Source organism: Xanthobacter aminoxidans (genome assembly GCF_023571765.1).
Classification (GTDB): Bacteria; Pseudomonadota; Alphaproteobacteria; order Rhizobiales; family Xanthobacteraceae; genus Xanthobacter; species Xanthobacter aminoxidans.
In genome coordinates, this window is record NZ_JAMJXC010000011.1 from 1 (window position 1) to 110352 (window position 110352).

At 68.8% G+C, this 110352-nt stretch carries 106 protein-coding genes and 1 pseudogene (1 of these 107 only partly in view); 45 read left to right on the plus strand and 62 right to left on the minus strand.

Annotated elements, in window-relative coordinates; genetic code table 11:
• Positions 1 to 103, plus strand: a pseudogene (locus tag EJ105_RS16605) (IS110 family transposase); the annotation flags it as partial.
• Here the strand turns inward: EJ105_RS16605 and EJ105_RS16610 are convergent.
• The 5 genes from EJ105_RS16610 to arsH all read right to left on the minus strand — a co-directional run bounded on the left by EJ105_RS16610 (position 74) and on the right by arsH (position 8601).
• Complete coding sequence (locus EJ105_RS16610) at positions 74 to 829, minus strand: hypothetical protein (protein ID WP_250167212.1); 756 nt, start codon at positions 827 to 829, stop codon at positions 74 to 76. The pseudogene EJ105_RS16605 and the gene EJ105_RS16610 overlap by 30 nt on opposite strands.
• Positions 830 to 869: 40 nt before the next feature.
• Entirely contained in the window at positions 870 to 1364 is a 495-nt protein-coding gene (locus EJ105_RS16615) for a hypothetical protein (protein ID WP_029555564.1), read from the minus strand.
• A gap of 92 nt (positions 1365 to 1456) precedes the next feature.
• Positions 1457 to 6364: a beta strand repeat-containing protein gene (locus EJ105_RS16620; RefSeq protein ID WP_250167213.1), complete on the minus strand. Its 4908-nt coding sequence runs from the start codon at positions 6362 to 6364 to the stop codon at positions 1457 to 1459.
• A gap of 333 nt (positions 6365 to 6697) precedes the next feature.
• Positions 6698 to 7882 (minus strand): MFS transporter, encoded by a 1185-nt coding sequence (locus tag EJ105_RS16625; RefSeq protein ID WP_250167214.1) that lies wholly within the window; start codon positions 7880 to 7882, stop codon positions 6698 to 6700.
• Entirely contained in the window at positions 7879 to 8601 is a 723-nt protein-coding gene (arsH, locus tag EJ105_RS16630) for an arsenical resistance protein ArsH (protein ID WP_347881327.1), read from the minus strand. Before arsH ends, EJ105_RS16625 begins: the two co-directional genes overlap by 4 nt.
• 300 nt (positions 8602 to 8901) lie before the next feature.
• Between arsH and EJ105_RS16635 the strand changes: the two genes are divergently transcribed.
• On the plus strand, positions 8902 to 10047 hold the full coding sequence (locus EJ105_RS16635) for a cupin domain-containing protein (RefSeq protein ID WP_250167215.1): 1146 nt from the start codon (positions 8902 to 8904) through the stop codon (positions 10045 to 10047).
• A 12-nt stretch (positions 10048 to 10059) separates the two neighbouring features.
• Here EJ105_RS16635 and EJ105_RS16640 read toward each other — a convergent pair whose 3' ends face one another.
• The 8 genes from EJ105_RS16640 to soxY form a co-directional block, all read right to left on the minus strand.
• Complete coding sequence (locus tag EJ105_RS16640; protein ID WP_250167216.1) at positions 10060 to 11346, minus strand: NAD(P)/FAD-dependent oxidoreductase; 1287 nt, start codon at positions 11344 to 11346, stop codon at positions 10060 to 10062.
• 4 nt (positions 11347 to 11350) lie between these two features.
• Positions 11351 to 11872, minus strand: coding sequence for a DsrE family protein (locus EJ105_RS16645; RefSeq protein WP_029555570.1), 522 nt, complete (start codon positions 11870 to 11872; stop codon positions 11351 to 11353).
• Between the two features lie 99 nt (positions 11873 to 11971).
• On the minus strand, positions 11972 to 12352 hold the full coding sequence (locus tag EJ105_RS16650; RefSeq protein ID WP_250167343.1) for a c-type cytochrome: 381 nt from the start codon (positions 12350 to 12352) through the stop codon (positions 11972 to 11974).
• 96 nt (positions 12353 to 12448) lie between these two features.
• Positions 12449 to 13228: a c-type cytochrome gene (locus EJ105_RS16655; RefSeq protein WP_250167217.1), complete on the minus strand. Its 780-nt coding sequence runs from the start codon at positions 13226 to 13228 to the stop codon at positions 12449 to 12451.
• Positions 13212 to 14525 (minus strand): sulfite dehydrogenase, encoded by a 1314-nt coding sequence (gene soxC, locus EJ105_RS16660; RefSeq protein WP_250167218.1) that lies wholly within the window; start codon positions 14523 to 14525, stop codon positions 13212 to 13214. Before soxC ends, EJ105_RS16655 begins: the two co-directional genes overlap by 17 nt.
• Before the next feature lie 78 nt (positions 14526 to 14603).
• Positions 14604 to 16298: a thiosulfohydrolase SoxB gene (soxB, locus tag EJ105_RS16665; protein ID WP_250167344.1), complete on the minus strand. Its 1695-nt coding sequence runs from the start codon at positions 16296 to 16298 to the stop codon at positions 14604 to 14606.
• Between the two features lie 101 nt (positions 16299 to 16399).
• Positions 16400 to 16729, minus strand: a complete 330-nt coding sequence (soxZ, locus tag EJ105_RS16670) for a thiosulfate oxidation carrier complex protein SoxZ (protein WP_250167219.1) — start codon at positions 16727 to 16729, stop codon at positions 16400 to 16402.
• A gap of 87 nt (positions 16730 to 16816) precedes the next feature.
• Positions 16817 to 17290 carry a thiosulfate oxidation carrier protein SoxY gene (gene soxY / locus EJ105_RS16675; RefSeq protein ID WP_250167220.1) on the minus strand — a complete coding sequence of 158 codons (474 nt, stop codon included), beginning with the start codon at positions 17288 to 17290 and terminating at the stop codon, positions 16817 to 16819.
• Between the two features lie 256 nt (positions 17291 to 17546).
• Between soxY and soxA the strand changes: the two genes are divergently transcribed.
• Both soxA and soxX read left to right on the plus strand, forming a co-directional pair.
• A complete protein-coding gene (gene soxA / locus EJ105_RS16680; protein ID WP_250167221.1) occupies positions 17547 to 18377 on the plus strand; it encodes a sulfur oxidation c-type cytochrome SoxA in 831 nt (276 codons plus the stop codon).
• 14 nt (positions 18378 to 18391) lie between these two features.
• Positions 18392 to 19018, plus strand: a complete 627-nt coding sequence (soxX, locus tag EJ105_RS16685; protein ID WP_250167222.1) for a sulfur oxidation c-type cytochrome SoxX — start codon at positions 18392 to 18394, stop codon at positions 19016 to 19018.
• A gap of 42 nt (positions 19019 to 19060) precedes the next feature.
• Here soxX and EJ105_RS16690 read toward each other — a convergent pair whose 3' ends face one another.
• Entirely contained in the window at positions 19061 to 19624 is a 564-nt protein-coding gene (locus tag EJ105_RS16690) for a SoxW family protein (protein ID WP_250167223.1), read from the minus strand.
• 17 nt (positions 19625 to 19641) lie between these two features.
• Positions 19642 to 20370: a cytochrome c biogenesis CcdA family protein gene (locus EJ105_RS16695; protein ID WP_250167224.1), complete on the minus strand. Its 729-nt coding sequence runs from the start codon at positions 20368 to 20370 to the stop codon at positions 19642 to 19644.
• Between the two features lie 117 nt (positions 20371 to 20487).
• On the opposite strand from EJ105_RS16695, the gene EJ105_RS16700 reads away from it, so the two are divergent.
• From EJ105_RS16700 to EJ105_RS16710, 3 genes are all read left to right on the plus strand, one after another.
• Entirely contained in the window at positions 20488 to 20877 is a 390-nt protein-coding gene (locus EJ105_RS16700) for a thioredoxin fold domain-containing protein (RefSeq protein ID WP_250167225.1), read from the plus strand.
• Between the two features lie 32 nt (positions 20878 to 20909).
• Positions 20910 to 21281, plus strand: coding sequence for an ArsR/SmtB family transcription factor (locus tag EJ105_RS16705; RefSeq protein WP_024280680.1), 372 nt, complete (start codon positions 20910 to 20912; stop codon positions 21279 to 21281).
• 79 nt (positions 21282 to 21360) lie between these two features.
• A complete protein-coding gene (locus tag EJ105_RS16710; RefSeq protein WP_024280681.1) occupies positions 21361 to 22467 on the plus strand; it encodes a YeeE/YedE family protein in 1107 nt (368 codons plus the stop codon).
• Positions 22468 to 22476: 9 nt separating this feature from the next.
• Here EJ105_RS16710 and EJ105_RS16715 read toward each other — a convergent pair whose 3' ends face one another.
• Both EJ105_RS16715 and EJ105_RS16720 read right to left on the minus strand, forming a co-directional pair.
• Positions 22477 to 23820 (minus strand): ATP-binding protein, encoded by a 1344-nt coding sequence (locus EJ105_RS16715; RefSeq protein ID WP_250167226.1) that lies wholly within the window; start codon positions 23818 to 23820, stop codon positions 22477 to 22479.
• Positions 23817 to 24479 (minus strand): response regulator, encoded by a 663-nt coding sequence (locus EJ105_RS16720; RefSeq protein ID WP_250167227.1) that lies wholly within the window; start codon positions 24477 to 24479, stop codon positions 23817 to 23819. Before EJ105_RS16720 ends, EJ105_RS16715 begins: the two co-directional genes overlap by 4 nt.
• A 76-nt stretch (positions 24480 to 24555) precedes the next feature.
• On the opposite strand from EJ105_RS16720, the gene dsbD reads away from it, so the two are divergent.
• Genes dsbD through EJ105_RS16735 form a run of 3 tightly spaced genes read left to right on the plus strand, consistent with a single transcriptional unit; the run spans position 24556 to position 27713 of the window.
• Positions 24556 to 26376: a protein-disulfide reductase DsbD gene (gene dsbD / locus EJ105_RS16725; protein ID WP_250167228.1), complete on the plus strand. Its 1821-nt coding sequence runs from the start codon at positions 24556 to 24558 to the stop codon at positions 26374 to 26376.
• A 22-nt stretch (positions 26377 to 26398) separates the two neighbouring features.
• On the plus strand, positions 26399 to 27028 hold the full coding sequence (locus EJ105_RS16730; protein ID WP_250167229.1) for a DsbA family protein: 630 nt from the start codon (positions 26399 to 26401) through the stop codon (positions 27026 to 27028).
• Between the two features lie 7 nt (positions 27029 to 27035).
• Complete coding sequence (locus EJ105_RS16735; protein ID WP_250167230.1) at positions 27036 to 27713, plus strand: L,D-transpeptidase; 678 nt, start codon at positions 27036 to 27038, stop codon at positions 27711 to 27713.
• A 166-nt stretch (positions 27714 to 27879) separates the two neighbouring features.
• Here the strand turns inward: EJ105_RS16735 and EJ105_RS16740 are convergent, their stop codons facing one another.
• Positions 27880 to 29982 (minus strand): c-type cytochrome, encoded by a 2103-nt coding sequence (locus EJ105_RS16740; RefSeq protein ID WP_250167231.1) that lies wholly within the window; start codon positions 29980 to 29982, stop codon positions 27880 to 27882.
• 277 nt (positions 29983 to 30259) lie between these two features.
• On the opposite strand from EJ105_RS16740, the gene trxC reads away from it, so the two are divergent.
• Positions 30260 to 30706 (plus strand): thioredoxin TrxC, encoded by a 447-nt coding sequence (gene trxC / locus EJ105_RS16745; protein WP_250167232.1) that lies wholly within the window; start codon positions 30260 to 30262, stop codon positions 30704 to 30706.
• Between the two features lie 34 nt (positions 30707 to 30740).
• Here the strand turns inward: trxC and EJ105_RS16750 are convergent, their stop codons facing one another.
• Positions 30741 to 31658 (minus strand): alpha/beta fold hydrolase, encoded by a 918-nt coding sequence (locus EJ105_RS16750; RefSeq protein ID WP_250167233.1) that lies wholly within the window; start codon positions 31656 to 31658, stop codon positions 30741 to 30743.
• 64 nt (positions 31659 to 31722) lie between these two features.
• Positions 31723 to 32298, minus strand: a complete 576-nt coding sequence (locus EJ105_RS16755) for a TetR/AcrR family transcriptional regulator (protein WP_250167234.1) — start codon at positions 32296 to 32298, stop codon at positions 31723 to 31725.
• A gap of 302 nt (positions 32299 to 32600) precedes the next feature.
• Here EJ105_RS16755 and EJ105_RS16760 point away from each other — a divergent pair, with 302 nt between their 5' ends.
• From EJ105_RS16760 to EJ105_RS16770, 3 genes are read left to right on the plus strand one after another with little or no spacing between them, the layout of a single operon-like run.
• The gene (locus EJ105_RS16760) at positions 32601 to 33767 is read left to right on the plus strand and encodes an efflux RND transporter periplasmic adaptor subunit (protein WP_250167235.1); all 1167 of its coding nucleotides are present in this window, start codon (positions 32601 to 32603) and stop codon (positions 33765 to 33767) included.
• A 14-nt stretch (positions 33768 to 33781) separates the two neighbouring features.
• Positions 33782 to 34840, plus strand: a complete 1059-nt coding sequence (locus EJ105_RS16765; protein WP_250167345.1) for an efflux RND transporter periplasmic adaptor subunit — start codon at positions 33782 to 33784, stop codon at positions 34838 to 34840.
• Complete coding sequence (locus EJ105_RS16770; RefSeq protein WP_347881328.1) at positions 34837 to 37926, plus strand: efflux RND transporter permease subunit; 3090 nt, start codon at positions 34837 to 34839, stop codon at positions 37924 to 37926. The genes EJ105_RS16765 and EJ105_RS16770 overlap by 4 nt, the downstream gene beginning before the upstream one ends.
• Before the next feature lie 16 nt (positions 37927 to 37942).
• Here EJ105_RS16770 and EJ105_RS16775 read toward each other — a convergent pair whose 3' ends face one another.
• The 8 genes from EJ105_RS16775 to EJ105_RS16810 form a co-directional block, all read right to left on the minus strand.
• Positions 37943 to 39010, minus strand: a complete 1068-nt coding sequence (locus EJ105_RS16775; protein WP_250167236.1) for an ABC transporter ATP-binding protein — start codon at positions 39008 to 39010, stop codon at positions 37943 to 37945.
• Positions 39010 to 39873: a sn-glycerol-3-phosphate ABC transporter permease UgpE gene (gene ugpE / locus EJ105_RS16780; protein WP_250167237.1), complete on the minus strand. Its 864-nt coding sequence runs from the start codon at positions 39871 to 39873 to the stop codon at positions 39010 to 39012. Before ugpE ends, EJ105_RS16775 begins: the two co-directional genes overlap by 1 nt.
• Positions 39870 to 40751, minus strand: a complete 882-nt coding sequence (locus EJ105_RS16785) for an ABC transporter permease subunit (RefSeq protein ID WP_250167238.1) — start codon at positions 40749 to 40751, stop codon at positions 39870 to 39872. The genes ugpE and EJ105_RS16785 overlap by 4 nt, the downstream gene beginning before the upstream one ends.
• A gap of 23 nt (positions 40752 to 40774) precedes the next feature.
• Positions 40775 to 42115 carry a sn-glycerol-3-phosphate ABC transporter substrate-binding protein UgpB gene (gene ugpB, locus EJ105_RS16790; protein WP_250167239.1) on the minus strand — a complete coding sequence of 447 codons (1341 nt, stop codon included), beginning with the start codon at positions 42113 to 42115 and terminating at the stop codon, positions 40775 to 40777.
• A 117-nt stretch (positions 42116 to 42232) separates the two neighbouring features.
• Positions 42233 to 43936 carry a diguanylate cyclase gene (locus tag EJ105_RS16795; protein WP_250167240.1) on the minus strand — a complete coding sequence of 568 codons (1704 nt, stop codon included), beginning with the start codon at positions 43934 to 43936 and terminating at the stop codon, positions 42233 to 42235.
• Positions 43937 to 44324: 388 nt separating this feature from the next.
• A complete protein-coding gene (locus EJ105_RS16800) occupies positions 44325 to 44819 on the minus strand; it encodes a lipocalin-like domain-containing protein (RefSeq protein WP_250167241.1) in 495 nt (164 codons plus the stop codon).
• Positions 44820 to 44845: 26 nt separating this feature from the next.
• A complete protein-coding gene (locus tag EJ105_RS16805; protein WP_250167242.1) occupies positions 44846 to 45817 on the minus strand; it encodes a c-type cytochrome in 972 nt (323 codons plus the stop codon).
• Positions 45818 to 45954: 137 nt separating this feature from the next.
• A complete protein-coding gene (locus EJ105_RS16810; RefSeq protein ID WP_250167243.1) occupies positions 45955 to 46893 on the minus strand; it encodes a helix-turn-helix domain-containing protein in 939 nt (312 codons plus the stop codon).
• A gap of 316 nt (positions 46894 to 47209) precedes the next feature.
• Between EJ105_RS16810 and EJ105_RS16815 the strand changes: the two genes are divergently transcribed.
• Entirely contained in the window at positions 47210 to 47758 is a 549-nt protein-coding gene (locus tag EJ105_RS16815) for a hypothetical protein (RefSeq protein WP_051678792.1), read from the plus strand.
• A gap of 15 nt (positions 47759 to 47773) precedes the next feature.
• Here the strand turns inward: EJ105_RS16815 and budA are convergent, their stop codons facing one another.
• Positions 47774 to 48607, minus strand: a complete 834-nt coding sequence (gene budA / locus EJ105_RS16820; protein ID WP_038192622.1) for an acetolactate decarboxylase — start codon at positions 48605 to 48607, stop codon at positions 47774 to 47776.
• Positions 48608 to 48779: 172 nt separating this feature from the next.
• Between budA and EJ105_RS16825 the strand changes: the two genes are divergently transcribed.
• Positions 48780 to 48968: a hypothetical protein gene (locus EJ105_RS16825; protein ID WP_024280704.1), complete on the plus strand. Its 189-nt coding sequence runs from the start codon at positions 48780 to 48782 to the stop codon at positions 48966 to 48968.
• A gap of 94 nt (positions 48969 to 49062) precedes the next feature.
• Complete coding sequence (locus EJ105_RS16830; protein ID WP_245272312.1) at positions 49063 to 49689, plus strand: glycosyltransferase; 627 nt, start codon at positions 49063 to 49065, stop codon at positions 49687 to 49689.
• Between the two features lie 2 nt (positions 49690 to 49691).
• On the opposite strand, the gene EJ105_RS16835 is transcribed toward EJ105_RS16830, so the two are convergent.
• From EJ105_RS16835 to EJ105_RS16860, 6 genes are all read right to left on the minus strand, one after another.
• Positions 49692 to 50645, minus strand: coding sequence for a cupin domain-containing protein (locus tag EJ105_RS16835; protein ID WP_250167244.1), 954 nt, complete (start codon positions 50643 to 50645; stop codon positions 49692 to 49694).
• Positions 50642 to 51889: a Zn-dependent hydrolase gene (locus tag EJ105_RS16840; RefSeq protein WP_250167245.1), complete on the minus strand. Its 1248-nt coding sequence runs from the start codon at positions 51887 to 51889 to the stop codon at positions 50642 to 50644. The genes EJ105_RS16835 and EJ105_RS16840 overlap by 4 nt, the downstream gene beginning before the upstream one ends.
• Positions 51890 to 52090: 201 nt before the next feature.
• A complete protein-coding gene (locus EJ105_RS16845) occupies positions 52091 to 52996 on the minus strand; it encodes an alpha/beta fold hydrolase (RefSeq protein WP_250167246.1) in 906 nt (301 codons plus the stop codon).
• A 164-nt stretch (positions 52997 to 53160) separates the two neighbouring features.
• Positions 53161 to 54294 carry a pyridoxal phosphate-dependent aminotransferase gene (locus tag EJ105_RS16850; protein WP_029555608.1) on the minus strand — a complete coding sequence of 378 codons (1134 nt, stop codon included), beginning with the start codon at positions 54292 to 54294 and terminating at the stop codon, positions 53161 to 53163.
• Positions 54295 to 54359: 65 nt separating this feature from the next.
• The gene (locus tag EJ105_RS16855; protein WP_024280710.1) at positions 54360 to 55139 is read right to left on the minus strand and encodes an SDR family oxidoreductase; all 780 of its coding nucleotides are present in this window, start codon (positions 55137 to 55139) and stop codon (positions 54360 to 54362) included.
• A gap of 105 nt (positions 55140 to 55244) precedes the next feature.
• Entirely contained in the window at positions 55245 to 55949 is a 705-nt protein-coding gene (locus tag EJ105_RS16860; RefSeq protein ID WP_250167247.1) for a GntR family transcriptional regulator, read from the minus strand.
• Positions 55950 to 56189: 240 nt separating this feature from the next.
• Here EJ105_RS16860 and EJ105_RS16865 point away from each other — a divergent pair, with 240 nt between their 5' ends.
• The 7 genes from EJ105_RS16865 to EJ105_RS16895 all read left to right on the plus strand — a co-directional run bounded on the left by EJ105_RS16865 (position 56190) and on the right by EJ105_RS16895 (position 62510).
• Positions 56190 to 57041, plus strand: coding sequence for an ABC transporter ATP-binding protein (locus EJ105_RS16865; RefSeq protein WP_245279273.1), 852 nt, complete (start codon positions 56190 to 56192; stop codon positions 57039 to 57041).
• Positions 57041 to 57832, plus strand: a complete 792-nt coding sequence (locus tag EJ105_RS16870; RefSeq protein ID WP_250167248.1) for a class II aldolase/adducin family protein — start codon at positions 57041 to 57043, stop codon at positions 57830 to 57832. The genes EJ105_RS16865 and EJ105_RS16870 overlap by 1 nt, the downstream gene beginning before the upstream one ends.
• Before the next feature lie 122 nt (positions 57833 to 57954).
• A complete protein-coding gene (locus tag EJ105_RS16875; protein ID WP_250167249.1) occupies positions 57955 to 58977 on the plus strand; it encodes an ABC transporter substrate-binding protein in 1023 nt (340 codons plus the stop codon).
• A complete protein-coding gene (locus EJ105_RS16880; protein ID WP_250167250.1) occupies positions 58974 to 59780 on the plus strand; it encodes an ABC transporter permease in 807 nt (268 codons plus the stop codon). The genes EJ105_RS16875 and EJ105_RS16880 overlap by 4 nt, the downstream gene beginning before the upstream one ends.
• Positions 59777 to 60529 carry an ABC transporter permease gene (locus tag EJ105_RS16885; RefSeq protein WP_029555614.1) on the plus strand — a complete coding sequence of 251 codons (753 nt, stop codon included), beginning with the start codon at positions 59777 to 59779 and terminating at the stop codon, positions 60527 to 60529. Before EJ105_RS16880 ends, EJ105_RS16885 begins: the two co-directional genes overlap by 4 nt.
• 202 nt (positions 60530 to 60731) lie before the next feature.
• Entirely contained in the window at positions 60732 to 62030 is a 1299-nt protein-coding gene (locus EJ105_RS16890; protein WP_250167251.1) for an LLM class flavin-dependent oxidoreductase, read from the plus strand.
• A 78-nt stretch (positions 62031 to 62108) separates the two neighbouring features.
• Positions 62109 to 62510 carry a VanZ family protein gene (locus EJ105_RS16895; RefSeq protein WP_250167252.1) on the plus strand — a complete coding sequence of 134 codons (402 nt, stop codon included), beginning with the start codon at positions 62109 to 62111 and terminating at the stop codon, positions 62508 to 62510.
• 15 nt (positions 62511 to 62525) lie between these two features.
• Here the strand turns inward: EJ105_RS16895 and EJ105_RS16900 are convergent, their stop codons facing one another.
• Both EJ105_RS16900 and EJ105_RS16905 read right to left on the minus strand, forming a co-directional pair.
• Positions 62526 to 63071, minus strand: coding sequence for a copper chaperone PCu(A)C (locus EJ105_RS16900; RefSeq protein WP_250167253.1), 546 nt, complete (start codon positions 63069 to 63071; stop codon positions 62526 to 62528).
• A gap of 69 nt (positions 63072 to 63140) precedes the next feature.
• Positions 63141 to 63500: a hypothetical protein gene (locus EJ105_RS16905; RefSeq protein ID WP_250167254.1), complete on the minus strand. Its 360-nt coding sequence runs from the start codon at positions 63498 to 63500 to the stop codon at positions 63141 to 63143.
• Positions 63501 to 63695: 195 nt separating this feature from the next.
• Here EJ105_RS16905 and zigA point away from each other — a divergent pair, with 195 nt between their 5' ends.
• Positions 63696 to 64943, plus strand: a complete 1248-nt coding sequence (gene zigA, locus EJ105_RS16910) for a zinc metallochaperone GTPase ZigA (protein ID WP_250167255.1) — start codon at positions 63696 to 63698, stop codon at positions 64941 to 64943.
• 88 nt (positions 64944 to 65031) lie between these two features.
• On the opposite strand, the gene EJ105_RS16915 is transcribed toward zigA, so the two are convergent.
• Complete coding sequence (locus tag EJ105_RS16915; RefSeq protein WP_250167256.1) at positions 65032 to 66531, minus strand: CoA-acylating methylmalonate-semialdehyde dehydrogenase; 1500 nt, start codon at positions 66529 to 66531, stop codon at positions 65032 to 65034.
• A 96-nt stretch (positions 66532 to 66627) separates the two neighbouring features.
• Here EJ105_RS16915 and EJ105_RS16920 point away from each other — a divergent pair, with 96 nt between their 5' ends.
• Positions 66628 to 67530 carry a LysR family transcriptional regulator gene (locus EJ105_RS16920; RefSeq protein WP_029555621.1) on the plus strand — a complete coding sequence of 301 codons (903 nt, stop codon included), beginning with the start codon at positions 66628 to 66630 and terminating at the stop codon, positions 67528 to 67530.
• Here EJ105_RS16920 and EJ105_RS16925 read toward each other — a convergent pair.
• Positions 67517 to 68410, minus strand: a complete 894-nt coding sequence (locus EJ105_RS16925) for a LysR family transcriptional regulator (protein ID WP_250167257.1) — start codon at positions 68408 to 68410, stop codon at positions 67517 to 67519. The genes EJ105_RS16920 and EJ105_RS16925 overlap by 14 nt on opposite strands.
• Positions 68411 to 68540: 130 nt before the next feature.
• On the opposite strand from EJ105_RS16925, the gene EJ105_RS16930 reads away from it, so the two are divergent.
• The gene (locus EJ105_RS16930) at positions 68541 to 70181 is read left to right on the plus strand and encodes a GMC family oxidoreductase (protein WP_250167258.1); all 1641 of its coding nucleotides are present in this window, start codon (positions 68541 to 68543) and stop codon (positions 70179 to 70181) included.
• 21 nt (positions 70182 to 70202) lie between these two features.
• On the opposite strand, the gene EJ105_RS16935 is transcribed toward EJ105_RS16930, so the two are convergent.
• From EJ105_RS16935 to pdxR, 3 genes are all read right to left on the minus strand, one after another.
• The gene (locus EJ105_RS16935) at positions 70203 to 71735 is read right to left on the minus strand and encodes a class I adenylate-forming enzyme family protein (RefSeq protein ID WP_250167259.1); all 1533 of its coding nucleotides are present in this window, start codon (positions 71733 to 71735) and stop codon (positions 70203 to 70205) included.
• Positions 71736 to 71923: 188 nt separating this feature from the next.
• On the minus strand, positions 71924 to 72628 hold the full coding sequence (locus EJ105_RS16940; protein WP_250167260.1) for a class I SAM-dependent methyltransferase: 705 nt from the start codon (positions 72626 to 72628) through the stop codon (positions 71924 to 71926).
• A 19-nt stretch (positions 72629 to 72647) separates the two neighbouring features.
• The gene (gene pdxR / locus EJ105_RS16945; protein ID WP_250167261.1) at positions 72648 to 74126 is read right to left on the minus strand and encodes a MocR-like pyridoxine biosynthesis transcription factor PdxR; all 1479 of its coding nucleotides are present in this window, start codon (positions 74124 to 74126) and stop codon (positions 72648 to 72650) included.
• A gap of 197 nt (positions 74127 to 74323) precedes the next feature.
• Here pdxR and EJ105_RS16950 point away from each other — a divergent pair, with 197 nt between their 5' ends.
• On the plus strand, positions 74324 to 74848 hold the full coding sequence (locus EJ105_RS16950; protein WP_250167262.1) for a CinA family protein: 525 nt from the start codon (positions 74324 to 74326) through the stop codon (positions 74846 to 74848).
• A gap of 10 nt (positions 74849 to 74858) precedes the next feature.
• Positions 74859 to 75818 (plus strand): CobW family GTP-binding protein, encoded by a 960-nt coding sequence (locus EJ105_RS16955; protein ID WP_250167263.1) that lies wholly within the window; start codon positions 74859 to 74861, stop codon positions 75816 to 75818.
• 63 nt (positions 75819 to 75881) lie between these two features.
• Here the strand turns inward: EJ105_RS16955 and EJ105_RS16960 are convergent, their stop codons facing one another.
• The gene (locus tag EJ105_RS16960) at positions 75882 to 76376 is read right to left on the minus strand and encodes a hypothetical protein (protein ID WP_029555629.1); all 495 of its coding nucleotides are present in this window, start codon (positions 76374 to 76376) and stop codon (positions 75882 to 75884) included.
• Between the two features lie 293 nt (positions 76377 to 76669).
• Here EJ105_RS16960 and EJ105_RS16965 point away from each other — a divergent pair, with 293 nt between their 5' ends.
• From EJ105_RS16965 to EJ105_RS17010, 10 genes are all read left to right on the plus strand, one after another.
• Entirely contained in the window at positions 76670 to 77419 is a 750-nt protein-coding gene (locus EJ105_RS16965; protein WP_051678799.1) for an orotidine 5'-phosphate decarboxylase / HUMPS family protein, read from the plus strand.
• Positions 77416 to 78873, plus strand: a complete 1458-nt coding sequence (locus EJ105_RS16970) for an aldehyde dehydrogenase family protein (RefSeq protein ID WP_250167264.1) — start codon at positions 77416 to 77418, stop codon at positions 78871 to 78873. Before EJ105_RS16965 ends, EJ105_RS16970 begins: the two co-directional genes overlap by 4 nt.
• A gap of 119 nt (positions 78874 to 78992) precedes the next feature.
• Positions 78993 to 80249, plus strand: a complete 1257-nt coding sequence (locus EJ105_RS16975) for an amidohydrolase family protein (protein WP_250167265.1) — start codon at positions 78993 to 78995, stop codon at positions 80247 to 80249.
• A 114-nt stretch (positions 80250 to 80363) separates the two neighbouring features.
• Complete coding sequence (gene nadC / locus EJ105_RS16980; RefSeq protein WP_197022931.1) at positions 80364 to 81236, plus strand: carboxylating nicotinate-nucleotide diphosphorylase; 873 nt, start codon at positions 80364 to 80366, stop codon at positions 81234 to 81236.
• A 37-nt stretch (positions 81237 to 81273) separates the two neighbouring features.
• The gene (locus EJ105_RS16985; RefSeq protein ID WP_250167266.1) at positions 81274 to 82029 is read left to right on the plus strand and encodes a pyrimidine 5'-nucleotidase; all 756 of its coding nucleotides are present in this window, start codon (positions 81274 to 81276) and stop codon (positions 82027 to 82029) included.
• Between the two features lie 2 nt (positions 82030 to 82031).
• The gene (locus EJ105_RS16990; RefSeq protein ID WP_250167267.1) at positions 82032 to 83159 is read left to right on the plus strand and encodes an ABC transporter substrate-binding protein; all 1128 of its coding nucleotides are present in this window, start codon (positions 82032 to 82034) and stop codon (positions 83157 to 83159) included.
• A 195-nt stretch (positions 83160 to 83354) separates the two neighbouring features.
• Positions 83355 to 84239, plus strand: a complete 885-nt coding sequence (locus EJ105_RS16995) for a branched-chain amino acid ABC transporter permease (protein WP_250167268.1) — start codon at positions 83355 to 83357, stop codon at positions 84237 to 84239.
• Entirely contained in the window at positions 84236 to 85117 is an 882-nt protein-coding gene (locus EJ105_RS17000; protein ID WP_250167269.1) for a branched-chain amino acid ABC transporter permease, read from the plus strand. The genes EJ105_RS16995 and EJ105_RS17000 overlap by 4 nt, the downstream gene beginning before the upstream one ends.
• Positions 85117 to 85887, plus strand: coding sequence for an ABC transporter ATP-binding protein (locus EJ105_RS17005; RefSeq protein WP_250167270.1), 771 nt, complete (start codon positions 85117 to 85119; stop codon positions 85885 to 85887). The genes EJ105_RS17000 and EJ105_RS17005 overlap by 1 nt, the downstream gene beginning before the upstream one ends.
• Positions 85880 to 86608 (plus strand): ABC transporter ATP-binding protein, encoded by a 729-nt coding sequence (locus tag EJ105_RS17010; RefSeq protein ID WP_250167271.1) that lies wholly within the window; start codon positions 85880 to 85882, stop codon positions 86606 to 86608. The genes EJ105_RS17005 and EJ105_RS17010 overlap by 8 nt, the downstream gene beginning before the upstream one ends.
• An 83-nt stretch (positions 86609 to 86691) precedes the next feature.
• Here the strand turns inward: EJ105_RS17010 and EJ105_RS17015 are convergent, their stop codons facing one another.
• Positions 86692 to 88407: a SulP family inorganic anion transporter gene (locus EJ105_RS17015; protein WP_394042425.1), complete on the minus strand. Its 1716-nt coding sequence runs from the start codon at positions 88405 to 88407 to the stop codon at positions 86692 to 86694.
• Positions 88408 to 88594: 187 nt separating this feature from the next.
• Here EJ105_RS17015 and EJ105_RS17020 point away from each other — a divergent pair, with 187 nt between their 5' ends.
• Positions 88595 to 89089, plus strand: a complete 495-nt coding sequence (locus tag EJ105_RS17020; protein ID WP_029555640.1) for a DUF2165 family protein — start codon at positions 88595 to 88597, stop codon at positions 89087 to 89089.
• Positions 89090 to 89119: 30 nt separating this feature from the next.
• On the opposite strand, the gene EJ105_RS17025 is transcribed toward EJ105_RS17020, so the two are convergent.
• The 3 genes from EJ105_RS17025 to EJ105_RS17035 all read right to left on the minus strand — a co-directional run bounded on the left by EJ105_RS17025 (position 89120) and on the right by EJ105_RS17035 (position 93467).
• A complete protein-coding gene (locus tag EJ105_RS17025) occupies positions 89120 to 90355 on the minus strand; it encodes an ABC transporter substrate-binding protein (protein WP_250167272.1) in 1236 nt (411 codons plus the stop codon).
• Between the two features lie 74 nt (positions 90356 to 90429).
• Positions 90430 to 92124, minus strand: a complete 1695-nt coding sequence (gene ilvD, locus EJ105_RS17030) for a dihydroxy-acid dehydratase (RefSeq protein WP_250167273.1) — start codon at positions 92122 to 92124, stop codon at positions 90430 to 90432.
• Between the two features lie 17 nt (positions 92125 to 92141).
• The gene (locus EJ105_RS17035; RefSeq protein WP_250167274.1) at positions 92142 to 93467 is read right to left on the minus strand and encodes an FAD-dependent oxidoreductase; all 1326 of its coding nucleotides are present in this window, start codon (positions 93465 to 93467) and stop codon (positions 92142 to 92144) included.
• A gap of 119 nt (positions 93468 to 93586) precedes the next feature.
• Between EJ105_RS17035 and EJ105_RS17040 the strand changes: the two genes are divergently transcribed.
• A complete protein-coding gene (locus EJ105_RS17040; RefSeq protein ID WP_038225349.1) occupies positions 93587 to 94639 on the plus strand; it encodes a LacI family DNA-binding transcriptional regulator in 1053 nt (350 codons plus the stop codon).
• Between the two features lie 21 nt (positions 94640 to 94660).
• On the opposite strand, the gene EJ105_RS17045 is transcribed toward EJ105_RS17040, so the two are convergent.
• From EJ105_RS17045 to EJ105_RS17070, 6 genes are all read right to left on the minus strand, one after another.
• Complete coding sequence (locus EJ105_RS17045) at positions 94661 to 96274, minus strand: MFS transporter (protein ID WP_250167275.1); 1614 nt, start codon at positions 96272 to 96274, stop codon at positions 94661 to 94663.
• Positions 96271 to 96678, minus strand: coding sequence for a DoxX family protein (locus EJ105_RS17050; protein WP_250167276.1), 408 nt, complete (start codon positions 96676 to 96678; stop codon positions 96271 to 96273). The genes EJ105_RS17045 and EJ105_RS17050 overlap by 4 nt, the downstream gene beginning before the upstream one ends.
• A gap of 39 nt (positions 96679 to 96717) precedes the next feature.
• Complete coding sequence (locus EJ105_RS17055) at positions 96718 to 98583, minus strand: amidohydrolase (RefSeq protein ID WP_250167277.1); 1866 nt, start codon at positions 98581 to 98583, stop codon at positions 96718 to 96720.
• A gap of 38 nt (positions 98584 to 98621) precedes the next feature.
• Positions 98622 to 98909, minus strand: coding sequence for a XapX domain-containing protein (locus EJ105_RS17060; RefSeq protein WP_029555648.1), 288 nt, complete (start codon positions 98907 to 98909; stop codon positions 98622 to 98624).
• Between the two features lie 61 nt (positions 98910 to 98970).
• Positions 98971 to 99801 (minus strand): alpha/beta fold hydrolase, encoded by an 831-nt coding sequence (locus EJ105_RS17065; RefSeq protein WP_305852723.1) that lies wholly within the window; start codon positions 99799 to 99801, stop codon positions 98971 to 98973.
• A 181-nt stretch (positions 99802 to 99982) separates the two neighbouring features.
• A complete protein-coding gene (locus EJ105_RS17070) occupies positions 99983 to 100606 on the minus strand; it encodes a hydrolase (protein ID WP_209490211.1) in 624 nt (207 codons plus the stop codon).
• A gap of 119 nt (positions 100607 to 100725) precedes the next feature.
• Between EJ105_RS17070 and EJ105_RS17075 the strand changes: the two genes are divergently transcribed.
• Entirely contained in the window at positions 100726 to 101088 is a 363-nt protein-coding gene (locus EJ105_RS17075; protein WP_051678803.1) for a winged helix-turn-helix transcriptional regulator, read from the plus strand.
• A 192-nt stretch (positions 101089 to 101280) separates the two neighbouring features.
• Here the strand turns inward: EJ105_RS17075 and EJ105_RS17080 are convergent, their stop codons facing one another.
• The 7 genes from EJ105_RS17080 to EJ105_RS17110 form a co-directional block, all read right to left on the minus strand.
• Complete coding sequence (locus EJ105_RS17080; RefSeq protein WP_250167279.1) at positions 101281 to 102177, minus strand: helix-turn-helix transcriptional regulator; 897 nt, start codon at positions 102175 to 102177, stop codon at positions 101281 to 101283.
• 136 nt (positions 102178 to 102313) lie between these two features.
• Positions 102314 to 102937: a HupE/UreJ family protein gene (locus EJ105_RS17085; RefSeq protein ID WP_250167280.1), complete on the minus strand. Its 624-nt coding sequence runs from the start codon at positions 102935 to 102937 to the stop codon at positions 102314 to 102316.
• A 44-nt stretch (positions 102938 to 102981) separates the two neighbouring features.
• Positions 102982 to 103503, minus strand: coding sequence for a DUF1097 domain-containing protein (locus EJ105_RS17090; RefSeq protein WP_250167281.1), 522 nt, complete (start codon positions 103501 to 103503; stop codon positions 102982 to 102984).
• Between the two features lie 141 nt (positions 103504 to 103644).
• Positions 103645 to 103983, minus strand: a complete 339-nt coding sequence (locus tag EJ105_RS17095; RefSeq protein WP_051678805.1) for a nitrile hydratase accessory protein — start codon at positions 103981 to 103983, stop codon at positions 103645 to 103647.
• Positions 103984 to 103996: 13 nt separating this feature from the next.
• On the minus strand, positions 103997 to 104617 hold the full coding sequence (gene nthA, locus EJ105_RS17100; RefSeq protein ID WP_029555656.1) for a nitrile hydratase subunit alpha: 621 nt from the start codon (positions 104615 to 104617) through the stop codon (positions 103997 to 103999).
• 55 nt (positions 104618 to 104672) lie between these two features.
• Entirely contained in the window at positions 104673 to 105347 is a 675-nt protein-coding gene (nthB, locus tag EJ105_RS17105; RefSeq protein WP_029555657.1) for a nitrile hydratase subunit beta, read from the minus strand.
• Positions 105344 to 105622 (minus strand): hypothetical protein, encoded by a 279-nt coding sequence (locus tag EJ105_RS17110; RefSeq protein ID WP_156026243.1) that lies wholly within the window; start codon positions 105620 to 105622, stop codon positions 105344 to 105346. Before EJ105_RS17110 ends, nthB begins: the two co-directional genes overlap by 4 nt.
• A 361-nt stretch (positions 105623 to 105983) precedes the next feature.
• Between EJ105_RS17110 and EJ105_RS17115 the strand changes: the two genes are divergently transcribed.
• The 3 genes from EJ105_RS17115 to EJ105_RS17125 all read left to right on the plus strand — a co-directional run bounded on the left by EJ105_RS17115 (position 105984) and on the right by EJ105_RS17125 (position 108954).
• Entirely contained in the window at positions 105984 to 107135 is a 1152-nt protein-coding gene (locus tag EJ105_RS17115) for a transporter substrate-binding domain-containing protein (RefSeq protein ID WP_250167282.1), read from the plus strand.
• A gap of 14 nt (positions 107136 to 107149) precedes the next feature.
• The gene (locus tag EJ105_RS17120) at positions 107150 to 107797 is read left to right on the plus strand and encodes an ANTAR domain-containing response regulator (protein ID WP_029555659.1); all 648 of its coding nucleotides are present in this window, start codon (positions 107150 to 107152) and stop codon (positions 107795 to 107797) included.
• A 185-nt stretch (positions 107798 to 107982) separates the two neighbouring features.
• Entirely contained in the window at positions 107983 to 108954 is a 972-nt protein-coding gene (locus EJ105_RS17125) for an acetamidase/formamidase family protein (protein ID WP_250167348.1), read from the plus strand.
• 56 nt (positions 108955 to 109010) lie between these two features.
• Here the strand turns inward: EJ105_RS17125 and EJ105_RS17130 are convergent, their stop codons facing one another.
• The gene (locus EJ105_RS17130) at positions 109011 to 109319 is read right to left on the minus strand and encodes a GNAT family N-acetyltransferase (protein ID WP_250167283.1); all 309 of its coding nucleotides are present in this window, start codon (positions 109317 to 109319) and stop codon (positions 109011 to 109013) included.
• Positions 109320 to 109374: 55 nt separating this feature from the next.
• A protein-coding gene (locus EJ105_RS17135; protein ID WP_250167284.1) for a glycerol dehydrogenase crosses the window boundary here: on the minus strand, positions 109375 to 110352 show its 3' portion. It continues 105 nt past the right edge of the window; 978 of the gene's 1083 nt are visible here — the last part of the coding sequence; the start codon falls outside the window, past its right edge; its stop codon occupies positions 109375 to 109377.

The following is a 110352-nucleotide window of genomic DNA, read 5'->3' on the forward strand; positions in this document are numbered from 1 at the left end:
CGCCGCAGGAAAACCACCAAAGCTCGCACTCGTCGCCATCGCCAGACGCATCGTCGTCACCGCAAACGCCCTCCTACGCGACAACGTCACCTTCCAAACCTGACCAGCCCTCAACACAGTTGCCGGCGATCATCCATCGCCCGTCGCTACCGGTCTTGGTGGCGAGGAGCACCCGGCCGCTGTCGCCCATCAGGCCGGCGAATTCCTGCAGGCGGCTGAAGCCGGCGCTGCCGTCGGTGACGATGGCGAGGAGGGCCGCCTGCGGCTGCTGCGGCGCTTGCGGCGTCGCATCCAGCATCCCCCGCGCCACGTCCGCATCGATGGATCGGGCCACCGCCTCGGTCATGAATTCGAGCTGCCCCCTGCGCTCGCCGAGCAGCGTGTCGGAGGCCGACCGGAAGACCGCATAGCTGATGAGCCCCACCGGCAGCGTGAGCAGCGCGAGGAGCGCGAACAGCACCCAGCTCCGGAACGCGAGGACCGGCCGGGCCTCGTCCGTGCCCTGGGCGGCAGCATGCAGCGCGAAATAGAGAAGGGCGGTCGTGACCGCGACGAACACGAACCCCTTGAGGGTGGAGAAAACGCCGAAGCCAATGGAGCCGCCGACGCTCTCGATGAAGCGGTCGGACAAGTAGACCCACAACAGCGCGCCGACCGCGTAGGCGATCGTCACGGACGCGATGTACGAGCGGCGTTTCATCGGCGCGCTTCTTTCCGAAGCCAGCATCCGTCCATAGCACATATCCGGAGCTGAAAGTGCGGCCGGGCTCGGGATTGCGTGTCCGCCCAGCAAAAAAATACGCCCCAGCAAGGGGGTACGGTACACCATCCATACGGTCGAGCCCCACGGCGCGGTGGGGCGGACCGGCTCAGGGGATGGGCGCGACCACGTTGTCGAAGCTGATGACGACGTCGGTCTGCTGCTGCTTGGAGGTCATGCGGATCGGCAGGCCGCTGTCCACCGCGATCCACACCCGCTGGGGATCGAACGCGGGGGCTCCCGGCATGGGCGGCGGCGTGTAGTCGTAGGCCACCGCATTCTTGCCCTGCACCGTCTCCGGGCCGACGCGTCGGCAGTCCTTGAGGCTGGAAGCGCCGGGAATGACCTTCTTCTGCATCTCCACGCGTCCACCCGGTCCAAGCGGCATCTTGGTCCACTTGGCCCCATGCTTGACGTACATGACATCGCCGACGATCACGGCCTCCATCAAGGGCGCGCCGGCCATCGCGGCCACCTGCCGGTAGGCCGGAACCTTGCTGAGCCGATCATAGGCGTCCGCCACGCTTTGGCAGTCATCGGCCCGCGCCGACGAGAGCGGCGCGACGAGACAACCCAGCACCAGGACCGCTGTGGCGGCGCGCATGACGTTTCCTTTCAGATTGGGCGCGCCAGCTTAGGCCTCACCATGCGGCTGCACAATCAACCGTCAGGAGGTGGGACATACCTGCCATGTCCCTACCACTGATAGCGCACCCCGCCCCGCGCGTTCGCCGCCGCGTAGCCTTCGCCGAACTTGAGACTGGCGGTGGTGAAGCCATTCCAGCCGTTGCCCTTGGCGAACACGTTGAAGCCGCCGCCGATCTCGCCGAAGGCGCCGTTGAAGTCGTCGGCGACGGTCAAAGGCAACCCGGGGTTGTAGATGGTCACCGTATTGTCCCCAAGGAACTCGTACCAGAGTCGCGCATTCAGATTGGCCTCGATGCGCAGCGACGCGTTGTCATAGACCGGCCCGCCCACGCGGGCGCCCAGGCCCACCCTCAGGCTGTCATTGCTGCCGAAGTCCGCCGCCGTGCCGGCGAGGAGCGGCAGGTTGTTGATGCGGGTAGAGACATAACTCAGCGTTGCAATGGGCTCGAAGAAGCCGGTGGCGCCGAGCTTCGCCCGGTATCCGGTGTCCAGCGTGAAGCCGAGGCTGGTCGCCCGCACGCTCTGCCCGTAGGCCGCCGGGCCGCCGAGCGTCGGCGCGGTGTAATCCATGGAGAGGATGTCGGCCTTGAACAGGCCGTCCACGAACCAGTTGCGGTTGAGGTAGGTGGCATAGGCCCCCACCGTGCCGCCGGAATAATTGGCGGAGGTCGGCGAGGCATCGAAGCCGAGCTGGGAGGTGACGTAGCCGCCCATGACGCCGAACATCACCGCATCCTTGCCGGACGCCGAGACATTGGTCTTGCCGAAGTCGGCGCCGGCGATGAAGCCGTAGGTGTCCTGCGCATAGCCCATGTCGTAGGTGTAGGCCGCGCCCGGCACCGTGGCGGTGGCGTTCGAGTCGCGCAGGCCCCAGCTACCCACGGCCTTGGCCCACACGCCCGGCGTCACGCTCTGCGATCCGGCGCCGGGGGCCTTGCCGACGACGCCGCCATTGCCCCCGTCGAGATAGGTGCGCAGGTCTGCCTGCCGGTCCAGCCAGCCGCCGCTGGTCTCGTACCAGATGCTCTGCGCGCCGGTGACGAGGCGCGGCAGCTCGTAGGCCTCCCGGTCGGGCACGCCGACGAGGTAGGTGTCGTTGCCGCGGGTCACGAGGTCGTAGAAGAACACGCCCTTGTCGATGACGCCGCCGAAGCGCGGATCGTAGCCGGCCGACTGGGAGGAGATGACGAAGCTCGCCTCCTGCGTGCCGTACTTCCCGTAGGAGACGGCATCGGGGTTCACCACCTCCACCACCATCATGCCCTTGGGATTGTAGCCCCCGGCGCTGCCGCTCACGTCGTTGATGACGATGGCCGTCTGCCCCTGCGTCGCCACCGTGCCGGCGGGCAACGGGTTGCCGTTGGCATCGAGGCCGCCCACCACCAGTCTGTCGGCGGTGGAGCCGGGGCCGCCCAGCCAGGCATCGATGCCGAGGCGGCTGTTGCCCTGCCCCACGAACACGCCGCTCACATAGGTCACGTCGCGGGCGCCGTTATAGGCGGTCTGGCCGGGCGTCTCGTCGATCATGGTGAGCAGCCCGGCATCCGTCGAAACGAGGCTGCCGTTGACGAAGGTTTCGAGGCCCGTGAACGTGGTGGTCTCCCCCTGCGCGCCGTTGAGGGCGGTGACGGTGAGGCCGACATTGTTCACCTGGTCGATGCCGCCGCCGAAGCTGTTGGCGCCCACCGTGACCCAGGTGTTGGAGCTTCGATTGTTGAAGGTGTCGTTGCCGTCGGAAAAGCTCACCCGGCCCACCACGGTGCCGTTGTTGGTGACGGTGGTGGAACCCGCATCTGCGCGCATCGCCACGCGCCCGGCGGCGCTGGCGAGGTCGCCATTGGCCGCGTAGGTCCAGGAGCTGACCAGCGAACCCGTGCCGACATCGATGGTGGTGCCGGTGCCGCTCGACACGCGGATCACCGCCTCGTCTTCCGATGCGCCCGAGCCGGACACCACGCTGAAGGCGCCGATGCCCACCGCGACGGTGCCCGTTCCGTCGGCGCGGATGCCGTTGCCGGTGCCCCCCTGCCCCGCATCCGCATAGACGCGCGCGCCGGTGCCGAGGGTGACGACGGTGGCGCCGCCGCCGCCCGCCAGCGTGCGGATGCCGGTGCCGCCGGAGAGGATGCGGACGCCGTCCGCGAGCGTCACCGTCACGTCGCCGGTGCCGCCCGTCTGTGCCGCGACGCCGGCGCCGGCGCTGGTGATGTCCGCGCCCACGTCGACCCGCGCCGCCCCCGCGCCGCCGGAGGTCGCTCCCACGCCGAAGCTGCCGCCCGCCGTGATCTTGCCGGCGACCGTGATCGTGGTCGCGCCGCCGGTGTTGAGGGCGAGGATGCCGGAGCCCGTCGCGTCGATCTCCGCCGTGTTCTTGACCGTCACCGTGCCCCCGGCGCCGGAGAGGCCGGCATCGATGCCGGTGGCGCCCGCCGTGACCTTGGCGTTGGTGGTGACGTTGACCGTTCCATTGTCGCCGGTGAGCGCGGCGAGGATGCCGGCGCCGCCCGCCTTCACGATGCCGTCCGTGGTGACGGTGACGCTCATGCCGGTGCCGGTGGCGCTGGCGTCGATGCCCTGCGCGCCGGAGGTGATGGCGCCGTTCGCCGTCGTCGTCACCGTGGCGGAGCCGCCGGCACCGGTGGAGACCGCGCGCACGCCGAAGCCCGAGACGGTGATGGCATTCTCCACCTTCACCTCGGTGGTCGCCGTGCCCGCCGCGGTGGCCGAAGCGTCGGCACCGCTGGCGCTGTCGGTGATGGCGCCGCGCAGGGTGAAGCGGCTCACGGCGTCGCCCGTGGTCGAGGTGGCGAGCCCCTTCACCGCCGTGCCGGTGCCGCCCTTCACGGTGGCATCGGTGGTGATGAGGGTGGTGGCGTTGCCCTTGGTGCTGGTGGTGTCGGCGACGATGCCGCCGACATTGCCCGTCACCGCGCCGGTGACGCCGATCTTGGTCTGGGTCGTCCCCTCCACCGAGGAGACGGCCGCGATGGCGGCGCCGCCGCTGCTGGAGACGGTGCCGGCGGTCGTCACGTCCACATAGCCGGAGGTGCCGGTCTTGTCGATGCGGATGCCGCCCACCGCGCCGGAGACCGAGGTGCCGGCCGCCGTCTCCACCACGATGTCGCCGCTGCTGCCCGCATCCGACGACACGCGCAGGCCGACGCTGGAGCCCTTCACCTCGGTGGTGCCGCCGAAATTCACAGCGACCTTGCCGCCCATCTGCTTCAGGAACACGCCATCCTGCGTGCCTTCAATGGATGCGCTGCCGGACGTGGTAAGCGTGATGGTGCCGGTGGCCTCGCCATAGAGGCCGAACCCGCCCGCCGCCGTGGACTTCGCCGTGCCGGAGAAGGTCTGGATGGAGAGGTCGCCGCCGGTGGCGTTGAAGAAGGCGCCGTATTGCCCGCCCGAAGCGCTGCCGCTGAAAATGTCGGCGGTGACGCTGCCGCCCAGCGTGCGCGCGAACACGCCCGCCCCGGTGCCGCCCGTCGCCGTACCGGAGAAGCCGGAGACAGTGATGTCCCCGCTGGTGCCCGCCTGCGCGAAGATGCCGTACTGCCCGCCCGAGGCGCTGGCGGCGAAATTCTTCACGCTGATGCCGCCGGTGTCGGTGAGCAGCATCACGCCGTTGGCGCCGCCGACGATGTTGGGCGACCCGGCGGAGCCACCGGTGAAATTGTCGGCGGTGATGGCGCCGCTGGTGGTGCGGCCATAGATGCCGTAGTCGCTGGTGCCCGTCGCGGTTCCGGAGAAGCCGGAGAAATTGACGCTCCCCGCCCCGGTCTGGGCGAAGATGCCGTATTGCCCGCCTTGGGCGCTGGAGCCGAAATTCTGGATGCTGATGGCGCCCGACGTGGACAGCGCCTGAAGGCCGGCTGCGCCGCCGGTGAGGAACGGCCCGCTGCCCGCGCCGGCCGCGAAATTGTCGGCGGTGATGGCGCCTGTCGTGGTCGAGAGCAGAAGGCCGCTGCCAGCCGTGCCCTTGACCGTGCCGCTGAAGCCGGAGGCATCGATGGCACCGGTGGTGGCGAAGGCGACAATGCCATTCTGGCTGCCCGTCGCGCTGCCGCTGAAGGTCTTCAGCGAGATGTCCCCGGTGGTGACCACCTGGGCGAAGATGCCGTTGGCGCTGGTGCTGTCCGCCGTGCCGCTGAAACCCGAGAGATCGACGGTGCCGGCATTGGCCTGGGCGAAGATGGCGTTCTGGCCCGCCGTCGCGCTGCCGCTGAAGTTGCGGATGTTGATGTCGCCCGTTCCGGTCACCTGTGCGAACACGCCGTTGGCGCCGGTGCCATCGGCACTGCCGGTGAAGCGGTCGATGGCGATGGTGCCGTTGACCGACTGGGCGAACAGGCCATTCTGGCCGCCGGTGGCGCTGCCGGCGAAATCGTTCACCGTGATGTTGCCGACGGCGATGAGGGTGAGGCCGTCCGAAGTCGTGCCCTTGAAAGTGCCGCCTTCGGCCGCGATGTCGATATTTCCGGTGGTGGAAGCGAGCACGCCGCTCGCCCCGCCGCTGAGGCTCGCGCCCGCCAGCACCCGCACGCTGGCGTCGGTGGCGGGCAGAAGCGTGAGGGCATAGCTGTCCGCCGTCACCGTGGCGCCGATGCCGGTGCCGGCCGCCTGCGAGATGGCGCCGCTCGAAATCAGCGAGATGCCGTCGGTGGTCGCCGTGAAGCTGCCGCCGATATTGTTCAGGATGATATCGCCGCCGCCGAGGCCGGAGCCGACGACCACCGAGATGGGTGCGGCCGCCGTGATACTCGTGTCGTTGGCTGTGGTGATGGTTATGGTGTTGTCCGTGACCACCGCCGCGGCCGAACTCGCGCCCGAGCAATCGAGCGCCGTGGGGTTGCCCACCGGTCCGGAGGTGACGCAGGCGCCGTAGGCGACCGTCGCCGGCATCAGGCCCGCGAGCACCGTGGCGAGCGCCGATCCCGAGAGAAGCGCGCGCATGAGGCGCGCGCGCCGATGGGTCCCGGTTACGACCCGGCCAGGTCTGTGCCCATGCGTGGCGCCGAACATGCGCTTGTCCTCCCTCCCGGTCCCGGACGCGCCCCCTTTAGCGCGGCACAAGGACTCCGGCGCACGTCCGCGCACGCGACCGGCCCGCCAGAGGGGCGCCGGTCGGCGACAGCGAAGCAGCCGTTTCGGGTGGGGACAGAATTTCCTATCATGGTTAACCTAGAGTTACGTAACGCAACAAATGCTCGCAAGGTCTTCCCGAAGCTCTCGCCGGCATTCTTCGCGCCCTGAGGGCTACACCCCTGAGGGCTACCCCCCTGAGGGCTACACCTGCCGCCACAGCAACGCGAGCAGCACCGCCGCGCCGAGCCACAAGGCGATCAGCGCCGAGAGCACCGCGCCCGCCCCGCCGGCCGTCAGCAGCTGCGCTGCACCGAGCGGCGCCAGCGCCTGCGCCAGCAAGGCCGGCCGGGCGAGGCGGCCGGCGAGGATGGGATAGCGCTCCGCCCCCAGCACGGCCAAAGGCACCGTGCCCTTGGAAATGGAGAAGATGCCGTTGCCGGCGCCGTAGGCCACCAGCGCCACCGCGACGATGGGAAAGCCCGCTGCCAGCAGCACCAGCCCCAGCCCCATGAGCGCCACCGCCCAGATCATCGTCCAGAGCGGATGGTGACGCCCGCCGGACGCCTGCTCGATGATGCGCGCGAAAACCTGCGCCGGGCCGATGAAGGCCCCGGCGGCCACCGCCTCGGCGAGGCTCAGGCCGCGCGACTGGAGCAGCGCCAGCACCTGAACCGACATGGCGGAGGCGATGGTGCCGATGAGGGTGACGATGCCGGCCATGAGCAGGAAGGAAATGCGCTCCCGCCCGCCCAGCACCACCGACCCGCCCCGCGCCGGCCGGCCGGTCTCCGCCCGCGGCGCGATCGCCGGCATGAAGGCCAGCACCAGCGGGATCGACACGAAGAGATGGAGGCCGGCATAGACGAGGCAGGTCGCCCGCCAGCCCAGATGCGCATCGAGGAAGGCGGTGATGGGCCAGCACACCGTGCTGGCGAAGCCGCCCCACAGGGTGAGCATGGTGATTGCCCGCCGTGCCCCAGCGCCATAGAGCCGGCCGAGGGCGGCGAAGGCGGCGTCATAGAGGCTCGCCGCCATGCCCGCGCCGGCGATGCACCAGCCCAGCATGAACATCGCCGGCCCCGGCGCCAGCGCCAGCAAGGCGAGGCCGCAGGCCAGCAGCGCGCATCCGCCCGCCAGCACGGGCCGCCCACCGCGGGCATCGATCAGCGCGCCCACCTTCGGCGAGACGAGTCCCGCCACCAGAAGCCCGACGGAGAGGCTGCCGACGATCCATTGCAGCGGCCAGCCGGTATCCTTGGAAATCGGCCCGGCCAGCACCGTGAGCAGATAAAAAGACGAGCCCCAGGTGAGGATCTGCACCACGCCCAGCGCGGCGATGACCGAACGGCCGGCGCCCTCCGTCCCGGCGGGTGAGGCGGCGCTCACCGCACGGCCGCGTCGAGGGCGAGCCGCGCCTCCAGCGCCTCGGCCGCTTCCTTGCGCTCGCTGTAGCGGTCGGTGAGATAGGGGGAGATGTCGCGCGTCAGCAGCGTGAACTTCACCAGCTCCTCCATCACGTCCACCACCCGGTCGTAAAAGGCGGAGGGCTTCATCCGGCCCGCCTCGTCGAACTCCTGATAGGCCTTGGCGACGGACGACTGGTTGGGAATGGTGAGCATGCGCATCCAGCGGCCGAGGATGCGCATCTGGTTCAAGGCGTTGAAGGATTGCGAGCCGCCGCACACCTGCATCACCGCCAGCGTGCGCCCCTGCGTGGGACGGATGGCGCCGAGGGCGAGGGGGATCCAGTCGATCTGCGCCTTCATCACCGCGCTCATGGCGCCGTGCCGCTCCGGGCTGCACCACACCTGCCCTTCGGACCACAAAGTGAGTTCGCGCAGCTCCGCCACCTTGGGGTGCTCCACCGGGGCGCCATCGGGCAGAGGCAGGCCATCCGCGTGGTAGACCCGCGTTTCCGCGCCGAGCCGCTTCAGCAGCCGCTCCGCCTCCAGCGTCAGCAGGCGGGAATAGGAGCGCTCGCGCAGCGAGCCGTAGAGCAGCAGGATGCGCGGCGGATGGCGCGACGGCACGGCGGGGAGCAGCCGGTCGAGGCTCGGGACGTGAAACAGGGCCTCGGTTACGTTGGGGAGGGTGTCGTCGGTCACGGGGGCGTCCTCGCCTGGGCTGGCTCCGGCGCTCTCATAGCAGGCCCGCGCACGGCTCACAGCATCGATCCGCTCCCGGCGGCGTTGCGCCGCGCGGGAGTATGTGCACGCGACGTGAGCAGCGTGAAAGTCAAAATATCATCAAAAGTACAAATACTGCGCACCATTAGACGGATCGTAAAATCACGTTCCAATCATTCTGCCGCGATCCGGAATATTCGATTGACGCCGCGCGCGGCCGCCCGAATATATCCCGAAGCCTTCACGGCCCCGCATCCGCTTCGCAACCGGGAGATTGCTATGGGTCTTCAGTCCATGGGCGATTTCAAATGGCCCGGCCTCATGCAGCCGGATGGGGCGCCCATCGCCCTCAATCGCGACGCCTTCATCGCCATCGATCGCTACAAGGACATCAGCTACGATCCGGTGTACCGGCCGCAGGCCCTCTATCACCGCGCGCTGGAAGGCCTTAACGCCAATAACGGCGCCTTCCTGCTGCAGGAGGTGGCGACCAATTTGCCCATCTACCGGGACGACACCGGGCCCACCGACTTCCACCTGCACCTGCCGCCCGGCGGCTTTCAGCTGGTGCTCGTCACCTCCGGCATGTTCACCTTCGACTATGACGGCAAGGTCCATTACGTGGGGCCAGGCGCGGCGATGCTGCAGAGCGCCATCGTGCACCGCCAGCTCTTCTACACATGGTCCGGCCTCTCCACCGAAGAGAATTTGAAGACGCCGCAGACCGTGGTGCCGGACCCTTTGTGCATGGGCTATTCCGGCAAGTTCCTCGAAGCCTTCATCACCGATCCCTCCACCTTCCCGAACCCCACCGTGGTCCGGCCGGACAAGATCCGCGAGGACGAGACGCCCCGCACCGCCTGGAAGCATCCGCTGCACAACCGGCCAAAGGGCGCGGGCTTCTGGGTTCAGGACCCGCTCGCCCTCGACGCGCTGTTCCGCCCCTACCCGGCCGATGCGCTGGGGCCGCTGGCCTCCCCCATGCCGGTGCATGTGCGTGACCTCGGCATCGAGGCGCCGAGCGGCCATCTCGTCATCGGCCACATCATCGCCACCGATCCGCGCGGCGGCGCGGTGCTGCCCAAGTCGGCGATGGCGGCCGATGCGGAAGGGCTCGCCAAGGGCGAAGTCGTGGTCTACCGCCTCATCCGCGGCACCGCAGGTTTCGCGGACGGCGCGGGCAAGACCATCGAACTGGCCACCGGCGATACCGTGACCGCCGGCAAGAGTGCCATCCGGCTTGCCGAGATCGGCGAGGACACGCAGATCCTGCGGCTCGGCCTCCTCAACGGCTTCGATGCCCTGAAGATGTGGACGCCCGGTCAGCGGGACGAGATCGACGCCCTCGCCGGCCGGATCATCACCCGCGCGGACCTGCGCAGCGACCGTCTCGCCGGCAGCCCGGTGGGCTATCTCTACGAATAGCGCAGGCGCCGCTCAGCCGAACATGCCGGCGACCATGGCGCGGTACCAGTCGGCATTTTCCTCAAGCTGGCGACGGCGCAGGGCCGGCGGCTCGCGGGCAGCTGAAACGGTGCCCTCCACCTCGCGGATGCGGCCGTCCTCCGGCCGGTAAAGCCCGCTCACCTTCACCGCGTCGTCGGCCGTGATGAGGCTCCAGCAGGTGCTGGCATAGCTGGCCGATGGGGCAGCCGCGCCGAACAGGCCGGCGAGCAGCGCCCGCGCCGCCACCTGCGCCTGGCTCCCGGCGGCGAACGCGGATTTCGGAATGTCGCCCCCAATGGCCGCATCGCCGATGACGAAGACGGCCGGGTCCAGCGCCGAGGCCATGGAGCCGGCGTCCACCGGGCACCAGCCCGATGCGTCCGCGAGCCCCGCCTGCCGCGCGATGGCGCCGGCCTTCTGCGCCGGGATCACGTTCACCAGCGCCGCCTCTTTATAGGTCTCGAAGCCGGTGACGACCGTGCCTGTCGCCGGGTCCACCGAGACGAGGCCGTCGGAGATGTCAGGCGCCATCCATTCCACCATGCCGGGATAGTGCCCCTCCCAGCCCTCCTGAAAGAGACCCTGCATGGAGAATTTCGGCTTCGGATCGACGATGACGATGCGCGCCCCGCCACGCCCGGTGCTCTTCAGGCGATGCGCCATCATGGAAGCGCGCTCGTAAGGCGCCGGGGGGCAGCGGAAGGGGTTGGGCGGGGCGGTGATGACGATGAGGCCGCCGTCGGGCACCTGATCCAGCCGCTCCTTCAGGAGGCGCAGCTGGGCGCCGCCCTTCCAGGCGTGGGGCATCGCCGTCTCGGCGGCACGGCTCCAGCCGGGCACGCTGTCATAGTCGAGATCGATGCCGGGGGAGAGGATGAGGCGGTCGTAGGGAAGGCGCCCGCCATCGGCGAGCCGCACCTCGCGCCGCTCCCGGTCGATGGCGTCGGCCCGTTGCGGCACGACGCGGACGCCGGCCCGCGCGAGGCCCTCATAGCCGAATTCCAGCGCGGCGAAATCGATGAGGCCGCCGAGCCAGAGGTTGGAGTGGAACACCGCCACGTAACGCGGCTCCGGCTCCACCAGCGTGACCTCCACCCGGCCATCGCGCAGCAGCGCCCGTGCGGCATTCGCCCCGCCGGCGCCGCCGCCCACGATCACCACGCGCGGCTTGCCCTGCGCGGCGACGTGCGGCGCGCAGAGCAGCGCCGCCGCCAGCGCCGAACCGCCCAGCAGCGCCCGCCGCGAGACGCCCGCGCGCGTCAGGCCCTCAAGCCCCATGTCGTCAGCCGACCTTGAGGTAGCCGAACCCCTTGCCCTGCAATGCGCCGGCGGTGGCGATGCCGGAGGGCACGAAGGCGATGAAGGCCTCATCGCGCGCCTTCTCCTTGGGCACATGGTTGCGCTCGAAGGTGTAGGCGCACAGGTAGACCTTCAGCCCGTTCTTGGCGAGGGCGGCAATCTTCTCGTTGAGCGTGGGATCGAGGGTTTCCTTCTCCCACATGGTGCCGTTGAGATTGTCGAGGAAGAATTTGATGCCGCCCGCATGGGCCACCATCACGATCTGCAGCGCGAAGGGATCGGCGCCGTAGGAGGCGTAATGGTTGTTGATGTTGTTCAGCGTCTGGGCGAACCGGGCATGGTCGCCATAGTCCACGTGATAGACGCAGGCGGTGTCCGCTTCCTTCTTGATGTCGGCGAGCTGGAGCGACTGCACGGCGGCGTGGGCCGACGTTGAGGCCGCGATCGGCGCGGCGCCTGCAAGCGCCATGGTGCCGAGGAAGGCCCGGCGGTCGAACTGGGGCATGGTTTCCTCTCCCGTCATCGGCGTCTGGCGCGCCGTGTGCTTCGGACTGTGCCACCCGCCGCCCCCGCTCCGCAACGGCGCGGCGGGCCGGCGCGCGAACTACTTCTTCGAGCCGTCCGGCTTGAACTGGGCGAGGAAGGCGATGAGATCGGCGCGCTCCTGCTCGTTCTTGACGCCGGCGAAGGCCATCTTGCCCTTGGGCGCGAGGTGCTTGGGATTCTCGATGTAGTCGCTGAGGGTCGCCTCGTCCCACACCTTGCCGGCGGCGGCGCCGTCCTTGATGTCCTGGGAATAGGAATAGCCCTCGAAATGCGCCCATTTGGCGCCGACGATGCCATTGAGGGGCGGGCCGACCTTCACCTTCGCGTCAGGGCCGACCGCATGGCAAGCCATGCACTTCTTGAACACGGTCTCGCCCTTGGCGATGTCCGGGTCGGCGTGCGCCGGGGCAGCGGCGACGCCGAGCAGGAGGGCGACCATCACGGGGATGCGCACGATCCTCGTCCTTTCCGTTGGAGGGGCTGTGTGGTGTCCCGGCCGCGGCCGGGACCCTTCCTTGGTGTCACGACGGGCGGCTCACTCCAGATTCCCCTTGGGCTGATCGCCATCCGGCGTCACGTTGAGGATCTGGGCGCGGGCGGTGACATGGACCTCGCCGCTGCAGTCCTTCATGCAGGGGTTCTTCTTCCAGAAGGCCTTTTCCGAGGTCTCCCGGTCGTCGTCGTAGAAGTTGGCCTCGTTGGGCAAATCCACCTTTGGAAAGTTGTCCTTCGAGAGCACGTAGTCCTCGGCAACGAGATCGTTGAGGTTCAGAAGATACGCGACGATGGCGTAGGTCTGGTCCGGCGAGAGCGACAGGTTGCTGCCGAAGGGCATGGCCCGGTGCACGTAGTCATAGACCGTGGAGGCGTAGGGCCAGAAGGAGCCGATGGTCTTTTCCGGCCGCTCGGATTTCAGGGTGCCGCGCCCGCCGGCCAGCACCGGCCAGCGGCCGGCGCCCTCGCCGAACTCGCCGTGGCACTGGGCACAGTTCTGCAGGAACAGCTCCTCTCCCTCCTTCACCGAGCCCTTGCCCGGCGGCAGGCCCTCGCCATCGGCGCGCACGTCGATGTTCCAGGCGGCGATCTCCTCGGGCAGCGCGGGGCGGCCGAGGGCGATGGTCTTGGCGGCGGTCGGCGCGGTCGCAGCGGGAGCCGCCACGTTCACCGCCTGCCGGGCCTTGTCCGCGCCTGCCTTATCCTTCTCCGCCTTCGCCGCGGGCTTTGCGGGCTGGGGATCGGCCACGGCCATGCCGGAGACGGCCAGAGCGCCGGCGAGCAAGGCGGAAGCGAGGAGCGTCTCAGCCGACTTCCACATTTTCCGTCTCCCCGTTGGAGCGCACCAGCCACGTCTGGATGCCGTTGTTGTGATAGATGGAATTGGTGCCGCGAATGGCCCGCAGCTCCTGCTTGGTGGGCTGGACATAGCCGGTGTCGTCCATGGCGCGGGACTGCACCATCAGCTCCTGCCCGGCCCAGTCGAAATCGAGATAGAAGCGCGTCATGGACATGGGCGTGGCCGGCCCGTCGAGGCGCGCGGTGGTCCAGTTGCGCCCGCCGTCCAGCGACACATCCACCCGCGCGATGGTGCCGCGCCCGGACCAGGCGATGCCGGAGAGCACGTTCGGCCCCTTGTGCTTCAGGGGCGCCTGCGGGCTCGGGCTCGTCACCACGGATTTCGCATCCATCACGAAGGTGAAGCGGCGGGAGCGGCCATCGGCGAGAAGGTCGGTGTATTTCGAGGTTTCCTCCCGCTGCTGCCAGGGCTGGTCGCCGATCTTGAGGCGGCGCAGCCACTTGACCCACATGTTGCCTTCCCAGCCCGGCACCACGAGCCGCACCGGATAGCCCTGCTCGGGCCGGAGCGCCTCGCCATTCATGCCGAAGGCGACGAGGCAGTCGTTCATGGCTTTTTCGAGCGGGATGGAGCGCGTCATCACCGCCGCGTCGGCGCCTTCGGCGAGCACCCATTTGCCCTTGGGATTGACGCCGGCCATGTCCAGCAGCGTCTTCAAAGGCACGCCGGTGTAGAAGAGATTGTGGATCATGCCGTGGGTGAACTGGCAGCCATTGAGCTGCGCACCGCGCCACTCCATGCCGGAATTCGCCGCGCATTCGAGGAAATAGGGGCGGTTCACCCGGCCCGGCATGCGCTTCAGGTCTTCCAGCGTGAAGACGAGCGGCTTGTCCACCATGCCGTGGATCATCAGCCGATACTTGTCCGGGTCGATCTCCGCCTGCCCGCCATGGTGCCGCACGAAGCACAGGCCGTTGGGCGTGATGACGCTGTCGAGGGCGTAGAGCGGGGTGAAGCTGACCGAGCTTTGCGAGCTGGCGGTGAGCCATGTCACCTCCCGGCGCACCACGTCCTTCTCGAAGACGGACGGCTTGCCATAGGGGTTCTCGTTGACCGGCGCGCCCAGCGTCTTGGTCCAGTCGGGCACCGGCACGATGTTGGGATCGGGCGTGCCGGCGGCCGGGGCGGCAAGGGCGGAACCTCCGCCGGCGGCAACGGCGCCCGCGCCGATCCCGGCGAGGTTGAGGAAGCGCCTGCGGGAGAGCGACGGTTTCGCGCCGGTCGCGCGTTCCGTCGGGGGCAGACTGGTGTCGGACATGGGCGTCCTCCCTGATATTCTTTTATTCGTAGATTTGAATATTTTGATTGGAATCGTGTGCCGGAAGGGCGTTGCGCCTCACGCGCCCGTCACCTTCACCGAGGCGTTGGGGGCGATCTTCACGGCCTTGGTGTCGGTCACGTAGCGCTCCACCAGCTCCCACACCGGCGGGCCTTCCACATTCTGGGCGATGGAGGCCCAGCCGGCGACCGTATAGGCCTTGTCGGCCTCCAGCGGCTTGCCGGTCTTGAGGAAGGTGAGGTCGGAGATGCGCTGGCCAGACCCCTTCGACACGTCGATGGCATAGCCCACCCCGCCGACGCGCACCATGTCGCCGCCGCCCTGGAAGTAAGGATCGGGATTGAAGATGTTGTCGGCCACGTCTTCCAGCACGTCCTTCAGCTGCTTGCCGGTCATGGTGTTGCGGTAGCAGGCGGGATAGGTGATGGCGGTGGCGTTGGCCACGGCATCGAAGGTGATGGGATCACCCGGCAGCAGCGTGCCACCCCAGCGGAAGCCGGGGGAGAGGGCGATTTCCGCGTCGCGCTCCTTCATGATCGCATCGCAGATCATGTCGTCGAACGTGCCGTTGAAATTGCCGCGGCGGTAGAGAAGGCTGTCGGCGCGGCCGAGTTCGCGGGACAGATTCTTGGCATAGGGCGCGCGGATGTCCGTCACGAGCTTCGCCATCTCCGCGTCGGGCGTGATGACGTCCGAGAACACCGGGATGAGCTGGAAGCGATAGCCGGTGACCTTCTTGTCCTTCACGTCGAGATCGAGGCGGGACACGAACTTGCCGTGGGAACCGGTGGCCACCAGCAGCGTCTTGCCCACCTCCACCGCGCGCGGCATGGCATCATGGGTGTGGGCGGTGAGGATCACGTCAATGCCGGAGACGCGGGACGCCATCTTGCGGTCCACGTCGAAGCCGTTGTGGGAGAGCACCACCACCGCATCGGCCCCGCCGGCGCGGGCGGCGTCCACCTGCTTCTGCATGTCCTCCTCGCGGATGCCGAACTCCCAGTCCGGGATCATCCAGCGCGGGTTGGAGATGGGAGTGCGGGGGAAGGCCTGGCCGATGACAGCTACCTTGGCGCCGCCCTTCTCGAAGGTCTTCGCCGCATCGAACACCGGCTCCTGCCACTCGGCCGAGCGCACGTTCTGGGCGAGGAAGGCGAAGGGCGCCTTCTCCTTGATCTCGGTCACGCGGTCGGCGCCGTAGGTGAATTCCCAGTGCCCGACCATGGCGTCCGTGCCGAGGGCGGAGAACACCTTCACCATGTCCTCGCCCTGCGTCTTCAGGGAGGACCAGGAGCCCTGGAGCCCGTCACCGCCATCCAGCAGCAGCACCTTGTCCGCGCCGCGCTCGGCCCGGATCGCCTTCACCAACGTGGCGATGCGATCCACGCCGCCCATGCGTCCATAGGTATGGGCGAGCTGGGTGAAGTCTTCGGAGGTGAGGGAATAGGCGTCGCGGGTGCCGCCCTTCAGGCCGAAATACTTGAGGAAAGCTGCATCGGTAAGGTGCGGCGGCACGCCCCGCGCCTCACCCACGCCGAGATTGATGGAAGGCTCGCGGAAATAGAGCGGCACGAGCTGGGCGTGGATATCGGTGATGTGCAGGATGGTGAAGGTGCCGGCATTGCCGAACTTCAGCAAATCCGCCTGGCTCAGCGCCTGCGCGCCGACCGCCTGCGCCAGCCCGGTGCCGGAGGCGGCGAGCAGGCCGGCGAGGGCCGTTCCGGCGGACAGAAAATCGCGCCTTGAGATCATGAGGGCCACGCTTTCTCAGGTCATGGCGGGAGCGCCCACCGGATCGCGAGATCCGATGGCGCGTCCACCGACAACAACGGAACAATGCGAGGGGCGTCGCCTCAGGCGACGGTGAGCTTCGCGGTGGCCTTCTGCTCGGCGCCGCCGTCATCCTTCCAGGTGAAGGTGAACTCGCCGCTCTCCTTCGCCTTGAAGAAGAAGGACTGGTAGGGGTTCGCCGAAATGGAGGTGAACCACTCCGCGGTGAAGAAGGGCTTGCCGTTGAAGGCGGCCTGGAAGGTGTTGATGATGTCGCGCGGCACGGTCTTTCCGGCGGCATCCTTGCGCTGGCCGCTTTCCATCTCGTGCGAAATCAGGGTCTTGATCTCGATGATCTCGCCCGCCTTGGCCTGGGCAGGCACGCGCACGCGCGGCTGGGACTTGAGGGCCATGGGTTTCCTCCGGTTTCTGCTCGGCGGCGCTCCGGCGCGCGCCTGTTCTGTTCTTTTGTGTGTTCGGGCCGTGATTCGACTGTCGTATCAGCCGCCGCAACCACCGATGGTGACTTTCACCTGCACCTTGGCCGAATAAAGCTGTCCGTTGGACATCTCCGCCACGGCGATGACGTTCTGCGTCTGCGCGAGTCGCATGCGGGTGGAGGCGGAGGCTTTTCCGCTCTCGGGGGTGAAGTGATAGGTCACCACCTGCGGCAGCGGATTGCCGTCGGCGAAGACGTGGACGGACTTCACGAAGTCCGTCTCGGTCATCGGGCTTTCCACATCGATGTTGATGGGCACGACGAGGCCGTTCTCGGCGATCTCGGGCATGTCGAGCTTGATCTTGCCCTCGCCCATGGTCTTGCCGGCGAACAGCTTCTTCATTTCGTCCGCCACCTGCGCCTCGGTGGCGAGCGCCATGCGCGGCGCCAGCACGGCGGCGAATGCGGCGAGGCCGGCGAGCTTCAGCGCGCGGCGTCGCGTAGAGACAAGGGTGACGTCGAGACGGGGCGGCATGCGTTTTCCTCCTGGCACGACCGGCGCTTGAGGGCCGGCTTTTGGCGTTGTTCTTGTTGAATCTCGTCCCCGTGACGGCGGTGGTCTCGGCGGATCAATTTCACATATTGTGATATCGAATTTTTTGAATGTAAAGTAGCTCCTATCCGCCGATCGCATCCATCTATGAGGGATGGAGCGTCGCAGGTGGATCGCCGCGGCTCAAGGGCTTCAACGAGAAGGCCCCAGGCCCCGGACGTCTCGCTGGGGAGGATACATGCGACCCAAAGCCACGATTCTCACATGCCTGTGCGCCCTCGCTCTGGCGCTCTTGCCCTTCGTCACGGCCCGCGCGCAGGAGGACGCGAGCGAAAAGGAGATCGAGCGCTACCGCGCCATGATCAACGATCCCATGGCCAATCCCGGCTATCTCGCCGTGGACCGCGGCGAGGCCATCTGGGCCGATCCGCGCGGCACCAAGAACGTCTCGCTGGAGGCCTGCGACCTCGGCCAGGGGCCGGGCAAGCTGGAAGGCGCCTACGCCGCTTTGCCGCGCTATTTCGCCGACGCCGGCAAGGTCATGGACCTCGAACAGCGCCTCTTGTGGTGCATGGACAAGATCCAGGGCGTCGACATCAAGCCCATCATGGCCAAGCCCTTCTCCGGCCCCGGCCGCGGCTCGGACATGGAGGACCTCGTCGCCTTCATCGCCAACAAATCCAACGGCATGAAGATCAACATTCCCCTGGCTGATCCGAAGGAGAAGGAGGCCTATGCCATTGGCGAGGCGCTGTTCTACCGGCGCTCGTCCATCAACGACTTCTCCTGCTCCACCTGCCACGGCGACCCCGGCAAGCGCATCCGGCTCCAGGGGCTGCCGCAGCTCGACAAGCCGGGAAAGGATGCCCAGCTCACCATGGCCTCCTGGCCCACCTACCGCGTCTCCCAGAGCTCGCTGCGAACCATGCAGCACCGGCTGTGGGACTGCTATCGCCAGATGCGGATGCCCCCGCCGGGCTATGCCTCGGAAGCCGTCACCGCGCTCACCGTCTTCCTGCAGGCGCAGGCGGCCGGGGGCGAGCTGAACGTGCCGTCCATCAAGCGCTGAGGGGAGGAAGAGCCATGAAGACAATCATCATCGCCGCGGCGCTTCTTCTTCCGCAGGTCGCCCCCGGAATCGCGTTCGCCCAGCAGATCCCCCCTGCCCCGCCTGCCGTGGTGGACAGGGTGGTGAAGGAGAGCTTCACCAAGCTGCCCGACGGCTGGGCCGCGCGGCTCGTGCCCGACGAGACCATGGAAATCTGCTCGGTCACGCGCAACCAGCCCTCCGCCAAGCAGGCCGAGGCCATCATGGCCCGCGAGGCCAAGACGGTGAAGTATCCGCAAGGCAGCGTGCTCGGCGACTGGAAGAAGGGCGCGGAAGTCGCGCAGAACGGACGCGGCGGCCAGTTCTCCGATCCGCCCGGCACGGTGAGCGGCGGCAATTGCTACGCCTGCCACCAGATGGACCCGAAGGAAGTCAGCTACGGCACCCTCGGCCCGAGCCTCGTCAACTACGGCGCGGAGCGGAAATTCTCAGCCGAGGATGCCAAGGCCGCCTATGCCAAGGTCTATAACGCGCAGGCCGTGTTCGCCTGCTCGCCCATGCCGCGCTTCGGGCATAACGGGGTGCTCAGCGAGGAGCAGATGAAGGACGTGGTGGCCTATCTGTTCGATCCGAACTCGCCGGTGAACAAGCCGGCGAAATGAGGTGACCGGCGGGGGCGCTCCGGTGCCCCCGCCTTTTCCTTTTCAGCCCTTGCCCTGCTTGCCGAGCCACGCATCGAACGGCTCGCGCGCATAGGCGCCTTCGGCCACATAGCGGAACAGCGCGGAGAATTCCGGCCGTGGCAGCAGGCCCGGCATGCGCGCCACCTCCTTGGGCTTTCCATCCACCTCGGCGAAGAACTGGAAGGTGGGCGTGGCGCGGATGCGTTCGCGCTGGCCGAGCGCCTTTTCCGTGAGCTTCGCGCCGTCGAGGAAGGTCACCTCCCGCGCGCCGAACAGATCCAGATGCACGATGTCGAACGCCTCCTTGATGGGCGTCTCGATGGCCGGATCGGCGAAATAGGCGGTGTGCAGCTCCTTGCAATAGATGCAGCCGCGCTGGCTCCACTGCAGCGCGAAGCCCCGCCCCTTCCCGCGCGCAGCGGCGAAGTCTTCCGGCAGGTCGAGGAAGCTGTCCACGTACCAGTCTTCGGTATAGAGCCCGTCGTCGCCGAGGTGCGCCTTGGCCTGCGCGGCGGCGGGCACGAGCGCCGCGAGCCCCGCCGAGGCCTTCAGGAGGCGCCGGCGGCTGAGCGTGGGGTCTGCCATGGGGAGGTCCTCCTGTCCTATCCGATGGTGCCGAGGCCGGGCGCGGCATCGAGCAGCCATTGGGCGATCTCGGGCATGAAGCCGGTCATGAAGGCGATGCCGGTGAGGATGAGCAGCCCGCCGGCGATCTTCTCCACGAGGCCGAGCCGGCTGCGCGCCGCCCGCGTCCAGGCGAGGAACCGCTCGGTGAAGGCCGCGGCGATGAGAAAGGGAATGCCGATGCCGGCGGCATAGATAGCGAGCAGCAGCATGCCCCGCCCCACCGATGCCTCGGCGCCCGCAACAAGCAGGATCGCCGCCAGCACCGGCCCGACACAGGGCGACCAGCCGAAGCCGAAGGCGAGCCCCACCACGTAAGGCCCGATCAGTCCCGCCGGCCGCGCCATGGGCTCCAGCCGCGCCTGCCGGTAGAGCAGCGGAATGCGGATGAGCCCCGTCATGTGCAGCCCGAACACCACCAGCAACGCTCCGGAGAGCAGCGTCAGGGTCTCGATATGATCCATCAGCACCCGCCCCAGCGAAGAGGCGGTGGCCCCGAGCAGGATGAAGACGGAGGCGAAGCCGAGGACGAACAGCAAGGCCGCGCCGAGGATGCTGCGCCGTGCGGGCACGGGGTCCTCCCCGTCCTCCGCAGCCGCGCCCGCGAGGAAGCCGAGATAGGCCGGCACCAGCGGCAGCACGCAGGGCGAGGCGAAGGAGAGGAGGCCGGCAAGGAACGCCCCTGCGAGGCTGACATCGAGAGACATGCTCCTCCCCGATCGTTGGAAACCGCGTCGGTTCAAGGTGCGCGGATTAGTCCTTGCCCAAGATATATGCGAATGCGATAATATGTCTTGTGAAATCCACGTCTGGATTGTGAATTCATGCGCCCTTCAGCGGTCCTGATGCTCGCGGCCGGTCTTTCGGTGTTTCTCGCGCCTGCTGCCTCGGCGCGGGAGCTGCTGATGTTCGAGCGCAAGGGCTGCGCCTATTGCCTGAAGTTCGACCATGACGTGGCGCCCATCTACGAGAAGACCGACGAGGGGCAGCGCGCGCCGCTCCGCCGGGTGGACCTCTCCAGCGGTGCGCCGGGCGACGTGGTGCTGGCCGCGCCGGTGCGCTTCACGCCCACCTTCGTGCTGGTGGACGAGGGGCGCGAAGTCGGGCGCATTACCGGCTATGCTTCAGATGAAGCATTCTGGGGCCTGCTCGGCTCGATGCAGAACACGATGCGGGACACGATACAGGACAGGATGGCAGGCGCGCGGCCGTGAGGTCGCCCCGCCAGGATTGAGAAGGCAGGCACATGTCGATCGTTTCCAGGCGCCTTGAGGACGAGCTGCGGGAAGGCCCGGAGATTTCGCCCGAGCTCGACCGCCTCATGCGCAACGCCCGCAAGGCGAGCGACTTCCTCAAGGCGCTCTCCCACGAGAACCGCCTGCTGCTCCTGTGCCTGCTGGCGGAGGGCGAGCGCTCGGTGACGGAGCTGGAGAACATCCTCTCCCTGCGCCAGCCTACGGTCTCCCAGCAGCTGGCGCGCCTGCGCCTCGACGATCTCGTCACCACGCGGCGCGACGGCAAGACCATCTATTACAGCCTCGCCAACGATGATGTGCGCCGGGTGATCTCGGTCATCTACGACATGTATTGCGGCACGCCCGCATCGGACGCAAAGTAAGCTCAGTAAAAATGCGCCGGGCCGGCGACGGGACGCTTCATAAGTCCCGCTCCGGCCATCTCAGGGAGGAAGGCGCGCAATGGATGTTTCAAGCCCCTGGTGGACCGCGCTGGCCGGTCTCGCCGTGGGCGGGGTGGTCGGCTTCGCCGTGTTCCGCGCCCGCCTGTGCACCTTCGGCGCGCTGGAAGACGCCATGGTGGGCCACGACTGGCGCCGCATGAAGGTGTTCGCGCTCGCCCTCGGCCTCGCCGTGCTCGGCACGCAGGCCCTCACCATGGCCGGCATTCTCAGCCCCGACCGCACGAACTACGTCACGACCGCGCTACCCTGGCTCGGCATCCTCACCGGGGGCGTGCTGTTCGGCCTCGGCATGGCGCTGGTGGGCACCTGCGCCTTCGGCTCGCTGGTGCGCCTGGGCTCGGGCGACCTGCGCAGCCTCGTCGTGCTGCTGGTGTTCGGCGCGGTCGCCTACGCGACCTTGCGCGGCATCTTCGCCGGCATCCGGGTGGACGGGCTGGAGCGCGTCGCCCTTCTGCTGCCGGCCGGTACCGCCAGCGACCTGCCCTCCATCATGGGGCGGCTCACCGGGCATGATTTCAGGGGCATCCTCACCGCCGTCGCGGGCGTCGCGCTGGTGGCGCCGGCCTTCGCCGACCGCAGGCTGCGCCGCGCCGGGCGGCTGATGACGGCGGGGGTGATGCTGGGCCTCGGCGTGGTCGCCGGCTGGCTCGCCACCACCTGGCTGGTGGACGAGTTCGCCCACCCCATGGCGCCGCAGAGCCTCACCTTCGTCTCGCCGGTGGCCCGCGCTTTGTTCGGCGTCCTGTTCGAGCCCACGAGCCTCGCCGAGTTCGGCGCCGGCAGCGTCTTCGGCGTCGCCCTCGGCGCCTTCGCCGCCGCCCGGCTCGCGGACGAATTCCGCTGGGAAGCCTTCGACGACCCGCGCGAGATGAAGCGCCATCTGCTCGGCGCGGTGCTCATGGGCTCCGGCGGCATCCTCTGCGGCGGCTGCACCATCGGGCAGGGCCTGACGGCCGGTTCCCTCTTCGCCTTGTCCTGGCCGCTCGCGGTGGCGGGCATGGCGGTGGGCGCGCGGCTCGGCATCGCGCTGCTGATGGAAGGCTCGCTGACCGGCTTCGTGCGCCAGAGCGTGGCTGGCCGCTTCGGCTTCCACAACAAGCCCTGACGGCGCGCCTCAGGCGGCGGCGCGCGGCCACACGATGGTCGCCCTCAGGCCGGCGCCATCGCAGCGGTTCTCCAGCGTCAGCCGGGCACCGGCGCGGGCGGCGGCCATGGTGGCGATGGTGAGCCCGAGTCCGCTCCCCGCCCCGCTGCGGCTGCGGCCCCGGTAGAAGCGGCGCGTCACCAGCGGCAGCTCGTCCTCGGGAATGCCCGGCCCCTCATCCTCCACGCACAGCCCGCCGGCGCAGGGACGCCAGGCGATGGTGCCGCCGGCCGCATGTTCGACGGTGTGCTCCACCGCGTTCTCGTGCAGGTTCCGCAGCATCAGGTGCAGCGCCTCGCGGTCGCCCTTCAGCTTCACAGCGTCGAGAGCGTCGTCCACCACCACATGCGCCGTCCCGGGCTTCGCCGTCTGGCGCACGATGTCGCGCAGCAGCGCCCCGGCCTCCGTCTCGCCGGAAGCTTCCAGCGGCGGGGACGGTGTGCCTTCGAGCTTGGCCAGCGCCAGCAGCTGCCGCACGAGGCGGGTGGTGCGGTCCACCGAGACGAGGATCTGCCGGAGCGCGCCTTCCCGCGTCGGCGCGTCGTGCGCCGCCAGCGCGATCTGGGCCTGCGTCTTCAGGCCGGCGAGGGGCGTGCGGAGTTCGTGCGCGGCGAACGCGGTCACGTCGCGCTCCTGCCGCCGTGCGGCCTCCACCTTGGCGAACAGGCCGTTGATGGCCTCCAGCAGCGGGCGGATCTCGGCCGGGGCCGCGGCGGGCGCCACGGGGCGCATGTCCTCGCCATCGCGGGCGGCGATGTCGCCGGCCACCGCATGAAGCGGCGCGAGCCCCCGGCCGACGCTGATCCAGATCAGCAGGCCCAGCAAGGGCACGATGAAGATCACCGGCGCCAGCAGGCCCGCCACCAGATCGCGCACCAGCCGGTCGCGCAGGCCGATGCGGTCGCCCACCATCACCCGCACGCCCTTGTCCGGATCGAGGATGGTGTAGACCCGCCACGGCTCGCCATTCACCGTGCGCTCGGAGAAGCCTTCCGCCGGTCCCGCCAGCGCCTCCTCGGGCGCGCCGCCGGACTTCGCCACGAGGCGCCCGTCCAGCGACCAGATCTGGCACGAGAGCTGGCGCTCGTAGCCGGCCTCCGGCGGGACTGTCGCCTGCGCCACGGCCTCGGCGGCCGCGATGTTGCCGCCGGCCACCAGCGAATGAACCATGCGCGCCGCCTCCTGCAGGCGGGTGTCCAGCACATGCTCCAGCTCGCTGCGGCTGGAGGCGTAGATCCAGCCGGTGGCGCACAGCCAGATGACGCCGGTTGCCGCCAGCAGGATCAGCACCAGCCTGCGCTTGAGCGAGCTCATGCCGGCCCCCTGACGCGATAGCCGAGGCCGCGCACGGTCTCGATGGTCTCGCGGCCGACTTTGGCCCGAAGGTTGTGGATATGCACCTCCACGGCATTGCTCTCCACCTCCTCCTGCCAGCCGTAGAGCCGCTCCTCGATCTCCATGCGGGAGCGGATCACGCCGGGCCGCTCCATGAGCGTGGAGAGCACCGCGAATTCCCGGCGCGACAGGGCGATGGACTGTCCATCCAGCGTCGCCGCGAGGGTGGCGGGATCGAGCACCAGCGCGCCCACCTTGAGCAACGGGCCGGCCCGGCCGTGGCCGCGGCGGGCGATGGCGCGCACGCGGGCGTTCAGCTCGTCGAGGTCGAACGGCTTGCCGAGATAGTCGTCGGCGCCGCCATCGAGCCCGCGCACCCGGTCCGGCGCCTCATCGAGGGCGGTGAGCAGCAGGACGGGCGTCGCGTCACCTTGCGCGCGCAGGCTGGCGAGCACGTCGAGGCCGGAACCGTCGGGGAGCATCACGTCGAGCACCACCGCATCGAAGCGCGCGGCCGCGAGCGCCGCCCGCGCATCGGCGCAGGTCGTCGCATCGTCCACTGTCGCCCCGGCGAGGCCGAGCCCCACCTTGAGGCCGTCCATCAGGATCGGATCGTCCTCGACGACCAGTATGCGCATCACACCGCTCTCCTTGCCCCTTCCCTTCTACCCCGACCTTAAGGCCCGCTTAAGGTGGGCATCCGAGGGAGCGGTCATGGTCGCGAACACGCCCCGCTCCCCCCTCTCCCCCCTCCGCCACGCGCTCGCCGTGCTGGCGCTGGCCGTGTTGTCGGCCACTGGCGGCGTCCCCGCGCTGGCGCAGGGCCGCATCCTGAAGGCGGACGAGGCCTTCACCGTCTCGGCGACACGGGGGGCGGACGGCACCCTCTCCCTGAGCTGGCGCATCGCGCCGGGCACCTATCTCTATCGCGAGAGCCTGAAGGCCGGGATGGAGGGCGCCGCCGTGCCCCTCGCCTTGCCGCCGGGCGAGGAGAAGGATGATCCGAATTTCGGGCCGGTGGAGATCTATCACCGGTCCGTCGCCGCGCAGGCCACCGGCCTGCCGGCGACGGGGGCGCTGGACATCTCCTTCCAGGGCTGCGCCGAGCAGGGGGTCTGCTACCCCGCCGTGACACGGCGGGTGGATCTGGCGACGCTCGCCATCACCGCCGCTCCTCCGCGCGCCGAAGCCGCGCCCGTGGAGCAACCGGCCTCCCCGGCCGCAGCGCCCGAGGCCCCGGCGCCCGAGGCCCCAGCGCAGCCCGGCGCCATGGATGCGCTGTTCCACAGGGGCCTGCTGCCCCTGCTCGGCGCCTTCTTCGGCCTCGGCCTGCTGCTCGCCTTCACACCCTGCGTCTTCCCCATGCTGCCGATCCTCTCCGGCATCCTCGCCGGGGGCGGAAGGAAGCCGACACCGACCCGCGGCCTCGCATTGTCCGGGGCCTATGGTCTTGCCATGGCCGCCGCCTATGGCGTGCTCGGCATGGGCGCAGCCTGGACCGGCGCGAACCTTCAGGCGGCGTTGCAGACGCCATGGGCCATCGGCCTGATGACCGCCGTGTTCGTCGGGCTGGCCGGCGCCATGTTCGGCCTTTTCAATCTCGCCGTCCCCTCCGCGCTGGCGGCGCGGCTGCCATCGGGCGGGCGCGGCTCCGTCGCGGGCGCGGCCGGGCTGGGCTTCGCCTCCGCGCTGGTGGTGGGGCCGTGCGTGACGCCGCCGCTCGCCGCCGCCATGCTCTATGCGGCGCAGACGGGCGATGCCGCGCGCGGCGCCTCCGCCTTGTTCATGCTCGGCCTCGGCATGGCGGCGCCGCTGGTGGCGGTGGGCGCGTTCGGCGCGCAGATCCTGCCCCGCTCGGGACGCTGGCTTGTCGCCATCAAGCAGAGCTGCGGCGTGCTCTTCCTCGCCATCGCCGTCTGGCTCGCGGCGCGCGTGCTGCCCGATGCCGCCGGCCTTGCCCTCTACGGCCTGCTCGCCATCGGCCTCGGTGTGTTCGCCGGCGGCTTCGATGCGCTGGCCTGCGACGCCGATGCCGGTCGCCGGATCGGCAAGACGGCAGGCATCGCCGCCGTGGCGTGCGGGCTCTTGCTGTTGGTCGGCGCGGCCGGCGGGGCCAATGATCCCCTGCGGCCCCTCGCCTTCCTCGCCGCACCGGTCCGTCCGGCCACTGCGGAGGCACGGGAGGTGCGGGTGTCGTCCCCCGCGGCGTTGACGCAGGCGCTCGCCGCCGCCGGTCAGGACGGCCGCCCCACCCTCGTCTCCTTCACCGCCGACTGGTGCACGGTCTGCAAGTCCAACGAGGCGGCGATGGCGGAGCCGGCCGCCGCCGCGCGCCTGTCGAGGCTCGATCGCATCGCCGTCGACGTGACCCGGTATGGCGACGGCGCGCAGGCCCTCATGGGCCGCTACGCGGTGATCGGCCCGCCGACCCTGTTCCTCCTCGATCCCACCGGCCGCGAGGTGCCGGGCTCGCGCCGCGTGGGCGCGCTCACCCTCGCCGACATCGACCGCCTCGCCCTTGAGGCAGGGCTCTGACCCCATGACCGAAGGACACCCCATGCAACGCAGGGACTTCATCCGCATCGCCGCGCTCGCGCCCCTGATGCCGGCCGTGCTGACGGCAGCAGGCACCGCATGGGCGGAAGGCGTGGACGTCAACGCCATCCTGCGCGACCCGGCCGCGCCGACGTTCGGCAATGCGGAGGGCGATGTCACCATCGTCGCCTTCCTCGACTACAACTGCCCCTTCTGCAAGAAATCGGCGCCGGACCTCGCCCGCGTGGTGAAGGAGGACGGGCACATCCGCCTCGTCTACAAGGATTGGCCGGTGCTCACCGAGGCTTCGGTCTACGGCGCGCAGCTGGCGCTGGCGGCCACCTATCAGGACCGCTACGAGAGCGTCCACAATGCGCTGATGGCCATCCCCGGCCGCCGCATCGACGAGCCGACCATGCTGAAGGCGGTGGCCGGTTCGGGCGTCGACCTCGACCGGCTGATGGCGGATCTCAAAGCCCACATCGCCGACATCGGCGCGCTCCTGAAGCGCAACGCCGCGCAGGCGGATTCCCTCGGCCTCAGCGGCACGCCCACCTATCTGGTCGGCCCCCTGCTCGCCTCCACCCTTGACTACTCAAGCTTCAAGCGCGCCGTGGCCGAAGCCCGCCGCCGCCAGACCGCAGGGGAGTGAGCCGGCCTTGGATTCCCTTCCCGCGTCCCCCCTGCTGTCCCGTCGCGGTCTCTTCACCACCCTCGTCCTGCCGCTGGCCCTCGGGGCCTGCGTGACCACACAGGACGAGATGCCGGTGAAGGCACCGCGCGTCGCCCCGGCTGATGCCGCGCGCTATGGCGCGCTGGAGGACGGCGGCTTCCGCATTCCCGCCGCCGATCCCGACGACATCAAGCCGCGCAACGTCCGCCAGCTGGTGAACAACCCCACCGGACAGGAGCCGGGCACGCTGGTGGTCGATCCGAAAAACCGCTTCCTCTACCTCGTGCAGGAGAACGGCAAGGCGCTGCGCTATGGCGTGGGTGTGGGCCGCGAAGGGCTCGAATTCTCCGGCACGGCGAACGTGGGCAACAAGCGCGAATGGCCGAGCTGGCGGCCCACCGACGCCATGATCGCGCGCGAGCCCGCCAAGTATCGGCCCTGGGCCGGCGGCATGGCCGGGGGCGAGACCAATCCCCTCGGCGCCCGTGCGCTGTATCTCTTCAAGGACGGCAGGGACACGCTCTACCGCATCCACGGCACCAACGAGCCCTGGACCATCGGCGAGGCGGTCTCCTCCGGCTGCATCCGCATGATGAACCAGGACGTGATCGACCTGTACCGCCGCGTGCCCAACGGCACGAAGGTGGTGGTGCTTCCCGTCTGAGTTCTCCAAGCCCGCGCGGCGTTTGAGCGAGGGCAACGCAAAGAAGCCCGCGCGGCGTTTGAGCGTAGGCAACGCAACACCCTTTCCACCCGTCCAATGTCCCGCGACGGGGGGATGCGCGAGCGCCCGGACCCTGCACGGTCCGGGCGCTCGTTGTTTCAAGGGGTCAGTAGCGGGCGTCCGCCGGCTTCTTGTCCTTCGGCCAGTCGTTCACCTTGGGGGCGAAGTCCGGCCGCGGCATGTGGCTGAAGTATTCGGCCACATCCACCGCCTCCTGATCGGTGAGGCCGCCCTGGCCCAGCGGGAAGCCGCCGTGGAAGCCGATGGGCATGTTGCGCTTCACGAACGCCGCTGCCGTGTACGTGCGCGCCATGCCCGCGCCGATGTTGAAGGACTGGTCGCCCCAGAGCGGGGGATAGACGAAGGCGCCGGCGGCGTCCTTGATGCCCTCGCCGTTGCCGCCGTGGCAGACGGCGCACTGGGCGGCGTAGACCTTGGCGCCGTTCTCGGTGTCCGGCTTGATCTGCTGGCTGATCTTGCCGACGCCGCGGCCCTCCACCTTGTCCTCGGGCTTGGTCTCCCGCTTCATCCAGTCGAAATAGGCGACCATGGCCTTCATGTCGTCGCCGTCCTTGGCGAGCGGCTTGCCGTTCATGGAGCGCAGGAAGCAGCCGTTGATGCGGTCCTCCAGCGTGATCTCCCGTCCGGCCCGCGGCGCATAGCTGGGGAAGAAGGCGGAGACGCCCACATAGGGCGAGCCGTCGGCCACCGTGCCGGCATTGAGGTGGCAGCTGGAGCAGTTCAGCACGTTGCCGACATTCTTCGGCAGCAACGTGTGCGTCTCGGTGTTGAGGCGCATGCCGCGCACCAGCTGGGTGGCGTTGGGCTCATTGAGCACGTCGGCGATGCGCGGCGTGTCGAAAGGCCGGGTGTCCACCTTCGGGTCGAGCGTTGCGCGCGCCGCCTTCACCGCGCCGGCCGTCACCGGCGCTGCCCCGCCGCCCCAGCTGGCGCGGACGAAGGAGAGGATGTCGGCGATCTCGTCGTCCCCCAGCCGGGCGAAGCCGGGCATGGTGAAGACGCGGGCATGGGCCTGCGTCTGCGCCGTCGCCCAGCCGGTCAGGGTGATGTGGACGAGCGTCGAGGGGTCCTTGGCCGCGACGGTCGGATTGCCGGCAAGCGGCGGGAACACCTTGGCGACGCCGGCGCCGTTGAGGCGATGGCAATCGGCGCAGAACTGGGCATAGGCGAGCCCGCCCCGGCTGGTGAACATGGCGGCGGGAACCGCCGAGGCCATGCCCGTGTCCGGCGTCGCCGGGCGCGGGGCGCGCGGCTGGTCGGTGGGCAGACCGCCGAGATAGGTGGCGATGGCCACGAGATCAGCGTCGGTGAAGTTCTGGGTGGAGTTGTGGATCACCTCGGTCATGGAGCCGGAGACGGTGCCGAAGCGGTTCTGGCCGGTCTTCAGCAACTCGACCGTGTCATCCACGTCGCCGAGGCCGCGCAGATTGACCGCGTTCCACTCCTCCACCTTGGAGCCGGAGAGGAACTTGTCGCCGCCGCCACCCGTATCGCCCATGGCGAGCTCCTGGAAGCCAATGCCCCGCGGCGTGTGGCAGGCGCCGCAATGGCCGAGGCCCTGCACCAGATAGGCGCCGCGGTTCCACACCTCACCCTTGCCCGCGTCGGCGACGAAGGGGTGGCTGTCGAGGAACATCTGGTTCCAGAACGCCAGCGTCCAGCGCTGGTTGAAGGGGAAGCCGATGCCGGACGGCCTGTTGAGGCTGTCCACCGGGGTCACGCCCTTCATGAGGTAGACGTAGAGCGCATACATGTCGTCCGGCGACATCTTCGCGTAGGACGGGTACGGCATGGCCGGGTACATGTGGGTGCCGTCGGCGGTCACGCCCTTGCGCATGGCGCGGTCGAAGGCACCGAAGCTGTAGCGGCCGATGCCGGTCTTGGGATCGGGCGTGATGTTGGTGGAATAGAGCATGCCGAACGGCGTCTCCAGCCCGCGCCCGCCGGCCATGGGCTTGCCGTCCGCCGTGGTGTGGCAGGCGACGCAGTCGCCCAGCTCTGCGATGTACTTGCCGCGCGCGACCAGCTCCGCGTCCGCCACCTGCGGCAGCGCGCGGCCGCCATCCTCAATGCGCGGCGGGGTGACGACCCACCAGAACACGGCCGCGCCAACCACCGCGACGCCGGCTGCGGCCGCCGCGATTTTCTTCAATCGCGGCCTGCGCCGGATTGTCCCTTCGTCGTTCATGGAACGACCTCCTGTCATGGCCGGCGCCCCGAACGCGCGCACGAACCCCTCCGGAGAAACGGCATCCCGTCCCTCCGGCGATTCGCGGCTGCTTTCGCACCGCCTTCCAAGTCCCGCGCGACGACACTACAGCCGCACCGCAACAGGGCATTGACGCACCGCAACTGTGAAATTCCCGCCCTTGCCTTGCGGCGCCGCCACGGCCGCCTATCTGGACGGGAGAAAGGAGCGGCCGCAGGCGAACCGGATCCGGCGCCCGGCGGCCGTCATCGACATCATGTCCGACAAGATCATCATCCCCTGCCCCCATTGCGGGCAGCTGAACCGCCTGCCCGCCGAGCGGCGCGGCGGCGGACGGTGCGGTTCGTGCGGGCAGGCCCTGTTCACGGGCCATCCCGTGGCGCTCACCACGGCGGCGTTCGACCGGCAGATCGGCTCGGACGACCTGCCGGTGCTGGTGGACTTCTGGGCCGGCTGGTGCGGCCCCTGCCGCGCCATGGCGCCGGCATTCGAGGCCGCCGCAGCGGCGCTGGAGCCCCGCGTGCGGCTGGCCAAGGTGGACACGGAGGCCGAACCGCAGCTTGCCGCCCGCTTCCAGATCCGCTCGATCCCGACGCTGATCCTGTTCCGCGGCGGCCGGGAAATCGCCCGCCAGAGCGGTGCCCTCTCCGGCGGGCAGATCCGCGCCTTCGTGGAGCAGCACGCCGTCAGCACGGCACGCTGAGCCACGGCGGAGCCCGCGCGCGATCGAACCGCGCTCAGTGGCAGGTTCCGGCCTGATCGCTGGCGGCCGACCGCGCCACACGAACGATGGCCTCCACCACCACGCGGTGGAGGCTCGCCGGCACATGGTGGCCCATGCCGTCGACCAGCAGGAATTCAGCGCTAGGGATCGAAGCCGCGGTGTCGGCGCCGCAGGCCGGCGGGATCAGGGGATCGCACGCGCCGTGGATGACCAGCGCGGGCACGGCGATGGTCGCGAGCCGGGCGCGGCGGTCCCCCGCCACGGCCATGGCGGCGAGCTGCCGGCCCGCGCCGCCGGGATCATGGGCGCGGCGCGCCTCCTCCAGCACAAGGCGGCCATGCGCGCCTTCGTCCGCCGGATGCGCCGGACCGGCGATGCGGCGGGCGAAGGCGAGGCTGTGGGCCAGAAAGCCGGCTTCGTCGCGGGCCGGATCGGGCGCGGGGCGCATCATCATGGCCAGAACGTCCGGCTCGGCCTGGGGCAGCGCCGGATTGCCGGTGCCCGACATGATCGAGGTGAGGGACAGCACCCGTCCGGGGTGCTCGCTCGCCATGATCTGCGCGATCATACCGCCCATGGACTGGCCGACCACATGCGCCCGCGGAATGGCCAGGGCATCGAGCAGGCCCACCGCGTCGGCCGCCATGTCGGCGAGGGTATAGGGAACCTCCGGCCGCCGCCCGGCCATCAGCGCGGCGACGAGGGCGCCGAGGTCCGGCGGCGTGTGCTGGCCGAGATGGGTCGAGCCGCCGGCATCGCGATTGTCGAAGCGGATCACACGAAAGCCGTGCCCCGCGAGGGCGGCGCAGAACGGCTCGGCCCAGCGGATCCTCTGAACGCCGAGACCGGCGACCAGCAGGATCGCCTCGCCATCCTGCGGGCCGAAGCTGTCGAAGGCGATGTCGAGACCGTTGGCTTTCACGAGGGGCATGGCGACGTCCGGAAGAGGGCCCACCATTAATACCCGGACAAAATTATAGTCAATATTACCCGGATCAAATTTTCGGACCGGCCTGTCCCAGCACCATCGCCAGCGTATCGGCGACACTGCGCTCAAGGGTGCCGCCCGGTCCTTCCGAGAGGGCCGGCAGCTCCAGCACGTCGCGCAGGATTCCGACCCCCATCAGCAGCGCCGCCGCCAGCGCCGCACGCTGGGTGGCGTTGGTGTCGAGATGCGCGCCCAGCGGCGTCACGAACTCCTCCATCACCGCCGTGCGCAGCACCGCCGCCGCCTTCGGGCTGGTCAGGGACCGGATCAGGATGTCCATGGGCCGGACCGTCGCGTCCGGCTCGTCCTCAGCCAGCAGATGGGCCGCCAGCATCCGGGCCGGGTCGGAACCGAGCGCGTCGAAGATCTTGTCCATCTGCACGGCGCACTTCAGCGCTTCGTGAAACAGCTGCTCCTTGGAGCCGAAGGCGCGGTGCACGTAGGCGACGTCCACGCCCGCGTCGGCGGCGATCTCGCGCAGTCCGGTCTCGTCGTAGGACTGCCGCGAGAAGCGCGCGACAGCCGCCGCCAGAATGCGCTCCCGCCCGGAGGCGGGCGCCGAGCTGTCACGGGTCTTGGTCATCACATCCGTCCTCATCCGGCCTCAAGGCGTAGGGGGTCGCGGGCATCTGGTCAACACCCGTTGACTTTCACCCGCGGCTCGCGCTACAGGGATAGCAGAACCGAGGGGCGCGAGGTTCCGGAGCGGAGATTTTCATGCCTGTGCACCGGTGCGCGCCCCCCGGACATACGTCCCCTCGAGATGAACCCCCAGGACATCGGTCCCTTGGAGATCCGTACCCAGGACACTTGCCACCCGATTGCGCCGCAGGGCGCGGCGGCGGCGCGGTGCGCCGGGTCTTGAACAGAACGGCCTGATTTCTCATGCAATTCCCGTATCGCGCGCCGGCGGCGAACACCGGAGCGGGCGTTCGTTCGCCTGCGCGACGGCCGACGGCCGCGCTGATCTGCATCTTCGCCCTCTCGGGCCTGCTCGCCGCCTGCGACGGACAGGGAACCCCGAAGGATGCGGCCCACCCCACGCCGGACGCAGGGCGGCCCGCATTCGTGGTCCGGGCCACCACCGTCGCGGTCACGAACCGCACCACCTCCGTCTCGCTGACGGGAGATGTCGAGGCCAAGGTCCTCACCCAGCTGTCCTTCCGGGTCGGCGGGCGGGTCACGGAACGTTTGGTGGACGTGGGCGCGCACGTCGCCGCCGGCGATCTCCTGGCGCGGATCGATCCCACCGAGCAGCAGGCCGAACTCGACGCCGCCACGGCCGCCGTCTCCGCCGCCGAATCCCGGCTGCGCGTCGCCAATGCCAATTTCCAGCGGCAGTCGACGCTGCTCGCCAAGGGCTACACCACCCGCGCCGCCTACGATCAGGCGACGGAGACGGCCGGTGCGGCCGAAAGCGCGCTGGAGACCGCGCGCGCCCAGCTGGGAACGGCGCGGGATGCGCTGGGCTATGCCGAGCTGCGGGCCCGCGCGGCCGGCGTCATCACCGCCCGCACCATCGAGGTGGGGCAGGTGGTGCAGCCCGCCCAGCCGGCGTTCACGCTGGCCGAGGACGACACGCGCGACGCGGTGTTCGACGTCTACGAGACCTTCTTCCACAACAGCGACACCGACCGCATCAGGGTCTCGCTCGTCTCCGATCCCAAGGTCGTCGCGGACGGGCGCGTGCGGGAAGTGTCGCCGGTCATCGATGCGACCACCGGCACCGTGCGGGTGAAGGTGGCCATCGACGCGCCGCCCGAAGCCATGCCCCTCGGCAGTCCGGTGACCGGAACCGTGATGTGGAAGGCGAAGCCGCGCATCGTCCTGCCCTGGAGCGCGCTGGCCTCCGATGGCGGAGACCCCGCGGTCTGGCGGATCGATCCGAAGACCCATGCGGTATCGCTCGCCAAGGTCGTCGTGGACGCCTTCGAGACCGGCTCCATCGTGATCTCCTCCGGCCTCGCGCCGGGCGACCTCGTGGTCGTGGACGGCGCCAAGCGCCTCAGCACCGGCCAGACCGTCGATTACACACTGGAGAGCGGCTCGTGAGACACGCTTATCTGATGCTGGTGCTCGCCGCGACGGCCGCCCTCACCGGCTGCGGCGAGCAGGCGGCCGCTCCCGCCGTTCCGCCGCGTCCGGTGCTGACGGCGGTGGTGCAGCCCATGTCCCGCGAGGTGCTCGAAGTGGCGGGCACCATCGAGCCGCAGGTGCAGACGGACCTCAGCTTCCGCGTGCTGGGGCGGCTGCTCGTGCGGTCGGTGAACGTGGGCGATGTGGTCGCGAAGGACCAGGTCGTCGCCGCCATCGACGACACCGCCCTGAAGCTCTCGGTGCGGTCCGCCCTCGCGGAGGTCGCCAACGCCCAGGCCCAGCTCACCAACGCCTCCGGCACGGAGGACCGCCAGCGGACCCTTCTGGAGACCGCGGCCACCAGCCGGGCGACGTTCGAGACCGCCGAGCAGGGCCGCTCGGCGGCCGAGGCGTCGCTGGCCCGCGCCCGGGCGAACCTCGTCAAGGCGCGCGAGCAGTTGGGCTACGCGCAGCTCAAGGCCGAGTTCGCCGGGGTCGTCACGGCGGTCGGCGCGGAGCTGGGACAGGTGGTTTCCCCCGGGCGCAGCGTTGTCACCATCGCGCGGCCCGACATCCGCGAGGCGGTGGTGGATATCGGCGAGGACTTCATCGGCGATATCAAGATCGGATCGCCGTTCCAGGTCAGCCTCCAGCTCGACGGGGCACCCGTCGTGACCGGCCGGGTGCGCGAGATCGCGCCCCAGGCCGACAGCGTGACCCGCACCCGCCGCGTGCGCATCACCCTCGACCATCCGCCCGCGGTGTACCGGCTCGGCTCAACCGTCGCGGCGCGTCCCGCCGACACTCTTGCGGCCGACCTGTTGATTCCGGGCTCTGCGGTGTTCACCCGCGACGGCAAGTCCTTCGTCTGGTGCGTCGCGGCGGACGGCCGGACGGTGCACGCGCAGCAGGTCACCGTGTCCGCCGCCTCCGGCGACAAGGCGCGCGTGACCTCGGGATTGGCAGCAGGAACGCGCCTCGTGACAGCGGGCGTGCACAGCCTGTCCGAGGGCCAGAAGATCCGTCTAGAGCAGGATGTCCAGCCGTGAAGTCGTTCAACCTGTCCGACTGGGCGCTCGAGCATCGCTCGCTCGTCTGGTACTTCATGCTCGCCTTCGTGCTCGCGGGCTTCCTGTCCTACCTGCAGCTCGGCCGCGAGGAGGATCCCGCCTTCACCATCAAGACCATGGTGATCCAGGCGCAATGGCCCGGCGCCTCGGCTCAGGAGATGACGCGGCAGGTCACGGACCGCATCGAGAAGAAGCTCGAGGAGCTGGAGGCGCTGGACTACACCCGCAGCCTCACCGTGCCGGGCGAGACGACGATCTTCGTCAACCTGCGCGACACCACCAAGGCCCGCGATGTGGTGCCCACCTGGCTGCAGGTGCGCAACATGGTCAACGACATCCGCGGCACCTTCCCCCAGGGGGTGACGGGGCCGCAGTTCAACGACCGGTTCGGCGACGTCTACGGCAACATCTACGCCTTCACCAGTGACGGGCTGACCCAGCGCCAGCTGCGCGACCGGGTGGAGGAGGTGCGCGCGCAGGTGCTCACGGTGCCCAATGTGGGCCGCGTGGACATCATCGGCGCGCAGGACGAGGTGATCTTCCTCGAATTCTCCACCCGCAAGATGGCCGCCCTCGGCATCGACCAGCGCGCCGTCCTCACCTCGCTCCAGGCGCAGAACGCGCTGGTGCCCTCGGGCGTGCTGCAGGCCGGGCCGGAACGCATCGCCGTGCGCGTCAACGGGCAATTCACCTCCGAGGAGAGCCTCAAGGCCATCAACCTCCGGATCAACGGCCGCTTCTTCCCCTTGACCGACGTCGCCACCATCCGGCGCGGCTATGTGGACCCGCCGCAGGCGCTGTTCCGCTTCAACGGCGAGCCGGCCATCGGCCTCGCCATCGGCATGAAGGCCGGCGCCAACCTGCTCGAGTTCGGCGAGGCCCTGAAGGCGGAGATGGCGCGCATCGAGGCCGACCTGCCGGTGGGCGTCGGCGTGCATCTCGTCTCCGACCAGCCGCAGATCGTGGAGGAGGCCGTGGGCGGCTTCACCCGCGCCCTTGTGGAGGCGGTGGTGATCGTGCTCGCCATCAGCTTCGTCAGCCTCGGGTTTCGGGCGGGGCTGGTGGTGGCGATCTCGATCCCGCTGGTGCTCGCCATCACCTTCATGGTGATGGCCTATTCCGGCATCTCGCTCCAGCGCATCTCGCTCGGCGCGCTCATCATCGCCCTCGGCCTGCTGGTGGACGACGCCATGATCGCGGTGGAGATGATGGTGGCGCGGCTGGAGGCCGGCGACACGCTCAGGAAAGCCGCCACCCACGTCTACACCTCGACGGCGTTCCCCATGCTGTCGGGCACGCTGGTGACGGTGGCCGGCTTCATCCCCATCGGCCTCAACAGCTCCAACGCCGGCGAATTCACCTTCACCCTGTTCGTGGTCATCGCGGTGTCGCTTCTGGTGTCGTGGCTGGTGGCGGTGCTGTTCACACCGCTCCTGGGCGTGGCCATCCTGCCGAAGAGCCTGCCGCATCATCAGGAAGGCGGCGGCCGCTTCGCCCGTGCGTTCGCCTGGATCCTGAAGCGCGCCATGCTGTGGCGCTGGACCACCATCGGCGTGACGCTGCTCGTCTTCATCCTCTCCATCGCCGGCATGGGCCTCGTCCAGCAGCAGTTCTTCCCGTCCTCCGACCGCCGCGAGCTGATCGTCGACTGGAACCTGCCGCAGAATGCCTCCATCGCCGAGACCAACGCCCAGATGGCGCGCTTCGAGCAGGAGGCGCTGAAGGGCAATCCCGACATCGACCACTGGTCCACCTATGTGGGCACGGGCGCCCCGCGCTTCGTGCTGCCGGTGGACGTGCAGCCGGCGGACGTGGCGTTCGGCCAAACCATCATCGTCACCAAGGGGCTGGAGGAGCGCGACCGGCTGAGGGGGCAGTTCCAGGCCTATCTCGACAAGACCATGCCCGGCACCGACGCCTTCGTGCACTTCCTCGACATCGGTCCGCCGGTCGGCCGCCCGGTGCAGTATCGGGTGAGCGGGCCGGACATCCAGAAGGTGCGCACCATCGCCCTCGACTTCGCCAGCGTCATGCGCGGCAATCCGCACCTCGGCAACGTGGTGTTCGACTGGATGGAGCCCGCCCGCGTCATCAAGGTGGACGTGCTCCAGGACAAGGCGCGCCAGCTCGGCGTGACCTCAGAGGACATCGCCGGTGCGCTCAACGGCGTGCTCGACGGCACGGCCATCACCCAGGTGCGGGACGACATCTATCTCGTGACCGTGCTCGGCCGCGCCAATGCGCAGGAACGCCAGTCCATCGAGACCCTGCGCGACCTTCAGCTGCCCGGCTCGGGCGGGCGCTCCGTGCCGCTCGCGGCGGTGGCGACCCTGCGCTACGAGATCGAGCAGCCCACCATCTGGCGGCGCTCGCGGCTGCCGACCATCACGGCGAAGGCCGGCATCATCGATGCGGTCCAGCCGAACACGGTGGTGGAGCAGCTGACGCCCGCCGTCGCGGCCTTCAACACGAAGCTGCCGCCCGGCTATAGTGTCGTCATCGGCGGCGCGGTGGAGGAGAGCCAGAAGAGCCAGGCCCCCATCCTCGCGGTGATGCCGCTGATGCTGTTCATCATGGCCACCATCCTGATGATCCAGCTCCAGAGCTTCCAGCGGCTGGTGCTGGTGTTCGCCGTCGCCCCGCTGGCGCTCATCGGCGTGGTCGCCGCGCTGGTACCGAGCGGCGCGCCACTGGGCTTCGTCGCCATCCTCGGCGTGCTGGCGCTCATCGGCATCCTCATCCGCAACTCGGTGATCCTGATCGTCCAGATCGAGCATCTGCGGGCCGAGGGCCACCCGCCGTGGGAGGCGGTGCGGGAGGCGACGGAGCACCGCATGCGGCCCATCATGCTCACGGCGGCGGCGGCGAGCCTCGGCCTCATTCCCATCGCCCGCGAGGTGTTCTGGGGACCCATGGCCTACGCCATGATGGGCGGCATCATCGTGGGAACGGTGCTGACGCTCCTGTTCCTGCCGGCGCTCTATGTGGCCTGGTTCCGCATTCCCGCGCCGAAGCCCGGGGATGGCCCGCAAGGCCCCGACCCGACCGGCGCGCACACCGGGTGAGCCGGGGGGCGGCGCATCATCGGGCCGCCGGACCGGCCGGCCCGATGCGCTGCCCCGAACCCGGATCGAACAGGTGCAGCCGCTGTGCCGGGCAATGGAAATCGAGGCGGGACCCCAGCGCGAAACTCGCCGGCAGCGTGCGCACCGAGAATGCGGCGCCGGTCTCGAGGCGCCCCACCAGAAGCACCTCGGCGCCCATCGGCTCCACCGTGTCCGGGGTGAAGCCCAGGGCCAGCCCGTCGCCGTCGGGGCGCCCGCCCGCCACATCCTCGGGACGGATGCCAACGAGCACCGACCGGCCGTTCCCCGCGTCGCCAGTCTCCAGTCGCACCCGGCCATTGGCGTCGAGCCATCCGGGAAGCAGGTTCATGGGCGGATCGCCGATCAGCTCCGCGACAGCGGTGTCGGCCGGGCGGGCGTAGATCTCCATGGGCGGTCCGAGCTGGGCCGGACGGCCCTCGTTCAGCACCAGAATGCGATCGCCGAGGCTCATCGCCTCATGCTGGTCGTGGGTCACATAGAGGCTGGTGACGCCAAGGCGGCGTTGCAGGCGCTTGATCTCGGCACGCATGGAGGTGCGCAGCCGCGCGTCGAGGCTGGACAGGGGCTCGTCGAACAGGAACAGGCGCGGCTTGCGCACCACCGCCCGGCCGATGGCCACGCGCTGGCGCTGGCCACCGGACAGCTCGCGCGGCTTGCGGCCCAGCAGCGGCGAAATGTGCAGCATCTGGGCGGCCTCCTCCACGCGCGCGGCGATCTCGGCGCGCGGCAGGCGGCGCACCTTCAGCCCATAGGCCATGTTGTCGAACACGCTCATGTGCGGATAGAGCGCATAGTGCTGGAACACCATGGCGATGTCCCGCGCGGCGGGATCGCGCGCGGTGATGTCCTCGCCATCCAGCATAATCCGGCCGGAACTCGGCTGCTCCAGACCGGCGACGAGCCGCAGAAGCGTGGACTTGCCGCAGCCCGACGCCCCGACGACCACCACCATTTCGCCCGGCGCCACATCGAGGTCGATGCCCCGCAGCACCTCGGTGCGGCCGAAGCTCTTGCGCACCTGATCGAGGACCAGCCCGGCCATCAGCGTTCGCTCTCCGTAAGGCCCTTCACGAACCACCGGAGCATGGCCAGAACCACCAGCGTGGGCGGCAGCATGGCGAGGATGGCGGTCGCCATCACCTCGTTCCAGGCGGTGCGGGATTCCGGGCCGATCATGCGCACGATCCCCACCGTGATGGTGTCGAGCCGCGGGTCGGTGGCCACCACCAGCGGCCACAGATACTGGTTCCAACCGTAGACGAACAGGATGACGAACAGCGCCGCCATGTTGGTCCGCGACAGCGGGATCAGCACGTCCCGGAGAAACCGCCAGGGACCGGCTCCGTCCATGCGGGCGGCCTCCACGAGTTCGTCGGGCACCAGCACGAAAGCCTGCCGGAACAGCAGGGTCGCCGTCGCCGAGGCGGTGAGCGGCAGGACGAGGCCGGCGAAGGTGTTCACCATGCCGAAATCCGCCACCACCGCGAAGGTGGGGATGATGCGCACCTCCACCGGCAGCATGAGGGTGATGAACAGCAGCCAGAAGCACAGCATGCGGCCGGGAAAGCGGAAGAAGGCCACCGCATAGGCCGAGAGCAGCGAGACCGCGATCTTGCCGGCGGCGATGGCGAGCGCCATGGCAAAGGAAAGGGCCAGCATGCGCCACACGGGCACCCCGCCGGGCGCGGGCGAAAGCAGGCGCGGGTAGATCGCAAGGCCTTCGAGGCGCGGCAGGAGGCCGATATCGCCCCGGTTGATGGCGCCGCTGTCCAGCGTCGACCCCACGAACACCAGCCAGATGGGCAGCAGGAACAGGGCCGTGCCCATGAGCAGCACCGCGTGGGCCACCAGATTTCCGGCCACGAGATTTCCCCGCAGCCGGGCGCGCAGATCCGCCCCCGTCATCGCCCGCCCCGCCGCCGGAGGAAGTGGAATTGCAACGCCGTCAGCCCCATGACGAGGGCCATCAGCACCACCGACTGGGCGGCGGAGGCTCCGAGGTCCAGATTGACCACACCGTCGCGATAGACCTTCACCATCAGGGTCTGCGTCGCCCGGCCCGGCCCGCCCTGCGTCAGGGCCTCGATGGTGCCGAAGGTCTCGAAGGCGGAATAGACGAGGTTCACCACCACCAGGAATGCGAGCGTCGGCGCGAGCATGGGCAGGAGGATGGTGCGGAACCGCCGCCACCCGCGCGCCCCGTCCATCCGCGCGGCATCGATGATGGTGCGCGGGATGGATTGGAGGCCCGCGAGGACGAAGATGAAATTGTAGCTCACCTGCCGCCACGCGGAGGCGCCGACCACGGCGATCATGGCCTGCGTGTCGTTCAGCTTGTAGTTCCAGGCGATGCCGAGATGCTTCAGGAGGCCGGCGACGCCGCCGATCTGCGGATGGAGCAGCAGCGCCCAGATCACGCCCGCGGCCGCCGGCGCGACCGCATAGGGCCAGACCAGCGCCGCCCGGTAGGCACCCCGCCCGCGGATGTCCGCGTCGGCGAACACCGCCAGCAGGACCGCGAGGCCGAGCGCCAGCCCCGTCACCGCCCCACAGAACACCAGCGTGCGCCCGATGGCGGCGAGATAGAGCGGATCAGTGAAGAGCGCGGTGAAATTGTCGAGGCCCGCGAAGGTCTCGCTGAGGCCGAACGGATCGGCGCGCATGACGCTCGCGCGCACCGCCACCGCCGTCGGCCACAGGAACAGCAGCACGGTCAGCGCCATCTGCGGCACCAGCAGCAGCGCGGGCGTCGCCCAGCCCGGAAAGATCGTTCGCCGCTCCATGACCGGGCCGTGCTCCGCAGGACCTATCTGGATACGGACTTCTCGAACTCGCGCAACACCTTGTTGCCGCGTGCCACGGCCGTGTCGAGGGCGGCCCCGGCGTTCTGCTTGCCCTGCAGGGCGGTCTCGAACTCTTCCTCGACGATGGCCCGGATCTCGGTCAGCCGCCCGAGGCGCAAGCCCTTGGAATTGACCGTGACCTCGCCGCGGTTGAGCTGGCGGATGGGAATGTCCGCGCCCGGATTGCGGGCATAGTAGCCCTGGGCGAGCGAGAGGCCCGCGCCGCCCAGCGTGACCGGGACATAACCCGTGCGCTGGTGCCAGGACGCATCGGTGTCGGGCCGGGCGAGAAAGGCGAGGAAGCTGGCGACGGCCTTGTATTCCGCCGCCGACCGGTCGGGCGCCGTCATGGTCCACAGGCTCGCGCCGCCGATGATCGAATTGTTCGGTGTGGCCCGCACCGCCGGATCATAGGGCAGTTGCGCCGCCATGGGACGGAAGCGGGCGTCGCGCACCACGGCAGCGCGGATCCCGGACGAGTTGAAGGAGATGCCGGTCTCGCCGGCCGGGTAGAGGCTGTCGCCGGCGGCGCCGCGGCCGGCATAGGTGAAGGTGCCCGCCTTCGCCATTTCCAGAAGGCGGGTGATGTGGCTGCGCATGGGCGGGGAATTGAACACCAGCTCGGCGTCGAGCCCCTCGAAGCCGTTGGCCCTGGTGGCGAACGGGACGTCATGGATGGCGCCGAAGCATTCCAGATGCACCCAGGTCGGCCACGCTGTGGTCATGCCCACCTTGGCGCCGCCCTTGGACCGCAGCGCCTCGGCCGCCGTCATCACCTGCTCCCAGGTCTCCGGCGGCCGCTCGGGATCAAGGCCGGCGCGCTCGAACAGGTCCTTGTTGCACCACATGATGGGGGTCGACGAATTGAACGGCATGGAGGCCATGCGGCCATCCGGCAGGCTGTAGTAGCTGCGCACCGCCGGCATGTAGATGGCCGGATCGAGCCGGACGCCGGTCTCCTCGGCGAGCTGCCAGACCTGCTTCACCGCCGCGCCGGCGGCCAGCATGGAGCCGGTGCCGACCTCGTACATCTGCACCAGATGCGGCGCCTTGCCGGCGCGAAAGGCGGCGATGGCGGCGGTCATGGTCTCGGGATAGGTGCCCTTGAACACCGGTTCCACCACCACCGCCTTCTGGACGGCGTTGAAGGCGTCGCAGAGCCGCTTCAGTTCGTCGCCGAGAGGGCCGGCCATGGCGTGCCAGAACGTGATCTGCACGGGTGCGCCTTGCGCAAGGGCGAGGCCCGGCACCAGCGCGAGGCCGGCAGAAGCGGCGGTTCCGGCGAGCAGTTCGCGGCGATTCATCGACACCTCCTGGACGCGGACGGGCGCAAGCGCGGCGCGGTTCAATTGTGGAAAAAGGCGCGCGACCTTGCCAAGGGGGGATGACGCCCGCGTGACCTTCCGGCGAAGCAGCCACCCTCAGACGGCATGCTGTACCTCCGTGCAGTTCCGCCCCGCGCTTTTGGCCCTGTAGAGCGCCTCGTCGGCGATGCGGATCAGCCCGGCCATGCTGGCCCCCTGCGGGGCCCGCGCGATGCAGAGGCCGATGCTGACAGTCACCGCGTCGAGGCCCGGCGCCACCGCCGACCACGGCTCCCGCTTGAGATCGTTGTGGATGCGCTCGCAAAGCGCCTGCCCCTGCCCTCCGGAGGCATTGGGAAGCAGAAGCACGAACTCTTCCCCGCCATAGCGGGCCGCCAGCCCGGCTCCGGGCGGGAGATTGGCCTTGATGACCATCGCCACCCGCTTGAGACATTCGTCCCCGGCGAGATGCCCGAAGGTGTCGTTGACCGCCTTGAAGCGATCGATATCCACCATCGCAAGGCACAGCGCCAGCCGCTCGCGTCCCGCCCGGTGCCATTCCTCATCGAAGATGGCCTCGAAGCGGCGCCGGTTCGCAAGGCCGGTCAACGGATCGCTGCCGGCGATGAGCGCCAGCTCCTCGTGCGCCCGCTTGAGCGCCCGCTCCGCGAGCACCCGTTCGCGGGCATCGCGCAGCGAGCAGATGAAGGCGATGTCGGCTCCGTCGAGCGTCGTCTCCTGAACCGCTCCGATGGAGGCTTCCATCCACACCCAGTCGTCATGGCGGGCACGGACCCGGCACACGAAAGCGGCGCTGCGGCCAAGACCGCTTCCCTCGCCGGCGCAGAGCGCCGCCAGGAACATGGGCTGCTCATCGGGGTGGAGGAAATCGATCACGTCGCGATCGAGCATCTCAGAAGGCCCCCAGCCGAGAATGCGGCTGCAGGCCGGCGACATGAAGCGGATCGTCCGGTCGCCGGAGATCGCGGCGATCACGTCGGTCGAGTTCTCCGCCAGCAGGCGATAGCGCCGCTCCCCCTCCCACGCCCGACGTTCCGCCACCAGCAGGTCGGCCTGCTGGCGCTTGAGGAGGGAAATGTCCGAATGGGTGAAATATCCGATGCCGTCGCTGGTGCGACGGGCGATGACACGGCGCCATTGATCGCGCGGCAGCTCGATCTCGAACGGCGATCCGGCGAAGCGCATGTTGTCGAGAAGCCCGGGCTCCAGCTGCTCGTCGGGCCGGCCGGCCGCCGCCCAGGCCCGGCGGACCACGGCGGCGAACGGCTGGCCGACCACGGTCTCGCTCGGACGCACGCCATAGAGCCGGCGGAATTCGTCGTTGGCGGCGATGATGAGGTCGTTCTGGTCGAGCACCATGGCCCCGTCGGGAATATGGTCGAGCAGGTCGATGGAGAAGCCGCGCTGCGCGTCGCTCCGTTCGGACTCCGCCGGCTCCTGCACGAGCGCCTGCCAGATGCGGACGCGATTACCATCGGAGTCCGTCAGGGCATTCACGCGCAGGCGCCGGCCGCGATGGTCGAAGACGAAGGCGCGCGATTGCGTGCGATGCCGCAGGACCCCGTCGCGGATGTAGCGCTCGATGTTGGCCAGCTCCGAAGGGTCGAGCCGGGCGGCGTAGAAGCGCCGGAGGTTCGCCTCATAGGGCTCGCCCACATGGACGTGGCCGTCATGCTCCGGAAAAAATTTCAGGAATGTGTTGTTCCACAACAGGCAGCGGTCGTCCGCATCGAAGAGGCATAGCCCCATGTCCATGCCGTCGAGCAGGTCGGCGAAGAAATCATAATGCCGGCCGGTCACCGCAACACTCCGCTGGAGCTCATGGCGGATCGAGCCGCCCCTAAGCTTCGACGCGAATCTTTTCCTCCGCGCAACCACCTTAAAGGGAAAGATCGAAATCGCCTATGGTCAGCCACGCGGGGCTGCGGCGGCGCGGAATGACAAGTCTAAGCTTGCTAATTACCCCTCATGATACCACCGACAGGGATCAGGAAAAGGGCGCGGCCGCCGGATGGCGGGAGGTCGTCACGCCGGGATCTTCACGCTCCCCTGCGGGGAGGAGCGCCGGCGGGCCGCGCCAGTTGCCCACCATCCATCGGAGGATTGCCCGGCGTGGTCGCGCCATCGCCTAGCTGGTGGGATTCCATTGAAAGCCGGGCGGGCGCCCGGCAGGGGCCAGAGGCCCGCGTCATTTCACGCGATCGAGCTCCAGATGCGGCACGAACTGCCGGCCGGTGGCATCGGTGATGGGCGCCGCCCTGACCTTCAGGTGGTCCCCGTCGAGCGCCTCGATGGTGCGCAGCAGAGTCTGGCCCTGCCATTGGGGAAACGTCGATTGCCAGACCGTGTTGGAGAAGGTGTGCGCCGCTTCGTCGACGCTGTAGGCGCCGGCATAGGCCATGGCAGGCCCCACCGGCTCGGAGGGCACGCCGCCGGTCCGTGGCGTCCGGTCCCGGCCGACGATGATGGCGCTGAACTGGCCGCCGGGGGTGAAGACGACGAGGCCCTGCGCGCCCGGCCCCCAGGTGTCGCGCCGCGACCCGTCGGTGAACGCGTCGTACACGCTCACGATCTTCCACGCGCCCACCAGCCGGGCGCCGAGCGTATCCGCGGCCAGGGCCGTGCCGGCGTTGCACGCGGCGAGCGCCACAACGACAGCGGGAATGAAGGTCCTCATGCGCATGGCTGTTCTCCAGTCTTTCGGGGCAATCAGGGCTTCAGGGACGCCGCATAGGCGGCGAGCGCCACCATCTCCGGCTCGCTCATCTCTTCGGTGTTCGCGCGCATGGGCGCGGCCAAGGGGCCATTGCGAAGGCCATGCTTGAACTCGTAGAGCTGCCGTACGAGATAGGACGGCGAGCGGCCGGCGAGCGGCGGGATGTCGCCGATGCCCTTCAGTCCCTCGCCATGGCAGGCGACGCAGGCCGGGATGCGCGCGCCGAGCCCCTCATTCGCAATGCGCTCGCCCAGCGCGACGCTGCCGCGCGGGACATAGGCGGTGAAGGTCACGTGGTAATCGCGGTTGACGAAATTCTCTTCGTCGTCCGGCATCTCGATGATGCGACCGGCGAGCGGCTCGGATGTCCCGTCCTTTTTCGGCGTGTAGTACCAGGAGGGGACCGTGCTCGCGGGAACCGTGTCGGCCTCCACCACATTGATGCGCGGCGGCAGCTTCAGCGCGGCGTAATAGGTGACGGCCTCGGCGATCTCCTGCTCGCTCAGGCTCCTGAGGGCGGCGATCATGCGGAAGACGTGGGTTCGCGCCTTGACCCCGGTGGAGCGGGCGCCACTGCGGAAGTCGTCGATCTGCCGCAGCATGTAGTCGGCCGGCAGGCCTGCGAGGCTCGCATTCTCCGGCCCGCCGACGCCCTCGGGCCGGTGGCACACGCCGCAGGGCCGGGTATCGGGGTGGCGCCCCTCAGCCACCACGGCGGGCATGGGCGGATGGGCGTCGGGAAACCAGTCGCGAGCCACGAAGAGATCGCGGATCTCGGTCAGCGTATAGCCCCGGCTGCTGCCCGGCACATGGCGCACCGTGCCGTCGTCCTTGGGCGGCACCGTGTCCGGCGGCGCGATGGGATAGGCCCAGACGGGCGGCGCCTCGTCGGCCCCGGCGGCCGAGGCGAGGAGGCAGGCTGCGGCGACGATAACGCCCCGCGCCAGCCGGCACGGAAAAAACATCTGCGGCCCCGATGAGTGCGAGATCGGCAGCCACCCCCTGATGCGGCGCCGCGCAGATTATTATCGGGGCCGCAGGCGTGATGGATGGCAAAGTTTGCGTCTATTGACGGGCGGATGCGTCCGCCCGGCGCGCACGATCACGCCTGCTTCACCCATACCGTATCGGCAGGTTCCGCCGGGTCGCCTGCCTGTGCCGCCAGCTCTGCCGAGGCGCGCAGAAAGGCGATGTCGCGCAGCCGGGCGCCGACGCCGTGGCCGATGGCATCGCTGCGCCAGAGCCGGGGCAGGATCTCCACCGCCCGCCCGCCGCGGCCATGCAGGCGGATGAAGCCGGCCGCCTCCGCATCCTGCATCACCCCGCGCACGTGGGAGCGCGACAGGCCGAAGCGATGGGCCACGTCGCCGAAGACGAACGGGCACTCCCGGCCATCGGGGGAGGACAAGGCGGCCTCGAACAGGGCCTCCAGCACCATGAGCCCGCCGGGCCGGCTGAAGAACAGGAGGAAATCCGTCTGCTCGCAGAGCAGGCGCGCACCTTCGGGCAGCAAGGCGAGGGACTGGCGCCGGATGGCGGCGTGGACCGCCGGGTCCCGGTTGCGCACGCCGGCATAGCCGTTCCTGGGGCACAGGGTGTCGAGGATGATGTAGTCCGTGGCCATCCACTCCCGGTCGTGGGCCAGCATCCTCTCCGTGAGGCGGAGCAGCTTCACCCGGCGATCCCGCGGGGCGTGGCTGATCTCGACGAAGCCCACCGCCTGCATCCGCTCGATGAGGTGGTCCACATGGCGCGGGCTCGTCATGCCGAAGGCGGCCATCTGCTGCTTCAGCCGCCCCACCGAGAACCAGGTCTCCCGCCGGTCCCCATCGTGATTGGCGTTGAGGATCACCGAGAGGGTGAACAGGAGGTAGCGGCTGGAATCCGTCAGCAGGCGGATGAGGAACGGGTTGCGGTCGAACAGAGCGAGGAAGCTGTCGCAATAGAGCTTCCGCGCCCGCAGATAATCGGGATGATCGGCGACCTCCTCCACCGTCACCGGTACCCGCCCCAGCATTTCCATACCGCCACCCTGCAACATGTCTCTCCCGACGCCACCTTGACGCAGCGACAACCGCAATTCGACTGCGCGGAAACGTGAGGAGGGCAGCGGCGGAATCGCGAAAACAGGCGACTATACCATTGCGAACCATCATCCGCAGCGCGGAGCGCAGCACGATTACCTGCCGCAACGGCATCGCCGATGGCGCCGCGACGAGAGGGAGCTTGAGCGTCTCCGTGTTGCCTTCGTCTTCCCGCGCATGTACGCCCCCGCCACGCCGCGCCACATGCGTCACGCGGAGGAGGTCGCGGCCCGGCGACGACATCGGGCGGGCCGCAACAGGGGGAGAGCGGGCATGAGCGAGCGGAATCCGAAGGCCGAGGGGACCGCCAGCCGGGCCGCGGCGCTGAAGGGGATGGCCATCCGGCAGGCCCGCAGCTTCGTGGTGTTGTTCCTGTATCTGTGGGTTCTGCTCGGCCTGTTCGTGCTCAATCAGGCGCTGGTGGAGCGCGCGCACGGCGATACCGTCACCTTCCAGGGCTTCGCCTTCCTCAACGCGCTGGTGCTCGCCAAGGTGATGCTGGTGATCGAGGAGCTGGAGGTCGCCCGCTGGCTCAGGGGCCGGCCTCTCATCCTCGTCATCTTCTACGAGGCGGCGATCTGCACGCTGTTCTTTCTCGTCTTCCATGTCATCGAACGCTCGGTGATCGCCAAGTTCAGCGGCCATGCCATCACCGCCAACGAGATCGAGATCGGTGGCGGCGGGCTGGTGGGCGCGCTGATCGTGTCCGTCATCCTGTTCGTGTCGCTGTTACCGTTCTTCGCCTTCAAGAACGTCACGCGGGCCATCGGCGCCGACCGGATGCGGCACATCCTGTTTAGCCGCCACGCCGCCGCCGACTGAGGCGGCGGGCGCCGCCTAGCTGTGCGAGCGCTCCACGCTGCTGAGGGTCGCCGCCACGTCCTGGTCGAGGTTCGCCTTCAGGAAGTGCTCGGTCTCGGGCAGGATGAGGTGGAAGTCGGTCAAATTCTCCACCGCGATCCTCAAGGGCCCCGCCTCCACCTCCAGCACGTGACCGCCCTGGCTGCGGTCGTCGGAGAGGAAGTGGAAGTGGTAGCCTTCCACGCTGAACTCGGCGGAATAAGCCGGCGACCAGATGCCCACCAGCGTGCCATCCACATCCTCGAAGGTGAATTCGCTCTGGGTCTTCGCCGCATCGGCCAGCAAGGTGCCGGGCTTGGGCGGGCACACGGCGCGGGCCTTCACGCGCTTGAAGCGCCCGTCGAGCCGCACGGCGTGGAAGATGTTGTTGGAGGAGCGGAAGCAGTCGCAGGCGGCACCGAGGCCGTCGAAGCTGGTAACGCCCTCCGTCTCCCCCACCTGATCGGCGGAAAAGCGCGTCACCACGGCGAAGGGCGAGCCCGCCTCCGCCGGCGCCTCATGCACCTCGCCGCCGGCCCGCGCCTGGAAGGCCTTGCCGTCCAGCACCACCATCTCACCATCGAGCCCGGCGAAGGTGCCGAGGCCGAAGTCCCCATGCTCCAGGAGCGCGCCGACGCTGACCTCCCGGTCGTAGACCCCCGCCACCAGCGCGCCTGATGTGGAGATCTGGAACACCGTGTGCACCTCGGCCTTCAGGTGGTCGGCGAGGATGGCGCGGATATGCGCGCCGAGGTCCTTTCCCGACCGGGCCGCCTCCTGCTCCAGCGCGGTCTTGAGGGAGAGCGGAAGATCGATCTCGATGCGGGGCATGGGGTCCGTCTCTCCGGCCATCTCAGAGGCAATCGCCCTCCAAGAGCAGATTCAGGAGGCCGAGGCAAACGGGGGCGCGCCGGCAGAACGCCAGCTCGGGCGGGGCCATTCTTGATTCGGCGGACGGGCGAACCCATACTGGCGGCATTGCCATCGCCAGCGGATTTTTGCCATGCCTTTGAAGGAAGAGGATATTCAGCCCGGCAAGTGCTACAAGACGAAGGGCCTCGACAATTACAAGGTCATCTCCATGACCCGGGGCATCGTCACCTACCAGACCTGGACCTCGCCTTTGCGCATCAACGTGGGCGTGAAGCAGTTCGCCGATGCGGTCTACAAGGAAGTGCCCTGCCCGAAATAGCGCGGCCGCCGGGTTCGGATGACGCATCCGTCAGGAATGTTGCATTGCGGCATCGACGCGGCACGTCGGTAGAGGTATAGCTGGGAAACGCCCTGTGAGAACGTTTCCCGTGCTGTCCGCCGTCATCGCAACGCACAATTCCGAGCGCCGGCTCGTCCCGGTGCTGTCCGCGCTCGTGCAGGGCGTGACGGCCGGCGTGCTGAGCGACGTGACGCTGGCGGATTCCGGCTCCACCGATGGCACGGCCACCATCGCCGATGCCGCCGGCTGCAATTTCTTCAAAGGCGCGCAGGATCTCGGCCTCCGGCTGAAGCAGGGCGCGGCGCAGGGCCGGGGCTCCTGGCTCCTCTTCCTCACCGATGGCTCCATGCTGGAGGAAGGCTGGCCGCGCGAGGTGCTGGCCTTCATCGAGACCGCCCAGCGGCGCGGACAGGCGGACCGGCTCGCCGCCACCTTCCGCCTCGCCGTGGATGGCTACGGCCTGCGTCCCCGCCTCGGAGAAGCCATGGCCGCCGCTCGCCTCGCCGTCATCGGCCTGCCGGCGCCGGGACAGGGCCTGCTGATCTCCCGCCGCTACTACGACAGGCTCGGCGGCCATCCCCAGGGATCCAAGGCCGAGCGCCGCCTCGTCGCCCGCATCGGCCGCCGCCACATCCACGTGCTGCGCCCCCGCGTGCTGCTGCCCGAGACCGGCAAGGCGCCCGAGCTCATCCCGGCCTGATCTCACTCCAGGAAGCTGAAGCCCATGGTGCGGGCGTGATAGTGCAGCCCGCCATCCTGCACGATGAGGAACAGCGCGCGTTCGCTGCCGTCATTGTGGTGCGAGTGCGGGGCGCCGGGCGGCGTCACCAGCGTCGCCCATTGGCGCCACGGGCAGCGCGCGCCATCCACCATGGAGTGGCAGGTCTCGCCCTGGAGCACGAGGGTGATGGCCGCGGAATTGTGCCGGTGTGCCCGCTGGTGCTCGCCGGGCGGCAGCGTGTTCAGCGACAAGGTGAGGCTCGGCAGGATATTGCGCGCCGCCGCCTGCGGCTCCGACGAGAAGATGAGGGCGATGCCTGAGGTCTGATTGTTCTGGGCGTGGTCGTAGATGATGTCGACCTGCCGGGCGATCTCCGCGGCCGGATAATGCACCACCGCCACGGGGCGGCGCGCCTCGTCCGGCGGCAGGTCGCCATTGAGGGCGAGCTGCGGCTCGTTAGAGACCACCCACAGCACGAGCTTTTCCGTCCCGGCGGTGATGCGCGCGGGCGAGCCCGGCAGCAGGAACACGTCGCCTGGCGCAACCGCAAGGCTCTCGCCGAGGCAGTCCACCTGCCCCCGCCCCGCGATCACGTACCAGATGGAGCCGGTGGCCCTGAGGTCGACGGTGAAGCGCGCGCCCGCCGCCACCACCGCATAGCGCGCCAGCATCAACGGCGTGGTGGCGGGGAAGGCGCACGCCAGCGCGTCCGACTGGTCGCAGGGGATGAAGCCGGTGGTCGCGCCATCCGCCAGCGCGCGCGCCGGCTCGTCGGTGAACAGGCGGCTCGGCACCGGCGGCAGCTTGATGTTGAAGGCGTTGCCGGAATTGAAGTAGCGCGCCCGCGCCTCCGCCGGGCTGTGGGGCGCGGCGGGCATCTGGGCCGGCAGATCGGCCATATCGGGTTTTTCACGCACGGCGGCTTGCTGGCTCATGATGCGGTCTCCTCGGAAACCAGCGCACCCAGCACGTCGGCCAGCACCTGCGTGCCGGCGGCGATGTGGGCGGGCTCGGCGAATTCATGCTCGGCGTGGGACACGCCATCGCGGCAGGGAATGAAGATCATGGCGCTGGGGCACACCTTGGCGAGGTGGCGCGCGTCGTGCCCGGCCGCGGAGAGGATGGGCATGGCGGGAATGGCGTGACGCGCGGCCGCCGCCGTGATCTTCGCCATCAGGCCGGCATCAAAGCCGTTGGGCGGGGCATCGACGAGGCGCGTCAAAGTGAGGCCGCAGGGCGCCGCCTCCTCCGCGCAGATGGCCTCGAAGCGCGCGCCGAGCAGGTCCAGCGCCACACCGTCGGGATGGCGCAGGTCCACGCGGAAGGTCACGCGGGCGGGCACCACGGAAGGGGCGTTGGGCTCCATCACCAGCCGGCCGATGGTGAACATCACCTGATCGTCGTGGCCGCCGACCTCGGGATAGAGCCGGTGGGCCATGCGGGCGAAGGCGGTGAGGGCATCGCGCCGCTCGGCCATGGCCAGCGTGCCGGCATGGCCGGGCGCGCCTTCGATGACGGCTTCCCACGTCTTCTTGCCCTGGATGCCGGTGACGACGCCCACCACCTTGCCTTGCGCCTCCAGCACCGGCCCCTGCTCGATGTGCAGTTCTAGATAGGCGGCGACGGGAAAGCCGAGGGGCCGGCGCGGCAGATCGGGGAAGGCGGCGTGGAGCGCATCGAGCGCGGTCGCGACGCTCACGCCCTCCGCATCCGTCACGGCGCGGATGTCGGCGAGGCTGCGCACGCCGGCGAAGGCTTCCGAGCCCATCATGCCGGGGGCGAAGCGGGAGCCTTCCTCGTTCATCCAGGCGACGACGGTGAGGTCGCGGCGGGGCTTTACGCCCGCGTGCTTCAGCGTCACCACCGCCTCAAGCGCCGCCATCACGCCGGCCGCGCCGTCATACTTGCCGCCGGTGGGCTGGGTGTCGATATGGCTGCCGGCGAGGATGGGCGGCAGCGTTCGGTCGGCGCCGGGCAAGGTGAGGAAGAGGCTGCCGGCAGCGTCGCACGCCGCCTCCAGCCCCTCCTCCGCGGCCCGTGTCAGGATGAGCCGCCACGCTTCGATCTCACCCTCGGTGAGCGCCTGCCGGTCTACCCCGCCCTTGGGCAGCGCGCCGATCTCGGCGAGCCCCATCAGGCGGGACATGAGGCGTTCGGGGGAGATGGATGGTGTCGTCATGCCATGCCTCGTGTCCCGGCCGACTGGAGCGCAGCGCAAGGAGAGCCGGGACCCAGCGCAAGAACGCGCCGAAGGCGCGACACCCCTGCCGCCGCAGGGGTCTTGACCGCTGCGCGGACGTCTCTCCTGGGTCCCGGCTCGGCGCTCCGGCTATGCCGTCGCTGGTCCGGGAGGCGTGTGCGCGCACCGTCCATCATCGCCTCACGCGGTGCGCATGATCTGACCGGGGATGGCGCGCGGGTCACGCGGCAGCCATTTGCCGGCTTCCACCTGCGCGATGAACTCGGCGAGCTGGGCGTTGAACAGCGCCGGCTCCTCGAGATTCAGCGTGTGCCCGGCCTTGGGGAAGACGCTGAGGCCGCAGGCGGGGATCATCTTCTTGAGGTAGATGCCCGGCTGGAGGCAGTGGTCGTCCTCGTCGCCCACCATGACGAGGGTGGGCACCATCATCTTCTTCAGCCCCTCTTCCAGATCCCAGAAGGAGGGTCGGCGCGCCTGCACGCCGCGCATGGTCATCGCCGCGCCGATGTCCGAATGGGTGGCGAGGCGGTCGGCGAACTCCCGCCAGCCGCGCGGGTCCTTCACCTCGAACTGCACGCGGCTCGCGCCAAGCGCGTAGATCTTGGAGAATTCCTTCGCGCCCAGCTTCTCGAAGTTTTCCGCGACCGCGAGGGAGACGCCGCGGAAATACTCCTCATGCGCCTTCTCACAGCCGTATCCCGCGCCGGCCACGGTGAGGGAGAGCGCCCGCTCGGGCGTGCGCAGGCCGAAATGGACGGTGCAGAAGCCGCCCATGGAGAGGCCGACGATGTGCGCCTTCTCGATGCCGAGGCCGTCCAGCACCGCCACCGCATCATCCGCCGCGATGGCCTGCGAATAGGCCTCCACGTCGGTGGGGATGTCGGAAGGGGCATAGCCGCGCGCGGCATAGGTGATGCAGCGGTGGCGGCGGGCGAAGAACCGCATCTGCGGCTCCCAGCTCATGTGATTGCCGCCGAATTCGTGGATGAAGAGGATGGGCGTGCCCTGCCCCGCCTCCTCCACATGGAGTTTCACGCCGTCCTTGGCGGGGATTTTGTGGGTCGCGGTGAGGTCTGCGTAGGTCATGGCAATGGTCCCTTGAGGGGGAATGGTCTCAAACTAGATGCCGTCATGCCCCGGCTTGTCCGGGGCATCCACTCCGCCGCTGGTGCGCTGTCCGCGAATCCAAACAAGCCATTCCGTGGATCCCCCGGACAAGCCGGGGGATGACGGTCCTGAATAACCCGTCCTCAGAACTGCGCCGGCACGTCATTCAACGTGCGGGCCTCGGCCACCAGCGACGGCAGCAGCTCCACGAAGCGGTCGGCCCAGTCTTCCGGCACCGAGGTGGACACCTTGATGAAGCGGTCGCCGAAGCGGGCGGTGTGGTAGGTGCCCTGGCGGATCATCAGATCCTTGCGGCGGGCCGCCTCCACCAGGGCCTCGGGGCGGATGCCCGCCGCCTCGGTCTCGATGACGAGGAAGTTGCCGTGGGAAGGATAGACCGGCACGCTCAGGCCCTCGATGGCGAGGGCCGCGTCGTGGATCTTCGCCTTGTTGGCGCGGTCGATGCGGCGCACCGTCTGCATCCACTCGCCCTTCACCTTCAGCCCCGCCTCCGCCGCGCGCTGGGCGAGGACGCTCGCGCCGAGCACGGACGTGGTGCGGGCCGAGCAGGCGTCGAGCAGCTCCGGCGCGCCCACCAGCGCGCCGATGCGCATGCCGGCGAGGCCCAGCCACTTGGAGAAGGAGAGCGAGACCAGCGCGCGATCCGGCGCCGCCAGCAGCGCGGGATAATGGCCATCGGCGAAGTCGCGGTAGGTGCAGTCGTGCACCAGCAGCGCACCGCACTCCTTGGCGATCTCGCAGAACGCCTCGATCTCCTCGCGGGTGTAGCGGATGCCCAGCGGATTGTTGGGGTCCACCAGATAGATGATGGCGGTGCGCTCATCCACGTTGGCGCGCAGCGCCTCGGGGGTGAGTTTGTAGTTCACGGCCGGGTCGTAGATCGGGATCTCGATCACCTCGGCGCCCATCTGGGTGGCGAACAGGCACGGCCACTTCCAGGTGGGATCGGTGGTGACGAAGGTGGTGCCCGGCCGGCAGTGGGCGCGGCACACGAGGGCCAGCGCATTCACGCCGCCCTCGGTGATGAGGGCTTCGGCCCCCGGCGTGCCGAGGTCGTCCACGATGGCGGCGCGCAGCGCCTCGAAGCCCAGCGGGGGCGCGTAGGCATTGTATTCCTGCGCGCGGATGGAGGCGATCATGGCCTCTTCCACGGCGGGATGGGCGGCGATGTGGTTGGTGTTCTGGCCCATCCACATGAGGCCGGGGGTGGAGAACAGGGTATCGAAATAGCGGTTGCGCAGCCGGGCGGAGGACATGAAGGCAGTTTCCTCGAAAGGGGGGCCGGCGCCCGCCGTCGCGGCGGCGCCGGCAAACGGATGCGTCAGATGACCGAGCCGCGGGCGGAGATGCCACCGTCGATGGTCACGTTGGTGCCGGTGATGTAGCCGGCGCGCGGGGAGGCGAGGAAGGCGACGAGATCGGCCACTTCCTCGGCGGTCGCGGGGCGCTTGCCGGGATACTTGTCGAACAGCTCTTCCCAGCGCTCCTCGGCGCCGAGCATGTCGATGGCCTTGCGCTTCATGATCTTGAGCATGCGGTCGGTGGCGACGGGGCCGGGGTTCACGCCCACCACGCGCACGCCGTCATTCAGGCTCGCGCCGCCCAGCGCCTTGGTGAAGCTCATGAGCGCGGCATTGCCGGTGGAGCCGGCGATGTAGCTCGCATCCCAGTTCTCGCCGGAATTGCCGATGACGTTGACGATCACGCCATCCTTGCCGCGCATGCGGGCGTAATAGGCGCGCGAGAGGGTGATGTAGCCGAACACCTTGAGGTCGAAACCCCGCCGCCAGGACGCATCGTCCACCACGTCCAGCGAGCCGGCCGGGATGTCGCCGGCATTGTTGACGAGGATGTCCACGTCACCCACGTCCGCCGCCAGCTTCTCCATGGCTTCCGTGGAGCCGAGGTCCACCGGATAGATCCACACCTTCACGCCGTGGGCGGCCTCGATCTCGGCCTTGGCCTCGGCGAGGGCCTCGCCGTTGCGGGCGGCGAGATGGAGATGGCAGCCTTCAGCCGCGAACACGCGGGCCGTCGCAAGGCCGATGCCCTTGGACGCGCCGGTGATGAGGGCGGTCTTGTCGGTGAGGTCGAGCTTCAAGTTTGCATCTCCGATGGGCAGGTGGCGCCGAAGGGGTCGCCAAATTGGATATACAAACTCTAGCAATATGCATACCAAGAAATTCAAAAAACGCTCAGAAGTGGGTCACCCATAGGCGGCGAGGAAGTCCAGAAGATCGTCCCCCAGCAGGTTCACATGGTCCCGCATGGCGCGCTGGGCGGCCTCGTCATCGTGCACGCGGATGGCCGCGATGACCTCGCCATGTTCTTTCAATGTCTTGGGAATCCGGCTCGGGCGGTGGGTCACGCGGCGGCGATAGGCGGCCACCTGGTTGCGCAGGCGACGCGTCTGGTCGGCGAGGAAGCCGTTACAGGAGGCCTCGTAGACCGCCTCGTGGAACTCCTGATTCACATCATAGAAGAGATCCACGTCGCCTGACGCACTAACCTCCTCCAGACGCTTGTGAATTGCCTCGATTCGGCCGAGCTGCGCGGGACTCGCCCGCCGCGCCGCCAGGCGCGCGCACAGGCCCTCCAGCTCGGCCATCACCTGGAACATCTCGATCAGGATCTGCGCGGAAATGGTGCGCACGACGGCGCCCTGCCGGCCGCGCAATTCCACCAGATGGCTGGCGGCAAGCAGCCGAAAGGCCTCGCGCACGGGGGTGCGGGACACGCCGAACTGCTCGGCAAGCTCTTGTTCGTCCAGCTTCGAGCCCGGCTCCAGCCGGCCGGAGGAAATATCCGCCTCCAGCGTGCGGCGGATGCGATCAGCCAGGGTCTCGCCGGGCAGGCCGGAGCGACCATTCTGATCAAGCGGCAGGCAGGTGCTGCCTTCTTGTGCACTCATGATAGCCATTTGCATTCTCGAAATTGCAGTTCAGTATACATCAACGCAACCGCGGCATCCATCCAAGGGCCTCCGGAACGCGCAATGTCCCGTTACCTTCAGTGGTTGACGCCCGGCGTGCGGTCCATAGAGTGTCCTTGCAAGAAGTGTGGCATGTCGATTGCTAGCAGGGAAGGCATGACCACCGTTCTTTCGCATGCGCCGATGGGCGCTCATTATACAAAGAAGAAAGAGGCAGGCTTGCCGGTTTCCATCCAAGGTTCCGGCGAGGCCGCCCTCGCCGCCAAGGCGGCGGGCGCGTCCGACGCCGCGCAGATTCTCTCCCTCACCGGCGTCACCAAGACGTTCGGGGCCACCCGCGCCCTCGACGGCTTCACGGCGACCATCGACAAGGGCGAGTTCGTCACCGTGGTCGGCCCCTCCGGCTGCGGAAAGAGCACGCTCTTCAACATCGTCGCCGGCCTCGAGGAGCCGGACCCCGGCTGCGCCATGCGCTTCGAGGGCAACAGCGTGATCGCCGCCGACCTGCTCGGCCGCGTCTCCTTCATGCCCCAGCGCGACCTGCTGCTGCCATGGCGCACGGTGATCGACAACGCCATCCTGGCGCTGGAGGTGGAAGGCGCCCCCCGCAAGGAGGCCCGCGCCCTCGCGGAAAAGATGCTGCCCGAGTTCGGCCTCACCGGCTTCGGCCAGCAGTATCCGCACCAGCTCTCCGGGGGCATGCGCCAGCGCGTGGCGCTGATGCGCACCTTCCTGTTCAAGCGCGACCTGATGCTGCTGGACGAGCCGTTCGGCGCGCTGGACGCCCTCACCCGCACCATGATGCAGCGCTGGCTGCTGGACGTGTGGCAGAAGCACCAGCGCACCATCCTGTTCATCACCCACGACGTGGACGAGGCCCTGTTCCTCGGCGACCGCGTGCTGGTGATGAGCGCCCGTCCGGGCAAGGTGAAGCTGGAGCAGAAGGTGGACCTGCCCCGCCCGCGCCCGGCGGAGATCGTCATCTCCCCCGAATTCATCCGCCTCAAGCGCACGCTTCTGGAGGCCATCGAGGAGGAAGCCATGAAGTCCTTCACCGCGGAGGGCAAGTGATGACCACTCAAGTGATGGCTGCTCTCGCCGAAAAGCCCGGCTCCATGGAGGCCTCCGAGTGGGAGGCCCGCGTCGCCCTCGCCGCCTGCTACCGCATGGTGGCGAAGCTCGGCATGGACGACCTGATCTACAACCATATCTCCATGCGGGTGCCGGGGCATGAAGAGCAGTTCCTGCTCAACCCCTACGGCCTTCTCTTCGACGAGATCACCGCATCGAGCCTGGTGAAGATCGACATCGACGGGCGCAAGATCGACAACACGCCCTACGAGATCAATCTCGCCGCCTTCGTCATCCATGCGGCGATCCACAAGACCGGCTCGGATGCCGCCTGCGTGCTGCACACCCATTCGGACGCGAGCGTCGCCGTCTCGGGGCAGGAAGAGGGCCTTCTGCCGCTCTCCCAGTTCGCCATGCGCTTCTACAACCGGCAGGCGTTCCACGATTACGAGGGCGTCGCCATCGACATGGACGAGCAGGCCCGCCTCGTGGCGGACCTCGGCACGAACAAGGTGATGCTGATGCGCAACCACGGCATCCTCACCGTGGGCCGCACGCCGGGCGAAGCCTTCATGCTGCTCTATTATTTCGAGCGCGCCGCGCGCATTCAGCTCGCCATGCAGGCGGCCTGCGCCTCCGGCGTGAAGCTGGTCATGCCGCCCCCCGAGGTGTGCGAGAAGGCCGCGCGCCAGTTCTGGGAGATGCAGGGCGACATCCTTGTTCCCGGCGAGCGCGAATGGCCGGCCCTCATGCGCCAGCTCGACCGCGCCGACCCGAGCTACCGGAGCTGAGCGGCATGGCCGGTTCCTGCCGCGCTGTCATGCCCCGGACAAGCCGGGGGATGACGAGCGGATAGAGCCAAACGACCCTTACAAAAACACCAAGAACGCACCCTTCCAGCGGAGACCACCTGATGATCCCTCGCCGAACCTTCCTCTCCACCCTCGCGGCCGGCGCCGCGCTTCTCTCCACGGCCGTCGGCGCCCTGCCGGCCCTCGCGGCTGACCCGGTCCCCGCCACGCTGCGGCTCAAGTGGCTGCCGCAGGCGCAGTTCGCCGGCTTCTACGTCGCGGTGGCCAAGGGCTACTACAAGGCCGAGGGCATCGACCTTACCATCAATCCGGGCGGCCCGAACATCCTCGCGGAAAACCTCGTCGCCACCGGCGCCGACACGTTCGGCCTCTCCGGCGGCCTCGACAGCGTATTCGCCGCCCGCGACAAGGGCCTGCCGGTGGTGTGCGTCGGCATCTCCCACCAGCTGACGCCCTTCGTCTTCGTGGTGCGCGCCGACGGTCCCATCAAGACCATCCAGGACTTCAAGGGCAAGAAGGTCACCACCTGGTTCACCGGCGCGAACCACGTGCTCAAGGCCATGCTGACGAAGAACGGCGTCGATCCCGCGCTGGTGGACATCCAGCCCCAGCAGGTCAGCGTGACGCCGTTCGTGGACGGGCAGGTCGATGTCATCACCGCCACCCGCTACAACGAGTACTACACCATCAAGACCCGCATGGGCGAAGAGAAGCTCCGCACCTTCGTGGCGGAAGATTCCGGCATCACCTTCCCGCGTGACACGCTGATCGTCTCGGAGACGACCGCCAAGGAGAAGCCGGAGCTGGTGAAGGCCTTCCTGCGCGCCTCCATCAAGGGCTGGAAGGATGCCTTCTCCGATCCCAAGGGCGCGGTGGACACCATCATGAAGGCCGCCCCCACGCTGGACCGCGCCCATCAGGAATTCCAGCTCGCCGAGGTGCAGAAGCTGATGACGGCCGGCAAGGTGAAGGAGGACGGCCTGTTCTGGATCGACATGGACGCGGTGAAGATCACCCAGCAGCTCTTCCTCGACGCCAAGGTCATTTCCAAGCCCGTCGACCTCGCGGCCACCTTCAACCGCTCCTTCCTTGAAGCCATCCCGGTGGCGGACCGCCGTCCGTGAGCGCGACAACCCTCCAGTCCCCGGCCACACGGCCGGGGACTTCCCCGCTCGTCACGGCGCTCTTCCGCGCCGTGCGCGGGCTCGCCATCCTCCTCGCCGTGCTGGCGGCGGTGGAGGGACTTGTCATCGTCCTCAATGTGAAGCCCTGGTACGTGCCGCGGCCGACCCTGGTGCTGAACGCCATCCTCGCCACGCCCGAGCCCTATGTGCAGGGCTTCCTGCGCACCCTCACCGAGACGCTGATGGGCTTCACCTCGGGTGCCATTTTCGGCGTGGGCATCGCCATCGTCTTCTTCCGCGCGCGGGTGCTGCGCGAGCTGATCTTCCCGGTGTTCGTGGTCTCGCAGACCATCCCGGTCATCGCCTTCGGCGCGCTGGTGGTGCTGTGGTTCGGCAACACGCTCATCGCCAAGGCCGCCATCTCCTTCTACCTCACCTTCTTCCCGGTGACGGTGAACGCCTTGCTGGGCCTTGAAAGCGTGGACCCGCGCCAAGAGGCGCTGATGCGCTCCTTCGGCGCCAGCCGCTTCCAGATCCTCACCCGGCTCCAGCTTCCGGCGGCGCTGCCGCAGATCTTCGTGGCGCTGCGCCTCGCCTCGGCGCTGTCGCTGGTGGGCGCCATCGTCGGCGAATGGTTCGGCGACACGGTGGGCCTCGGCGTGCTGCTGCTGCAAGGCATGTACAACGAGAACGTCGTCGCCATCTGGGCCGCCATCGCCATGTGCGCGCTGCTGGGCACCGGCTTCTATGCCGTGGTGGCCGCCGCCGAGCGCGCCCTCGTCTTCTGGGGGGCCGAGCAATGAGCGCGCCTCAATCCTCCCGCGCGCTCCAGCGCGGCGCCCTCGGCATGGTGCTGCTGGTCCTCGCCTGGGAAGGCGTCGCCCGCGGCTTCAATCTGCCGGCCTATACGCTGCCCTCGGTCAGCGCCATCCTCGGCAGCATCTTCGACCACCGCACGACGCTGTTCCTCGCCGGGGCCTACACCTTCGCGGAAGCGTTCTCCGGCTATGTCATCGGCGCCGTCATCGGCATCGCGCTGGCGGTGGTCATCACCCTCATCCCGATGACGCGCAACGCCATCGTGCCGGTGGCCACCTCCATCAATTCGGTGCCGGTGGTGGCGTGGTCGCCGCTGATCCTCCTGTGGTTCGGCATCGGCATGCCGTCGAAGGTGGTGATGGTGGCGCTTGCCGTCTCCTTCACCGTCTTTCTCTCGGCCCTCGCCGGCCTCGACCGGGTGGATCGCCGCTCGGTGGACCTCATGCGCTCGTTCGGGGCGGGGCGGCTCGCCATCCTGTTCCGCCTGCGCCTTCCCACCGCGCTGCCGCTGATCGCCGCGGGCCTGCGCGTCTCCACCGTGCGCGCGGTCATCGTCGCCATCGTCACCGAGATGCTCGGCGCCTATGACGGCCTCGGCTGGGTGATCTATCAGGCGGTGCTGCAGGTGGATTTCGTGAAGGTGTGGTCGGCCATCTTCATCGCCTCGGCCGCAAGCCTCGCCTTCTTCGGCCTCGTCGGCCTTGCCGAGCGACGGCTGGTGTTCTGGAAGTAGAGCGGTCGCGGTGACCGCCTCCACTTCACCGCCCTGACCGTCGTGCCCGGGCTTGTCCCGGGCATCCACGTCGTGCCGATCGCGCCACCGTCGGCGTACGGAGCGCCCGGCCGCGCCACATGGATGGCCGGGACGAGCCCGGCCATGACAGCCCCAGATGTCTGCCCCGAGCGCTTCCACGACCTTTCACAATGGACCGCCCATGACCCGCAAGATGCATTTCGGACTGTTCCTGCTCGGAACGGGGAGCCACATCGCCGGCTGGCGCGTGCCGGGGGCCGTCGACACCTTCGAGGACATCGAGGCGGTGCGGCAGATCGCGGCCACCGCCGAGCGCGGGCTGTTCGACCTCATCTTCATGGGCGACAACCTCAATGCCGACCCCGCTGCGCACCCCTCCTACACGGCGCGCCTCGAGCCGCTGACGCTGCTTTCCGCCGTTGCCGGCGCGACGAAGCACATCGGCCTCGGCGGCACGGTCTCCACCACCTATTCCGACCCCTACACGGTCGCCCGCGCCTTCGCCTCGCTGGACCACATCTCCGGCGGCCGCGCCGTGTGGAATGCGGTGACCACCGCCGCCCCGGCCGCCGCCGCGAACTTCGGCACCCAGCACCCCGACCACTCCAAGCGCTACGAGATCGCCGGCGAGTTCCTCGACGTGGTGAAGGGCCTGTGGGACTGCTGGGCAGACGACGCCATCGTCGCCAACCGGGAGACCGGCCTCTACATCGACCCCGCCAGGGTGAAGGCGCTGGACCATGAAGGCGCGTTCTTCAAGGTGAAGGGGCCGCTCAACATTTCCCGGTCCCCGCAGGGCCATCCCATCATCTCGCAGGCCGGCGGCTCCGAGCCGGGGCAGCAGCTCGCCGCGCGGACGGCGGACATCGTGTTCGCCGTGGTGCAGGACATGGCGGAGGCGCAGGCCGGCTACAAGTCGCTGAAGGATCGCCTGCCCGCCCACGGCCGCAAGCCGGAAGATGTCTGCGTGCTGCCGGGCGTCATGCCGGTGGTGGGCCGCACGGCGCAGGAGGCGCGGGAAAAGCTCGCCGAGCTGATGCGCTTCGTGGACGCGAAGAACGCGCTGGGCATGCTCTCCGAGCGTTTCGGCACGGACATGAGCGCCTACGACCTCGACGGCCCCATCCCGGACCTGCCCGAGGCGGACACCTACAAGTCCTTCACCGGCGTGATGCTGGCCAAGGCCAAGCGCGAGGGCGGCACCCTGCGCGACGTCTACAACATGGTCGCCGCCGCCCGTGGCCACTGGGTGCTGGTGGGCTCGGCGGAGGAAGTCGCCGACACGCTCCAGCTCTGGTTCGAGAGCGGCGCGGCGGACGGCTTCAACGTGATGCCGCCCTATTTCCCCGGCGCGTTCGACGATTTCGTCGATCTCGTCATCCCGATCCTTCAGGAGCGCGGCCTGTTCCGCACCGCCTACGAGGGGCCGACCCTGCGGCACCTTCTGGGGCTGGAACGGCCGGTCAACCCGAACTTCTGAACGGCAGGCAGACGACTGCCTTTCCTTCGCCGCGGCGATCGGCCAAACAGGCCCATTGCCGCGCCGCAGGGTTGCCCCATGTCCTTCGTTCCTCCCCGCGCGGTCCTCGACCGGCTCCGGCCGGAAGGCCCGCTGCTGAAAGCGCTCGCCGCCGCCTGCTGCCTCGTCATCACCGTGCTGTCACTGCTGCCGGGGAACGAGCGGCCGCACACCGGCTTCTCCGGCAACATCGAGCATGTGGTCGCCTATGCCGGAACAGCCTGCTTCGTCGCGCTGGCGCTGCGGCGTCCGTCACTGCCGGTGCTGGTGATCGCCTTCTCGGCGGCCTCCGCTTTCTTCGAGATCTGCCAGATCTGGATTCCCGGCCGCTCCGCCGGGTTCGACAACTGGTTCGCGAGCACGCTCGGGGCGCTGATCGGGGTCTCCGCCGCCCGCTACATCGTGCTGCCGCGCCTTTCGGCGTGGCTCGCCCGCCGCTGACGGCGGGCGCGCACCTCACTGCCCCAGCGGGTGGTGCATCTTGTCGATGGCGGTCGCGCCGATGGCCTCGATCTTGTACTGGATCTTGACCTTGCCCGCCTTCTCGAAGGTGAGCGTCGCGTCCATCATCTCGCCCTCCTTGAGTTGCTCCTTCAGATCGACGAAGACGAGGTGATGGCTGCTCGGCTCAAGCACGAGGGTGCCGCCGGCCGGGATCTCCAGCCCGCCCTTGATGGGCATCATGCGCATCAGGCCATCCTTCATGGTCATCTCCTGCAGTTCGACGCGCCGGGCGAAGGGCGCGAAGGCGGAGATCAGGCGGTCGGGCGTCGCGCCGGAATTGTGGATCGCGACATAGCCGGCGCCCATATCCGATCCGAGCGGGGTCGCCCGCGCCCAGGGATGGTCGATGAGCAGGTCGCCGGCCTTGTATTCATGGGCCAGAAGTTGCTGCGCCGAGACGAGCAGCAAGCAGAGCGCGAAGAGCGTCGCGGCAAGGATTTCCTCGCCATAGAAGCGGCCAGCCAAGCGGCTGCGCCGCAGGTGCGGACGTTGGGTCATGTTTCCTCCGGAGATGCGATCCGCCTTGGCGGACGTTTGCGTCTGGTCAGCGACCGAGCGGTGGACGCATCAGACCGGGGGCGCACGCGCCGGCGGGAGCGATCGCCCCGGAGCCAGACGAACGGCGACGCCATCGGCGCTCCGACGGACCGGTGCAGCCTGCCCTTCAGGCAGGTGCGGCACAGGCGGCAGCGGGCCTTCCAGCGCATCGAGGATGAGGCAGGCGCCGATGCAGCAATCGTCGCCGGAAACCGCGTGGCCAGACGCCGCGCCGCTGCCCGGGCCGGCGGCCGAGACAGCGCACAGGGCCCCATCGCCCGTGCCGGCGAACGCGCCGCCCGCCAGCCCCACCAGCAGAAGCTGAAGGACCAGCACATAGGCGCTCAGGATCGCAATCGTCTCGCGCGCGGCGAGACGCGGGGCAGCCATGATGGAGGCCTCAGGCGGCGCTGATCGCGCGCAGGGAACTCGCGCGCCTGTCGAGCTTGCCACCGCCTGGGGCCGACGAAAAGCGCCGTCGTTACGGCATCTTGCTGCGCGCCTTGACGCACGCCCCAATCGTTCTATTGATACATTATATCAGTTCATGCGCCGCACCTGCGCGCGCTCGTCCGGAGCCTGCCCATGATCCCAATCCGCCGCGACGTCACCGACGCCCGCACCGACGCCCGACTGCCCACCACCGTGCTCTCCGGCTTCCTCGGCGCCGGCAAGACGACGCTGCTCAACCACATCCTCGCCAATCGCGAGGGGCTGCGCGTTGCCGTCATCGTCAACGACATGAGCGAGGTGAACATCGACGCCGAACTGGTGCGCTCCGGCGGCGCCAACCTCTCCCATACCGAGGAGAAGCTGGTGGAGATGACCAACGGCTGCATCTGCTGCACGCTGCGCGACGACCTCCTCACCGAGGTGCGCCGCCTCGCGCAGGATGGGCGCTTCGACTATCTGCTCATCGAATCCACCGGCATCGCCGAGCCCTTGCCGGTGGCCGCCACCTTCGACTTCCGCGACGAGGACGGCCAGTCCCTCTCCGACGTGGCGCGGCTCGACACCATGGTGACGGTGGTGGACGCGGCGAACCTGCTCAAGGACTTCGGCTCCCGCGACTTCCTGCGCGACCGGGGCGAGGTGGCCGGCGAGGCGGATCAGCGCACGCTGGTGGACCTTCTCACCGACCAGATCGAGTTCGCCGATGTCATCATCCTCAACAAGGTGTCGAGCATCGATGAAGAGCGGCTGAAGATCGTACGCGGGGTGGTGAAGTCGCTCAATCCCGATGCCCGCCTCATCGAGACCGACCAGTCCCGCGTGCCGCTCGCCGAGGTGCTGGGCACCGGCCGCTTCGATTTCGAGAAGGCGAGCACGCATCCCGTCTGGTTCAAGGAGCTGAACGGCTTCAAGGACCATGTGCCGGAGACGCAGGAATACGGCGTGTCGAGCTTCGTCTATCGCGCCCGCCGCCCGTTCCATCCCGAGCGCTTCCAGGCCTTCCTGGCGCAGACCTGGCCGGGGCTGGTACGGGCGAAGGGGCTGTTCTGGCTGGCGACGCGGCCGAAGCGCGTGGGCGAGATGAGCCTTGCCGGCTCCATCTGCCAGACCGGCACCGCCGGGCGCTGGTGGGCGAGCGTGCCGAAAGAGCACTGGCCGACCCAGCCGGACTGGCGCTCCTGGCTGCGCTCCCACTGGGTGCCGGGCTATGGCGACCGGCGGCAGGAACTGGTGTTCATCGGCATGGGGCTGGACGAGGGCGCCATGCGCGCGGCCCTCGACGCCTGCCTCGTCGGCCCGGCGGACCCCAAGAGGTTCGACGCCAGCGCCTTCAAGAATTTGCCGGACCCGTTCCCGAACTGGGAAGCGGTGCCGGCCTGAGCCAAAAGAGAAAGGGAGGGGCCTGAGACCCCTCCCCTCGGCTCACGTCATGCAAGGACGGGAGGGGCGCGCGCCTCTCCCCTCTTCCTCACTTCATGGTGGGCATCACGAATTCGGCGCCGGCGCGGATGCCGGTGGGCCAGCGGGTGGTGATGGTCTTGAGGCGCGTGTAGAAGCGCACGCCCTCCGGCCCGTGCATGTGGTGGTCGCCGAACAGCGAGGCCTTCCAGCCGCCGAAGGAGTGGAACGCCATGGGTACCGGGATCGGCACGTTGATGCCGATCATGCCCACCTTGATGCGGTGCGCGAACTCGCGGGCGGCATCGCCGTCGCGGGTGAAGATCGCGGTGCCGTTGCCGAACTCGTGCTTGTTGATGAGGTCGGCGGCGGTGTCGTAGCTGTCGGCGCGCACCACGGAGAGGACGGGTCCGAAGATCTCCTCCTTGTAGATGCGCATGTCCGGCGTCACGTGGTCGAACAGGGTGCCGCCGATGTAATAGCCGTCCTCATAGCCCTGAAGCTTGAGGCCACGGCCGTCCACCACCAGCTTGGCGCCTTCCGCGACGCCCTGGTCCACATAGCCCGACACCTTGTCGAGGTGCTGCTGCGTCACCAGCGGGCCCATCTCGGACTCGGGGTCCGTGCCGGGGCCGACCTTGAGCGCGCGCACCCGCGGCTCCAGCTTCGCCATCAGCGCCTCGGCGGTGGCCTCGCCCACCGGCACGGCCACCGAGATGGCCATGCAGCGCTCGCCGGCCGAACCGTAGGCAGCGCCCATCAGGGCGTCCACGGCCTGGTCCATGTCCGCATCGGGCATGACGATCATGTGGTTCTTGGCGCCGCCCAGCGCCTGGCAGCGCTTTCCGGTGCGCGCGGCGGTCTCGTAGATGTAGCGGGCGATGGGGGTGGAGCCCACGAAGCTCACTGCCTGGATGTCCGGATCGTCGAGCAACGCGTCAACGGCGGTCTTGTCGCCGTGGATGACGGTGAACACGCCGTCCGGCAGGCCGGCTTCCTTCAGCCACTGGGCCAGCAGCAGGGAGGCGGAGGGATCGCGCTCGGAGGGCTTGAGGACGAAGCAGTTGCCGCAGGCCAGCGCCACCGGGAACATCCACATGGGCACCATGGCCGGGAAGTTGAACGGCGTGATGCCGGCGACCACGCCGAGGGGCTGGCGCACCGCATGGCTGTCGATGCGGGTGCCCACGTCCTCGGTGATCTCGCCCTTCAGCAGCTGCGGGGCGGCGGTGGCGAACTCCACCACCTCCATGCCGCGCTGCACCTCGCCCTTGGCGTCGGAAAACACCTTGCCGTGCTCGGCGCTCACCACCTCGGCGATCTGGTCCACGCGCTCTTCCAGGATGCGCAGGAAAGCGTTGAGGATGCGCGCGCGGCGCAGCGGCGTGGTCGCGGCCCAGCCGGGCGCAGCCTTGTTGGCGATCTCCACCGCCGCGCGCACTTCGGCGGCGGACGCGAGCGAAACCTCGCCGGTCTGCGCGCCGGTGGCGGGATTGTAGACCGGCGCCGTGCGGCCGCTGGTGCCGGCGACGAGCTTGCCGCCGATGAAGTGGGAAATCTGCGTGGGCATGATGCGCCTCCCGTTTGAATTGCCTCCGTGATGGCGCTTCAAACGACGCGCAGCAATGCTATAGTCCGAGCATCTGTTGTGCGAAAATTGTAGTCCATGGATCTCCCCCTCGACTGGGATCACCTGCGCGTCTTCCTCGCCGTCGCCCGGCGCGGGCAATTGCTCGCCGCCGCAAAGCAGCTGGCGCTGAACCACGCCACCATCGCCCGCCGGCTCGATGCGCTGGAGGCGGCGCTGGGCAGCCCCCTGTTCGACCGCCGCCCCACCGGCTGCGTGCTCACCCAGGCGGGCGAGCGGCTGCTGCCGGCGGCGGAGCGGGTGGAGGCGGAAATGCTGGGCATCGCCGAGCGCTTCCGCAAGGAAGAGGCGGAGGTCTCCGGCACCGTGCGCATCGGCGCGCCGGACGGGCTGGGCAATTATTTCCTCGCGGCGGAGCTGGGGCGGCTCGCGCTGCTCCATCCCCATCTGGTGGTGGAGCTTGTGCCGCTGCCGCGCACCTTCTCCCTCTCCCGGCGCGAGGCGGACCTCGCCATCGTGCTCGACCGGCCCACCGAGGGCCGCCTGACGGTTTCGCGCCTCACCGACTACACGCTGGGCGCCTATGCCGCCGCCAGCTACATCGCGGCTTTCGGCGCACCGGAGAGCGAGGCGGACCTTGCCGGCCGGCGGGTGGTGACCGGGGTGGAAGACCTCGCCTACGCCTCGGCGCTCGACTACTCCGGCGTGCTGGAGAAGCACGGCGGCCAGCCCTTCCGCTGCGCCAGCGTCACCGGCCAGATGGAGGCGGTGCGCTCCGGCGCCGGCATCGGCGTGCTGCATGATTTCGCCGCCGCTTATTATGGCGACGCGCTGGTGCGCATCCTGCCCCGCATCACCTTCCGCCGCAGCTATTTCCTGCTCGCCCATCCCGACACGGTGGAGGTGCGCCGCATCGCCACCGTGCGCGCCTTCCTCGCCCGCCGCTTCCGCGAGGAGCGCGCCCGCTTCATCTGCGAATGAACGCGGCCCGGTCCACCCGCACCACCGCCGTGATTGTGTCCAGCACCGCCCGCACGCGGGCGAGGTGGGCGAGATCATCATGCACGGAGAGCCAATAGCTGCGGGTGAGGCGCACCTCGTCCTCCAGCAGCGGCACGAGCGCGTCATGGGGCGCCGAGAGGAAGGCCGGCAGCACGCCGATGGCCGCGCCGGAGAGCACCGCATTCACCTGCGCGATGACGCTGGTGGAGCGGATGACCGGCTTCAGTTCCACCCCCGGCCCGAGCTGCGAGAAATCGAGGGCGCGGGTGAAGAGGAGTTCGGGGATGTAGCCGGCGAGCACATGGTCCTTGAGATCGTCCGCCGTCGCCGGCCGGCCGCGCCGGTCGAGATAGGCCTGCGTGCCATAGAGCCCGAGCGTGTAGTCCGTGAGCTTGCGCACCTTCACCTGCCCGGCAATGGGCCGGTCCAGCGTGATGGCGATGTCCACCTCGCGGCTCGCCAGCGAATAGGAGCGCGGCAGGGCCACCAGCTCCGTCTCCAGCCTGGGATTGTCGGCGGAGAGGGCGGCGAGCCGGGCCGCGAGATAGCCGACGCCCAGCCCCTCCGGCGCGCCGATCCGTACCCGCCCGGTGGGCTGGCGCTCGCCCTCGCCGAGGCCGGTGATCTTGCGCAGCACGAGGGATTCCATCTCCTCCGCCGCCTGCGCCAGCTTCTGCCCCTCCTCGGTGATGAGGGTGCGCCGCCCGGCGCGGGTGACGAGGGGGGCGCCAACCTGCTTTTCCAGCCGCGCGACGCGCCGGCCCACCGTGGTATCGTCCAGCCCCAGCGCCCGCCCGGCGCCGGCCATGCGCCCGGTGCGGACAAGCTGGAGGAAGATGCGCAGGTCGTCCCAATCCATGATGCGGTGAAGTCCCTGCGGGCATGGTAGCCATTCCTGCAAAATTGCAGGATGGATCGGAACCTATCGTTCTTGCGTGCAGAAATCCAAGCTGGGATCACCAGCGGAGACAAACAAGCGGGAGGCGCCGGTGGAACGGCTCGAAGGGGATTACGACTATATCGTCGTCGGCGCCGGCACGGCCGGCTGCATCGTCGCGAACCGCCTCTCGGCCGATCCGCGCACCCGCGTGCTGCTGCTGGAAGCCGGCGGGCGGGACAACTGGATCTGGTTTCACATCCCCGTCGGCTATCTCTTCGCCATCGGCAATCCGCGTGCCGACTGGATGTTCAAGACCGACGCCGAGCCGGGCCTGAACGGCCGCGCGCTGAACTATCCCCGCGGCAAGGTGATCGGCGGCTGCTCGTCCGTCAATGCCATGATTTCCATGCGCGGCCAGGCGGCGGATTATGACCACTGGCGCCAGCTCGGCCTCTCCGGCTGGGGCTGGTCGGACGTGCTGACGGCCTTCAAGTCGCTGGAGGACCATTTCCTCGGCGCCAGCGACATCCACGGGGCCGGCGGCGGCTGGCGCATCGAGCCGCCGCGCATCGAATGGCCGGTGCTGAACGCGGTGGCCAACGCTGCTACGGAACTCGGCATCCGCAAGGTGCCGGACTTCAACACCGGCGACAACGAGGGCGTCGGCTATTTCCATGTGAACCAGAAGTTCGGCCGACGCTGGTCCTCCGCACGCGGCTTCCTGAAGCCCGCCCTCGGCCGCCCCAACCTCCGGCTGGAGACGGACGTGCTGGCCGACCGCCTCATCATCGAGAACGGCCGCGCCGTGGGCGTGCGCTATCGCCAGAACGGGCGCTGGATCGAGGCGCGCACGCGCGGCGAGGTCATCCTGACCGCGGGCTCCATCGGCTCGGTGCAGATCCTCCAGCGCTCGGGCGTCGGCCCCGGCGACTGGCTCGCCGAACGCGGCGTCGAGACGGTGCTGGACCGGCAGGGGGTGGGGCGCAACCTGCAGGATCATCTCCAGCAGCGGGCCATCTACAAGGTCTCCGGCATCCGCACCCTGAACGAGACCTATTATTCCCTGCCCCGCCGCGCCCTGATGGGCGTGGACTATGCCCTGCGCCGGCGCGGGCCGCTCACCATGGCGCCCTCGCAGCTCGGCATCTTCACCAAGTCCGATCCCCATCAGGAGCGGGCGAATATCCAGTTCCACGTCCAGCCGCTCTCGCTGGACAAGTTCGGCGAGCCGCTGCACCGCTTCCCGGCCATCACGGTAGCGGCCTGCAATCTGCGCCCGACCTCGCGCGGCATCGTGCGCATCACGGGGGCCGATCCCGAGGCGAAGCCCCAGATCGCGCCGCACTATCTCACCACAGAGGAGGACCGGCAGGTGGCGGCCGACGCCATCCGCGTCACCCGCCGCCTCATGCGCCAACAGGCCCTCGCGCCCTACCGGCCGGAGGAATATCTGCCCGGCCCGTCCGTGGGCGACGACGATGCGTCCCTCGCCAAGGCGGCGGGCGACATCGGCACCACCATCTTCCATCCCGTGGGTACGGCGAAGATGGGCCGGGTGGACGATCCCATGGCAGTGGTGGACGAACGCCTGCGCTTCATCGGCCTCGGCGGGCTGCGCGTGATCGACGCCTCCATCATGCCCACCATCACCTCGGGCAACACCAACACGCCGACCGCCATGATCGCGGAGAAGGGCGCACGGCTGGCGCTGGAGGATGCGCGGGCCGGGGCCTCTTCGGCGGCGGCGTGAGGGCGGGGGCGGATGCCGCCCCTACCCCCTGAGCGCGCGGCGCATTACCTTGCCGGAGCCGGTGCGGGGCAGTTCGTCGATGAAGACATAAGCGCGGGGGCGCTTGTATTCGGCGAGGTGCTCTGCGGCCCAGGCTTCGAGCGCAGCCGCATCGGCCTCGCCCCCCGCCTGCAGCACCACGAACGCGGTAACGAGGGAGACGTCGCCCGATAGCGTCTCCGCCACCGCCACTTCCGCTACGTCCGGATGGGCGGCCAACGCCCGCTCCACCTCTTCCGGCGCCACGCGATAGCCGAAGGCGTTCATCTGGTCGTCCGCGCGGCCCTCGTACCAGAGGTAGCCATCCGCATCGAAGCGGGCGAGGTCGCCGGTGAGGAACCACGCGCCGCGCATCGCGGCCGCCGTCTCTTCGGCCAGGCCCCAATAGCCGAGCATCAGGCCGGGATCGGAGCGATGCACGGCGAGCACGCCGGTATCGCCCACCGGAAGCGGGTGGAGCGCGTCCGGCGCCTCGCCCTCCGGCGGCAGCACGACCACGCGCCGCCCCGCCTGCGGCTTGCCGGGACTGCCCGGCCGGGTCGGCACGGCGGGGCCGGAGGAGACGTAGGTGGAAATCTCGCTCATCCCCAGCGCCTCGTAGAGCGGGCGCCCGGTTGCCTCCACCCATTCGCCGTGCAACGCCGCTTTGAGCGCCTCACCGGCGGTGAGGCCGTGGCGCAGGGCGGGGAAGCGGTCGGGCGTGATGCGGGCGTATTTCAGGATGCGCCGGTAGAGGCCGGGCACGGCGGCGAACTGGGTGGCGCCGGTCTCCTCCAGCAAATCGGGCCATGCACCCGGCGGGCGATCGCCCAGATGGACGATGCTGGTCGCCCCCACCGCCCACGGGTCCATGAGGCCGACGCCCAACGTATAGGTCCAGTTGAAAGCCCCGGCGTGGAACAGCAGGTCGTCGCCCTTCAGGTCGTGCCAGCCGGCGCGCATGGGAATGCGTCCGAGCCCCACCCTCTGGGCGTGGGCGACGCCCTTGGGCCGGCCGCTGGTGCCGGAGGTGAAGACCAGGAAGGCAAGGTCGTCCGTGGCCGTATCGGCGAAATCGATGGCGGAGGCCGCGCCGAGCCGCGACATGTCGGCGGCATCGATGATGGAAACGCCCGCGCGCGGCATGGGCATCACGCCCGAACCGTCACCCACCACCAGCGCCGCGCCGGAATCGTCAAGGATCATCTCCACCTCATGCGCCGTGAGCATGGTGGAGGTGGGAATGGGCGCGAGCCCGGCGGCGATGGCACCGAAGAACATCAGCGGGAATTGCGAGGTGTTGCCCACCCGCAGCAGCACCCGCGACCCGCGCGGCAAACCGTATCCGGCGAAGCCGCCGGCCACGCGCAGCACGGCCTCCCGCAATTCACCGTAGCTCCAGCGTTCGATGATACGTCCCTTCGGTCCCTCGGCCACCAGCAAGGCCGGCTTGTCCGCCGCCGCGCCCGCCCCGGTGAGGCAGAAGCGGGCGAGGTTGAAGGGATGCGGGGCAGCCTGATTCACGGTCTCGGTCATGGTGCGATCATGGCTGGCGCGCCCCGCCCGCGCCAGCGCGATTGCAGAGGTTCAGCTGAGCCACCAACCGAACGGCGGGGGCCTGACGTCTGCCGCGTCGTTCCATCCGCCTGCCGGAGCAGCACCACCGAGAGCAGCCCCATCGCCGCCACGGCGGCGAGGACGGTCCTTCACCATCGCAGGGCGTCTCACGCCCGCGCCAGCAGAAGTGCCCGGTGGGGCTGCTCCAGCCGGATGCCGCCGACCTCCGCGACACCCCATCGGGCCAGCAGCGCCTCCACTGTGCCGCGATGCTGCTCCGCCGCTGCGGCCCGCGCGGGATCGACCGCAACCGCACGCGCGAGAAAGCCGTCCACCCCGGCGACACGACGCACGTCGTCGTAATCGAGCCGACGCACCGCCTGTGCCGCGCCGCTTGCGAGGCAGGCCGAGAGGGCCTTCTGGGCGAGGGCGCGGATAGCGGTTTCGTCCTCCACCGGCCGCAGCGCTTCGAAGTAGCTGCCCTCCGCCAGCGGCTCCACCACCAGCACCGGCCCACGGCTGACCCGGAGCGCCTCGCCGAGCGCCGCGGCCATCAGGCCCGCCGGCACATGATGCAGGCTGTTGAGGAAGATCGCGGCATCGAAACTTCCGTCCGCGAAGGGCAGCGCCTCGGCCCCCGCCTCGGTGAACGTCGCCTCCGGCACCGCCGCACGGGCCGACGCGATGGCCTCCGGGCCTGGATCAATGCCGTGGACGCGGGCGCCCTGCGCGGTCAGAGCCCGCGCCAGCGCGCCATGGCCACAGCCGATGTCGAGGATGGACCGACCGGCCTGCGGCCCCAGCCAGTCCTCGATCACCGCCAGCGCCGTGCCCTGCGGCCGCCCCGCCGCCTCTGCCTGCTGCCCGCTCATTCCGCTTTCTCCCTGCCGCCTATAGCGCGCCGCGCAGGCGGTGAATGCCGGCCTCGATCTGCTCCTCGGCGAGGGAGGCATAGCCGAGGAGGAGCCAGTCGTTGCTCACATCGGCGCTGCCGTATTCATGCCCGCCGCCGTTCTGGATGGTGTAGAGGCCGACATTGCGGCTCTTCGCCAGCGCCGCCATCTGATGCGCGCGAGGCATGCCGGGCGGCAGCTTCCAGGCGAGATGGGTGCCGGCTTCCGTGCCGCGCAGCTCCACCCGCCCGAAGGCGTCGCGCAGCGCGGAGACCAGCACGTTGCGGCGCTGCTGGTAGCGCAGCCGCACCCGCCGCAGGTGGCGCACGAAGCCGCCGGTGTGGAGGAATTCCGCAAGCGCCGCCTGCTCCAGCCAGACATGGCCGTTGTCCAGCAGCGCCTTCGCCGCCCCCGCCGCCGGGGCGAGGTGATCGGGGAAGATGGCGAAGCCCGTGCGCAGCCCCGCGCCCAGCGATTTGGAGAAGGTGCCGAGATAGATCACGTTTTCCGGGCTCATGGCCTTGAGCGCCGGCAGCAGCATGCCGCCATAGTGGAACTCGCTGTCGTAATCGTCCTCGATCAGATAGGCGCCAGTGCGATCGGCCCAGGCGAGCAACTGCTGGCGCCGCTCCAGCGAGAGCACGCCCCCCATGGGATACTGGTGGGAGGGCATCACATAGGCGAGCTGCGCTGCGACTCCCGCCAGGCGTGACGTGTCGATGCCGTGCTCGTCCACGGGCAAAGGGTGGGGGCGCATGTTGACGCTTTCGAACAGATAGGCGGCGCCCTGGCTGCACGGATTTTCCACCACCACCGCGTCGCCCTCCCGCGCCAGAACCCGCAGCGCGAGGTTGAGCGCGAGCTGCGCGCCGGCGACAATCACCACCTGCTCGGGGCGCACATGGATGTCGCGCATCACCGCCACGTGGTCGGCGATGGCGGTGCGCAACGCCATGAGGCCGCAGGGCTCGCCATATTCGGTGAGATTGTGCCCGGCCACGGCGAGGGCGTGCAGCACGAGGCGGCGCCATGTCTTCAGCGGGAAGGCGCGCGGATCGGTGCGCTGGGGCCAGAAATCGATGGGGATGCGGCTGGTGTTGAGGATGGAATGGGGCCGGCCGGTGAAGGCAGCGGGGGCGAGCTTCTCCGGCGAGCGCCGCTCCGCCGGGGCCGGCGCCTCCGCGCGCACCGATGCGGCCGAGGCGGACGCGCTCACCGCGCTCATGGCGGCTTCCGGCACCACCGCGGCCACATAGGTGCCGACCATGGGGCGGGTGACGAGGTAGCCCTCGTTGATGAGCCGCTCATAGGCGAACGTCACCGAGTTGCGCGAGACGCCCAGTTGCTGGGCGAGATGGCGGGAGGACGGCACCGCCGACTCTGCCTTCAAACGCCCGTCGAGGATCTGCTGACGGATCTGTTCGAAAAGCTGTTCCTGGAGACTCAAGGCGGAGGCGCGGTCGAGGGAGATCAGCACGGCGTCGCATCCCATTGGTCCGGGCAGCGCCCCATGTTGGCACCTGTTGGGGCCAGTGGCGAGAGGGCCAGTCGCTGTCGGCGTTTTGGGGCCACCCCGACCGCTTGCTTGACTTGACCGAGGGGGGACAACCATTTTCACCGTCGACACGCGTGCTTTGATGAATTGCGGCCGCGCCCGCATCTGAGGCGACACTTATGCCCGACACCGCTTTGCTCCAGGCGGACGAAACCCTGTTTCCCGCGCCCCTCCTCACCCTTGCCGCCGACGTGCTGGCGGCCGCGCGTGGGCGGAACATCCGGCTCGCCGCCGCCGAGACGGTCACGTCCGGCCTGGTCGCCGCCTGCCTCACTTCGGTGTCCGGCGCTTCGGAGATTTTCGAGCGAGGCTATGTGCTGTATCACTCCTCCGCCAAGGCCACCGGCCTCGACGTGCCGGCCGCCGTCTCGGCCGCCCATGGGGCGGTGAGCGCCGAGGTCACGCGCGGCCTCGCCCAGGGCCTGCTCGACCATTCCGAGGCCGGCGCCACCGTCGCCATCACCGGCTATGCCGGGCCGGGCGGGGGCAATGCGGTGAACCCCGTTGGCACCATCTTCATCGCAGTGGCCACCCGCGACGGCGGCCTCGCGGAAGAGCGCCACGTCTTCCCCGGCAGCCGGGACAATGTGCGCCTGTGCGCCGTGCAGGCCGCCCTCGCGCTGCTCAAATCCCAGCTCGGCTGACGCCCCGCGCATGAGCGACATTCCGGTCGTCCTCGTCACCGGCTTTCTCGGCGCGGGCAAGACGACCCTGCTCAACGATCTGCTGAAGCGCCCAGCCTTCCGCGACACCGCCGTCATCATCAACGAGGCGGGGGACGCGGGCATCGATCATGCGCTCATCGAGACCGGCAGCGACGAGGTGATGCTGCTGGAAGGCGGCTGCATCTGCTGCCGCATGAAAGGCTCGCTGAACGCCACGCTCAATGGCCTGCTGCGCCGCCGCGCCATGGACGACTTCGCCTTCCACCGGGTTGTGGTGGAGACGAGCGGCCTCGCCGATCCCGCGCCGGTGCTCCATGCGCTGATCGCCGATCCGCTGTTCAACCGGCATTTCTCCATCGCCGGCGTGACCACTGTCGTGGACGCCGCAAACTTCGCCACCACCCTCGCCCATCATCCCGAGGGGATGACGCAGGTGGCCCTCGCCGACCGCATCCTCATCAGCAAGGCGGACCTTGCGACCGCAGACCAGCTCGCCGCGGCCGAGCGCGAGGTGGCCATGCTCAATCCGCTGGCGGAATGCCATGTGCTGCCGGCATCGGCGCGCGACGGCACGCTGCTGTGGATCGATCCGCGCGAGACACCGCGCCCCCTCAGCCGCCGCTTCTCGGCCACCGGCGTCGGCCATGCCGTGACCACCGCCTCCCTCGCCTTTCCCGGACGTCTCACCCAGGACCAGGTGGATGCCTGGCTCGACCGGGTGAGCGACCTGTTCGGCGCCGCCTTGCTGCGCCTCAAGGGCATCCTGCATCTGGAAGAGGTGCCCCAGCCGGTGGTCCTGCATGGGGTGCAGGGGCTGGTCTACTCCCCCGGCCTGCTCGCCAACGCGGCGGGCGGCGAGAACCGCATGGTGCTCATCGCCCGTGGCATCGAGGAGCAGGACCTCGCCGACGCGCTGACCCTGCTCGCCGGAATGGCACGCCCGGACTGATACCCAAGGCGCCTGGGACTGGCCCGATCGGCCTCGATCAAAGACCGAGGCCGATGGCATCGCTCACCCGCCGTTGGCCTGGACGCACTGGTTCACGCGCGCCCAAGCCTGCTGGGCGCTCTTGCCAAGATTGACCGTGCCCATATCCTCGGAATCCGGCAGCGAGAACTGGTAGGCGCCGGCGGCCACGATATGGTCGATGGCGACGAATGGCATGATGAACCACATGCGGTTGCCATCTGCACCGCCCGGCACCGTCCATTCCAGCATGCCGCGCGGCTTGCCGGGGACGTTGATGATGGTGCCCTTGAAGTCGCCCTTGCGGCCCTCGGCCTTCACGCTCATGTAGACGTGGCCATCGGTGCGCCGGGCGATGAGGTCGTCACGGTTGCCGACTTTTCGGACGGCGCGGCAGTTGATGATGCCGGACTTCTCCGTGGTGGCGGTGAAGGTCCAGCCATCGAAGCCCGCTCCATAGGGCTTGACCTGTGCCAGCGCTCCCCCGGTGGTGGCGAGCGTGGCGGCGACGGCGAGCGCGGCGAGAATACCCGTCTTCATGGGCGGCCCTCTTGGGTCGAAGATGAGGGGTGCATGTGGGCGTCGCGCCCTGCCGGCTTGCCCCCCGGTCAAGCTACAGCAGGGCCATGTGTATGAAACATCGAGTGAATGCAAGCTGAACCAAGCGTGGCCGAAGGCGGGCGCGACGCCGGCGGAACGCGGGCGACCGCGCGGAACGCCGCCACTGGCCCCATGCTCCAGACTGGCCCCATGAGCCCGCCACGAGCCGGCGCTACCGTGGCCCCCTCCCCGGCCCTAGCGTTCAGCGACAGATGGAAACGAGCGAGACCGTGATGGCCAGCACTTTTTCGGCGAAGACCTTTTCCGGCACCGTGGGCATCGTCCCCGCCCTCGACATCGAGACGCAGGAGAAGTTCGATGCGGTGGTGAAGGCGACGAGCGGCGTCCCCGGCGTCGCCGGCTACAAGCTCGGCCTCACCAGCGTGCTGCGCCATGGCCTGAAAGAGTCCATGCGGCGCGTGCGTGACCTCACCGATCTGCCCATTCTCTACGACCACCAGAAGGCCGGCCCGGACATGCCGGACATGGCGAAGAAGTTCACTGCCCTGTGCGCCGAGGCCGAGGTGGATGGGCTCATCCTCTTCCCCGTCGCCGGCCCGACCGCCGTGGACGGCTTCGTCGGCGAGGCGCTGAAGGCCGGCATCGCGCCGGTGGTGGGCGGCGAAATCCCGGTCGCCGATTACGGCGTCTCCGGTGGCGGCTACCTCCTCGACAATGCGCTGGACCTCATCCTGGAGCGCTCGGTCCAGGGCGGCGCCGATCATTTCGTGCTGCCGGCGCACGATGCCGCGAAGGTCACGCGCTGGTCGCGCTGGATCGCGGCGAACGTGAAGAACCCGCTGGTGTTCCTCACCGGCTTCGGCTCGCTGGGCGGCACCATCGAAGGGGCGTTCGCCGCCGCCGAGGCCTGCCCGCGCCGCTTCGCCATCGTCGGCCGCCTCATCACCGATGCGAAGGACCCGGCCGCCGCCGCCACCGCCCTCTATGAGAAGATGCAGGCGCTGGAGGCGACGGCACCATGAACGCCCTCCTGCCGGCCCTCCACCGCGAGCCCTTCGTCGGCGGGCGCTTCGTGCCTGCCATGGGCGGCGGCGTCGAGGCGCTGGTCGATCCCTGGACGGGCACGCCCCTCGCCGAGGTCGCGCTGGCCGGGCCGGTGGAGGTGGAGGCGGCGATCCGCACGGCGCGCCGTGCCTTCGATGCCTGCGACTGGCCCCATCTGCCGCCGGTGGACCGCGGCGCGGTGCTCCACCGCATCGCCGCCGGGATCAAGGCCCGGCAGGACCAGTTCGCACAGATTGAGGCGGTGAACGCCGGCAAGCCCATCTCCGGCGCCCTGCGCGAGGTGGAAGGGGCGATCCGCGTCTTCACTTATTATGCCGGCGCCATGGACAAGGTGTTCGGCGACACCATCCCCCTCGGCAAGGATCTGCTCGATTTCACCCTGCGCGAACCGCTCGGGGTGGTGGCGCAGATCGTGCCGTGGAACTTCCCGCTGCTCGGCGCCTCCTGGAAGCTCGCCCCCGCGCTCGCTGCCGGCTGCGCCGCAATTCTCAAGCCCGCGCCGCTCACGCCGCTCAGCGCCCTGCTGCTCGCCGAGGTGTGCCGCGAGGCGGGCGTGCCTGACGGCTTCCTCTCCGTGCTGCCCGGCGGCGCGGATGTGGGGCGGCGGCTGGCGGAAGACCCGCGCATCGACGGCATCTCCTTCACCGGCTCCACCATTGTTGGGGCGGAAGTGATGCGGCTGGCCTCGGCCTCCATCAAGCGCGTGGCGCTGGAGCTGGGCGGCAAGAATGCCGCTTTGGTCTTCGCCGACGCCGACATGGAGAAAGCGGCGGCGAGCGCGGTGGGCTCCGGTTTCGGCAATGCCGGCCAGTCCTGCTCCGCCCGCTCACGCCTTCTGGTGGAGCGCAGCGCGTTGGAGCCCTTCGCCCGTGCCTTCGCTGCCGCGGCGGCCCGGCTGAAAACCGGCATGGCGCTGGACCCGGCGACCAGTCTCGGCCCGCTCATCTCCGCGTCGCACCGGGATGCGGTAGACCGCACCGTGGCGCAGGCGCGCGAGGCGGGCGCGACGCTGGTGACCGGCGGCGCGATGCCCGAGGGCGACGGCTTCTTCTATCCCGCCACCATCCTCTCCGGCGTCGGGCCGGACAATCCGGCCTTCAGCCGAGAGATCTTCGGCCCGGTCTGCTCCCTCACGCCGTTCGACAGCGAGGCCGAGGCCATCGCACTGGCCAATGACAGCGAGTATGGTCTCAATGGCTCGGTCTGGTGCCGCGACATCGGCCGCGCGCTCCGGGTGGCGCGGGCCATGCGCACCGGCATGGTGGCGGTAAACGGCCTGCCCAGCGCCTCGAAGACCAGCGTGTTCGCGCCGTTCGGCGGCTACAAGCGCTCCGGCATCGGCCGCGAGCTTGGCCTGCAGGCGCTGGATTTCTACTGCGAGATCAAGAACGTGACGGTGGACCTCACGTAACGGGACAAGCAAGGAGCCACCACTGGCCGTCTGGACCCATCGTTGTGTCGGGGGCTGGCTCTCAAGGCTCAACAAATGGCGTTGCTAACTTTTTGAACAGAGCGAAAGGCAAGGCGCGTATGGCCATCGCAATCGTCGGCGGAACCATGATCGACGGCACGGGGGCGGACCCGGTGCCGAACGCGGTCGTGGTGATCGAGGAAGGGCGCATCGTCGCCGCCGGTCCCGAGAGCCGGGTGAGCGTGCCAGCGGGCGCCCAGAAGCTCGACGCGGCGGGGCGCACCGTGCTGCCCGGCTTCATCGATACCCATGTCCACGGCACCTACCGCGCCCGGGACATGCGCCAGCACCTGCTCAACACGCCCACCTACAACGTGCTGAAATCCATCGAAGTGTTCCGCGAGACCATCGCCTGCGGCATCACCACCGCCCGCGACATGGGCGGTGCCGATGCCGGCTTCCGGCAAGCCATCGAGGAAGGCATCATCGACGGGCCGCGCCTGTTCATCTCGCTGGGCATGGTCTCGCAGACCGGCGGCCATGGCGACTACTGGCTGCCTGCCGGCATGCGCATCCAGAAGCGCGCCTGGCTGCCCCACACGGTGGCGGACGGGGTGGAGGAGATCCGCCGGCTGGTGCGCGAGCTGCTCATGCGTGGCGCCGACTTCATCAAGATCTGCGCCACCGGCGGCATCACCTCGGTGACCGACAGCTGGGACGAGCCGCAATTCACCATCGAGGAAATCTCCACCGCCGTCTCCGAGGCCGCCGCCAAGGGCAAGCGCGTGGCCGTCCACGCCGAGGGCCTCGCCGGCATCAAGAACGCGGTGAAGGCTGGCATCCACTCGCTGGAACACGGCTGGTTCATGGACGAGGAGAGCGTGGACCGCATGATCGCGGGCGGCATCTGGTGGGTGCCGACGCTGGCGCTGGTGCCGCTCTCCATCGAGCATCGCCGCAAAAACACCGCCTGGGCCAGCCACCAATTGGGCCAGGAGGACGTGAAGGACGCGCAGATCTATTCCCTCATGCAGACGCAGATCCCCCTCTGGAAGGAGGCGGTGAAGCGCGGCGTGAAGGTGGCCATGGGCACCGACCAGTCGCACCGCCTGCTGGTGGGCGAGAACATGGCCGAGCTCGCCTTCATGGTGGACTGGCTCGGCATGTCGCCCATGGAGGTGATCGTCGCCTCCACCACCAAAGCGGCGGAATGCATCGAGCAGCCGAACCTCGGCGTGCTCCGGGCCGGATGCATGGCCGACGTGCTGGTGCTGGACGGCGATCCGCTCGCCGACATCCGCATCTTGGAGCAGCGCGACCGCCTGCACCTGGTGATGAAGGGCGGAAAGGCCTTCATCAACCGCCTGGACGGCTGAGCGCTGTCGATAAATGATTTTGTCAATTGATATAGTAGATAACAGCTGCTAGGCAGTATCACAGAGCCGGGCGGGGAACGCCCCAGGAGCCGTGTAATGAAGTTGAACCGCTTTATGATCCGGCCTCTCGTGGAGCTGGGCCTGCGCGAGGAGTTAAGCTCCGGCGATACAACCGGAGGCTTTCTCGTCGGCGACGATCCGGTGCAGACGGCCAATATCTACGCGAAAGCGAACGGGATCGTCTGCGGCATGCTGTTCGCCGACGAGACCATCCGCTCCATCGAGCCCGATGCGCGCATCGAATGGCTGGTGGAGGACGGCGCCGCGGTAGAGCCCGGCACCGTGCTGATGCGGGTGCAGGCCCGCGCCTCCACCTTCTTCGTCATCGAGCGCTCGGCCCTCGACTGGCTCCAGCAGATGAGCGGCATCGCCACCAAGACGCGCCGCTACGCCGAGCTGGTGAAGCACACCGGCGTGCGCATCACCGACACCCGCAAGGGCTGGCCGGGCCTGCGCATGGTGCAGAAATACGCCGTGCGCGTGGGCGGCGCCCACAACCACATCTTCAACCTCGCCAACTGCGTGCTGGTGAAGGACAATCACATCAAGATCGCCGGCTCCATCACCGAGGCGGTGAAGATCCTGCGTGCGAGCGCGCAGCACACCTTCAAGTTCGAGGTGGAGTGCGAGAGCCTGGAGATGGTGCAGGAGGCGCTGGACGCCGGCGTCGAGATCATCATGTTCGACAACATGGACCTCGACGAAATGCGCGAGGGTCTGAAGCTGACCAAGGGCCGCGCCATGACCGAGGCGTCCGGCGGCATCAACGAGACCACCATCGTACCCATCGCAGAGCTGGGGGTGGACGTGATCTCCATCGGCGACCTCACCCACACGGTAAAGGCCCTCGACATCAGCCTCGATGTGCGGGACATCAAGCCGAGCGCTCAGCGGACCATCGACCGCCTCAAGCAGCTCTCGAACTGAGCACAGGCGGACGATGCGCGGGGACTTGCAAGGGGATTTGCCCTTTCGTCTGAGGCCGGGAACGGAGACCTTCGTCTTCGACCTCGACGATACCTTGTACCCGCGCTCCGCCGGCCTGCACGGCCAGATGCTCGCCCGCGTCTGGCTGTTCATCCAGCAGCTCACCGGCTCCACCCCGGAAGAGGCGGCGGCGCTGCACGCGCATTACTATGAAACCTATGGCACCTCCCTCGTCGGCCTCCAGCGCCACCACGCGGTGAAGCCGCAGGATTTCCTCGCCTTCGTCCACGAGATCGACCTCTCGGTGCTGGACGAAAGCAGCGAATTGCGCGCGGCGCTCGCCTCCCTGCCCGGCCGCCGCCTCGTCTTCACCAACGGCTCGCGCGCCCATGCCGAGCGGGTGCTGGAGCGGCTCGGCATCGCCGACCTGTTCGAGGGCGTGTGCGACATCGCCGCCTGCGATTACATCGGCAAGCCCGAACGCGCCGCCTATGACACCATGCTCACCCGCCACGGCGTCGTGCCCGAGCGGGCCATCATGTTCGACGACCGCGCGGTGAACCTCGCCGTGCCCCACGCGCTCGGCATGCAGACAGTGCTGATCGGCGACCATGGCCTCCCCGAGACGCCGGACGCCGCGCACGTCCATTTCCATTCCCTGGCGCTCGCGCCCATGCTCGCCCAGATCGAGCCGCGCACGCCCCCGAGACCAACGCCAAAGGCCGCACAAAGCCTCCATAAGGGCCCGCAAGATAAGGGCTCATCAACGACCGACCTTCCTCAGGAGCCATGATGATGCACGCCCGTCTCACGCGCCTACTCATCGCCGCCACCGCCATCTCGCTCGCCGCCGCGCCTGCCCTCGCGGCGGACGTGAAGCTCGGCATCGTGCAGTCCACCTCGGGCGGCTCGGCCGCGCTCTACGGCACCATGCAGAAGAACGGCGCGGAGCTGGCCGCCGCCGAGATCAACGCCTCCGGCAAGCTCGGCGACCTCAAGCTGGTGCCCGTCCACCAGGACGATGCCGGCGATCGCGGCCAGACCGTCAACATCTTCCAGCGGCTCATCAATCAGGACAAGGTGACGGTCATCTTCGGGCCGACCCTGACCACCTCGGCCTTCGCCGCCGACCCCATCGCCAACGCCGCCAAGGTGCCGGTGATCGCCTCGTCCAACACCGCCCCCGGCGTGCCGGCCATCGGCGAATACATCTTCCGCACCAGCGCCCCCGAGGCGGCGGTGTTCCCCGGCGTACTCGCCTATGCGGTCAAGCGCTACCAGCCGAAGACGGCGGCGCAGATCTACGGCATCGACGACGTGCTGATGAAGGCCGCCTACGGCGTGCACAAGGCCGCCCTCGACAAGGCCGGCATCAAGGTGGTGGCCACCGAGACCTTCCAGAAGGGCGACGTGGACTATTCCGCCCAGCTCACCAAGATCAAGGCGGCGAACCCCGACATCATCGTGGTCGGCGGCCTCGCGGAAGAAACCGCCAACATCGTGCGGCAGGCGCGCCAGCTCGGTATTCCGCAGTCCACCGTCTTCCTCGGCGCCAACGCGGCCATCTCCACCAAGCTCAACGACCTCGCCGGCCCCGCCGCGCAGGGCTTCCTCGTGGGCTCGGGCTGGTTCATCGATTTCGACACGCCCGCCAACAAGGCGTTCGTCGAAGCCTACAAGGCCAAGTACGGCAACGCCCCCGACACCTTCGCCGCCCAGGCCCACGCCGCCGTCACCATCTTCGCCGATGCGGTGAAGCGCGCGGGCGGCGTGTCCGATCCGGCGAAGCTGCGCGCCGCCATCGCCGACACCAAGGACCTTGAGACCGTGCTCGGCCCCTTCTCCTTCGACAAGGACCGCGAGCCGGTGCTGGTCGCCAAGGTGCTGGAGCTGAAGGACGGCAAGTTCCAGCTCGCCCAGTGATCCTCCACCGGCTCCGGCCCTGGCCGGAGCCGGATGGATTTGCGCGCCGTGCCGCGCGGATGTCCGCCGCTGCACGATGCATGGACCGGTTCCGGCACAAGCCTGAACCGGGCGCCGCGCGGGCCAGACGAAAGCCCATGAGCCAAACTCACGGGCCTCTGGCATGATCCGCGGGCACGTCCGGGGGATCAGTGCATGACCACGTTTTTGCAGCAGGTCGTGAACGGGCTTTCGCTCGGCTCGATCTATGCCGTCTTCGCCATCGGCTGCACGCTGATCTTCGGCGTGCTCAACATCGTGAACTTGGCGCAGGGCGCCTTCTTCATGGTGGGCGCCTATCTCGGGCTGGAGATCGCGCTCCTCGGCCTGCCGTTGCCGCTGGCGCTCGTTGTGGCGCTGGTGGGCGGCGGCATCCTCGGCATGGCCTCGGAGCTGCTCGTGTTCCGCGTGCTGCGGCTGCGCGGCGGGCACAAATGGATGGGCCTCGTCGCCAGCCTCGCCCTCGCCCGCCTGCTGGTGGGCATCGCGCAGGAAGTGTTCGGCACCGCCGTCCACGGCTATCCGCCCAACCCCTTCACCGCCATCGTGTGGGAGATCGGCGGCGTGCGCGTGCAGCTGCTGCAGATCATCGTGGTGATCACGGCCGTGATCCTGATGGGCATCCTCGGCTTCACCCTGCAGAAGACCTCCGTAGGTCGCGCCATCCGCACGGTCGCCTTCTCGGAGGACGTGGCGCGCATCGTCGGCGTGGAGGTGGGGCGCACGATCCTCATCACCTTCTTCATCGCCGGGGCGCTCGCCGGCGCCGCCGGCGTGCTGCTGGGCCTCCTCTTCAACGTGGTCTCCCCCTTCATGGGCGAGCACATGCTGGTGAAGGGCCTCACCGTGATGATCCTCGGCGGCCTCGGCAACATCCCCGGCGCAGTGGCGGGGGGCTTTCTCCTGGGGTTGGTCGAGGTGTTCTCCGTCGCCTATGTCTCCTCCGCCTTCCGCGATGCCATCGGCTTCGGGCTGATCTTCCTGATCCTCCTGGTGAAGCCCACGGGCCTGTTCTCCGGCTTCGAGGAGCGCCGCGCATGATGGCCGCCCTCGATGCCTTTCTCGCCAGCTACGGCAACCTCGTAAACTTGTGCCTGCTCAACACCTTGCTCGCCTACGGGGTGTGGCTGGCGCTGGCGGCCAACATGTTCACTTTGGGTACCGGCGGCTTCATGGCGGTGGGCGCCTATTGCAGCGTCTATCTCACCATGCAGCTCGGCGCGCCCTTCGCCGTGGCGGTGGTGGCGGGCGGGCTCTTGGCGGCGGCGGTGGCGCTCGTCATCGGGGCACCGGTGCTGCGGCTCAGGGGCGACTATTTCATGCTCGCCACCTTCGCCTTCACCGAGGTGGTGCGGGTGATCGCTCTGAACTGGGATGCCGTCACCGGCGGCGCCATCGGCATCTACGGCATCCCGCGCTACACCGAGACATGGCAGCTGGTGCTGCTGGTGCTCATCGCCCTCTATTTCGTCTTCGCCCTGCGGCGCTCCTATTTCGGCCGGTCCATTGCGGCCATCCGGCAGGACGACGTGATGAGCGAGGCGATGGGCGTCAACGTGTTCGGCCAGCGCCTCTCGCTGTTCGTCGCCTCCGGCTTCGTCAGCGGCGGCGTGGGGGGCCTTGCGGCGCATCTCAACTTCTTCGTCGGCCCCTCGGACTTCGGCCTGCTCAGGAGCGTGGATGCCCTCGCCTATCCCATCCTCGGCGGCGTGAATGCGCTGCTGGGGCCGCTGGTGGGCGCCATCTTCACCACCCTGCTGCCGGAGCTGCTGCGCTTCTCGAGCCAGTGGCGCGAGATCCTGATGGGCCTGCTCATTCTCACGGTGGTGCTGTTCCTGCCGGGCGGGGCCATGTCGCTGCTGAGCTGGCGTCCGCGCAAGGCGGCGGCCCGCCGGCCCTCCACCCAGGGAGCCGAATGATGCCGGCGGCGCAGCTCGAACTCTGGCAGGTGGCCAAGCGCTTCCAGGGCGTGGTGGCGGTGGACAGCGTGTCGCTGACCGCCACCGCCGGACAGGTGACGGCCCTCATCGGCCCGAATGGCTCCGGCAAGACCACCACCATGAACATGATCACCGGCCTCTATCCCACGGACGCCGGCCACATCCGCCTCGACGGCGTGGACATCGCCCGCCTCGCCCCGCACAAGGTGGCCGCGCTGGGGGTGGCCCGCACCTTCCAGAACATCCGCCTGCTGGCGAGCGAGACGACCCTCGCCAACGTGCTCCTGGGCGCCCACCGCCACCAGTCGGCGAGCCTCCTCGACGTGCTCTTCGGACTGCCGGCGGTGAAGAGCAGCGAGACGCGCGAAAAGGCGCGCTGCGAGGCGCTGCTCGATCTCGTGGGCATCGCCCCTCTCAGGGACGTGGCCGTGGGCGGCCTCTCCTACGGCGACCGGCGGCGCGTGGAGATCGCTCGCGCCCTCGCCACGAAGCCGCGCCTCCTGCTGCTGGACGAGCCGGCGGCGGGCATGAACTTCGCCGAGAAGCGGGCGCTCGCCGACCTCGTGCTCGCCATCCGCGACATGGGCATCACCGTGCTCCTCATCGAGCACGACATCGAGTTCGTGGCGCGGGTGAGCGACCATATCGTGGTGCTCAATTTCGGCCGCGAGATCGCCGCCGGCACGCCCGAGGAGGTGCGCCGCATGCCGAGCGTGATCGAGGCCTATCTGGGGACCGAGGATGCTTGAGCTCGTCAAGGTCACCTCCGGCTACGGCTCCGTGGCGGCCGTCGAGGACATCGATATCACCGTCCCCGCCGGCGCCTGCGTCTGCCTCATCGGCGCCAACGGCGCGGGCAAGACGACGACGCTGCTCACCATCTGCGGCCTCGTGCGCGCCTTCTCCGGCACCGTGCGCATCGAGGGGCGGGACATGACCGCCCGCCCCGCCGACAAGATCGTCCGCGCCGGCGTCTCCCTGGTGCCAGAAGGGCGGCGGGTGGTGGCCTCCATGTCGGTGGAGGACAATCTCAAGGTCGGCGCCTATGTGCGCGGCGGCGACCCCGCCATCGCCGACGACATGGATCTCATCTACACCCGCTTTCCCCGCCTCAAGGAGCGGCGCTTCCAGTATGCCGGCTCCCTCTCCGGCGGTGAGCAGCAGATGCTGGCCATGGGCCGGGCGCTCATGGCGCGGCCGAAGCTGCTCCTGCTGGACGAGCCCTCCATGGGCCTCGCCCCCCATGTGGTGAACGACATCTTCGCCACCATCGCCGACATCAACGCCAAGGGCACCACCGTGCTCCTCGTGGAGCAGAACGCCCGCAAGGCGCTCTCGGTGGCGAGCTACGGCTATGTGATGGAGCATGGGCGCATCCTGTTCGCCGACACCGCCGAGGCGCTGGCTCGTGACCCGCGCGTGATCGCTGCCTATCTCGGGATGCGCGCGGCGGAGGCGGCTGCGGGCTGATCGCAGCCTTCGGCTCAAGCGCCGCGCGGGCTGTTGCGTTGCTTCCGCTCAGGCGCCGCGCAGGCTTTCCTTGTTGCCTTCGCTCAGGCGCCGCGCGGGCTGGGAGCCTCGCCGCTCGCCTCGAAGGCGCGATAGGCGTCGTCCAGATCGTCGAAGATCATGTCCGGGCCGATTTTGTCGAGCAGCCCTGCGCGGTCGAGGAGGGTGCGCACCTCGTCGTGCATCTCGGCGATGCCGAACTTGAGGCCGCGCCGCTCCAGTTCCGCCCGCACCTCTTCCAGCGCCGCGGCGGCGGTGGAATCCACCTGCGTGATGGCGCTGGCGTCCAGCACCAGCCAGCGGGTGCCGTCGACCAGAGTGTCGGCGATGGCGTCGATGCGGCCCTGCATGCGGTCGGCATTGAAAAACAGCAGGTCGCCCTGGATGAGCACGATGGCGAGCCCCGGCACCTGCCGCGCATCGGCCCGCCGGTGCAGCTTGTAGAACCCTTCGTGCCCCGGCACCCGCCCGAGCAACGCGTCGCGCGGATACATCATCTTGTGCAGGAGGTAGGCGAAGGTCGCGCCGATGGCGATCAGCACGCCATTCAGCACCCCCAGGCTGATGGGCGCGAACAGCGCGATCATGGCGAAGACGAACTCGAAGCGGCTGATGCGCCAAAGCTCACGCAGCGCGGGGATGTCCACGAGGCTCAAAGCGGCCGAGATCAGGATCGCCCCCAGCGCCGGAATGGGCAGGATGGCCAGCGCCGGCTGCAGGAACAGCACGATGGCGAGCAGCGCCAGCGCCGCCACCACGCTGGCCAGCTGCGAGCGTCCGCCGACGCTGGCATTCACCGCCGTGCGGGAATCCGAGGCGGTGATGGGGAAGGCGGCGAACAGGCCGGCGGCGATGTTGGCGGCGCCGAAGCCCACCATCTCGCGGTTGGCATCCACCGGATATCCTCCGCGCTCGCCGAAGCTGCGCGCGGTGACGATGCCCGCCGCGAAGCTGACGAGGAAGATCGCCGCCGCGCCGATCAGCAACTGGTCGATCGCGGCCCCGCCCCCCGCCGGCAGCGCCAGCGCGGGAAGGCTGGAGGGGATCGATCCCACCACGGCGATACCGCGCCCCGCGAAATCGAACAGCGCGGAGAGCGCCACCGACAGCACCACCACCACCACCTGCCCCGGCACCGGCAGGCGCGCGCGGCGCACGAGATGGAGCACGGCGAACATGCCGAGCGCCAGCAGCAGCGAAGGCCAGTGCACTTCATGGGCCTTGCGCACCAGCTCGATGACCGGCGCGATCAGCCCGTCGCCGACGATGGGAATGCCGGTGACGCGCTTGAGCTGCCCGACGAGGATGGACAGCGAGATACCAGCGAAGAAGCCCACCAGAATCGGCCGCGACAGGAAGGTGGAGAGCACCCCGAGCCCCACCAGCCGCGCCGCGAAATAATAGCCGCCCACCACAAGGGCGATGAGGGCGGCGACCCCCGGCTTGTCCACGGCCGCAAGGTCCGGCATGCCGGCGAGCACGGCCGCGAGCACGGTGATGGTCGCCGCATCCGGCCCCACCACCAGCTGGCGTGACGGGCCGAACACCGCATAGGCGATCAGCGGCGCGATGGAGGCATAGAGCCCGGTCTGCGGCGGCAGGCCGGCGATGGCGGGATAGGCGATGGCGCTGGGCAAGCCCACCGCCGCGATGGCGAGTCCTGCCGCAACGTCCGTCTTGATCCAGCCCGGCCGATATCCGGCGAAACTCGCCAGCAGCGTCCGTGGGGCTTCTTGGGAGGACGCACCGTCCGCTGCCACCGGTCAATCTCCGTCCGCCGGCATGAACTCCGCCGGGCTGGCGGGACCATGCCACAGGCAGGGATGGCCCGGAAAGTCCGTCAAAACCCGGCGTCGCCCTGCTGCGCGGCGTGCCTTGCATCACGGGCTGCCGCTTCTAGAATCGCCGCGGGTGCCGCATCAACGCGGCCAGGCGGGGGCAGGAACGATGGTTCTGATCCGGCTGTGCAAGATCGCCCTCGTGGCGACGATCGCCGTCTTCTTCTCGCTGGTCGCCTTCGGCAACATCACGGACTACGGGACGAACTGGGCCTTCGTCCAGCACGTGCTGGCGATGGATACGATCTTCCCGGATTCCACGCTGCGGTGGCGGGCGATCACCGACGAACGGCTCCAGACCGCCGCTTATGTGGTGATCATCGCCACGCAGGCCGCCATCGCCCTTGTGCTGTGGACCGGCGTCGTGCGGATGCTGGCTGCGCTCCGCACACCCGGCTTCCGCCGCGCGCGGACGACGGCCGTGCTCGGCCTCACGCTGGGCCTCCTGCTCTACGGGGCCGGCTTCGTTGTCATCGGCGGCGAATGGTTCGCCATGTGGCAATCGAAGACATGGAACGGACAATCCACCGCCTTCGCCTTCATCGGCTGGATCTCCGCCGTGCTCATCATCCTCCTCCTGCCGGAGCAGGAGGAGGAGCGCTAACGACGCGAGGCCCGCAGCGCGGGCTTGGTCTTACTTCACCAGCGGGCAGTTGCCGGCCGCGATGGGGCGGAAGGCCTTGTCGGCGGGAACGGTGGCGATGAGCTTGTAGAAGTCGTAGGGCCCCTTGGATTCCGCCGGGCTCTTCACCTCGAACAGGTACATGTCGTGGATCGCGCGGCCGTCCGGACGCACCGCGCCCTTGCCGAACAGGGGGTCATCCGTGGGAATGGCCTTCATGGCCTCCACCACCTTGGCCCCGTCCTTGGCACTGCCCACCTTCTCCACCGCCTTCAGATAGTGCAGCAGCCCGGCATAGACGCCGGCATGGACCATGTTGGGATAGCGCCCGCCATTGGCTTCGGCGAAGCGCTTGGCGAAGGAACGGGTCTGGTCGTTCAGGTCCCAGTAGAAGGCTTCCGACAGGAACAGACCCTGCGCCGTCTCCAACCCCAGCGCACTGATGTCGTTCAGCACCATGAGCATGGCGACGAGCTTCTGCCCGGCCTTGACGATGCCGAACTCGGACGCCTGCTTCACCGCGTTGATGGTATCCGCCCCGGCGCTGCCGAGGCCGATGACCTTGGCGCCGGAGGCCTGCCCCTGGAGCAGGAAGGAAGAGAGGTCGGAGGTGCCGAGCGGGTGCCGCACGGTGCCGAGGATCTTGCCGCCGGCCGCCTTGATGGCCTCACCCGCGTCGCGCTCCAGCGCATGGCCGAAGGCATAGTCCACCGAGATGAAGTACCAGGTGTTGCCGCCGGCCTTGGTCACGGCGGTGCCGACCGTGTTGGCCTGCGCCCAGGTGTCGTAGGTCCAGTGGACGGTGTTGGGCGAGCAGTCCTTGCCGGTGAGGTCGGAGGTGCCGCCGCCGGAGATGATCGCCACCTTGTTCTTCTGCCTGGCGATGCCGCTGACGCCCAGCGCCACGGCGGAATTGGGCACGTCCAACACCGCGTCCACGCCGTCCGTGTCGAACCACTGGCGGGTGACGTTGACGCCGATGTCGGCCTTGTTCTGGTGGTCGGCGGCGACCAGCTCGATGGGCATTCCGGCGACCTTGCCGCCGAAATCTGCGATGGCCATCTTCGCGGCCACCACCGAGCCGGCGCCGGCGAAATCCGCCTGCACGCCGGCCTGGTCGTTGAGCACGCCCACCTTCACGCTCTCGGCGCTCGCGCCGCCGGCAAAGGTGACGCAGACGAGGGCTGCGAGCGCGGTGGAGGCCAGAGCGGCCCTCAGCGTCCCGGACCTTTCAGTCTTCTTGGGCATTTCAAACCTCCCGATCCTGTCTGTTCGTTCTTGTTGTCGTCTTCGTTCAGGGCCGCCTTGTTTGTCGTCGGCCCTCAGGGCCGCATGGGCTTCAGCACGGCACCCTTGGAGAGCGGCTGCACCATGGCCGCATACTGGCCGAGCCAGCCGCGGATCTGGCTGTGGTCCGGCGCGCGCCACACGGCGCGGCGGGCCGCCAGCTCGCTCTCGGAGACTTCGAGATCGACGCGGCGGGCGCCGATGTCGATGGAGATGACATCGCCCTCGGCGACAAGGCCCAAAGGCCCGCCTTCCGCCGCCTCGGGCATCACCTGGCCGATGGTGATGCCGCTGTTGAGGCCAGAGAGCTCGCCGTCGGTCACCACCGCAACGCCGGCTCCCAAGCCGGCCCCGATGAGAGCGGCCATGAAGCTCGCGGCGAACACGGTGCCAGGTCCCCCCTTCGGCCCGAGGCCGCGCAGCACCACCACGTCGCCGGGCTTGATGGAGTGGGTCTCCAGCGCCTTGATGGCGACCGCCTCGTCCTCGAACACTCGCGCCTTGCCAGAGAAGGTGCGCACCTCGGTCGGCACGGCGGAGACCTTCACCACCGCCCCGTCCGGCGCGAGGCTGCCGCGCAGGATGGTCAGGCCCGGCTCGTGGCGGAAGGGATCCGCCAGCGGACGGATGAAGGTGCGGTCGGGCTCCGGCACGTCGGCGAGGTTCTCGCCCAGCGTCTTGCCGGTGACGGTCATCACCGAGAGGTCGAGCACGTCGGAAAGCTCGCGCATCACGCCCCGGCAGCCGCCGGCACGGTCGAGATCCTCGATGCGATGGGGGCCGTTGGGCCGCACGGTGGTGATCTGGGGCGTGTCGTTCAGCGCCTCCAGTTCGGCCACGATGTCGATGTCCATCTCGGCTTCCGATGCAGTCGCCGCGAGGTGGCGCACGCAGTTCACCGAGCATCCCGTCGCCACCGCCACGCGCAGCGCATTGCGGAAGGCGGCGGGGGTGAGGATCTGACGGGGCCGGATGTCCTTGAGGATGAGATCCACAATGGCCGCACCCGCGCGGGCGGCATTCTCCATCAGCGCCTGCGAGCCGGCGCGGATGGGCGCGCTGCGCGGGAGGGCCATGCCGAGGGCCTCGGAGAGCACATGCATGGTGTTGGCGGTGGCGAGGCCCGCGCACACGCCCGGCCCGGTGATGGCGGTGCAGGTCATCGCCTTCAGGTCGGCCAGCGAGATGGACCCCGCCTTCAGCGAGCCGACGCTCTTGTAGACCTCCTCGATGTCCACTTCCTTGCCCGCGCAATGGCCGCCGAGCTGGTAGCCGCAGGGCAGCACCACGGAGGGTACGTTGAGCCGCGCCGCGGCCATGAGCTGGCCGGGGGTGGTCTTGTCGCAGGAGGCGAGCAGCACCATGCCGTCCAGCTCCGCGCCTTCCACCTGCACCTCGATATCGTTCACCAGCAGGTCGCGGCTCGGCATCAGGTAGCGCGCCTGACGGCCCGCGCTGGTGACGAAATCGGACGGCGCCACGGTGCGGATCTCGAACGGCAGGCCGCCGGCGTCGCGGATCGCCTGCTCCACCACGCGGCAGACATCGTCGAGATGCGCGTAGCAGACCGACAGCTTGCTGGAGCTGTTGACGATGGCGATCTTCGGCTTCAGCAGGTCTTCCTCGCTGTAGCCCATGGCGAGCCACTGGGCGCGGCGCACGGCCCAACGGGTGGTGCCGGGCTCGAAATTGCTGCGCAGCGTGGGCTTCTTCTGTTCGGCGTCGGACATGAAACGTCCCTGTCTCGTCAGTTGAGCTGGGCGCCGAGCGCGTTCAGCGCGGCACGGATGTCGGAGCCGGACGGCAGCGCCGCCGGGTCGTCGCAGAGCTGGTCGGCGACGAGGCCCATGGCCTGCCCGTAACCGAAGCACTGGGCAGTGACGCGGGCCGAGGCCATGGCCTCGTGCTCGGCCGAGAGGCAGCGCCCGGCCATCACGAGTCCCGAGCCGGTGGCGGGCAGGAAGCAGCCGAGGGGGATCTCGTAGTAGTCGTCGAGAATCCAGTGCAGCTTCGGCTTCTCGCCGGAATGCAGCTCAATGGGCCAGGGCGAGCGGCAGATGCCGTCCGCGCGCTTGCGGGCGGAGGTGACATCCTCGTTCTTCAGCAGGTCGCGGCCGACGATCTGCCAGGTCTGGCGGATGCCCACCTGCACGCCGGTGTCGTTGACGAAGGAGGCCTCGCAGCCAGTGATATGGTCGCGGATGAAGCGGGCGTATTCGCGCACCTGCTTGCGCCCCTCGATCTCCGCCTCGCTGAGGTCGGCCATGCGGGTGGCGTCCAGCTCGCGTCCATCGGCACCCACGATGCGGGTGGCGTTGCAGATCAGCTCGCCGGGGCGGGGCGTGGGGAAGAGGAAGATCTTGGCGCGCGGCAGGCGGTAGGCGCCGGAGGCGTTCAGCTCCTGGATGAGCGTCATCACCCGCTCGTCAAGGATGGAATCCGGCCCGTGCGCGGCGAGGAAGCGCGCCATATCCACACCGAGGATGCGGAAGATCATGGTGGGGTTCTGGATGGCGCCGTCGCGGCCCTTGGTGAGGGCACGGCCCGCCATGGCCGCCACGTCCGCGTCGCCCGAGGCGTCCACGGTGATCTTCGCCCGGACCTCCAGCGGCCCCTGCTTGGTGAAGGCGCTGACGCCCCTCACATGGTCGCCCTCGGCGAGAACGCCGGTGACGGTGACGTGGTAGAGCACGCGAATCTTGCCCTCGGCGCCGAGCAGCGCGTCACTCGCCTCGCGCCAGACCAAAGGATCGTGGACCCGCACGTAGGTCTTGCCATATTGCACCGGGCCGGTGAGCCCGCCGCGCGTTTCCATGGCCGCGATGAACTCGTCCACGAAGCCGTGCACCACCTGCTCCGGCTCGGCGTTGCGGCGGTCCGAGGCGGCATAGAGGCCGCAGATGGTGCCGGAGAGGCCAGCCACCGCGGCGCCGCCGCTGAAGCCGTAGCGCTCCAGCAGGATGACACGCCGCCCCTGCCGCGCTGCCGCGACCGCGCAGGCAAGGCCCGCCGCGCCGCCGCCGACCACCAGCACGTCCGTTTCCAGAACCTCCGCGGGCCTGACGTCGGGCATTTCCACCCATCCTTGTTTTTAATTGTTAGCGCTATCATCTGTTAGCGCTAACTAGTCTCTATTGTCAAGCGGCCGGCAGGCCATATGGTGAGCCGGGGCCAGTGGTGACGGAATCGGCGATGCGGCAGAAAAGGGGGGGACGGGCGGCGGGCGTCACCATGGAGGATGTGGCGCGGGTGGCGGGCGTCTCCGCCATGACGGTCTCGCGCGTTCTGCGCCAGCCGACGCTGGTGAACGCCGACCTCAAAGCCAAGGTGGAAGCGGCGATCCGCGAGACCGGCTACATCTACAATCTGGTCGCCTCCTCCCTCGCCTCCCAGCGCAGCGGCATCATCGCGCTGATCCTGCCGACGGTGGCGTCCTCCATCTTCACCGACAGCGTGAAAGGGGTCTCGGACGTGGCCCGCACCCACGCGGTGCAGATGATCATGGCGGAGACCAACTATTCCCCGGCGGAGGAGGAAAAGGTCATCGAGGCGCTGCTGCGGCGCCGGCCGGACGGCTTCGTCATCGTCGGCGTCTCCCACACCCGCGCCACGCGGGCGCTGCTGGAAAAATCCGGCGTGCCCGTGGTGGAGACGTGGGACAGCACGCCCACGCCCATCGACAGCCTCGTGGGCCTCTCCAACTTCGATGCCATGAAGGCCATGACCGAGGCGCTGGTGGCGCAGGGCTTCCGCCGCATCGCCTTCGTCGGCACCGCCACCCGCGACCGCCGCGCCCAGATGCGCGCCAAGGGCTACGAGGCCGGCATCGCCGAGGCCGGGCTCGGCGCGCCACTCATCCTCAATGCGGACGATCTCACCAGCATGGAGTCCGGCCGCATCGTCGCCGAGCGGGTCGCAGCGCTGCATCCCCGCCCCGACGCCCTGCTGTGCCTCAACGATGTGCTCGCGGCCGGCGCGCTGCTGGCCTTCCAGCGGATGGGCCTCGCTGTGCCCGGCGACATCGCGGTCGCCGGCTTCGGCGGGCTGGATTTCTCCAGCCACCTCAACCCGTCGCTCTCCACCGTGGACATCCCGCGCTACGAGATGGGCCAGAGGGCCGCCGAGATGCTGATCGGCCGCATCGCCGGCACCGCCGCGCAGGGCGGCACCTGCGAGATGGGCTACCGGATCGTGCTGCGCGAGAGCACCGGGGGCAGCCGCCCGGCCGAGGCTCAAGCCTCTTAGCCAGGGCGGCCTGATCCCGCGCTATCGCGGCGGATCGACCCCGATCCAGTGGCGCACCATCGGCGGCGCATCCCCCTGGTGGAACGAGAGCACCTCCGCCTGCACATCGGCATCGGCACGGGAGACCCGGCGATGCTGGCGCCGGTGCTCGGCCCAGGATTCCACCATGAACCACTCCAGCATTTGCTCGGGATCGGCGGAATCCTCGCTGACACCCCAGGCGTAGGCCCCGTCCCGGCGCCGCGCCGCCGAAAGGCGCTCCAGCGCCTTCAGGAACGCCTCCCGGTCCGCACGCGCCACCCGGTACTCGATCAGGATCAGCACCGGCCCCCGGTCATTGGGGATGGGCTCGGCCATCGCCGGCTCGGGCCAGTGCATGGAGGGCGTCAGATCGGCCTCGCCCGCGGGCAGCGGCACCCGGTGCATGATGAGGCCCACCACCGCGAGACCGCCGGCCGCGATAACCAGCGCCGCCTGCAGCCCTACCGCCTGCGCCACAAGACCCCAGGCGATGCTGCCGCCCGCCATCGCGCCGTTGAAGACCGTGAGATAGACGGCGAGCGCCCGCCCCCGCACCCAGTTGGGCAGGATGGACTGGGCGGTTGCGTTCAGCGTCGTCAGCGCGGTGATCCACGCCGCGCCCATGGCGAGCAGGATCGGCACCGCCAGCCAGCGCGGCGGGGCGAGCGCGAGGGCCACCGTTGCCACGGCGGTGACGAGCGAGGCGGCGAGGATGAGCCCGTCCGCCGAGAGGCGTCCGCGCAGACGCGGCATCAGCAGCGCCCCGCCGATGGCGCCGACGCCCACCGACCCGAGCAGCAGGCCGTAATAAGCCGCATCTCCCTTGAGCAGCCCGCGCGCGACCAGCGGCAACAGGGCCCAGACCGCGCTGGCGAAGGCGAAGAAAAAGGCCGAGCGCAGCAGGACGACATGCATCTCCTTGCTCGACCGCGCATAGCGCAGCCCCGCCCGGAACGCGCCGGGGAAACGCTCGCCCAGTTCATCCTGCGGCGTCGCGGGTCGCCGCCACCAGACGAGGGCGGCGATGACGAAGACATAGCTCGCCACGTCCGCCCCATAGGTCACCGCCGCACCGAAGGCGGCGAGCAGCACGCCGCCCAGCGCCGGCCCGATGGAGCGGGAGATGTTGATGCCAAGCGAGTTGAGCGCCACCGCGCTTTTCAGGTCCGAACGCGGCACCAGCTCCGGCACGATGGACTGCCAGGTGGGTGCCATCAGCGCCGCGCCGATGCCGCCGAAAAAAGTGAGCGCGATCAGCGAGGAGACCGTCATCAGCCCGGTCAGAGACAGGAGCATCAGGGCGCCGCTGACGCACGCCAGCCCGATCTGGATGGCGATGAGGAAGCGTCGCCGATCGAGGATATCGGACAGCACCCCGGCCGGCATGGCGAGGAGGAACACCGGCAGCATGGCCGCCGCCTGAATGGTCGCAACCGCCGCCGGCGAGGCGGACAGGTCGGTGACGATCCACGCGCTGGCCACGTCGCGCATGAAGCTGCCGGTGTTGCCGAGCACGGTCGCCACCCACAGCACGGCGAAGACAGGCCGCTTCAGGGGCGCGAAGGCACCGGGGGCGGCGGGCGCGGATGGCGGGGCTGGGGGATTTTCGCTCATGCTCGCTGTCCCTCCGTTTTGCCCGCAAGATCGTACCACGCCACCAGAACGAAGGCCCCGGCGAGGCCGAGATGCTCGAAGAAGGCGTTGGCGGCGGCAAAGCGCTCGGCTCCCGCCATGCCCCAGAAACGGTTGGCGAGCAGGCTCGCCGCTATGGTGAAGACGGCGAGCGCCAGCGCCCCGGCCCAGCGCAGCAAGCCGGAGAGCACCATGATCGGCGCGATGATCTCCAGCGCGATGACGGCGGCGGCGAGCGGGGCCGCCGGGGTGAGGCCGAAATGGGTCATCTCAGCGACGGCGCTCGGGAAATCCAGCACCTTCGTGAGGCCGCCCTGCAGATAGGCCGAGGTCAGCGCGAGCAGCGCGAACGCCCGCACCGGGCGCGGCGACAGAAACGGCCTCATGGACGCGGCGAGGCGGTCGGGAATGTCCGGTCCCATCCCTCAGAAGGCCCAGCAGGCGCAACCCAGCGCGCCGAAGAAGCCCTGCTGGTCTCCCACAGGCACGCTCGCGCCCCACGCCCCGGCATGGGCATGGCCGTGGACGCCGCAGGCCTTGGCGCAGCCGCAGGCGGCGGCGAAGGCGTATTTCTGCGTACTGTCCGCCTTGCGGGGCTGGTAGCCACCGAAGGTACGCACCGGCGACCAGTCCGGCATGGCCGGCGGCAGCGGCGGGGCGAGATCGCGGAAGGCGCCATCCCCATGTACCGGCACGCCGCCGAGCAAGGTGAGGACGGAGGTGATGTCCTGGATGCGATCCTCGGAGACGGAGAAATAGTCGTCCGAAAGCACCACCAGATCGGCGAGCTGGCCGTCCTTGATCTGCCCCTTCTTGCCCGGCTCGCTGGAAAACCAGGTATTGGCCTCGGTCCACAATCTCAGCGCATCTTCCCGGTCCAGCCGGTTCGCCGGCGGATAGAGGGAGAGCCCGCCCAGCGTGCGGCCCGTCACCAGCCAGGACAGCGAGACCCACGGATTGTACGAGGCGACGCGGGTGGCGTCCGTCCCCGCGCCCACCGGAATGCCGGCGTCCAGCATGCGGCGGATGGGCGGGGTGCGCTCGGCCGCCTTGGCGCCGTAGCGATCGACGAAATATTCACCCTGATAGGCCATGCGGTGCTGCACGGCGATGCCGCCGCCCAGCGCCGCGATGCGGTCGATGTTGCGGTCGGTGATGGTCTCCGCATGGTCGAAGAACCAGTTGAGGCCCTTGAGCGGCACGTCGGAATCGACCTTCTCGAACACGTCGAGCGCGCGCGAGATGGTCTCGTCATATGTGGCGTGCAGGCGGAACGGCCAGCGGTTCTCGGCCAGCAGCCGCACCACCGGCTCGAGGTCGCCTTCCATGGCGCCGGGAAGGTCCGGCCGCGCTACCTGGAAGTCCTCGAAATCGGCGGCGGAATAGACCAGCATCTCGCCGGCGCCATTGTGGCGATAAAGGTCGTCGCCCTGCCCCGGCGTGACGGTTTTCGACCAGCCAGCGAAGTCCGCAAGCTCCGCCTTCGGCTTCTGGGTGAAGAGGTTGTAGGCGATGCGCACGGTGAGGTTTCCCTCCCGGTGCAACTCCTCGATGACGGAATAGTCCTCCGGATAGTTCTGGAAGCCGCCGCCCGCATCGATCACCGAGGTGACACCGAGGCGGTTCACCTCGCGCATGAAGTGGCGGGTGGAGTTCTTCTGGTACTCGGGCGGCAGCTTCGGCCCCTTGGCCAGCGTCGCATAGAGAATGGTGGCGTTGGGCTTGGCCACCAGCAGGCCGGTGGGATTGCCGTTGGCGTCGCGGATGATCTCGCCGGCGGGCGGATCGGGCGTGTCCTTGGTGTAGCCCACCACGCGCAAGGCGGCGGCATTGAGCAAGGCACGGTCGTAGAGGTGCAGGATGAAGACCGGCGTGTCCGGGGAGACAGCGTTGATCTCCTCCAGCGTCGGCAGGCGCTTCTCGGCGAACTGGTGCTCGGTGAAGCCGCCCACCACGCGCACCCATTGCGGGGCGGGCGTAACGGCCACCTGCCGCTTCAGCATGTCCATGGCGTCGGCGAGGGAGCGCACGCCGTCCCAGCGCAGCTCCATATTGTAGTTCAACCCGCCCCGGATAATGTGCATGTGGCTGTCGATGAGGCCGGGGATGACCCGCCGGCCGCCGACATCGATGATCTTCGTCGTCGTGCCGGCGAGACGCATGGCATCATTGGTTGGGCCGACGAACACGATCACGCCGTCGCGCACCGCCACCGCCTCCGCCGTGGGATTGGTGCGGTCGAGGGTGGTCATCTTGCCGTTGAACAGGATGAGGTCGGCGATCTCGCTCATGGTGCGCGCCTTCTGCTGGGGGCGACGAGAATAAAAGCTCAGGATTTGGGAGGGGTCGTGTCGCCCGAGGCAGGCGCATCCGCCGCATCGCGCCGGCCCGGAAGCTGGCCCAGCACATGGTCCTTGCAATCGGCAAGGCCGATGGCCCGGGCGAGGCCGTCGCCATTCGCCAGGTGACGCGCGACGGGCAGGATCTGCTCGCCGACCAGAATGCCGAGCAGCCCCAGCAGCGCCACCACCGGCGGGGCCGGGGAGCGCACGTTGATCAGGCTGTAGACGACACCGACCAGCAGGCCGGCGCCCAGCGAGGCGAGATAGAGCTTCATCGGCCCTCCGGAGGTTCGAACATCCGGCGCCGGCCGGGGGGAGGCCGGCGCCGGAAGGAGATCACGCCTTGATGAAGGCGAGGAGGTCGGCGTTGATCACGTCCGCATGGGTGGTGCACATGCCGTGAGGATAGCCGGGATAGACCTTCAGCGTGCCGTGCTTCAGCAGCTTGGCGGAGAGCAGCGCGCTGTCAGCGATGGGGACGATCTGGTCGTCATCGCCGTGCATCACGAGGGTGGGCACCTCGCACGCCTTCAGGTCGGCGGTGAAGTCGGTCTCGGAGAAGGCCTTGATGCCGTCGTAATGGGCCTTGGCGCCGCCGGTCATGCCCTGCCGCCACCAGTTCCAGATGGCGCCCTGGGAGACCTGCGCGCCGGGACGGTTGAAGCCGTAGAACGGGCCGGTGGGCACATCGAGGAAGAACTGGGCGCGGTTGGCGGCGAGCGCCTTGCGGAAGCCGTCGAAGACCTCCATGGGCAGGCCGCCGGGGTTGGACTCGGTCTTCAGCATGATGGGCGGCACCGCGCCGATCAGCACCAGCTTCGCGACACGCGCCTTGCCGTGCTTCACGGTGTAGTGCAGCGCCTCGCCGCCGCCGGTGGAATGGCCGATGTGCACGGCGTTCTTGAGGTCGAGATGGTCCATCACGGCCGCGGCGTCGGCGGCGTAGTGGTCCATGTCGTGACCGTCACTCACCTGGGTGGAGCGGCCGTGGCCGCGGCGGTCGTGGGCGACCACGCGATAGCCGTTGTTCACGAAGAACAGGAGCTGCGCGTCCCAGTCGTCCGAGGACAGGGGCCAGCCATGGTGGAACACGATGGGCTGGGCGGTCTTCGGACCCCAGTCCTTGTAGAAGATCTCGACGCCGTCCTTGGTGGTCACGCTGGGCATGGGTTGAACTCCGTGGGGGTGGGAGGCTGCGAAGGCCGCGGCGGGAAAGTCGAGGCCGAGTGCGGCGGCGAGCGCCGCGGTGGCGCCGGCACCAAGCACGGTCCGGCGCGAGACAAGGGGGAACTGTTCCGGGAGGCGCTCGCCGCCCGGTGCGTCATTGTCAGTCATGGGATTTGGTCCTTCAGTGCCCTTCGGAGGCGCCGAACATGGTCTTGGCGTAGATGATGCCGAGGCCGTAGGCGCCGCCGTAGGTCTTGGCGATGCCGGTGGTCATGTCGTAGGTGGCGGTGCGGGCCCAGTCGCGCTGGAGCTCCAGCAGATATTGCAGCGAGGTCATGGGACGCGCGCCGGCCTGGATCATCCGCTGCATGGCGCGCTCGTGCGCCTCGTCGGAGACGTCGCCGCAGGCATCGGCGATCACATAGACTTCAAAGCCCTGCTCGATGGCCGACAAGGCAGGGCCGACGATGCACACGCCGGTCCACAGGCCGGAGAGCACGATGCGGCCCTTGCCGATCTCGTTGACACGGGCGATGACGGCTTCGTCCTCCCAGGTGTTCATGGAGGTGCGGTCGAGCAGCTTCTCGCCCGGGAACGCCTCGGTGATCTCGGAGAACATGGGGCCGGAGAAGCTCTTCTCGGCCACCGTGGTCAGGATGGTGGACACCCCGAAGCCGGCGGCGGCGCGGGCGACCAGAGCCGCGTTGTTGCGCAGATTCACGGCGTCGATGGACTTGGTCGCGAAGGACATCTGCGACTGAAAGTCGATCATGATGAGCGTATGATCCTTCGGCGAAAGAAGCATACTGCCGGGGGCGGCGACAGCGTGGGGCACGGTTGCATCTCCTGTGTGAAAGCCGGGGCGAAGCTAGCGCCCGTTACGGGCTGAGACCATTAGTTACTGGCGGGATACCGGGCAGATCCATGAATTTCCAAGACAAGATCGATCCTCAGGCAGACAAGGCGTGCATGGCCGAGCCCCTCCTGAAGTTCTTCGCTCAGGAGTGGATGGCTCATGTGGTCGCGGCACTGTCGCGCCACGGCACGTTGCGGTTCGGACAGCTCCGGCGAAGCTTGCCGGGGCCGATTTCGGCGCGCGTTCTCTCTGCCCGGCTCAAGGCACTTGAGGCCGGGGGATATGTGACACGGCGGGAGATCGAGGGGCGGGTCCGTCAGGTGGAATACAGGCTGACGGACTCGGGTCGCGCCATCGACCTTCTTCTGGTGCAGGCGGAATCTGCGCTGTACCTGGAAGGCACGGTGGGCGCGCTGACTAACGAGCGCTGACCGCACCCACCTTCGCTGGTGGATCGCAGCATCTGGAGAACTTGAGCGAGGCAGTGCTCATCGGTTCGATCCCTTGCCGGAAGGCCCGAAGCGGGGCTGATGGGGCGGACTATGGCGTTGCAGCTGGAGCCCGTCTTGCCGAAAAGCCCGCATCCTTGAACGATGGGATTTCCCGAAGGCGCCCCCGCTCGTTCAATGGCCGCGCCGCCACAGCCCCGGCGCCGATCCGGTGAGGCGCGTGAAGGTGCGCGTCATGTGGCTCTGGTCGGAAAATCCGCAGATGATGGCGATATCCGCCAGCGGCAGGCGCGAACCGACGATGAGGTCCCGCGCCCGCTCCACCCGCAGGTGAAGCATCCACTGGTAGGGCGTGAGCCCCGTTTCATCCCTGAAGCACTTGATGAAATGGCCGCGCGAGACGCCGCAGGCGGCAGCGATGTCGGAGATCAGCACGTTGCCGTCGAGCCCCGCAGCGAGCCGCTCCTTGGCGATGGCGAACTGGCGTGGCGAGAGACCGCCGGGAATGCGCACCGCAGCGCCGTGATAGCGCGTGGCGAGATGGGTCTGGATGGCAGAGACCACCTGATCCAGGAACAGAGGCACCTGCCGCTCCGGCGCATCGAGCATGGGCAGAAGCGCCCGCGAGAGGTGCGCCAGCACAGGGTCTTGCGTGCCGGGCGTGCAGGAGACGCACTCCGCCAGCGGCAGCCCCATCTCGCTGAAGGTCTGGTGCAGCGCCGCGTGGGAGATCTCCAGCAGGAAGAAGTCGAACCCCGTCTCGATGTCGGCGCGATAGGTGTCAGAGAAGGAGCGGACGTAGCAGCTGTCCGGCTCGAAATCGTACGCGGTCGCCACGCCGTCGCCGAAGATGCGGCGGCGGTGCCCGCCGGAGAGGGCAACACCCATCAGCAGGCCCCGACCGCTCGGCGGGGTTTCGACCCGGCTCGTGGCCGCGCCATCATGCTGCTTGCGGTAGACGACGAAGCCGGTGCCGACCAGCTCCCTCTCGTCCTCCAGCGCGGCGACGGAACAGCCGAGGCTGTCGCGCCGGGTGATTCCGCCTGGTGCCGCCGTGTCTAAACGGGCCATCTGAAGCCTCGGGGCTGGCTTGCTGGTGCGCGAAACTACACCAGAAGCGGGACGGGTAAAATGAAGCGGCGCTGACTTAGGCTATAGACAAAGGTTTAAAGCCGGCGCCCGTAGGCGGGCGCCGGCTTCCGACCGTTCAGCCCGGGATCAGCTGGGTCACCACCGCCGACAGGCCGATGCCGAAGGCGGCGGCGCCGGCGAGCCGCGGGGCCAGAGACGTGGGGGTCCAGGCGCGGCCCGACGCGACGAGGGCGACACCCGCGCCGATCACCGACTGCACCACCGCGAGGCCGGCGAGATAGGCGACGAGCTGGGTCGGCTCGGCACCGACGATGGACTCGCCATAGGCGTAGCCATGGAACAGGCCGGCGATGGCGAACAGGCCGATCCAAACCCCGCGCGCAGGCTTTTCCCGGCCGGCGGCGAGCAGGCCGCCGATGGCTACCACGCTCAGCGCGATCACCGTCTCGGCGAACGGCAGATTCACAAGCTGCACATGCAGCATGACGCCGGCAATGGAGGCCACCACGAAGGCCACCGGCACGAAGGCGCCGAGCCCCATCACTCCGGCGATCAGGCCGGCGGCGACGATGAAGCCGAGATGGTCGAGCCCGATCACCGGATGGGCGAGGCCTGAGATGAAGCCTTCGCCGAAGGTCGCCGGCAGCCGCCCGCCCATGGCGTGGTGCGCTTCCGCATTGGTGGCTGCGAGGAGGGGAACGAGGGACAGGAGCGCGATCCTGCTGACGAAACGGGACATGATGTTCTTCCTTGCTCTGGATGGGTTGGAAAGGGGGGCGGTCCTCAGACGGGGCTGCGCTCCGGCAGGAGCAGCGCCTGCCGGATGCGCGCCGCGCACAAGGCGGAGGCGTAGGCGAAGCAGGCGCCGAGGATCATGGAGAAGGGCACCAGCAAGAGCGCGTTGCGGCCCGTGAGGGACAGCATCGCGGCCGGCGTGAAGGCATCCGCGTTCTGGGTGAGGAACGCGAAGGTCGCTGCGTAGCCGTAGGTCACGGCCGGGATAGAGGAGAAGGCCGGGATGTAGGCGGTGAGGATGTAGAGGGCGATGGACAGCCCGACGATGACGGCGCCCACCGTCGGCCCCGGCGCGAGGGTGGCGAGGACGAGCCCTGTCGCCCACGCCACCGCGACGCCGAACACGTTCGAGACGATGGTGGTCCGGAACGCCGCGGCGTCGCCGCCCGAGTGGAAGAAGCACGCCCAGGCGATGAACGCCGCCCAGATGAGGAACGCCTGCGTGGACAGGAACAGCCAGGTGCACAGGCCTCCCAGCACGCCGACGCTCAGGGCCAGGGAAATGATCATGTGGAAGCCTCCGCTGAGGCGGTGAGACAAGCCTCTCCCGTTCCGGCGCGCGGGTGGCGCGCCGGGGGCAAGAGACGACGGTAGGTTGACGGCGATGGATGGCTGGCGTGGCGGCGGACCCGATGCGGCCCGCCGCCCGGCTCAGATCACCTCTTCGCGGGTCCGGTGGAGGAATTCCTCCGTCCTGCGATCCAGCTCCTCGGCGCTGACGAGGCCGCGCTCCAGAGCGAGCTTCTCGAACGCCGCCAGCCACTGCTGGTAGTAGTTCCAGGTCTCGTCATCGGGGGCGTGGGACTTGTCCCAGGTGCCGATGGTGCCGATCAGGCTCTGGCGGAAATCCTCCCACTGGTAGGCCTTGGCCTCGGCGAGGGCGAGGGCCATGCCGAAGGCGCGGCCCTGCCAGGGCTCCTCGAACTGGAGGCTCTCGCAATTGCGCGGGATGGCGCCCCGCCCGTCGAGCGATTCCACATAGATGTCCATGGCGACGATCCCTTCAGGCGGAGACGAGGCCGAGGCCCTGCATGGCCTCGGTGGAAACGAGGGCGGCGAGCTTTTCCTCGGGCCAGCCCTCGGTGCCGGCGGGCCGCTCGGGGATCACGAAGTAGCGCACCTGCGCGCTCGAATCCCAGATGTCGATCCTTTTGTCCTCGGGCAGGCTCACGCCGAAATCGGCGAGCACGCCGCGCGGCTCGCGCACGATGCGGGCGCGGAAGACCGGATCCTTGAACCAGTAGGGCGGCAGGCCGAGCAGCGGCCAGGGCCAGCAGGAGCACAGGGTGCAGCAGACCACGTTGTGCGCGGCCGAGGTGTTCTCCACCACGCGCAGGTTCTCGCCCTCGATACCGTCCTTGAGGCCGAGTTCGGCGATGGCCTTGTTGGCGTCGGCGAGCAGGCGCGCCTTGAAGGCCGGATCGGTCCAGGCCTTGGCCACCACCTTGGCGCCGTTGAACGGCCCCATCTCGTGCTCGAAGAAGCGGATGACGCGATCGACCGTGTCGATGCCGATCATGCCCTTCTCGCGGAACAGGGATTCGAGGGCCTTGGTGCGGGCGGCGTAGTAGCTCTCGCTCTCCCGCAGGTGGTGATGATGTTCGTGATCGTGATCGTCGCTCATGATTTTCCGCTCTGGCTATTGGGCGCGAGGCTGGTTGTTGTGATGAAGAATGAGATCAGGCGGCTTCGAGATAGACTTCGAAGCAGTCGTTGTAGAGAACGTCGCCCTTGTCCGGGATGTCGGACCACAGGTCCCGCGTCTTGAACTTGACGAGATAGACCGGCTGGGTTGTGGAGATGCCGTCGGTGGGCACGTTGTCGGCGTAGAGATAGGCGCCCTTGTAGACGGTATCGATCACGCCGACCTTGTTGCGCAGATAGCCGGGCAGCCGGGTGTGGACCGCGGGCGGCATGTCCTTCACGCGCACCTTGTCGCCGACCTTGAACAAGGGATCGACCGCCACGTCCCGATAGGGGTTGGCACCGGTGTAGAAATACTCGATCACCCGCTCGGTGACGGCGTTGTCCCCGGAATTGGGGAGCGGCGCGTCGGGGTGTTCCAGGAAGTGCTTGGTGCGTTCCTCAAGCTCTTTTTCGGAAATATAGTTTTTCGCCACAAGGAAATGGCACATGCCGCCGAGCCATTTGATGTAGTAGCGATACTTGAAGTAATCGAGCGGGCTCATGCCTTCGGCGAGCACCCGAAGATCCGGCCAGGCCCAGATGCCGGTGCCCATCATGGTGGTGTGGACCGCGAAGAGCTGGGCCTCCCACGGCTCCACGAACACGCGCTTCTCGACGGCCACGGGGCCGAGATTCTCGATGCCCCCGAGGAAATGCTGAACTTTCATGCCGACGCCTCTCTCTGCCATGCCTGCGATCCCAGGCGGATCGCCAGCCTCGGTTGATCCGCCCCTGCCGCCGCGACGGGCGGCCCGCGGAGCGGCGGAACACGAGGAGCCAGGCTTTCAAGGCCGACGAAGATGATCGCCAACGCAAAAAAGCCCGTCAGCACCTCGCTGCGGGCGGCTTTGCCACTGATCCATAAATCATGCTGGCGGCGTCTTGATGAGCGTCCTTGCTCGACGACCGTGAAAACAGTGCGACGCAACAAAAGAACTGTCAAGCGCGAATTTTCAGGTGCCGACTTTAGCGCGGAAGCCACGATTTCAATCGGAGATACAGGCACTGACGCACCGCGCCCCGCTGCTCCCGCCATTTATTCCCCGATTGAATGCGGGCCAGCCACATTTGCGCTTGACACATCGCCGGCGCACAGTCAGGCTAATTCGTAGGCGATAGGCAAGGATGCCTATTAAGTCGCCATTTGCGAACAAACATTCGGGACAGACCCCGTGGCGATGCAGCCCTCAGGCCGAACGGCCCGAGGGCGTTTTTGTTTGCGGCAAGGCCAGTTCAAACAAGGCCACTTGCGGCGGGCGGGCATCGACCGGGGCACCCGGGAACGGATACCTGCGGTGAGGGAAATGGCGAGACCCAGCTATCGGATCGGCCTGATGTTCTCCACCACGGGGCCCTACAGCACGGTTGCCGGCGCCATGCTCAATGGCGCGCTGCTCGCCGTGTCGGAGATCGGTGAGGCGGGACCGGTCGAGCTGGTGCCCGTCGTCGTCGATCCGGGCGGCGATCTCGCGCGCTATACGGCGCTGAGCGGCCAGCTTCTCGCCGAAGGGGTGCGCCATGTGGTCGGCTGCTACACCTCTTCGAGCCGCAAGGAAGTCATCCCCTGCTTCGAAAAGCATGACGGGATGCTCTGGTATCCGTCCCACTACGAGGGCTTCGAGAGCGCCGACAATGTCGTCTACACAGGCGCGGCGCCGAACCAGCACATCCTGCCGCTGATCGACTACCTCATGTCCACCTTCGGCGACCGCGCCTTCTGCGTCGGCTCGAACTATATCTGGGCGTGGGAGAACAGCCGCATCCTGCGCGAGACGGTGACGGCGCGCGGCGGCACGGTGGTGGCGGAGCGCTATCTCCCCGTCGGCGAGACGGACCTGCGCAAGCTCGTGGATGCGGTGATCGAGGCGCGGCCCAGCTTCGTCTTTTCGTCGCTCATCGGGGTCAGCGGCCTCGCCTTCCTCAGCGCGCTGCGCCATGCCTGCCTTGCGCGCGGCATCGACCAGCCGGGCACCATGCCGGTGGCGAGCTGCAATCTCTCCGAGCCCGATCTCGACGAGCTGGAGCCGGAGGCCCGCGACGGTCACATCTCCTCCAGCGTCTATTTCTCGGCCCTGCACAACCCGGTGAACGATGTCTTCGTCTCCCGCCACGCCGCAGCCTATCCCTCAGCGCCTTTGACCTCGGCGGATGCGGAAGCCTCCTACATCGCGGTGAAGCTGCTGGCCGGCGCGCTGGCCGAGGCGGGCACCGACGAAATCCTCGCCGTGAAGGCCGCGGTGGCGCGCCAGCGGCTCGCCGCGCCCCAGGGCGACGTGTGGGTGGACGCGGAGACGATGCACTTGCACCTCACGCCACGCATCGGCCGCTCGCGCGGCACGGAATTCGACATCATCCGCGAGGAGCCGGCGCCCATCCGGCCCGATCCCTATCTGGTGCGCTCCGCGCCCACCGACAGCTGGTTCGCATCCGCGCCGCGGCTGCGGGTCGCCAAGTAAGGAGCGGGCGAGCCATGTCCCGCAACCTCCTCCAGAACTTCCGCGGCGCCCGCGCGCTCATCATCGCCTCCGGCGAAGGCGGCATCGACACGCTGGAGAGCGTGCTCGGCAAGCTCGGCCTCTTGGTCGCCCGCTCGGAGGCGCCGGAGGCGGGCCGCCATCTCGACCTCGCCTCGGTGGAGGAGCGCGCGGACCTGCTCTTCATCGACGGCGACCTCGACAGCGTGCTGCCCTGCGACCTCGGCGCGGCCCGCACCCCGCCGGTGCCGGTGATCGGGCTGGTCGGCATCGAGGCGCCGGGCCGGCTGAAGGCGTTGATGAACCAGGGGGCCACGGCCTTCCTGCGCAAGCCGGTCTATGCCGGCGCCGTCTACACCACGCTGTTCCTCGGCGTGAATCAGTATCTGCTGCGCAAGGAGATGGCGAGCGAGCTGAACGCCCAGCAGGATCGCCGCCGCCGCCGCAAGGCGGTCATCAAGACCATCCTGCTGCTGATGGAAGAGCACCAGGTGGATGACGACGAGGCCTATGTCATGCTCCGCCGCGACAGCATGCGCCGGCGCCAGAGCCTTGAGGATTATTGCGAGGACTACATCTCCGGCCGGTCGAAGCTGACCGCGTCCTCGCCCGAAGCCGAGCCGCGCACCGCGGCCCGGCGCTGACCTTACAGACCCACATCACGACGGAGCCGCACGGCTCCGCGCACGTGGCAGCTGCCAGCGACGCCAGCCCGCCCGCAAGGAGAAGGCCCATGTCCCGGCATCCCATGTCCCGGCAGCACGCATCACGGCCCCTGACGCCGCCCCCCTATTCCCCTCCCGATCCGGCCTGGCTCGAAGGCTCCATCATGGCCGCACGCGGCGAAGCCAAAGGGCGCGCCGGCGAACGCTACGAGATCACCGAGGCGAGCCAGGGCAAGTATCACTACGTCTACGGCCCGTATGCCACGCCCGTGCTGCGCGTGGATCCGGGCGCGGTGGTGAGCGCCGAGACCCACGACGCCATGGAAGGGCAGATCAAAAGCGAGAGCGACAAGCCGTCGGAAATCCTCAACTTTCCCTTCCTCAACCCGCAGAATGGGCCGATCTTCGTCAACGGCGCGGAGAAGGGCGACTGCCTCGCCGTCTATATCCACGACATCGTGCCGCGCGGGCCGCAGCCCATCGGCACCACCTGCATCATGCCGGAGTTCGGCGGCCTCGTCGGCACAGGCGACACCGCGATCCTCAACGCGCCTTTGCCGGAGATCGTGAAGAAGCTGCACGTGGATCCGGCGACTGGCGTGCGCTGGAACGAGCGAATCAGCCTGCCCTACCAGCCCTTCATCGGCACCATCGGCACCGCGCCGGAGATCGAGGCCATTTCCTCCCTCGTCCCCGACTATTACGGCGGCAACATGGACCTGCCGGACGTGGCTCCCGGCGCCGTCATCTACCTGCCGGTGCATGCGCCCGGCGCCCTGCTCTATCTCGGCGATTGCCACGCGACGCAGGGCGACGGGGAATTATGCGGATTCGCCATCGAGCATCCCACCGTGACCACGGTGCAGATCGACCTCATCAAGGGGTGGAACTTCCGCTGGCCGCGGCTGGAGACCCACGACCGCATCATGACCATCGGCTCCGGCCGCCCCATGGAGGACGCCGCCCGCATCGCCTATCGAGAACTGGTGCGCTGGATGGCCGCCGACTACGGGTATGACGAGCTGGAAGCCTACATGCTGCTGACGCAGGCAGGGCACCTCAGGGTCGGCAACATGGTGGACCCGAAGTACACGCTCGGCGCCTCCGTCGACAAGACGCTTCTCGGCGCGGCCTGAGCCACGCACGCCTGGCAATGGCTCCGGCGATCGCCGGCAGCCTCCGGTCGAGCCACCTATGCCCGCAGATCCTGCCACTCGGGATGGCGGCGGAACTGCGTGGCCACGTATGAACACAGCGGGGTGATCTTGAAACCTTCCGCGCGTGCATCGGCGATGAGGGCATCCACCAGACGCGCGGCGATGCCGCGTCCCTCGAAGGCCGGCGGCACGCCCGTATGGGTGACGACGAACGGGCCGTCGCCGCGGCGCTGGTAGCTCAGTTCCGCTTCCGCACCACCGCCGAGGCGGATGACATAACGTCCTCCGCCCGGCCCCTCCTCGCGCTGTATCTCTTGGCGAGCATCTTGGCTGGCGTCGCTCATCATGCCTCCGTCGGTGGTGCTGCTCCCACCATAACGGCGATGCTATCCCATCAGTTCATTTCGCGCGCCTAAAGCCCGCGAGCGTGCGGAAGGCATCTGCGAGCCGCTCCTTGGACAGCGGCTGCACGAAGTTGCGAATATAGGGCGCGGTGTCCCAGGACACGGAAACGATGCCGTCCACCACGGCCTCGGTCGCGACGCCGAAATCCTCCAGTGCGCGCGGCAAGCCGAGGCGGGCGTAGAAGGCCAGCAGGTCCGCCATGAAATCGGCGTCGCGTCCCTCCGCCAGCAGTTGCACCAGAAGCCCGAGGGCCACCTGCTCGCCATGCAGCGCCCGCGCCACCTCCGGCACCGTGGAGAAGCCCCGCGTCAGCGAATGGGCGATGGACAGGCCCCCGCTCTCGAAGGCAAGGCCGGAGAGGAGGATGGTCGCCTCCACCACGCGCTCCACAGCTTCGTCCGCCGTCTTGCGGGCGACGGCGGCCACCGCCGCCTCGCCGTCCGCGCGGATGGCGAGGTAGCAGGCATCGGCGATGGTGACGGCAAGCGTGGTGGGGCGACCCTTGAAGAAATTCAGCCCGCCGGCGGCGGCGCACTGCTCCACCTCGAACTTCTTGGACAGGGCATCGCCGATGCCCGCCACGAAGAAGCGCGCCGGCGCCTGGACGATGACGGACGTATCCACCAGCACCGCATCGGGATTGGCATCCATCAGCCGCACTTCGCTCAGCACGTGCTCGGCGGTGTAGACCACCACGAGGCGGGAGGTGGGGCTGTCGTTGGAGGCGATGGTCGGCACGATGACGAGCGGCGTGCGCAGCGCGATGCGCACGCCCTTGGCGGTGTCGATGGCCTTGCCGCCGCCGACACCGATCACCACGTCCGCGCCCGCCGCCCGCGCGGATGCGGCCAGCTTGTCGATCTCCGCCGCCGTGCATTCCCCGCCGAAGGTGGCGAAGGTGACCGCCTCGGCCTCCGCCAGCTCAGCCTTCAGGCACGCCCCGAGCAGATCCATCACGATGGCGTCGGCCAC

Excerpts from the sequence above, each read along its gene's own strand:
- EJ105_RS16610 (WP_250167212.1), bottom strand. The coding sequence starts at position 829 with ATGGTGTACCGTACCCCCTTGCTGGGGCGTATTTTTTTGCTGGGCGGA.
- EJ105_RS16615 (WP_029555564.1), bottom strand. The coding sequence starts at position 1,364 with ATGCGCGCCGCCACAGCGGTCCTGGTGCTGGGTTGTCTCGTCGCGCCG.
- EJ105_RS16620 (WP_250167213.1), bottom strand. The coding sequence starts at position 6,364 with ATGCGCGCGCTTCTCTCGGGATCGGCGCTCGCCACGGTGCTCGCGGGC.
- EJ105_RS16635 (WP_250167215.1), top strand. The coding sequence starts at position 8,902 with ATGGGTCTTCAGTCCATGGGCGATTTCAAATGGCCCGGCCTCATGCAG.
- EJ105_RS16640 (WP_250167216.1), bottom strand. The coding sequence starts at position 11,346 with ATGGGGCTTGAGGGCCTGACGCGCGCGGGCGTCTCGCGGCGGGCGCTG.
- EJ105_RS16645 (WP_029555570.1), bottom strand. The coding sequence starts at position 11,872 with ATGCCCCAGTTCGACCGCCGGGCCTTCCTCGGCACCATGGCGCTTGCA.
- EJ105_RS16650 (WP_250167343.1), bottom strand. The coding sequence starts at position 12,352 with ATGGTCGCCCTCCTGCTCGGCGTCGCCGCTGCCCCGGCGCACGCCGAC.
- EJ105_RS16655 (WP_250167217.1), bottom strand. The coding sequence starts at position 13,228 with ATGTGGAAGTCGGCTGAGACGCTCCTCGCTTCCGCCTTGCTCGCCGGC.
- soxC (WP_250167218.1), bottom strand. The coding sequence starts at position 14,525 with ATGTCCGACACCAGTCTGCCCCCGACGGAACGCGCGACCGGCGCGAAA.
- soxB (WP_250167344.1), bottom strand. The coding sequence starts at position 16,298 with ATGATCTCAAGGCGCGATTTTCTGTCCGCCGGAACGGCCCTCGCCGGC.
- soxZ (WP_250167219.1), bottom strand. The coding sequence starts at position 16,729 with ATGGCCCTCAAGTCCCAGCCGCGCGTGCGCGTGCCTGCCCAGGCCAAG.
- soxY (WP_250167220.1), bottom strand. The coding sequence starts at position 17,290 with ATGCCGCCCCGTCTCGACGTCACCCTTGTCTCTACGCGACGCCGCGCG.
- soxA (WP_250167221.1), top strand. The coding sequence starts at position 17,547 with ATGCGACCCAAAGCCACGATTCTCACATGCCTGTGCGCCCTCGCTCTG.
- soxX (WP_250167222.1), top strand. The coding sequence starts at position 18,392 with ATGAAGACAATCATCATCGCCGCGGCGCTTCTTCTTCCGCAGGTCGCC.
- EJ105_RS16690 (WP_250167223.1), bottom strand. The coding sequence starts at position 19,624 with ATGGCAGACCCCACGCTCAGCCGCCGGCGCCTCCTGAAGGCCTCGGCG.
- EJ105_RS16695 (WP_250167224.1), bottom strand. The coding sequence starts at position 20,370 with ATGTCTCTCGATGTCAGCCTCGCAGGGGCGTTCCTTGCCGGCCTCCTC.
- EJ105_RS16700 (WP_250167225.1), top strand. The coding sequence starts at position 20,488 with ATGCGCCCTTCAGCGGTCCTGATGCTCGCGGCCGGTCTTTCGGTGTTT.
- EJ105_RS16705 (WP_024280680.1), top strand. The coding sequence starts at position 20,910 with ATGTCGATCGTTTCCAGGCGCCTTGAGGACGAGCTGCGGGAAGGCCCG.
- EJ105_RS16710 (WP_024280681.1), top strand. The coding sequence starts at position 21,361 with ATGGATGTTTCAAGCCCCTGGTGGACCGCGCTGGCCGGTCTCGCCGTG.
- EJ105_RS16715 (WP_250167226.1), bottom strand. The coding sequence starts at position 23,820 with ATGAGCTCGCTCAAGCGCAGGCTGGTGCTGATCCTGCTGGCGGCAACC.
- EJ105_RS16720 (WP_250167227.1), bottom strand. The coding sequence starts at position 24,479 with ATGCGCATACTGGTCGTCGAGGACGATCCGATCCTGATGGACGGCCTC.
- dsbD (WP_250167228.1), top strand. The coding sequence starts at position 24,556 with ATGGTCGCGAACACGCCCCGCTCCCCCCTCTCCCCCCTCCGCCACGCG.
- EJ105_RS16730 (WP_250167229.1), top strand. The coding sequence starts at position 26,399 with ATGCAACGCAGGGACTTCATCCGCATCGCCGCGCTCGCGCCCCTGATG.
- EJ105_RS16740 (WP_250167231.1), bottom strand. The coding sequence starts at position 29,982 with ATGAACGACGAAGGGACAATCCGGCGCAGGCCGCGATTGAAGAAAATC.
- trxC (WP_250167232.1), top strand. The coding sequence starts at position 30,260 with ATGTCCGACAAGATCATCATCCCCTGCCCCCATTGCGGGCAGCTGAAC.
- EJ105_RS16750 (WP_250167233.1), bottom strand. The coding sequence starts at position 31,658 with ATGCCCCTCGTGAAAGCCAACGGTCTCGACATCGCCTTCGACAGCTTC.
- EJ105_RS16755 (WP_250167234.1), bottom strand. The coding sequence starts at position 32,298 with ATGACCAAGACCCGTGACAGCTCGGCGCCCGCCTCCGGGCGGGAGCGC.
- EJ105_RS16760 (WP_250167235.1), top strand. The coding sequence starts at position 32,601 with ATGCAATTCCCGTATCGCGCGCCGGCGGCGAACACCGGAGCGGGCGTT.
- EJ105_RS16765 (WP_250167345.1), top strand. The coding sequence starts at position 33,782 with ATGCTGGTGCTCGCCGCGACGGCCGCCCTCACCGGCTGCGGCGAGCAG.
- EJ105_RS16775 (WP_250167236.1), bottom strand. The coding sequence starts at position 39,010 with ATGGCCGGGCTGGTCCTCGATCAGGTGCGCAAGAGCTTCGGCCGCACC.
- ugpE (WP_250167237.1), bottom strand. The coding sequence starts at position 39,873 with ATGACGGGGGCGGATCTGCGCGCCCGGCTGCGGGGAAATCTCGTGGCC.
- EJ105_RS16785 (WP_250167238.1), bottom strand. The coding sequence starts at position 40,751 with ATGGAGCGGCGAACGATCTTTCCGGGCTGGGCGACGCCCGCGCTGCTG.
- ugpB (WP_250167239.1), bottom strand. The coding sequence starts at position 42,115 with ATGAATCGCCGCGAACTGCTCGCCGGAACCGCCGCTTCTGCCGGCCTC.
- EJ105_RS16800 (WP_250167241.1), bottom strand. The coding sequence starts at position 44,819 with ATGCGCATGAGGACCTTCATTCCCGCTGTCGTTGTGGCGCTCGCCGCG.
- EJ105_RS16805 (WP_250167242.1), bottom strand. The coding sequence starts at position 45,817 with ATGTTTTTTCCGTGCCGGCTGGCGCGGGGCGTTATCGTCGCCGCAGCC.
- EJ105_RS16810 (WP_250167243.1), bottom strand. The coding sequence starts at position 46,893 with ATGTTGCAGGGTGGCGGTATGGAAATGCTGGGGCGGGTACCGGTGACG.
- EJ105_RS16815 (WP_051678792.1), top strand. The coding sequence starts at position 47,210 with ATGAGCGAGCGGAATCCGAAGGCCGAGGGGACCGCCAGCCGGGCCGCG.
- budA (WP_038192622.1), bottom strand. The coding sequence starts at position 48,607 with ATGCCCCGCATCGAGATCGATCTTCCGCTCTCCCTCAAGACCGCGCTG.
- EJ105_RS16825 (WP_024280704.1), top strand. The coding sequence starts at position 48,780 with ATGCCTTTGAAGGAAGAGGATATTCAGCCCGGCAAGTGCTACAAGACG.
- EJ105_RS16835 (WP_250167244.1), bottom strand. The coding sequence starts at position 50,645 with ATGAGCCAGCAAGCCGCCGTGCGTGAAAAACCCGATATGGCCGATCTG.
- EJ105_RS16840 (WP_250167245.1), bottom strand. The coding sequence starts at position 51,889 with ATGACGACACCATCCATCTCCCCCGAACGCCTCATGTCCCGCCTGATG.
- EJ105_RS16845 (WP_250167246.1), bottom strand. The coding sequence starts at position 52,996 with ATGACCTACGCAGACCTCACCGCGACCCACAAAATCCCCGCCAAGGAC.
- EJ105_RS16850 (WP_029555608.1), bottom strand. The coding sequence starts at position 54,294 with ATGTCCTCCGCCCGGCTGCGCAACCGCTATTTCGATACCCTGTTCTCC.
- EJ105_RS16860 (WP_250167247.1), bottom strand. The coding sequence starts at position 55,949 with ATGAGTGCACAAGAAGGCAGCACCTGCCTGCCGCTTGATCAGAATGGT.
- EJ105_RS16870 (WP_250167248.1), top strand. The coding sequence starts at position 57,041 with ATGACCACTCAAGTGATGGCTGCTCTCGCCGAAAAGCCCGGCTCCATG.
- EJ105_RS16875 (WP_250167249.1), top strand. The coding sequence starts at position 57,955 with ATGATCCCTCGCCGAACCTTCCTCTCCACCCTCGCGGCCGGCGCCGCG.
- EJ105_RS16885 (WP_029555614.1), top strand. The coding sequence starts at position 59,777 with ATGAGCGCGCCTCAATCCTCCCGCGCGCTCCAGCGCGGCGCCCTCGGC.
- EJ105_RS16890 (WP_250167251.1), top strand. The coding sequence starts at position 60,732 with ATGACCCGCAAGATGCATTTCGGACTGTTCCTGCTCGGAACGGGGAGC.
- EJ105_RS16895 (WP_250167252.1), top strand. The coding sequence starts at position 62,109 with ATGTCCTTCGTTCCTCCCCGCGCGGTCCTCGACCGGCTCCGGCCGGAA.
- EJ105_RS16900 (WP_250167253.1), bottom strand. The coding sequence starts at position 63,071 with ATGACCCAACGTCCGCACCTGCGGCGCAGCCGCTTGGCTGGCCGCTTC.
- EJ105_RS16905 (WP_250167254.1), bottom strand. The coding sequence starts at position 63,500 with ATGGCTGCCCCGCGTCTCGCCGCGCGCGAGACGATTGCGATCCTGAGC.
- zigA (WP_250167255.1), top strand. The coding sequence starts at position 63,696 with ATGATCCCAATCCGCCGCGACGTCACCGACGCCCGCACCGACGCCCGA.
- EJ105_RS16915 (WP_250167256.1), bottom strand. The coding sequence starts at position 66,531 with ATGCCCACGCAGATTTCCCACTTCATCGGCGGCAAGCTCGTCGCCGGC.
- EJ105_RS16920 (WP_029555621.1), top strand. The coding sequence starts at position 66,628 with ATGGATCTCCCCCTCGACTGGGATCACCTGCGCGTCTTCCTCGCCGTC.
- EJ105_RS16925 (WP_250167257.1), bottom strand. The coding sequence starts at position 68,410 with ATGGATTGGGACGACCTGCGCATCTTCCTCCAGCTTGTCCGCACCGGG.
- EJ105_RS16935 (WP_250167259.1), bottom strand. The coding sequence starts at position 71,735 with ATGACCGAGACCGTGAATCAGGCTGCCCCGCATCCCTTCAACCTCGCC.
- EJ105_RS16940 (WP_250167260.1), bottom strand. The coding sequence starts at position 72,628 with ATGAGCGGGCAGCAGGCAGAGGCGGCGGGGCGGCCGCAGGGCACGGCG.
- EJ105_RS16950 (WP_250167262.1), top strand. The coding sequence starts at position 74,324 with ATGCCCGACACCGCTTTGCTCCAGGCGGACGAAACCCTGTTTCCCGCG.
- EJ105_RS16955 (WP_250167263.1), top strand. The coding sequence starts at position 74,859 with ATGAGCGACATTCCGGTCGTCCTCGTCACCGGCTTTCTCGGCGCGGGC.
- EJ105_RS16960 (WP_029555629.1), bottom strand. The coding sequence starts at position 76,376 with ATGAAGACGGGTATTCTCGCCGCGCTCGCCGTCGCCGCCACGCTCGCC.
- EJ105_RS16965 (WP_051678799.1), top strand. The coding sequence starts at position 76,670 with ATGGCCAGCACTTTTTCGGCGAAGACCTTTTCCGGCACCGTGGGCATC.
- EJ105_RS16970 (WP_250167264.1), top strand. The coding sequence starts at position 77,416 with ATGAACGCCCTCCTGCCGGCCCTCCACCGCGAGCCCTTCGTCGGCGGG.
- EJ105_RS16975 (WP_250167265.1), top strand. The coding sequence starts at position 78,993 with ATGGCCATCGCAATCGTCGGCGGAACCATGATCGACGGCACGGGGGCG.
- nadC (WP_197022931.1), top strand. The coding sequence starts at position 80,364 with ATGATCCGGCCTCTCGTGGAGCTGGGCCTGCGCGAGGAGTTAAGCTCC.
- EJ105_RS16990 (WP_250167267.1), top strand. The coding sequence starts at position 82,032 with ATGCACGCCCGTCTCACGCGCCTACTCATCGCCGCCACCGCCATCTCG.
- EJ105_RS16995 (WP_250167268.1), top strand. The coding sequence starts at position 83,355 with ATGACCACGTTTTTGCAGCAGGTCGTGAACGGGCTTTCGCTCGGCTCG.
- EJ105_RS17000 (WP_250167269.1), top strand. The coding sequence starts at position 84,236 with ATGATGGCCGCCCTCGATGCCTTTCTCGCCAGCTACGGCAACCTCGTA.
- EJ105_RS17005 (WP_250167270.1), top strand. The coding sequence starts at position 85,117 with ATGCCGGCGGCGCAGCTCGAACTCTGGCAGGTGGCCAAGCGCTTCCAG.
- EJ105_RS17010 (WP_250167271.1), top strand. The coding sequence starts at position 85,880 with ATGCTTGAGCTCGTCAAGGTCACCTCCGGCTACGGCTCCGTGGCGGCC.
- EJ105_RS17020 (WP_029555640.1), top strand. The coding sequence starts at position 88,595 with ATGGTTCTGATCCGGCTGTGCAAGATCGCCCTCGTGGCGACGATCGCC.
- EJ105_RS17025 (WP_250167272.1), bottom strand. The coding sequence starts at position 90,355 with ATGCCCAAGAAGACTGAAAGGTCCGGGACGCTGAGGGCCGCTCTGGCC.
- ilvD (WP_250167273.1), bottom strand. The coding sequence starts at position 92,124 with ATGTCCGACGCCGAACAGAAGAAGCCCACGCTGCGCAGCAATTTCGAG.
- EJ105_RS17035 (WP_250167274.1), bottom strand. The coding sequence starts at position 93,467 with ATGCCCGACGTCAGGCCCGCGGAGGTTCTGGAAACGGACGTGCTGGTG.
- EJ105_RS17040 (WP_038225349.1), top strand. The coding sequence starts at position 93,587 with ATGCGGCAGAAAAGGGGGGGACGGGCGGCGGGCGTCACCATGGAGGAT.
- EJ105_RS17045 (WP_250167275.1), bottom strand. The coding sequence starts at position 96,274 with ATGAGCGAAAATCCCCCAGCCCCGCCATCCGCGCCCGCCGCCCCCGGT.
- EJ105_RS17050 (WP_250167276.1), bottom strand. The coding sequence starts at position 96,678 with ATGAGGCCGTTTCTGTCGCCGCGCCCGGTGCGGGCGTTCGCGCTGCTC.
- EJ105_RS17055 (WP_250167277.1), bottom strand. The coding sequence starts at position 98,583 with ATGAGCGAGATCGCCGACCTCATCCTGTTCAACGGCAAGATGACCACC.
- EJ105_RS17060 (WP_029555648.1), bottom strand. The coding sequence starts at position 98,909 with ATGAAGCTCTATCTCGCCTCGCTGGGCGCCGGCCTGCTGGTCGGTGTC.
- EJ105_RS17065 (WP_305852723.1), bottom strand. The coding sequence starts at position 99,801 with ATGCCCAGCGTGACCACCAAGGACGGCGTCGAGATCTTCTACAAGGAC.
- EJ105_RS17070 (WP_209490211.1), bottom strand. The coding sequence starts at position 100,606 with ATGCTTCTTTCGCCGAAGGATCATACGCTCATCATGATCGACTTTCAG.
- EJ105_RS17075 (WP_051678803.1), top strand. The coding sequence starts at position 100,726 with ATGAATTTCCAAGACAAGATCGATCCTCAGGCAGACAAGGCGTGCATG.
- EJ105_RS17080 (WP_250167279.1), bottom strand. The coding sequence starts at position 102,177 with ATGGCCCGTTTAGACACGGCGGCACCAGGCGGAATCACCCGGCGCGAC.
- EJ105_RS17085 (WP_250167280.1), bottom strand. The coding sequence starts at position 102,937 with ATGTCCCGTTTCGTCAGCAGGATCGCGCTCCTGTCCCTCGTTCCCCTC.
- EJ105_RS17090 (WP_250167281.1), bottom strand. The coding sequence starts at position 103,503 with ATGATCATTTCCCTGGCCCTGAGCGTCGGCGTGCTGGGAGGCCTGTGC.
- EJ105_RS17095 (WP_051678805.1), bottom strand. The coding sequence starts at position 103,983 with ATGGACATCTATGTGGAATCGCTCGACGGGCGGGGCGCCATCCCGCGC.
- nthA (WP_029555656.1), bottom strand. The coding sequence starts at position 104,617 with ATGAGCGACGATCACGATCACGAACATCATCACCACCTGCGGGAGAGC.
- nthB (WP_029555657.1), bottom strand. The coding sequence starts at position 105,347 with ATGAAAGTTCAGCATTTCCTCGGGGGCATCGAGAATCTCGGCCCCGTG.
- EJ105_RS17115 (WP_250167282.1), top strand. The coding sequence starts at position 105,984 with ATGGCGAGACCCAGCTATCGGATCGGCCTGATGTTCTCCACCACGGGG.
- EJ105_RS17120 (WP_029555659.1), top strand. The coding sequence starts at position 107,150 with ATGTCCCGCAACCTCCTCCAGAACTTCCGCGGCGCCCGCGCGCTCATC.
- EJ105_RS17125 (WP_250167348.1), top strand. The coding sequence starts at position 107,983 with ATGGCCGCACGCGGCGAAGCCAAAGGGCGCGCCGGCGAACGCTACGAG.
- EJ105_RS17130 (WP_250167283.1), bottom strand. The coding sequence starts at position 109,319 with ATGAGCGACGCCAGCCAAGATGCTCGCCAAGAGATACAGCGCGAGGAG.